The following is an 87,538-nucleotide window of genomic DNA, read 5'->3' as shown; positions in this document are numbered from 1 at the left end:
AGCGCGGAGCGGCCCTTTTCTTTATTCCAGTTCAAAGCTGACGGAGAGGCTAACCGTCAGCGTTTGCTCACCGGGCACAATCTTCGTCGCGGCGTCCGCCGCAACGCCCATGCGGGCGCCCGTCACCATGATCTCCATCGGACGCGGTCCGTAACCGCCCGCTTCGCTGATCGACAGGATGCGCCCGACGCGTTTGCCGATCGCCTGCGCATAAAGCTGGGCCCGTGCGCGGGCAGTGGTGATCGCCCCCCGGCGCGCCTCGTCCAGCGCCTCCTCCGGCTTGTCGATAGTGAGCGTCGGCCCGTTGATCTGGTTCGCTCCCTCAAGCACCAGCGCGTCCAGGATTTCTCCGCTCTCGGCGATGTTGCGGAAGCGGACGGTGACCTGATTGCTCGCCTGGTACCCCGTCAGCACCGGCGGCTGGTTCTCCTGATAGCGATAATCGGGATTGAGGTTGATCGAGCTCGTCTGGATGTCGCGTTCGGCAACCCCGGCGCGGCGGAGCGCCGCAACCACTCGCTGCATCTGCTGCGCGTTCTGCGAAATGGCCGCGCTTGCGGTTGGGGCACGGGTCACGACGCCGGCCGAAATGATGGCAAGGTCAGGCACCCGGTTCACCTCGCCCGTCGCGACCACATCCAGCCGCGTCCCCGAAATCGGCTGCACCGCCACGGCGGCTGGCTGAGCCAAGGCGGCCGCGGGCACCCCGGCCAACACCAGACATGAAGCCATGGTCAATCTGCGTAACATCATCCGACACTCCATTCGTTCAGCAGGCGTAACGGCTGCTCCCCGCCGCTAAAACGACAGGAAAGCTGCATTGTTGCTGAACGTTACGCTGCCAGCTCAGCGGCGACGGACGAGGAGCCGGTAGACTAACAGGATCAGGAGCGCACCGAGAACGGCAGCAATGAAGCCGGCGCCGTCCCCTTCGTCATACCAGCCCACGGCCTTGCCGATGAAGCCGGCGACGAGTGCGCCCGCCACGCCGAGCAGGATGGTGACGATGCAGCCGCCCGGATCGCGGCCGGGCATGATGAACTTGGCAAGCGCTCCGGCAAGTCCGCCGACGACGATCCAGCCAAGAATGCTGTAGCCTTCGAGCATTTTCGTTGCCTCCTGTTATCGAAGGTTCACATTGGCGTGACTATACATGGCGCGGGCGTAACTTTTCCAGTAAAGGCCGCGTTCCCTCGCCGGGGGCAGTACTCATCTTTTGGGGTTGAGGCGAGTGATATATTAGCGTAACACAGTGTGACGCGGCAGGGGCCGCACTTAATCGGTGTGGAAAGATGAGAGTCATGAATTTCGAGACAGCAAAGTGGCGTCGCGAATCCCTGGAAGGTGAGGTGCTCGACGATCTAGCGCTGGAGCGCCGTCGCAAGCGCCGGCTGATCATCATCGCCGCCATTGCTGCCGCCGCCATAGCGGTCGCGGCCTTCCTGATCTTCGGAGGCGGCTCTGAAGAAAAAGCAGCCGGCGCCGCCGCGGCCAAGGGCGCCCAACAGGCTCCGACCGTCAGCGTCATCGTTCCCGGACGCCAGCAGGTTGCCCGGACGATTTCCGCAACTGGCACAATCGCTGCTCGCCGCGACATGCCTGTCGGCATTGCCGGTGAGGGCGGTATGGTTGCCCGGGTCCTCGTCGAAGCCGGTCAGTGGGTAGGCGCCGGTCAGACGCTGGCAGTCATCGAACGCTCGGTGCAGTCGCAGGAGGCGCAGCAGCTTGCCGCCGCCATCGATGTCGCCCGCGCCGATGCCCGGCTTGCCCAGCAGGAGCTCGAGCGCGCCCAGGCGCTGGTTTCTAGAGGCTTCGTGTCCAAGGCCGATGTGGAGCGCCGTGTTGCCACGCGCGATGCCGCCAATGCGCGCGTGCGCGTCGCTCAGGCCCAGCTCGGCGCCAGCCGCGCCCGCATCGGGCGGTTGGATGTCCGCGCTCCGGCCGCAGGCCTGATCCTCGACCGCAATGTCGAGGCCGGGCAGGTGGTGAGCGCCGGATCCGGCGCGCTCTTCCGCATCGCGCAGGGGGGGCAGATGGAACTGCTCGCGCGCTTGCCGCAAACCGATCTTGCGACCCTGTCGGTCGGGGTGCCGGTCACCGTGACCCCGGTCGGCTCGCAGCAGAGCTACCAGGGTTCGGTCTGGCAGATTTCGCCGATCATCGATGCACAGACCCGGCAGGGTGAAGCCCGAATCGCCATTCCCTATAATCGTGAGCTGAGGCCCGGCGGCTTCGCGTCTGCGGAGGTCCGCGCCGGGGCCACCACCGCGCCGCTACTGCCTGAATCGGCCGTGCTGACGGACGATGCCGGCAGCTACGTGCTGATCGTCACGGCTAACAATACGGTGCAGCGCCGCCCGGTTCGCGTCGGCACCGTCACCGATCGGGGCGTGGTCGTCGCCGAGGGGCTTAACGGGAACGAGCGGGTCGTGGAATCGGCCGGCGCCTTCCTTAACCCGGGTGAGAAGGTTCGTCCGCAGCGGGCGGCCAGCCGCTAAGCTGCAGCCGATTTTGGAGTCGATGAACGATGCGTAACATCTCGGCTTGGGCGATCCGCAACCCAGTGATCCCCATGGTGCTGTTCACCTTCCTGCTCGCCATGGGCGTGCTGGCGTTCAACAGGATGGACATCAACCTCAATCCCGACGTGACATCGCCGGCGGCGAACGTATCGATCAGCCAGCCCGGCGCTGCTCCGCCCGAGCTCGAGGTGCAGATCACCCGCCGCGTCGAGGCGGCTGTGCGCGGCATCAACGGCGTCAACGAGATCAACTCCACGATCCGCGAGGGCAACAGCAACACCTTCATCAGCTTCGAGATCGGCACTCCTGAGGACCGTGCGGTTTCGGATGTGCGCGACGCTATCGCCCGCATTCGCGGCGACCTTCCGGAAGGAATTCTGGAGCCGCAGGTGGAGCGCGTCGACTTCACGGACGAGCCGATCGGCTATTTCTCGGCCGAGAGCACCGCCATGACGGTGGAACAGCTGAGCTGGTTCATCGACGACACGCTCAACCGTCGCCTGATGAGCATTGAGGGCGTCTCAGTCGTAAGCCGCACCGGCGGCGTCAGCCGGGAGATCAAGGTCGAGCTCGACCCGGTCAGGCTGCAGGCGCAGGGCGTTACTGCCTCTCAGATCAACCAGCAGCTTCGGCAGGTAAACCTCAATGCCGCGGGCGGGCGGGCTGAAATTGCAGGCTCAGAACAGTCGGTCCGCGTGCTCGGCAGCGCGCTTACCGCGCATGCGCTCGGCGAAAGCCAGATCTCCGTCGGCGGCGGCCGCACCATCCGGCTGAACTCGATCGCCAATGTTCGCGACCAGTGGGCGGAGCAGACCTCCTACGGCATTCAGAACGGCCGTCAGGTCGTTAGCTTCATGGTCCAGAAGGCCAAGGGACATTCCGACGTCACCGTCTATCATGAAGTTCAGAGGGCGCTCGACGAGCTGACGCGCGAGGATCCGCGGGTTCGCTACACCCTGCTGTTCACGCCGGTAAAATATATCGAGATGCAGTATGAATCGTCGATGCGAGCTCTCGTTGAAGGTGCTCTGCTGGCGGTCATCGTGGTCTTCCTGTTCCTCCGCGATTGGCGGGCGACGCTGATTTCCGCAATCGCCATCCCGCTGTCCGCGATCCCGGCCTTCTGGTTCATGGATATGCTGGGCTTCACGCTCAACATGGTCACGCTGCTGTCTCTCAGCTTGGTGGCGGGCGTGTTGGTCGACGACGCGATCGTCGAGATTGAGAATATCGTGAGGCACATGCGCATGGGCAAATCGGCCTATCAGGCATCGATTGACGCGGCCGACGAGATTGGCCTCCCCGTGGTGGCAACCACCTTCTCGATCGTCGCCGTGTTCCTCCCCGTTGCGATGATGAGCGGCCTCATCGGGCAGTTCTTCATCAGTTTCGGTCTCACCATCGTGATTGCCGTCCTGATCAGCCTTGCCGTTGCCCGTATGATCACGCCGATGATCGCCGCCTATTTCCTGAAGGCGCACGGCGAGGCCAAGCATGGCGAAGGCTGGCTGATGGACCGTTACGTGAGGCTTCTCCGCTGGACCCTTGTCCACCGCTGGAAGACGATGGCGGTCGGCGTCCTCGCTTTCGTGGCGACTATCGGGGCCTTCGCAACCTTGCCCTTCACGTTCCAACCCAACACCGACGATGATACCGTCCAGGTTTCGGCGGAGCTGCCGCCCGGTGCGACCCTTGAGCAGACCCGCGTGATTGCTGACCGGGCAGCGGCGGTGGTGCTCGCGCAGCCCGACGTGAAATCGGCGTTCGAATCCGTACGCGCGGGTAATGCGACCATCTACATCTCGCTGAAGGACCGCGACGAAGGGCGCGAGCGGACGAGCACGGAATTCCAGCGCGAAGTCGGGCCGCTGCTGCAGAGCATTGCCGATGCGCGCGTCGGTTTCCGCAATGCGCAACGGGTCGGTGGCCGCGACGTATCAGTGCTGCTGGCCGGCTCCGATCCCGCCAAGTTGCAGGCTGCGGCGCTTACCCTCGTCGAACAGATGCGGCAGCGTCCGGAATTGCGGGCCCCCCGCATTGCCGGCGACCTTCGCCGCCCGGAAATCACGATCCAGCCACGGCAAGACCTGATGGCGGACCTTGGCATCACCACGGCAGCGATGAGCCAGGCGATCCGCGTCGCTACGCAGGGCGAGATCGATCAGGCGAGCGCGCGCTTCTCGCTTTCGGACCGCCAGGTTCCGATCCGCGTGGCGCTGACCGAAAGCGCGCGTCGTAATCTCTCAACGATCGAGAATATGCCTGTCCCCACCACCAGCGGTGGCTCAGTTCCGCTGAAGGTGGTCGCCGACATCAGCTTCGGGGCTGGACCCTCCGTGATCCAGCGCATCGATCAGCAGCGGCGCGTGATGGTCGGTGCTGACCTCGCCCCCGGCGTGGTGGACGGCGAAACGATCATCAACGAGCTGCCGATCATGCAGAACCTGCCTGAGGGCGTAGAACGCGCCCGTTCCGGGCAGCAGCGCGAGGAAGCGCAACTTGTATCGGAGTTCCTGACGGCGCTCGTCTCCGGGACCTTCCTGGTCTTCGCGGTGCTGGTGTTGCTCTACAAGCGGTTGATGGCTCCGTTCGTGAACATGGGCTCGCTGCTGCTGGCGCCTCTAGGCGGCGCGATCGCGCTGCACATTGCCGGACACGCGGTCTCCATGCCGGTGATGATCGGTATCCTGATGCTGTTCGGCATCGTCGCCAAGAACTCGATCCTGCTCCTCGACTTCACCATTGAGGAAATGGGCAAGGGCGTTCCGAAGAACGATGCGATCATCGATGCCGGCCACAAGCGTGCGCAGCCGATCGTCATGACGACGATGGCGATGGTCGCAGGCATGGTGCCGACGGCGCTTTCGCTGGAAGGCGATGCCAGCTGGCGGGCGCCGATGGCGGTGGTCGTGATCGGTGGCCTGCTGCTCTCGACGCTGCTGACGCTGGTGCTGGTGCCGGCGACGTTCAGCCTCGCCGACAGCTTCGAACGGTGGCTTGCGCCCAAGTTCCGGCGTGTCATCACCTATAGAGGCAAGGACGATCACGGTCCGGAGCAGGTGCCGCAGCCTGCGGAGTGAACTAATCGGCCGGTCCGTTTATTAGGACAGCGATGAGCCTATTCGAGCGGACCGGCCTTACCCGTTTCAATCCCGTGCAGGGCGGCGCCCGCGGCATGCGGAACATGGCGACGGGCATGCTGGTGGCGATGGCCGCCCTGTTCCTCATTGCCAATCAATTCGATGAGCAATCCGCCGCCTGGGGCTTCGTGAAAGCCTTCGCTGAAGCGGCCATGGTGGGCGGTCTCGCCGACTGGTTCGCCGTCACAGCCTTGTTCCGTCACCCGCTCGGCCTTCCGATCCCGCATACGGCGATCATTCCGAAGAACAAGGATCGGATCGGCGACACGCTGGCGCTGTTCCTCCGCGATAACTTCCTCACCCCCTCCATCGTGGCGCGGCGTATGCGGAGTGTCGATGTGGCGGGCGCTGCCGGCCGGTTCCTCACCAACCCACCGGGGGAGGGGCGGCTGCGGCAGGGCGGCTCCCGTCTTATCGCCGACATACTCGAGGCGCTCGATCAGGAGCGGCTCGGCGGCATGGTAAAAAGCGCAGTTTCATCGCGCCTCAGGGCGATGGAGGTATCGCCGCTGCTCGGCCAGTCGCTTGAGGCGGCAATCAACGAGGATCGGCACATGCCGCTCCTCGACGGCATCATCACCTGGGCAGGCCGTACCCTCGACGCCAATGAGGATATGATCCGGCGGATGGTGCACGACCGCACCGGCTTCATGGTGCGGCTCGCCGGCCTCGACGAAAAGATTGCGGACTCGCTGATCGACGGCCTCCGCCGCCTCACTATCGACATGGCGATCGATCCTTATCACCCGCTCCGCGCCAAGGCGGAGGAGGGGCTGGCGCAGCTTGCCTGGGACATGCGCTACAATCCGGAAATGCAGGCTAAGATCGAGGAGTGGAAGAACCAGATCGTCGAGAACAAGGCCGTTTCCGACTGGATGGAAAGCCTGTGGGAAAATAGCCGGGCGAGCCTTCTGAAGGCGGCGCGCGATCCCGACGCGGCGCTCGCGGGCAAGTTTGGCGAGGCCCTCCGCCAGCTTGGCGAGACGCTGCAGGAGGATCAGAGGCTGAAGGCGACGATCAACCAGTTCGCGCGCCGCGCCGTGGTCGGAGTAGTCGCAACTTACGGCAGTGGAATCGTTACCCTCGTTTCAGACACGATCCGTGGCTGGGACGCGCGCACGGTCACCGACCGGCTGGAAGGCGCTGTCGGCCGCGATCTTCAATATATCCGGATCAACGGGACTTTGGTGGGCGGACTCGTCGGCCTGCTCATCCACACGGCCGAGATCGCGTTTTAACCGTCGCTGATCCGTTCGATGTCTGCGCCAACCGCCTGAAGCTTCTCCTCCAGCCGCTCGTATCCGCGGTCGAGATGATAGATGCGCGAGACTTCTGTCGTCCCCTCCGCCGCAAGACCGGCGAGAATGAGGCTCATTGATGCGCGGAGGTCAGTCGCCATGACGGGCGCGCCGTGCAGCTTCTCGACACCTCGAACGATCGCCGCCCGTCCGCGCACTTCGATGTCCGCACCCATGCGGGTGAGCTCCGGAACGTGCATGTAGCGGTTCTCGAAGATGGTTTCGGTAAGAAGGCTGGTCCCCTCCGCCAGAGCCAGCATCGACATGAATTGCGCCTGCATGTCGGTTGGGAAGGCCGGATAAGGGGCGGTCGAGACGGACAGCGCCTTGATGCCGCCATCGGCGCGCACCGCAATCCCGTCCTTCGTGTCCTCAACGATCCCGCCCGCATCAACGAATCCGGAAAGAATCGACGGCATCGTCTCCTTGTGCGCGCCCACCAGCTCGAGGGAGCCGCCAGTGATGAGCGCGGCGCAGGCGTAGCTGCCCGCCTCGATCCGATCCGCCATGACGGCATAGGTGGCGCCGTGGAGCTTTTCCTTGCCATGGACGGTGAGGGTGTCGGTGCGAAGGCCGTCGATACTCGCGCCCATAGCGATGAGACATTTGGCAAGATCGGTGATCTCAGGCTCGCGCGCGGCGTTTTCGATCACCGTTGTGCCCTTAGCGAGAACCGCGGCCATTAGCGCGTTCTCGGTCGCCCCGACGGAAACCTGCGGGAAGCTGATCGTGCCGCCGGTGAGGCCGCCCTTCGGCGCCTTCGCCCGCACATAGCCGGACGTGATCTCGATCTCCGCTCCAAGCGCCTCCAGTGCCTTGAGGTGAAGGTCGATCGGCCGCATGCCGATGGCGCAGCCGCCCGGCAGCGATACCGTCGCCTCGCCCGCGCGGGCGAGCAGCGGTCCAAGCACCAGGATTGAGGCGCGCATCTTCCGCACAATATCGTAAGGCGCTACCGTCGAGACGATGTTTCGCGCGCGGAGCGTCATAACCCGGCCCATTTCATCCGGCTTTGCGCCTTCGACGGTGGTCGATACGCCGAGCTGGTTCAGCAGATGGCCGAAGCTGTCGACGTCGGCGAGGCGCGGCAGGTTGCGGAGCGTTAGCGGCTCGTCAGTCAGGAGCGCGCACGGCAGCAGGGTCAGCGCCGCGTTCTTGGCGCCGGAAATGCAGATCTTCCCCTTGAGGGGCTTGCCGCCATTGATGATGATCTTGTCCATGTGCGGCTTCTAGAACTTTGGCATATGCGTGCAAGCTGTCGCCACAGAATGCCGCTAAATATCACGTCTTAAACGACTTCTTGATTTCGATCAGAGCAGGGCCGCACTTTTCCTGTTTAGAAGCGTCGCGTTTGTTTGGCTGCTTATCGGGGGGAATGGGCGTCGTGGGGAGCTGCTTGGCCGAGCGGTTGGCGCATTATGTGACGCTGACGCCGAGCGAGGAAGAGGCCCTTGGCCAACTCGAACAGCAGGAACGCAGCTTCCGACGCGGCGCAACCGTTCGCGGCGAAAACGATCTGGGCCGCGAGCTTTTCATCGTTCAGAAGGGCTGGCTCTACAGCTGTGTGCTGCTCAGTAACGGCAGCCGGCAGATCATGCGCTTCCACTTCCCCGGCGATGTCGTGGGCGTCACCAGCCTAGCCTTCGGACGGTCAATCGACTCGATTACGGCAGTCACGGATGCCGTGCTCTGTCCGTTTGACAAGGATAGGCTCGCCACAGTGTTCGAGGAGCATCCGCGTCTCAGCGCCCTCATCTTCTCGATATCCCTGGCCGAGCGTGCGTCGCTCGCCGACCGGCTTGCCTCGGTCGGCCGCACTTCCGCCCGCGCCCGCGTAGCGTCGCTTCTTTGCGAGCTTCTTGCCCGGCTGCGCGTGACCGGCGGCGCCGACCTCCTGGAATTCCACGTTCCGCTGACTCAGGAGGAGATCGGCGATGCCACCGGCCTCACCGCCGTCCACGTCAACCGGATGATGCGGAGCCTCGTCGACGACGGTCTCATCGCCCGCAACGGCAGCACCATCAGGATACTCGACGAAGCGCGGCTGACGGCGGAGGTGAATTTCATCAACCGCTATGCTCAGCTCGACACGAGTTGGCTGCCGGGAGCTCGCTAGGAGCGGTTCAGGCCTTTTCCAGCGTGCACTGCAGCGGATGCTGGTTCTGCCGCGCAAAGTCGATCACCTGCGAAACCTTTGTCTCGGCGACTTCGTAGCTGAACACGCCGCAGACGCCGACGCCGCGCTGGTGGACCTGAAGCATCACCCGGGTCGCGTCCTCGATATCCATCTTGAAGAAGCGCTGGAGCACAAGGACGACGAACTCCATCGGAGTATAGTCGTCATTTAGCATCAGCACCTTGTAGGGCGACGGCGTCTTGGTGCGCGTGCGCGTCCGGGTGGCGACGCCAAGGCCTGTGCCTTCGTCGCTGTCCCTCTGGTCCCCGGCGGTAATCGTCAGCGATTCATGCATTATCATATCAATGCACAAATATGGCATGGGCTCCCGTTCCGGCAAGGCTTTGCCGCGCCTTGATGCTCGGGCCGCCGCAACGGAAAAGGCGGCCGCTCCAATGGAGCAGCCGCCCTTCCTTACGCATACGAAACTTTAGGCGTGGCTCAGAGAGCCAGCGTCTTCACGCGCTCGGCCGCAACCGAATAGCGGCTGGTGATCGGCTCAGCGATCTCGCCCGCGAGCTTGATCATCGTTTCCGAAGCCTTGGCGCTCTCGGCAACCCAGCCGTCGAAAGCCGAGCGGGCATAGTCACTCTGAAGCTTGAAGAAGTCGGTCGGCGACTTCACCTCGGCAAGGCTCTTGAGAGCGGCCGAAGCTTCCTCGAAGCTGCGGCGGCCGTAGTCGGCGGCTTCCTGGCCCAGCGTCTCGACGCCTTTGGCGGCGACGCGGCTGGAGGCGACGATCGCTTCGACATTGCCCTTGGTGAGGTCGGTCAGCTCTTCGACAAGCTTTGAACCTTTCTCAACAACGGTCTTGGTGCGCTCATTGACGTCGCCCATCACCGCCTGGAAACGTTCAGCCGCGGCGTTCTGCGCGGTATCCTTCTTCTGCTGCGTAGCCATAATCTGCCTCCTGCAAAATCCGTCAGGCGCTTACAACGCCCGCATGAAACTTATGTTGCAGTGCGGCAAATAAGCTCTGAGTGTCCAGATTTCAAGCAGATTTTGTGCAGTGCAGCATCAACGCGCCTTCACATAGCTCCCGGGAGCGTCTTCAAGCGCCTTAAGCTTTCCCTTACCGGGTACGCGTGCGCCTTTTGCTGGGACCTTCTTTGGCCCCTGCGCCTCGATCCACCGGATCCAGTCGGGCCACCAGCTACCCTTGGTCTCCTTCGCGCCGGCGATGAAGCCGTCCAGCGTCTCCACCTTCTCGTCATTGGTCCAATACTGATATTTCTGCGCGTCGGGCGGGTTCACCACGCCTGCAATGTGGCCCGAGCCAGCGAGCACGAAACGGAGCGGCCCCTGGAAGTGATGGGTGATCTTCCACACGCTTTTGGCGGGCGCGATATGGTCGTCGCGGCCGGCCTGCACATAGGTGGGTGTTCGCACCTTATTGAGCACGATGGGCGTCCCGTCGATCTCGACTGCGCCAGGTTGGACCAGCCTGTTCTCGCGATAGAATTGGGTCAGATACTCTAGGTGCCACTTGCCGGGCAAATTGGTCGTGTCGCCGTTCCAGTGGAGCAGGTCGAACTGCGGATAATCCTGCCCCATCAGATAATGGTTCACCACATAGTTCCAGACGAGATCCTGGCCGCGCAGCAGGTTGAACGCTGCGGCCATGTAGCGTCCGTCGAGATAGCCTTTCTCCGCGGATAGCTGCCGCACCAGCTCAAGCTGCTCGTCGCCGGTGAACTGGAGGAGGTCGCCCGCTTCCGAAAAATCCACCTGCGCGGTGAAGAAGGTGGCGCTCGCGACCTTGTCGGCCTCGCCTCGCGCCTCCAGCAGCGCCAGCGCGGCGGCGAGCTTGGTGCCGGCGACGCAATAGCCAACCGTGTGCACCGACTTCACCTTCAGCGCGTCGCGCACCGCATCGATCGCCTCGATTTCGGCGAGGACGTAATCGTCCATTTTGAGATCGGCCATGCTTTCATCCGCCGACTTCCACGAGACGACGAAGACCGTGAGGCCCTGGTCCACCGCCCATTTGATGAAGCTTTTCTTCGGATTGAGATCGAGGATGTAAAAGCGGTTGATCCAGGGCGGAAAGATGACGAGCGGCGTTTCGAACACCTGATCCGTCGTCGGGCTATACTGGATGAGTTGGTAGAGCGGCGTCTGCTTGACGACCTTGCCGGGCGTGGTGGCGACGTTGCGCCCGACCTCGAACGCTTCCGGGTCGGTATGCGTTAGCTGCCCCTTGGAAAGGTCCCGGAGCATGTTTTCGAGGCCTTTGAGCAGGCTTTCGCCCTTCGTCTCAAGCGCCCGCTCGAGCACTTCCGGGTTGGTGACCGCAAGGTTGGACGGCGACATCGCATCGACGAACGCCTTGGTGGTGAAGCGGAGCTTCTCCTTCGTCTTGTCGTCCAGCCCGTCGAGTGCGTCCACCGAGCCCAACAGCCGCTCCGACACGAGCAGGTAGGTCTGGCGAAGCATGTCGAACAGCGGATGCTGCCGCCATTCGGGCGCGGCGAAGCGCTTGTCCGTGTCGGCTTGACCCTGAAGCGCGGTGGGCGGCGCATAGCCGCCAAGCGTGCGCTGCCAAACCGACATTCCCTCGGTCCAAAGCTCCACCTGCGTCCTGGCAATCTCGGCTGGATCGGGGAATGCAGTCATGCCGGGCCATTGCAGCGCCGGCGCCGCCACCGCCTTCGCCGCCGCGCCCTGCATCTGGCCCGCCATATGCTCCAGCATCATTTGCTGCGCCCGCGCCATGACGGAGGTCCATTGCCGCATGTCCTCCAGCGTCGGGATCGGCGGGGAGGCGGGTGTCTCGCTGCTCTTCTCGTCGGTCATGAAGGCGCTTTATAGCAACGCGGACCCCTTCAAAAGCGGCCTCGCTCCTTCACCGTCAGAATTTGGTCCCAACAGTGACGCCGACAGGCTTGTGGCAAAGCCGGAGGCAGCCGCCGACGCTGGTCGAAGCGCGCGGCGCCTCTCCAGGCAGCTCGACAGGAACGCCCGCTTCCCGCGTGACCGGCAGCGGCATGCGATAGGGACTTTCTTCGCGGCGGCCGCAGACGACGATCTCCTCCCCGTCGGCGCCTTTAGGGCAGCCGTTCACGGCCGCTACCGGCTGGAGCGTCTGGCGGTGCATCTGAAGCGCTTCTTCTGCCGTTACCGGCGCCGCGCCCGCGGGAGTCGAAAGAAGGATTACCGCCGCAAGCACGGCCATTCTCGACAACGCCATACACCTCGCCTATCCGGCACGCCGGAATTCGCTTCAGAAACAGGGATGACAGAAACGATGGTGACTGCAAGCCATACTCTCGACCGTGTGCTCGTTCTCGAGATGGTGCGCGTCACCGAAGCGGCTGCGGTCGCGGCCTCGAAGCTGATCGGGCGCGGCGACGAAAAGGCCGCGGACCACGCAGCGGTTGAGGCAATGCGGGCGGCGCTCAATACCCTTGAGATCGACGGCACGGTGGTGATCGGCGAAGGCGAGCGGGACGAGGCGCCGATGCTGTTCATCGGCGAGAAGGTGGGTCTGGCGCAGGACGGCGGCCCCCGCATCGACATCGCGCTCGACCCGCTGGAAGGCACCACCATCACCGCCAAGGGCGCTCCCAATGCGCTGGCGGTGCTCGCGATCGCGGAGGAGGGCTGCCTCCTCAACGCGCCCGACGTCTACATGGACAAGATCGCGGTCGGCCCCGGCTATCCGGAAGGCGTGATCGACCTCGCGAAGTCGCCGACCGAGAACGTCCGCGCCATCGCTGCGGCCAAGGGCGTCGATCCGTCGGAGATCATCGCCTGCGTGCTCGACCGGCCGCGGCACGAGAAATTAATTGCGGAACTGCGCTCGCTGGGCTGCGGCATCAACCTCATCCCCGACGGCGACGTGGCAGGCGTGATCGCCGTCACCAACCCCGACACGACTATCGACGTCTACATGGGTTCGGGCGGCGCGCCAGAGGGCGTGCTCGCGGCGGCAGCACTCCGCTGCGTCGGCGGCCAGTTCCAGGGCCGCCTCCTGTTCCGCAACGATGACGAGCGCGCCCGCGCCGCGAAATGGGGCGTCGAGGATCTCGACCGCATCTATCACCTGAAGGACCTCGCCAAGGGCGACGTGATCTTCGCCGCGACCGGCGTCACCGACGGTTCGCTGCTTGAGGGCGTGAAGCGGCGGAAGCATTGCGTCACCACCGAAAGCGTCGTGATGCGCGCCTCTACCGGCACGATCCGCTGGGTGAAGGGCGAGCACCGGAACGAGCCGGGCGCGGGCTGCAGCTGATCCTTCCACAGGCTTTTTGAAGCGCGGGGATTCACGCCGACTCCGGAATGGCTTAGGGTCGGTGCGTGAACCTCTACAAACCCGTCTCGGAGCCGCATTCCTACGTCTGCGGTGTCTCGCGCTCCATCCTCGGTCAGCCCTGGCGCTGGCGGGGCTCGGCGGCGGACGGGCGGGACGAGGGGTTGGTTCCCGACGATCTCGTCGCCCAACTGCTGATGGCGCGCGGCGTGGCGCGGGAAGAGGTGGAGCGGCACCGGACGCCGACCATCCGCGAGTTCATGCCGAACCCCTCCATTTTCCGTGACATGGACAAGGCGGCGGAGCGGCTTGCCGATGCGGTTGAGGCGCGCGAGCCGGTCACGGTCTTCGGCGACTATGATGTGGACGGAGCGACATCCGCGGCTTTGCTGATCCGGCTGCTGCGCGGCCTCGGCTGCGACCCTCAGGCTTATATCCCGGACCGCCTCATGGAGGGCTACGGCCCATCGGGCGAGGCGTTGGTGCGGATCGCCGAGGGCGGGGCGAAGCTGATCGTCACCGTCGATTGCGGCGCGCAGGCTTTCGAGGCGCTGGAAATGGCGAAGGGCGCGGGCGTCGACGTGATCGTCGTCGACCATCACAAATGCGCGAGCCGGCTTCCCGAGGCGCATGCGTTGGTGAACCCCAATCGGCTGGACGAAGCGGACGAAGCCGCCGCGCACGGCCATCTTGCCGCCGTGGGCGTCTGCTTCCTGCTCGGCGCGGCGACTTTGCGGGTGCTTCGGAAGCGGGGCTTCTTCGAAGGGCGGGCGGAGCCGAAGCTTGTCGAGCTGCTCGACATCGTCGCGCTCGGCACGGTGGCGGACGTGGCGCAGCTTCGCGGCCTCAACCGCGCCTTCGTGACTCAGGGCCTGAAGGTGATGGCGCAGCGGCGGACTATTGGTCTCGCCGCGCTGCTCGACGTAGCGCGGCTGGAGCGGGCGCCGACCTGCACCGACCTCGGCTTTGCACTGGGGCCGCGGATCAATGCGGGCGGGCGCGTCGGCAAGTCCGATCTTGGCGTTCGGCTGCTCACCACCGAGGATGCGGCGGAAGCGCGGGCGATTGCGGAGGAGCTGGAACGGTTCAATCAGGAACGCCGCGCGATCGAGACGATGGTTTGCGAGGCGGCGGAAGAGCTTTGCAAGGCGCAGGGCAACCGCTCGGTCGCGGTCGTGGCGAGCACTGGCTGGCACCCCGGCGTGATCGGCATCGTCGCTGGGCGCCTTAAGGAAAAGCTCGGCCGCCCTGCCATCGTCATCGCGATAGACGAGCAGGGGGTCGGCAAAGGCTCCGGCCGCTCGATCTCTGGCGTTGATCTCGGCGCGGCGGTGCTTGCGGCCAAAGATAGCGGCCTTCTCGTGGCAGGCGGCGGCCATGCCATGGCGGCGGGGCTTACCGTGGAGCGGAATAAGGTCGATGCCTTAATCGAGTTCCTTGATGAGCGGCTGGGCGGGGACGTCGTCCGCTGCCGCGAGGATCGTGCGCTCCTCCTCGATGCAGCACTGGCGCCGGGCGGCGTCTGCCCGGACCTGTGCGACGCGCTGGAGGCGGGCGGACCTTATGGCGCCGGCTGGCCGGGTCCACGTGTTGCCGCGGGCCCCGTCAAGATCATTAAGGCGGACGTGGTCGGGAACGGCCATTTGCGGCTGATCGTGGCCGGCGACGACGGCCGCCGCATCAAGGCCATCGCCTTCCGCATGGCGGAAAGCGAGCTCGGCCAGGCGATGCTCGGCGCGCCGCCGCGCCGCAAGCTCTGGATCGCCGGCCGGATCAAGCGCGACGATTGGGGTGACCGCCCCACGGCGGAAATCCACCTCGAAGACGCGGCTTGGGCCGACTAAGCGGCTTGACCCATAAGCGCCGCTCACTTAAGCCGCGCCCTCACTGGCTCATGGCCCCTTCGTCTAGCGGTTAGGACGCGGCCCTTACACGGCTGAAACACGGGTTCGATTCCCGTAGGGGTCACCACATCTCGATCCTGCGGGGCAGGATCGAAGGGGGTGGTAACGGCGAACGTAGTGAGCCGAGGCCACCATGACAGCTTCCCCTCTCAAACATTCCTTCGGGCCCGTCGTGAATGACGAGGTGCGTCTACTCGTGCTCGGCAGCTTGCCGGGGGAGGAGTCGCTGGCGCGAGCCCAATATTATGCCCATCCGCGCAACCAGTTCTGGCGGCTGATGGAGCAGGTGACGGGGACGGCGCTCGTGCCGCTGGGTTACGAGGAGCGGCTGCATGCCCTGCTCACTGCGCGGGTGGGGCTTTGGGACGTAGTCGCTTCCGCGACGAGGACCGGCAGTCTCGACGGGGTGATCCGCGATCACCGGCCGAACGAACTGAAGGCGTTGGTGGAAAGCCTGCCCAACCTCCGCGCCATCGGCTTTAACGGCGGCACCTCGGCGCGGATCGGGCAGAAGGCGCTTCACGGCGTAAGCGGCATTGATTTCGTGCCGCTGCCGTCCAGCAGCCCGGCGCTGACGCTCGCTTTTGAAGAGAAGCGTGTCCGCTGGCTCACGCTCCGGCACTATCTTTAGCCCGCAACCGCCTCGCGGCTCCGCACCTTCGTCACCGCCCGCGCAATCGCCGCAAGCGCCTCGTCGATGTCGCGGCTGGTGGTCGCCCAGCTTGAGACGCTGAAGCGCACCGCCTTGCGGCCCTGCCACGAGGTCGGCCCGAACCAGCAGCCGCCGTCTTCCTCCACCTGCCGCTGGACGGCATGGGTGAATTCCGCATCGTAGATGGTGGCGACGACTTGATTCAGCACCACATCGTTATGCACTTCGAAGCCGATCTCCCTCAGCCCTTGCGCCAGCCGAATGGAATGGGCGCAGCAGCGTTCGACCAGTTCGGCAACGCCCTTCCGGCCGAGCGTGCGGAGCGCCGCCCAGACGGTTACACCGCGGGCGCGACGGGAGAGCTCCGGCACTAGATCCTTCATCGGCACCTCCTCGCCCACCGGCAGATAAGCGGCAGCGATGCCCATCGCGCTCCTCAGCGCTTCCGGGTGGCGGCAGATGATGATGCCGCTGTCATAGGGGACGTTCAGCCATTTGTGCCCGTCAGTGACCCAGCTATCGGCGCCGGCGACGCCTTCGACCAAGTGGGCGTAGCGGGGGCTGGCAGCCGCCCAGAGGCCGAAGGCGCCGTCGACATGGACCCAGGCACCGGCTTCCCGGGCGGCGGCGATTAGCTTCGGGAAGGGATCGGAGGCGCCGCTGTTCACGTTGCCGGCCTGGAGGATGAGGATCGTTCGTTCGTCGAGCGCGGGTAGCCGGCCGCGACTCATCCGGCCCTGATCGTCCGCCTCGACGATCTCCAGCCGTTCCCGGCCGAAGCCGAGGATGCCGAGCATCTTCACAACCGTTGAATGCACTTCGGCGCCGACCACGACGCGGAGCGGCGGCGCACCGAACATACCTTGCGTATCGACGTCGTAGCCCGCGCGGCGAAGAAGGTGGCTCCGCGCCGCGGCAAGCCCGACCAGATTGCCCATGCTCGCGCCGGTCACGAACCCGGTGGCCGCCTCGTCCGGCAGGCCGAGGGTTTCGCGGACCCAGCGGCCTGCCACCGCCTCGATCTTACTGGCGGCGGGTGAGTTGGTGGGGGTGGTGCCGGTCTGGTCCCAACTTGTCACCAGCCAGTCGGCAGCGGTGGCAACGGGGAGGCTGCCGCCGGTCACATAGCCGAAATAGCGCCCGCCGGTCGTGGCGGCGGTGGCGGGGCTCCCCGCCTTGTCGAGCAGCCGGATGGTGGCAAGTGCGTCGGTGGGATCATCGGGCAGCGCCTCGTCGAACGCTGTCAGCCCTTCGATCGCCGCCGCGTCCGGAAAGACCCTTCGGTCGAATATCCCCTCAAAGTAGCGGATCGCCCTTTCATGAGCATAGTCGAACAACACGTCGTCCATCTTGCGCCCCTTCATGTTGTTAGCCGAGCAGCCGCCAGTTCATGCGCGGGTAGGAGCCCAGACTGCGCCCGAGCGCTCCGGTGATCATCGTCATCCGCTCGATTGCACGGGCGTTGATCAGCGCGCCGGCGTCCAGATAACGAAAGGGCGTATCCTCGCTCAGGGCGAAGAATTGCTGCTTGGCCGGCGCATTGTCGCCGACGACGAGCACATCGCTTGGCGTGCCGACGAACAGAGGATCGTCGAACACCGCCCAAAAGACGTTCTTGAAGGCGCCGACTACATGCGCGTTCGGAACCCGCTTCTGCAATTCTTCGGCACCGCTCGTGTCCCACGGCGTGATGAAGTCGGAATAATCTTCATTGAAAGGATTGCTGATGTCGATCAGCAGCTTGTTGTCGAGGCGCGAGGCATAGCGGTCCAGCAGCTCGAACAGTCCGTCGCGGATGAAGACGGCGGGAAGCACCGCCTCCGCCTCCAGCGCTTCCTCGTAGCTTCCGGCGCTGAGGCCCGGAATGGCAAGGTCATGGACGATCTCGCCCGCCCGTGCCGGGTCGCGGGAGCCGAGCAGGACGCGGCGTCCGGCCTTGGCATACATGGAGGCGAGCCGCACGCCCATCCGACCGGTGCCGAGCACGCCTATCTCCGGCGGCGGACGAAAGAAGATCTGGTTGCTCATGAGTGGCTCCCTTGTCGTTACGGGAGCAGATGCGCCGATCGATAAGGTCCGACTAGCCGGACATTTCCGATCTCAGTGTCCAACTACATGGACGATTGCCACGGCCCCAGTGCCTCCACGAGGTGATCGGCAAAGGCTTTTACGCGCGGCGTCATATCCTTGCGGGAGGGGAAGACGAGGAAGAGTGCGGACGGATCGCCGGTCCAGTCGTCCAACACGCGCACCAGCCGTCCGGCTGCAATCTCGTGCGCGACGAGGGCGTGAGGGAGGGCGGCGATGCCAACGCCGGCAATGGCCAGCCGTCGCAGGAAAGCGAAATTATCGACGGTGAGGCGCGGCTCATGCCCCGCAATCGGGTCGGCCGCCCGGAGCACCCGGCTCTGCGAGGGAGATGCGAACAGCAGCAAATCGTGCTTCTCAAGATCGGTCGAGCTTTCGGGCCGGCCGCAGTGGTCGATATATTGCGGGCTGGCATAGAGGCCGAAGCTGATCTGGCCGACTTTGCGGATGATGAGGCCGGCCCCGCCCGGTTCGCCGCCGCGGAGCGCCAGGTCGATATTCTCCGCCACCAGGTCGAGCGGCCGATTGGTCAGGATCACGTCGAACTTCACGCGCGGGTGGAGGCGGAGGAAGTTCGAAAGCGCGCTGGTTATCGCATCGCGCGGAAATTCGAGCGGCGCGGTGAAGCGGATCTTTCCCGACAGTACGCCCTCCTCAGAGGTGGTCGCAGCCTCGGCATCGACCAGTGCGTCGACCGCTCCGGCGACTGCTTCGAAATAGGCCGAACCTTCGGAGGTCAGCGACAGCTGGCGGGTGGAGCGCTTCAGAAGCTGCGCCCCCAGTCTTTCTTCCAACGCCTGAATGCGCGCGCTGACCGTGGATTTGGGCAGCCCCAGCCGCCGCGCTGCCGCCGCGAAACCGCCTGCCCGCGCCACTTCGACGAACACCCGCGTCTGGTTCAGATCCATCGATCGTCCATCCTGCTGAACATCTCGCCTTCTTTGTACAAGATGCGGGTGGCGGCTCAAGGATGCTTAGCTGGACGTGCCCCTCTTCTTCAGCAGGCCGAAGCTTCGCGGCAGCATGATGAGGCCGGCGATCACGCCGACAAGGGCGAGGGCGGTGGCGAGCCAGAGCCACCATGTGTTGAAATTTTCGCGGCCTTTCCAGTCCATGATATGAAGGCCCCAGAAGAAGTCGAAGGTGCGCCAGAGGTCGGTGCGGCGGGCGGTCACCTTGGCGAGGTCCGCGGCGACGTAGAGCGACGTATCGCGGTCGTCGGCGAAGTCGACGCGCCACGCGGGGAGGGTACCGCGATACTCAGTGCTTTCCGTTTCCACCAGCGAGACGCGCCTCAGCGCCGCGTCGCCGGAATAATCGGCGCGGGCGATCTCGGCCGCGAGCGGCGCGCTGATCGGGGAGGCGACGTGGCCCGCGTCGAGGTCAACCAGTAACGGCCGCGCCTCCGGCCGCTCGATGAGCAGATAGGGCCGGCCGAGCACGCGCCGCACCTCCATGCGGGAGGCGGATGGGAGGCCGTCCGGCAGCGCTTCGGCCAATTGCTGCGACATGGCGGCGGGCGCGAACAGGTCCGGCGGTCGGTTCCGCATCCGGTCCTCGCCCCTGACTTCGCCGATGGGAAAATGGACCATGAAGAGGCCGCTCGCGAACCAGAAGAGGATCTGGATGCCGACGATCAGCGCTAGCCATTTGTGGATCTTGGTCGCGGCGCGGCTGATCCGCTGCTTAGCCACGAACTGCCTCGGCCGTCGTGACGACGGTGGCGAACTCACCGTGAAGGTCACTTAGCGCTGAGGCATGTACCTCCTCGGCCGGGCGCATTTTTCCGTCGAGGCCGAGCCGCTCGAAAGTCGCCGTGGCATCCGATACGAGAAACGTTTCAAAGCCCAGATTGCCCGCCATGCGCGTGGTGGTCGACACGCAGTGATTGGTGGTGAGGCCGGCGATTACGACGCGGGAGATGCCTTGCGCCCGTAGGTCCTGCTCCAACGTCGTGCCGATGAAGGCGCTGTTGACGCTCTTCGGATAAATCGGCTCGCCGTCCAGCGGCGCGGCCTCCGGCTTGATGCGGTTGCCAGGGCTGTCCGGATGCAGCGGGCTGTTCTCATGAACCGAATCGTGCCGGACATGAAAGACCGGCCGTCCGGCGCCGCGCCAGCTTTCGAGCAGCTTCGCTACATTCCGCTCCGCGTCCGGATTGTTGCGGCGGCCCCAGAAGTGCGCGTCGTCGAACCCCTGCTGCACGTCGATCAGGATGAGCGCGGTGTTGCCGTCGATGGTCATGCTTCCCCCTCAGGAAGCCCACACCTGCCTCACATCGATGCGCGCGTCGAGCGTCATTTCCTCGCCCGGCTCCAGCACTGCGAAGCCGAGCTCCGCCCATTCCTCCTCAGGTGCGTTCATCGCCGCGTTGGCGTGCGTCACCGGCTCGGCGACGAAGAGCCCGCCTTCCCCCGGCGAATAAAGCTGGAAGAAGCGGGCGGTGGGGGAGGAGAGGATGATTTCGAACGGCAGCGAAGGATCGGTGATCCGCGCGGTGCCACCCCACCCGCCGAAGCCATGGTCGAGGTCCTGGCCGCAGACCTGCCGGTCGGCGAGGTCGAAGCGCCCGTCGGCCGGCACCTTCTCCACCGGCAGCACATGTTCGTCGATTGTCCAGGCATGGCTGACGCGGGTGTCGAGGCGCGCTCCGGCGGTACAGGGGAAATAGGGATGCTGGCCGAGGCCGCAGGGCATGGGCTCGTCCGACAGATTGCGGCAAGAGAGGCGGAGGTCGAGGCCCCGCTCGTCGAGGGTGAAGAGTTGCCGCGCCTCATAGGTCCAGGGCCATTCCCCGGCGTCATGGCGGAACGTCAGAGCCGCCTCCGCTTCTTGCTGGAACTCGACCCTCCAGGGCGATAGCCAACCCTGCCCGTGCAGCGGGCTGATATCGCCCGCCAAGTTCGGTTGCAGCCGCACCTCGCGCCCACGGAAGGTGAATCGGCCGTCGCGGATGCGGTTGACGAACGGCACGAGCGGGAAACTCGCCGCCTCCAGAATATTTTTTGCCGCACCGTTGCAGCCGCGCAATATCGCCGTCCGCCGGCCACCCGCTACCCAATCAAACCGCGCAATGCTCCCGCCTGCCGTAGGGGAAAGCGTGAGCTCCAGCGGCCCCGCCTTCAGCTCCAAAAGTTCGCCAGCGTCCATCAGCTTAACCTTTGACATAGATTATATTCACCGCCCGGCAACTTCCCTGTGGGTAAATGCCGATTATCAGTTGCCTGCGGATTCCGGCACGAGATAACAACTGCCGGGGCGAGCGGAGGGGTTCGTTTTTATGAGTAGACGCGTTAAGGATTTCGTCGAGATCAGGGATTACACCTCGCTCGACATGCTTATCGAGAAACTGATCGAAGTGCGCGACAGCCTGCCTGAGGCTGCCGAAGCGGAAGTAAAGATGCGGGGCGACGACGTGTTCGGCCGCCAGCTGTCCATCTCCTATTTCCGCGAGCAGACGGCCGAGGAAGCCGAATGCGATGCGCGTTATGCCGATGCCTATCGTGCTTCCCGCGACAAGGAACTGTCCCGGCTGCAGGACGAAGTCGGGGCCGTGGCCGAAGCGCCGCGCGGCCGCAGGGGCGGTAAGCTCCGCATCGTCGCCTGAGGCTCCCGCTCCCTCACCGGGAGCGGAGCCGCCTCACCATTCGGCGAAGCTACCGTCCTTCTGGCGCCAGATCGGATTGCGCCAGCGATGGCGTTCCTTCGCGACCTCCCGCACCGCATCTTCATCGATGGTGATCCCGAGCCCCGGCTTCTGCGGGATCGGCAGATAGCCGTCCACGGGCGTCAGCACCTCCTTGTCGGTGATGAAGTTCAGAAGGTCGTGGCCTACATTGTAATGGATGCCGAGCGACATTTCCTGGATCGCCACGTTGGGCGTGCAGGCGGCGAGCTGCAGGCAGGCGGCAAGCGCAAGCGGCCCGAGCGGGCAATGCGGCGCGACGGCGACGTCATAGGCCTCGGCCATCGCCGCAATCTTCCGGCATTCGAGGATACCGCCGGCGTGGCTCAAATCGGGCTGGATGATGTCCACCGCGCCTGAGGCGAGGAACGGCTTGAAGTCCCAGCGGGAATAGAGCCGCTCGCCAAGCGCGATGGGCGTCGAGACGAGGCTGGCGAGCTGCGCCAGCCCTTCGTGGTTTTCCGAAAGCAGCGGCTCCTCGATGAAGAGCAGCCCCAATGGCTCCAGCACCTTGGCAAGCTGCTTCGCCATCGGCCGGTGCACCCGGCCGTGAAAATCGAGGCCGACGTCCATTCCTGCCGCCTGCGCCGCTTCCACCCTAGCCACTACCTCGTCGAACAATTTCGGCGTGCCGATCCAGTCGAGTTCCGCCGTCGCGTTCATCTTGACCGCGCCGAAGCCCTGTTCGCGGCGCGCCGTGGCGGCGCTTTCGATCTCGTCCGGCCGGTCGCCGCCGATCCAGGCGTAAGCGCGCACCTTGTCGCGAACCGCGCCGCCAAGCATCTCCCACGCGGGCATGCCGAAGGCCTTGCCCTTCAGGTCCCACAGGGCCTGTTCGAGCCCTGCCAGCGCCGACATCAGCACCGGCCCGCCGCGGTAGAAGCCGCCGCGGAAGGAGACCTGCCATATATCCTCGATCCGCCGCGCGTCGTGGCCGATGAAGCGGTCGCGGATCGCCTCGAACGCGCCGTCCACCGCTTCGGCATGGCCCTCGAGGCTCGCCTCGCCCCAACCAACGGCGCCGTCCTCGCTCTCCACTCGCACGAACAGCCAGCGGGGCGGAACGTAGAAGGTTTCGATTCGGCCGATCTTCATGGGCTTCACGCTCCTTCAGGCGATTTCGGGATTATTCGGCTGCGCGACGCTGTCCGCTTCGGCATGCTGTTCCGCTTCTGCGCGATAAACCTTGCGTGCGGGCCAGTTCGACTGGGACGGCGGCACGATCGGGACCGACAAACAGACGCTCGAGGCGGGAAGCACGTCCCGCCAGTCGCTGATCAGCTGCTTATAGGCCCTGCCGACGTTGCGGATGTTGCGGTCGAGGTCGTAGAGGCCGAGCGGGTTCACGTTGCCGTTCTGCTCGCGAAGGGCTGTGTCCCAGTCCACTTGGTCGGTCAGCGAATACCAAGTGAAGCCGACGGTCGGGATGCCGTCGTTGCGTAGCCGCAGCACGCTCGCCCATTCCTTCCAGAGCCACTGCACCGCCTCGTTGCCGTTCGGGCCTTCCTTCAGGTTGGTTTCCGTGTGCATCACCGGCAGGCGGTAACGGTCGTAATATTGGCGGGTGATCTCGGTATAGCCGAACACCTCGCCCGACGCCTCGGTCTTGCCGTCCGGATGCACACGGTGCTCGTTGGTGAAATAATAGTCGTTGCCGAGGATGCAGTGCTGCTTCAACCGGTTGTGAAGGAAGAAATGATATTCCTCCTTCGTCATCCCGTTATCCATCAGATATTCGTACATCTCGCTGTCGACTCGGCGCCCGTAATTGAGGTCGAGGCTTAGGAAGCGGCGCGCGTTCATGATCTCGGCCGGGCCGATCGCGGCGGGGCTGTCGGCATGGAAATATTCCGAGGATTCCGACTGGATGAAGATAGCGTCGGGGCGCCGCTTCAATATCTCCATCATCGCCAGCACGTTGCCTTTGACGATGTTTTTGAGCGCGGTGACGAACGCCCGGTCGGTCGTCATCTGCTCGTTCCACCAGCCGTACTTGGCCGAGAAGATGGCGCAGATGAACATCTCGTTCACCGGCGTATAGAGCTGCACCCAAGGGAAGCGTTCGGCAAAGGCTGCGGCATACGCAGCGAATTGCGGCGCGAAGTCCGGGTTTTGGAAATTGCCGAGCCAGTCCGGCACGCCGAAGTGGCAGAGGTCGACGATGGGCGTAATGTCGCGCCGCTTCAGCTCGGCGAAGGTGATGTCGGCGAATTCCCAGTCATATTTCCCTGGCGCAAGGAAGGTGGTGTGGATCGGCGGACCGTAGCGGAGGAACTGGATGCCGATTTCCTGGACGCAGTCAAAATCCTCCCGCCAGCGTTCGTAATGGCCGCAGACCTCCATCTGGTCGACGCGCGTCCTGCCGTTGTTGATGGTCGGGATGCTGTTTTCGATCCCGGTCGCAAACATGAAGTTGGCGATCGTTCCTCTCCTCTTGCCGCCGCTCTTCGACTGGTCACCCGGCGAACGGAATTTCCGCTACGCCCGTGACGCCCGGTACCGTCATAAAGAGTCCGCCCGCATAAGGTTGCATGCCGCGCGCGAGATCATCGAGGCCGATGCTGGCGGACGTGATGTAGAGCCTGTCGAGCGCCGGCCCCCCGAAGGCCACGCTGGTCGGCCTTTGCACCGGAAGGTCAATGACTTGCACGCATTCGCCCGCAGGCGAGAAGCGACGGACGCACCAGCCGTCCCAGAAAGCGACCCAAAGATGGCCTTCCGCATCCACGGTCATGCCGTCGGGATAGCCGTCCTTCTCTTCGAAGCGCGCGAACGTGTTCCGCTCTGAAATCTCGCCATCCTCGTCGACATCGAAGACGTAGATAACCTGCCTGGCGCTGTCCGCATGGTACATCAGCTTACCGCCCGGACTGAAGGCGGGGCCGTTGGTGACGCGGTAGCCGTCATCCAACCGCGTCCAGCGGCCGGTCGGGTCGAGCCGGTAAAGCGCGCCCGAAGCCTGCTGCTCCGTATCGTCCATCGTTCCCGCCCAGAAGCGGCCGGATCGGTCCACCTTGCCGTCGTTGAACCGGTTGTCTGGCCGGCTCTCCTCCGGCGTCCCGCGCACGTCGAATACGCCGCGCTCTGGATCGATTTCGGCAAAACCCTGATCTGTGCCAGCGATGAAGCCGCCATTGGCGCGCGGCGCGATCGATCCGATCCCCATCGGCGTGTCCCACTGGTCGAGCTTGTCGCCTTCGCGGAGCCGGAAGATCTTCCGGCCCTTAATGTCGACCCAGTAGAGCGCCTGCTCCCGCTCCACCCAGATTGGCCCTTCTCCAAGCACCGCCTTCACATTGGCGACGCAGCGCGGCGTCTTGTCTTCCGTCATTGCCCCTCCCTATCGAAGATCGGCTGCTTTGGGAGCCATATGGCGGCAGAGCTGTTACGGTTCCCGATGGGAGGAACGATGCGCTGGGCAGAAGGCTTCATTGCCGTCGATTGGGGTACCACCAATCGCCGCGGCTATCTGATTTCCGGCGACGGCCGCTGCACCGCCGAGATGGAGGACGATCAGGGCATCCTCGCCGTCGGGCAGGGCAAATTCCCTGCCGCCGTGGCACAGATCCGGGAGCGGCTCGGCGATCGCCCCTTGTTGATGGCGGGGATGGTGGGTTCGAACCGCGGCTGGATCGAGGCTCCCTATGTGCCCTGTCCCGCCGGCCTCTCCGACCTCGCAGACCGGCTGATCTGGGCCGAGGAGGGAGAGGCGGCGATCGTGCCGGGCCTTTCCTATCTCAGCGACGAATGCGCGGACGTGATGCGCGGCGAAGAGGTGCAGATATTGGGCGCAGTGGCGGCTGGGCTGGTGCCGGACAATTGCCTGATCTGTCATCCGGGGACGCATAACAAATGGATCAACGTCGTCGAGGGGCGGATCATCTCCTTCCGCACGGTGATGACGGGCGAGATGTTCAACCTGCTGAAGGAGTACAGCATCCTCGCCGATCTGCTGGCCGAGCCCGCCACCGAGGGTGCAGCCTTCCACGAAGGCGTCAGGCGCGGCCTTTCGCATGACGGGCTGACGGCCGAGCTTTTCTCGGTCCGCGCCCGCGTGCTGCTGGACCAGATGAAGCGAGAGAATGCCGCTTCCTATACGAGCGGTCTTTTGATCGGCGCCGACATACGGGTCGGCCTCCGCGAGCAGCCGGAGGCGGAGGTGATCGTGATGGGACGACCGGAGCTTACCAGCCTCTTCTCCTCCGCGCTCGTCGAGGCGGGGCAGGAGGCGCGGGAAGTGGATGGCGAGCAGGCCTTCGTCGCGGGCATCCGGGAACTTGCGGAGCTGATCCAATGAGCGCCCTCGAAGACTTCAATCACTACTTCGCAGAATGCCCACTCGTGGCCATCATCCGCGGCGTGACACCGGGCGAGGCGGAGGCGATCGGCGATGCGCTGTACAAAGGCGGCATCCGCATCATCGAGGTGCCGCTCAATTCGCCGGACCCGCTCGCCAGCATCGGCAAGCTCGCCGCCAGACTGGGCGACCGCGCGCTGATCGGGGCGGGAACGGTTCTGGAGCCGGATCAGGTGCGGCAGGTGCACGAGGCGGGCGGGCGGCTGATAGTCTCGCCTAGCACCTATCCCGACGTAATTGCAGCGACGGCGGCTGCGGGAATGGTGTCCAGCCCCGGCTACTTCACGCCCTCTGAAGCCTTCGACGCGCTTCGGGCCGGCGCACATGCGTTGAAGCTCTTCCCAGCCGAGGGCGCGTCGCCGCAGGTGGTGAAAGCGCAAAGGGCGGTGCTGCCGAAGGACGTGCCGCTGATCGTTGTCGGCGGCATTTCGCCGACGAACATGCGGCCGTGGCTGGATGCGGGCGCGAACGGTTTCGGTCTCGGCTCCGGCCTCTACAAGCCCGACCAGTCGCCTGAGGAGACGGGCGAGAGAGCCCGCGCTTATGTCGAGGGACTGAAGGCCTGATGCGGCCGCTGCGGATCGGCATCATTGGCTTCGGTAAGATCGCCGCCGACCAGCATGTCCCTGCCATTGCCGGGCACCCGCGGCTTGAACTCGCCGCGACCGTCAGCCGCCAAGGCAAGGGCGTGGAGGGCGTGCCCTGCTTCACCTCGCATCAGGAGATGCTGGAGGCGGATCTCGGCCTCGAAGCGGTGGCGATCACCACGCCGCCGGGCGTCCGCTACGCCATCGCTCGCGATTGCATTGAGGCGGGGCTGCACTGCTCGCTCGAAAAGCCGCCGACGGTGACGCTGAGCGAAATCGAGGATCTCGCCTGCCTTACGGAGGGGCGGCAGGTGACGCTCCAGACCACATGGCACTCACAGCATAATCCCGCCGTGGCCGCCGCAGCACAGGCGCTTGCGGGCAAGCGCATCGCGTCGATGCAGGTCACTTGGCATGAGGATGTACGCAAATGGCATCCGGGGCAGGATTGGATTTTCGAAGCCGGCGGCTTCGGCGTGTTCGATCCCGGCATCAACGCCTTCTCGATCCTGATGAAGATTTTTCCGGGTGCGTTGTTCGTCTGCGAGGCGGAGCTGCGTTTTCCGGAGAACAGGCAGGCGCCGATCGCCGCCGAAATCGCCTGCACCAGCCCAGTCGCCGACGGCGATCTCCGTTGCTCGCTCAACTTCCTCCACAGCGGCGGAGAAGCTTGGAATATCGACATCAGCACCGCCGACGGAATACGCCTGAGCCTCCGCGAGGGCGGATCGAAGCTGGAGATCGATGGCGCGCCGCAATCGGCGGAAGGAGAGGGCGAATATCCGAGCCTCTACCGCGAGTTCGTCGACTTGATCGACGCCCGCCGGAGCCTTGTCGACGTCCGGCCGCTCAGTCTCGTCGCCGACGCTTTCCTGCTCGGGCGGCGGGCGACCGTCGAGGCCTTCGACTGGTAAAGGCGTGACTTTCATGGGGATAAGCGGGTGCTTCGGGCTATTTCCGTTCGCCTGTTGAGCCGAGGCCGCTTAGTCTTTGCCCCATGGAATCGGGGGATTCATTCGAGGAAGTGCCCGTTGTCGCCGAAAGCGAGCGGCTGACGCTCGACCTCGACGGCTGGGAAGGTCCGCTCGACCTGCTGCTCAACCTGGCACGGACGCAAAAGGTCGATCTCGCGAAAATTTCCATTCTTGCGCTGGTCGAGCAGTATCTCGCCTTCATCCACGATGCGAAGAAGCTGAAGCTCGAAATCGCGGCCGATTATCTCGTGATGGCCGCCTGGCTCGCCTACCTCAAATCCTGCTTGCTGCTGCCGAAGGACCAAGAGGCTGATCCCAGTCCCGAAGAGCTTGCGATGCGACTCCAGCTGCGCCTGCAGCGGCTTTCCGCCATGCGCGAGGCGGGCGCACGGCTGATGGCGCGGGATCGGGTCGGCCGGGACGTATTCATGCGTGGCGCGGCCGAAGGTCTTCGCGTCGTGCGGCGCTCGCAGTGGCAGGCCGATCTTTACGACGTCATATCCGCCTACGGCTCCATTCGAGCACGGAACGAGCCTGCCGTGCATATGGTCGGCCGACGACCGGTGATGACGCTCGAAGAAGCTCTCCTCCGTGTCGAGCGGCTGCTCGGCATCACTATGGAATGGGCGGCGATCGAAAGCTTCCTTCCCGAAACCCAGGATAGTGAGTTCCGGAAGTCCGCGCTCGCCTCCAGCTTCGTGGCGACGCTTGAGCTGGCGCGGCAGGGCAAGCTCCAGCTCCAGCAGAAGGCGCCGTTCGCGCCGCTCCTGATCCGCGCCGCATGAGGGAGTTGGCGGACGATGTGCGCGCAGTGGAGGCGATCCTGTTCGCCTCCGAACAGCCGCTGTCAGTACAGGAAATCGCCGACTATGTCGGCGAAGTAGATATTCCCGCCGCCTTGAAGGAGCTGGCCGATCATTATGGCGGCCGCGGCATCGAACTGGTTGAACGCGGCAAGCGCTGGCATTTCCAGACCGCGCCTGATCTCGCGCATTTCCTGAGGCGCGAAAAGGACGAGAGCCGGAAACTCTCCCGGGCGGCCATCGAGACGCTTGCAATCATTGCCTATCAGGACCCCGTCAGCCGCGCCGAGATCGAGGCGATACGCGGCGTTCAGATCTCCAAGGGAACGCTCGACGTGCTGATGGAAGCGGGCTGGGTACGGCCGGCAGGGAGGCGTGAGGTCCCCGGACGGCCGCTCACCTACGCAACGACTGCAACCTTCCTGCAGCATTTCGGCCTTAGCAGCAGGCGCGACCTTCCCGGCATCGACGACCTGAAAGCGGCCGGTCTGCTCGACCCGATCGACGCCGCGATGGAGCAGCTCGGGGGTGCGGATCAGCTAGAACTGGAAAGTGAAGCCGAGGAGGACTAGGTTCTCCCGCAACTTCATCGGAGATTTTCGAAATGGGTGGTTTCAGCCTCTGGCATTGGCTCGTCGTCGGGATCATCATCCTGCTGCTATTCGGCAAGGGCCGCTTTTCCGACATGATGGGCGACGTCGCCAAGGGCATCAAAAGCTTCAAGAAGGGCATGGCCGAGGACGAGACCAAGCCCGGCGAGCCCCGCCGCATCGAGGGCGACCGCACCGTCGATGCCCGTCCTGACGCGACCCGCACGGCCGATCCGGAACAGCGCCGGGAGCCTTGATCCGGCCTGACGCGAGAGGCCGATGTTCGACATAGCCCCTACCGAACTCCTCATCGTGGCGCTGGTCGCGCTCGTCGTGATCGGCCCCAAAGACCTGCCGCGCGTGATGCGGACGGTCGGCCATTGGGTGGGCCGCGCCCGCGGCATGGCGCGTCACTTCCGCTCCGGCATCGACACCATGATTCGCGAGGCGGAGCTTGAGGAGATGGAGAAGAAGTGGCGTGAGGAGAATGAGCGGATCATGCGGGAGTATCCGATGCTCCCGTCCGGTGACAATCCCCCCGATTATGATCATCCCTCGATGCAGCCGCCGGCTACCGCCGAGGAGCCGGAAGCTGGCGCAGGATCCCCGCCTCAAGAGCGGCGCAGTTCATGAGCGACGAGATCGACGCCACCCGGGCGCCATTAATGGATCATCTGATCGAGCTGCGTAAGCGGCTGATCCGCGCGTTCATCGCCCTGTTCCTGGCGTTCGGCGTCTGCTTCTACTTCGCCGACGACATCTTCTCCTTCCTTGCACAGCCACTGGTGCGGGCATTCGGGCCGGGCGAGGGGAAACTCGTCTATACCAAGCTCTACGAGGCCTTCTTTGTGGAGGTGCGGGTGGCCTTCTTCGCCGCCTTCTTCGTCGCCTTTCCCGTGATCGCGAACCAAATCTGGGCCTTCGTCGCGCCGGGGCTTTATGCCAAGGAGAAGAGGGCGTTTCTTCCTTTCCTGGTCGCGACGCCAATCCTGTTCACGCTGGGCGGAGCGCTGGCTTATTATGTGGTGATGCCGACCGCGTTCGAATTTTTCCTCCAGTATCAGGGTAATATCGGAGGGATCGAGCAGGAGGCGCTGCCGTCGATCGGCGAATATCTTAGTCTCGTCATGCACTTCATCCTCGCCTTCGGCATCGCCTTCCTGCTGCCGGTGCTGCTGATGCTGCTTGAGCGGGCGGGGATCGTCACGCGCGACCAACTGAAGCGCGGGCGGCGCTATGCGATCCTCGTCGCGTTCGTGATCGCCGCGGTCGCAACGCCGCCTGACGTGCTGTCCCAGTTCATGCTCGCTATTCCGCTCATCCTCCTCTACGAACTGTCGCTGATCGCCATTTGGTTCACCGAGCGCCGCCGCGCCCGGCAGGTGGAGGCGGAGGCGCAGTGACGGGGGCTGCAGAGCCGCCCTTCTTGGACATCTCGCGCGCTATGCTGGCGGTGAAGGGCGGCCCGGCCTGGACGCGGCCCGCGCCGCCGCGGGACGGATGCAAGGTGACCCCGCTCATCGAAGCGGCGGACATGTATCCGACGCTGGAACATCTGGTGCTAGATGCGAAGGAGGCGGTGTGGCTGTCGTTCCGCATCTTCGATCCCGACACGAAGACGCGCTCCGAACGCTGCAAGGAGATGGGCATCGGCGATTGGGGGGCCTTGCTCGATCAGACCGTGCGGCGCGGCGTGGAGGTGCGCATCCTCCTTTCCGACTTCGAGCCGGTGCTGGCGGATTACCTCCACGCCGGATCCTGGAGCACCTACCGGCGCATTCGCGACATCGTCGAAAAGCTGGAGAAGCCGGAGCGGGAACGGCTGCAGCTGATCGTCATCCAGCACGAAGGAGAATTGGGGCGCGGCTGGCGGCAGCTGCTGCGTTTTCTCCTCCGGCGCCGGATTAGGGGCGTCGTCGAGAAGCTCCTCAAGAAGACACATCATGACGATGGCGGCTTTGACACGCGGCCTGGCTTATGGCCCTGGATCAAGTGGAAGGACGATAAGCCGCAGGGCTGGCGCGCCGCGCCGCCGCCGCGGCTCTGGCCCGCGACCTACCATCAGAAATTCGTGGTGGTGGACTGTGAAAAGGCAATTATCGGCGGCCTGGATCTGGACGAGCGGCGTTGGGACGATCGGCGCCATAAGCAACGGGCCGACCAGACCTGGCACGATATCTCGGCACTGATCGAAGGTCCGGTGGTGGCGGACGCGGCGCGGCATTTCGCCTTCCTGTGGAACAGGGAGATGCCGCGTTACCGCGCCACGGTCGACGAATGGACCGGTCCCTGCGGGCGGGAGCTGATGCTCGACCCGCTGACGGAGATCGGCGGCGCTATTCCGGAACAGGCGCCACGTGGCGAGGCGGTCGTGCAGCTCGTCCGCACCATGTCGCGCAAATCGGACAGCATGTTCGCCACGGGGCCCCTGCACGGTATCCGGGAGCTGAAAGCGGCGCACCGGGAGGTGATCCGATCCGCCCAGAGACACCTTTATATCGAAGCGCAATTCTTCCGGTCCGACGACGCGGCAGATTGGGTGGAGGAGGCGCTTCGCCGGAATGCGGAGCTGGAGGCGATCATTCTTATAGCCAACACGCCTGAGGAGATCGCGTTCGAGGGACAGACGGGCAACCTCGCCCACCGTCACGGCGAATATCTGCAGGCGCGGGCGCTCGGGCGGCTATTGAAGCGGGCCGGGCCGCAGCGGGTCGGGCTCTTCACCCTGGCCAAGCACGAGCCCGTAAAGGACGCGGAGAAAAAGTTCGAGGAGACCCGGGGCACCGCGTTCGGATCCGGTCTCATCCACATCCATTCCAAGCTGCTGATCGCCGACGATGCGGTCTGCCTTCTCTCCTCGGCCAACATCAACGGGCGGAGCTTCGAATGGGATACGGAGCTCGGCTTCATCTGGAAGGAGGAGGAGGGAACGGCGATCCGCGCCTTCCGGGAACGGCTATGGGCGCAGCTGTTCGGCGGCTGCCTCCCCGAACAGATGAATCTCGAAGGATGGCGCGACACCGCCCGCTTCAACAGCAGCTCCGAGCCTTCCGAACGGCGCGGCTTCGTCCTGCCTTACCAGCTCGGCCGCGCACGTCGTTTCGCGCGGCCATACTGGTTCATTCCCGACGATCTCGTCTGAACAAGAAAAAGGCGCCGCAGCGCGACGCCCTTTTCCATTGCTGAAACTGCTTCTTTAGCAGGTCTGGCCTTCCGCGCAGTCCTCGACGGTGTCGCCCACGGACTCGACGTCTTCGCCGAGACCCGCGATCGTGTTGCAGCCGGCAAGGGCGAGGCCGCTGCCGAGCGCGAAAAGGGCAATAAGCTTACGAACCATTTTCTCTCTCCCAAATCTCAACGCGGCGTCATCGCTTATTGGCGCTGCGATGTTATGCCTAAATGCGCTGTTTCGGAAGTTGGTTCCAGAGGCGTGACAAGCATCTGAAAGGCTTAGATTTCTGCGGAAAAGACCCCAAAAAATGTTGAGCCCGGAGGCGCCACCGGGGGGGGGAGGTTGGCGCGTCCGGGCTCATGTTCTGGATAGCGAGAGCGGGGGGGCAAAAGGTCACTATCCGAACTGCTCAACGAGGGAGCGGCCATGGGGTTCCGATAAAAAGAGAAAAAATTCGCATCGGCAGCATCTTTTTTCGCAACCCGTTCGGGGCCGGCCTGTTGACCTCCAAAGCCAGGAGCAAGAAGGTGAGCAAACCCCCAAAATCCACTCCCCATTCCGATATTGACGGCGTTCACCAGGATGAGGAGCGCAACACCGACGTTGCCGCCAAACGCGGCGAAAGCGCGGAGAGCCTGAAACGGGCGGAGGATGAGAATGTCGCCCGCCCGAAATATTCAGGTGACAAGGGCGGCCGCGACGACCGCACCGCCTAGCGCTCGAGCTTGTCCACGACCGCTATGTCGAGCGCATAGCGGCCATTTTCCTCGTCCCGCTCGATGGCCGAGCGGAGCTGACGCGAGAGGCCGGTGACGATGCGCGTGAAGCGGTCGGTCAGCGCCTCGTCGCACTTTACCTCCGCCTTTAGAGCGTCTGATTCGAGAGCGAGCCGGGCAGTGCCCTTGTCACCGCCGGCGAGAGTAACCGTCACGGATTTGCCGCCGCAGAACATTGCGTATTCGATGATTTCGGTGACTAGGAAGGCGACCGACACGGCCACGTCCTGCGTGGCATAATAAGGTTCGACGTCGAGGCGGATCGCCATGCCTGTGGCTGTCTGCGGCGCTGTGGCGCGCAAATTGGCGCAGAGCTCCGAGATCAACGACCGGAGCGATACGCCGCGATTTTCCTCAAGCTCGGCATAATGATTGCGATGGACGACGGCGAGCGCATCGACCCGCCGCTGGATGGACGCGTAGGCCGCCGAAACCTCCTCGTTGGTCGCACCCCGTGCATGAAGATTGAGAAGCGAGGCCACCACCTGGAGGTTGTTCTTCACGCGGTGATGGACTTCGCGGACGAGGCGGGTCTGCCGCTCCACAGCCGCTTCCAGCTCCGCTTCGTGGCTGGCGATGGTGCGGGTCACGCGGTCGAAGGCGGCGCCCAGTTCCCGTATTTCGTTGGCCGGAGTCCGCGAGCGGGGCAGGTCGAGCCCCTCGTCGCCCGGGCGATAGGCCGCAACGGCATACTGCATCCGCTTCAGGGGGCGGACGAGCAGGCGGTCGACGATGAACCACACAATTGCCGCGGAAAAAAGCCACATCAGCAGCGGCAGCGCGGTCATCAGAAATTCACTGAAGGTAAGCGGCGTCGCGGCAAGGGCGATCCGCAGTTGCAGCCGTCCCCCGGCAAGTGGCGCGACCGCACGTACGGTCTGGACGAGGGGACCGTCCTTGAACTGATCGCGAAGCACCATGCTCCGCTGACCGTCTGTCAGCGTCAGATCGAACGTCGGATTGGTGCCCGGGATATAGGTGAGGTCCGACAGCGCCGGGCGCGCCAATTGGCCCGCACCCTCGATCCGTCCCTCCGCGTCGAACAGCGCGAAGCTAAGCCACTGGGCATCGTCGCTGATCCGAACTGCGGATCGCTGACCCTTGTACTGAAGCAGATCCGGAGATGGGGTAAAGCCAGGGCTGGCGCAGAGCGGCCTGTCCTGACCCGCGTAAAGCACGTAGCGCCCCGGGACGATCTGCATGTCCGAAAGGCGCCTTATGGCCGTGTCGCAATTGACCGAGCCCGCGGACAGTTCGGCTAGAGTGGCATTGGCAGCCCGCATCGTGAAAGCGGCGCGCGACAGGGTCCAGTAGAGGCGTTGAGCCTTAAGCTCGACGCGCGTCTGGACGTCCTGCGAACGCCGTTGGGCGTCTTCGCGGGCGTTTTGGAGCGACGCTAGCATTGCCAGGGCAGCGAGAGGCAGAAGGCCTGCGCTGAGGATGAGCAGCATCTTCTGTCCGGTGGACAGTTCGCTGAAGCGGGATGCTCTGGCGCTTTTCTCCGTTTCCCTGTTCACTCTTTCACGCCCGCCAAGGCCGGAGCGGCATTAGCCGAGCTTGCCGAGCAAATCGAGCATCTCCGGGGGAATGTCTTCGTTGACCGTCTGCTCATAGGCCGAGCGAAGGGCATTGCCGACTTCAGGGGCAACCGGACGCTTCTTTTTGAAGGAGGATTTTTCCAAGGACTCTTTCTTTGTATGCAGGGCTGGCTTGCGCCCGCGCTCGTCGTCCCTGTCGTCTTCAACGGCCAAATTCGTCACCCCTCGCGGATTAACCGCGCCCGCAGCTTCCATCATGACCTGCCTGATCGCCCCACCTTTGCCGGCCGGCTGTTATGACAGACCCCATCGAACGTGAAGGCCGCATAAAATAGCCCACGCGCGGTTGGAAACAAAAAACTCGCAGGATTGTTCCACCCTCGCGTCAGGAGCGGGCCGGGCCAATTTCTTCTGTCCGTTTCATAGCGGCAGGCCTGCTTTCGGGTGGGCTTGCAAAGCGTGGAGCAGCCTTTCACAAGTCCCGCAAGATTGAACAGGAGTCGAAACGAATATGTCGCTTGGTCAGGAACTCGCGCCGCATCTTCCCTTCCTGCGCCGCTATGCGCGCGCGCTTACCGGAAGCCAGAGCCACGGCGACAACTTCGTCCGCGCGACGCTGGAAGCAATCGTCGCGGCTCCGGACGATTTCCCCCGCGACGTCGATCCGCGGCTCGGCCTCTACCGCACCTTTCATGCGATCTGGTCCTCGGCCAATATCGAGGAGGATCCCGGCGCCGGCTCCGGCTCCGACAATGCGGAAGGGATCGCGCAGGCGCGGCTCGCGCGGATCACCCCGCTGTCGCGCCAGGCGCTGCTTCTTACGGCCATGGAGGGCTTCACGCCTGAAGATGCCGGCTATCTGATCGGTGCGAGCCCGCAAGAGGTCGAGAATCTCGTCGCCGAAGCGCTGGCTGAGATCGAGCGGCAGACGCGCGCCGAAGTCCTCATCATTGAGGATGAGCCAATCATCGCCATGGATATCGAAACGATCGTCCGCGATCTCGGCCATACCGTTACCGGCGTTGCCGTAACGCGCGATGAGGCGGTGCAGCAGGCGATGGCCCGCCGCCCAGGCCTCGTCCTTGCCGACATCCAACTGGCCGACGACAGCAGCGGCATCGACGCGGTAAAGGACATTCTTGGCGAGTTCCAGGTCCCGGTGATCTTCATCACCGCCTTCCCGGAACGGCTGCTAACCGGTGAGCGGCCGGAGCCGACCTTCCTCATCACCAAGCCCTTCCAGCGTTCGACGGTAAAGGCTGCCATTGCGCAGGCTTTGTTCTTCGACGCAGCGACCATTCCGGCATAGAAACGGATGGAACCGGCGGGCTGAGGCTGCGTTAGCCCATTACAATCAACGGGAAGTGGGCAGCGCCGATGGATGACCGCGAACGACATGTGAACACGACCGAAGCGCGTGCAGGAACGACGCCGCATATGACGCGCGTCATCCTGCCGGTCTCATTGGCTTTGGTGGTGATTTTGTTCGCCTTGATCTTATTTGTCTGGCGCTGACCACTATATTCTTACGGAGCCGAAGCGGCTTTTCTGCCGCTTCGGCAACGGTACCTCTGTAACAATCCTAGCGTATTTGGGGGCTTGATGGCGGCCGAACAGCCAATTGAAGTGGACGAGGATGCGGAAGACACGACTCCCGTGGAGCATGTCCCGCTGTCCGACGGCGAGTTCAAGGACCAGCTTGCGCAGGTCATACCCCATCTTCGTGCGTTCGGCCGTTCGCTTTCGGGCAGCCGCGATCTTGCCGACGACCTGGTGCAGGAGACGCTTCTGAAGGCTTGGGCCGCTCGGAAGCGCTTCCAGGCGGGCACGAATATGCGTGCCTGGACCTTCATCATCCTTCGCAACCTGTTCCTCAGCCAGATGCGCCGCGCGCGTTTCAAAGGCGAGTGGGACGAACTTACCGCGTCAAAGCTGCTTGCGGCCCCCGCGAGCCAGGACCGGCATGTGGAGCTCGGCGACATGCAGCGCGCGCTGATGCACCTGCCGCAGCCCCAACGCGAGGCACTGATCCTAGTAGGCGCGGGCGGCTTCGCCTATGAGGAGGCGGCGGAAATCTGCGGCTGTGCGGTCGGTACGATCAAAAGCCGCGTCGCCCGCGGCCGTGTGGCGCTCGAGAACCTCCTGTCGGAAGGCGCGCTTCCGTCACGCCGAGAGCATGAGACGGATCCCAATTCCAGCGCGCTCCAAAGCATCATGAGCGAAGTCGACGATCTCAGCCGCGACCGCGACATCTAAATAGATGAGCTCAATCGAGGCGCGAAAGAAGGTCTTCGAATTCCTGCAGTGACCGGACTTCGTTGTCCATCGCGAACGCTTGGCGCAACGCATTCCCTACGCCGGCATGAACGGTGGGCGGAGCCACCTTCACGAACCGCCGCTTGGAAGCATTGACCATTGCTTCTTTACTCGGGTTAATCCTGTCCACGAACCTTACAACGCATCGGCTATGTTCCGGTTTCCATTGTTGTTTCAGGTTCATGAAACTGATGCAGGCTGTGGTATGGAAGCGACACAGGGTGAAAACATGGTTAACGACGCGCTTACGCGCGCCGCCGTCTTTTCGCCCTTCCTCAAGCTACAGTTGAAAAGATTCCCGAACGTCACCAGCGCCTTAGGCAAGGGCCGCTTCGATCAAGCAATGACGCGAGCGCGTGCCGCCGGAGCGGAAGCCCAAACTGTTGCCGCCGCGCTTCGGCGAGAGCGGAGCGCGCTCGCGTTAGCGCTCGGCGTGGCCGATCTTGCCGGTGCGATGCCGCTCGAGCAGGTGATCGGAACCCTCTCCGACTTTGCCGACGACGCGGTGGAGCGGGCGCTCCAGGATACCTTCGCGCAGCGGACGCCGGATGCTGAGCCACTCGGTTTCGCGGTGCTGGCGCTCGGTAAGCATGGCAGCCGCGAACTCAATTACTCCTCGGATGTCGATCTACTCTTCCTCTTCGATCCCGAGACCCTGCCGCTGAAGCCGCGCGAGGACGCAGCTCAGGCGGCCGTCAGAATCGGTCAGCGCCTGATCGAAACGCTGCAGAAGCGAGACGCGGAGGGGTATGTCTTCCGCGTTGACATGCGTCTCAGGCCGACGCCGGAGGTGACGCCCGTCGCGCTGCCGGTGAACGCCGCCATATCCTATTACGAAACGAGCGCGTTGCCCTGGGAGCGGGCGGCCTTCATCCGAGCGCGCGCCGTTGCCGGAGACATGGCGCTATCGGCTTATTTCCTCGACGCGATCCACCCCTTCGTGTGGCGGCGCTCGCTCGACTTTGGTGCGATCGGAGAGGTGATGTCGATCACCGGCCGCATCCGCGACCATTACGCGCAGGGGCAGGCCTTCGGTCCCGGCTTTGACTTGAAGCGTGGGCGCGGCGGCATCCGCGAGATCGAATTCTTCGCTCAGGTCCAGCAACTCATCCACGGTGGTCGCGAACCGGCCCTCCGCGCACCGGCAACGTTGGACGCGCTGCGGGCGCTTCGAGACGCGGGGAAGATCACGCCAGATGAGGCGGAGGCCCTTTCCGACGCCTATCAGCTCTTTCGAACCATCGAGCACCGGCTCCAAATGGTTGACGACCGCCAGACCCACAGCCTGCCAGAGGATAATGAGGCGCTCGACAATGTGGCCCACCTCCACGGTCTTGGTTCAGGTGATGCGCTTCTCGCCCTCCTTCGGGAGCCGGTCACGCGCGTCGCTGGCATTTACGATACCCTCCGCGGCGAGGCGGAGGAGCGCCTGCCGCAAGGCATCGGAGCACTGGAGGAGGCGCTCCTTCGCGCTGGAATGCCCGATCCTGCCGCAGCGCGGATGCGGATCGAAAGCTGGCGGAGCGGAAAGGCGCGTTCGCTCCGGACGCAAGCAGCCCGCGACGCCTTCGAGGCGATGCTGCCAGGGCTTATCCGCACCCTTGCCGCTGCGCCGGATCCGGCGCGGGCGCTCAATCGCTTCGACGATATCGTTGCGAGGCTTCCGAGCGGCATCAACTTTTTCCGGTTGCTGGAAGCGCAGCCGGAGCTGCAGCAGGTTCTTGCTGCGATCCTCAGCCATGCGCCCGCACTCGCCGACCAGCTTGGGCGGCGGCCGGAGCTTTTGGACGGCCTCATCAGCAAGACTGCCTTCGAACCGCCCCCGCCGGTGGAGGCGCTGATTAAGGAGTTCCGGCGTGCGGAGCGAGGCGGTGAGGATTACCAGCTCCTCCTCGACCGGGTCCGGCGGCTGGTGAACGAGCGCCGCTTCGCGCTCGGCGTCCAGCTCATCACCGGCGCCGCCGATCCGATCGAGGTGGCGGGCGGCTATGCGCGGGTGGCGGAAGCGGCGGTCCGCATGCTGGCGGATGCCGCAGTCGTCGAGTTCGAGGAGAAGCATGGGCGCGTCCCGGGCTCCGAGCTGCTGATCCTAGCGCTCGGACGGCTCGGTGGGGAGGGCCTTACCCAGGCCTCCGATCTCGATCTCATTTACCTCTTCACCGGCAGCTTCGAAGCGGTATCGGACGGCCCAAAGCCGCTCGGCGCCACCGAATATTTCAACCGTCTCGCCCAGCGGGTGACGGCCGCGCTCAATGTGCAGACCGCGGCCGGCCCGCTTTACGAGGTAGATACCCGCCTGCGGCCATCGGGTGCCGACGGGCTGCTTGCCGTCTCCCTCGACAGCTTTGCCGAATATCAGGCCAAGCAGGCCTGGACCTGGGAACATATGGCCCTGACGCGGGCGCGCCCTGTTTACGGCTCCGGGGAAGGGCAGGAAGCTCTCCAACAAACGATCGACACCGTCCTCAATGCCGAGCGCGATGCGCAGAAGCTGCTAGCGGACGCGGCGAAGATGCGAACCGAAATGGCGCAGCATAAACCGCCGCAGGGCCCGCTCGACGTCAAGCTCGGCGAAGGGGGCCTCGTCGACCTCGAATTCGCCGTGCATACGCTTCAGCTGAAGCACCGGATCGCCTTCCACCCACGCCTTGAGCGGGCCATCGAGCAACTCATCGCGGTGAAGCTCGTGCCCCCGGGGGTCGAGGAGGCACATTTCCTCCTCGCCCGCATTCTCGTCACGCTCCGTCTCGTGTCGCCGGACAGCGCGATTCCGCCCGAAGCTTCGCAGGCGCTGGTTGCTAGAGTCTGCGGACAGGGAAGCTGGGATGCGCTGCTTGCGGCGCAGCGGGAAGCGCGGCAGAGGATTTCCGGGCTCTGGCGCGCGGTGAAGGGAGAAGAGAATGCTGAGTGAAGGCGACAAGGTGCCGGACGTAACGCTGGAGGCGATGGACGGCCGGAAGATCAGCCCCAAGGACTTCAGCGGCCAGAAGCTTGTCATTTATTTCTATCCGAAGGACGACACGTCCGGCTGCACGCGCGAAGCGCAGGATTTCAGCGCCCTCGTGAAGGAGTTTGAGAAGGAAGGCACCTGGATCATCGGCGTGTCCAAGGACGATGCGAAGAAGCACGCCAAGTTCACCGAGAAATATGATCTCAAGGTGCCGCTTGCGACCGACACGGATGGCTCAGTCTGCGGAGCATTCGGCGTCTGGGGCGAGAAGAGCCTCTACGGCCGCAAATATATGGGCATCGACCGCGCAACCTTCCTGGTCGACCGCGACGGCGTCGTAAAGCGGGTATGGCGGAAGGTGAAAGTGCCTGGCCATGCCCAGCAGGTGCTGGCGGCGGCGCGGGAGCTCGCCTAACCGAAGTTCGGCGGCCGCCTTTCGAAGAAGGCGGTGAACGCTTCCCTCGCTTCAGCGGACTGGAGCCGCTCCGCAAAGATCTCCCCTTCCTCGGCGATGCGCTCGGCAACCGTGCCGCCCTCCCGGCGAAGAAGCTGCTTCGTCAGCCGCACCGCTTCAGGCGGCTTGGCTGCAAGGCGACGAGCGATGTCCTGCACCCGCGCTTCCACATTGTCGGCTATCTCGGTGACCAGGCCGTAAGAATAGGCGGTCTTGGCATCGAAGGGCTCGCAGAGGAGGAGGTGCTTGGCGGCAAGCTGAGGCCCCATCAAGCGCGGGACGAGGAGCGAGCTTCCCGCTTCGGGCACCACGCCGAGATCGACGAATGCAAAGGAGAAATGGGCCGAGGGGGCAGCGACGATCAGGTCGCAGTGAAAGAGCATGGTCGTTCCGACGCCCACCGCCGGTCCGGCCACGCCCGCGACGATCGGCTTCGGGAAGGTCGAGATCGCCCGGAGAAAGTGGAAGACCGGCTGGTCCATGTCCGCGGTCGGGCTGGCCATGAAGTCGTTGAGGTCGTTGCCGGCGGTGAAGCAATCCTCGCTGCCAGTCAGCGTCACGACGCGGGTGCCGTCGTCCGCCGCCGCCGCCTCCAGCGCCCGGGCGAGCGACGCATACATGGCGGATGTGATCGCATTCTTCTTGTCCGGCCGGTTGAGACGAATGCCGACGATATGATTGCTGGAACTCACCTCGACGTCGGACATCCTGTTGCCTCCCTGGCTTGTGCCGCTTCCACAGGCCTGTAGATGGGCATGCAGCAATTTGCGAGCGTTGCCGAAGCGGCCCGGGCCGTGCTCCTGGCGGCTGAGCCCTACGACAAGGTGAAGACCGCGCGAGCGGCGGCTCGCGCTTGGCGTGCGGGGCGGCTTGCCCATCGCTTCGACGTGGAGATGCCGGAGCGCCCCGGCCGTCCTGAGAGGCCCGAGTTGCTCCCCGCGAACAGGATGCTGAGGCGCGGCCGCGGCGGATCGGAACGTGGACGGGTCGCGATGCTCCACGCGCTAGCGCATATTGAATATGGTGCGATTGACCTCGCCTTCGACATGGCAGGCCGGTTCGGCGCCGATTTCCCGCGCCAGTTCGTCAAGGATTGGTTCGGCGTTGGCGCGGATGAGGCGCTTCACTTTGCTCTTCTGGATCGACGACTGAAGGCGCTCGGCTCGTCCTATGGCGCACTGCCCGCCCATGACGGGCTCTGGGAAGCCGCTGAGGCTACAGCACATGACGTGCTCGCTCGGCTGGCTGTGGTGCCGATGGTGCTTGAGGCGCGCGGACTGGATGTGACGCCGGCGACCGTTGAACGGTTCGAAGCGGCAGGTGATAAGCGTTCGGCCGCAATCCTTCGCCGCATTTACCGCGACGAAATTCGGCACGTGGCGGTCGGCACAAGCTGGTTCAAACGCACTGGAGAATCACAGAATTTGGCGCTTGTTCCGCACTGGAAATGGTTAATAGAAACCTACTTCCGGGGTGATCTGAAGCCCCCGTTCAACGACTCGGCGCGCGATGAAGCCGGTTTGTCCCGCGATTTCTACGCTGGGGTTGCGGTGGCAAGAGATGTTTAACAGTCTGCACTCACACGTCACGGGGTGGGCAGCTTCCTGACGACGAACAGAAGCGGACAGCAGTCCACTTTTAAATCATTCGGTGGTCGCCACGTGCGTCCACCTCGACCTGAAAAGGCCGAGCGGGGATTGGTATGACGGATTTTGTTCTGAGTAACGAAGTGAAGCGTGGCGGGTTCCCTAAGATTCTGAAGCCGCGCGACATTTTCTTCCATGACGGCAAATCGCTCCGCCGCGTCCGCGTGAGCGTTCCCGTGCAGGTTTCCGCCTTCGTGGCCGCCGCCGGCACCTTCTGCTGGTCCGTTTTCGCCGCTGCGCAGCTTGCCGCAGCGCCGGCTCCTACCCCGACCGCCGACGTCGCACGCATGCAGCAGCAAGTGCAGGCGATGCAAGCTGACGTACAGGCCATCAAGGCGCAGGTGCAGCAGCGTTACGAAATGACTTCCGCCGAACTTCGCCGCCTCGGGATCGATCCGAGCCGCGTTCAGAGCGTTGGCGGTCCGTTCGAGGCTGTCGAGCCGCTCAAGACTGCTGCCGATCCCAATTTCAAGGCGCTCTTCTCCAGCTGGAAGAAGCTCGATCAGCTCGAACAGGGCACGATCGCCATTCCGTCGCTGAAGCCGGTGGCCAATGCGAACTTCACCAGCGGCTTCGGCGTCCGTTCGGACCCGTTCCAGGGCCGCGCCGCCATGCACGGCGGCATCGACCTTGCCGGTCCGATCGGCACCCCCATTTATGCCACCGCCGACGGCGTCGTCGGCCGCTCCGAATGGGCGGGAGGCTATGGCAACCTCGTCGAGCTGAATCACGGCAAGGGCATTCAGACCCGCTATGGCCACCTTTCGCGTTCGCTCGTGGCTCCTGGCCAGCGCGTGAAGCGCGGCGACAAGATCGCTTTGATGGGCTCCACCGGCCGTTCGACCGGCAGCCACCTTCACTATGAAGTGCGGATCGACGGCAAGGCCGTGAACCCGATCCCCTTCATGCAGTCGAGCGACTATCTGGTTTCGGTTCAGGCCCGCGCCGCCGCGGCGACGCGTACCGCGCTCGGTGGACCTTCCGCTTCCAAGTAAGCGTTTAGAGTTTCAGGAGAGGATAGGCCTCGCCGGCAGCGGTCGGGGCCTTTTCTTTGACTTCGGCTACTTCAGGAGCGCGGCGAATATTATACCTACGCCCGTCGAGGCGGCTGCTCCCATGACAATGCAGGTGCCCCAGAATTCGATGGGCTTTTCAGAACGGCGGATCGGCCGACCCCTCGACGTGGTCGGAATAGTTTGGGTGAATGCCGCTGGGATCAGGTGAAGAGCCGCGACAAATACGAGCCCGATCCCGATGCCTAGCATCCCGCTTCTCCCTGAGCTTCAGGCTGCGTGCTTATTTACCTCGCTTCTGCCGGTGCTCCTCCAAGTCGAGAACGCTGTTCGCCTCGCCTTCGGGCAGGAGGCCCAGCCGGCGCGCGACTTCCTGATAGGCTTCGGCTTCGCCGCCCAGGTCGCGGCGGAAGCGGTCCTTGTCGAGCTTCTCGTTGGTCGTCATGTCCCACAGGCGGCAACCGTCGGGGCTGATCTCGTCGGCAAGGATGATGCGGCTGTAATCGTTTTCCCACAGCCGGCCGAACTCCAGCTTGAAGTCAACCAAGCGGATGCCGATGCCGGCGAACAGGCCGCAGAGGAAGTCGTTCACGCGCACTGCCATGTCGGCGATGTCGTTCATCTCCTCCTGGCTTGCCCAGCCGAAGCAGGCGATATGCTCATCGGCGATCATCGGATCGCCGAGCGCATCGTCCTTGTAATAATATTCGATTATCGTGCGGGGGAGCTGCTGGCCTTCCTCAATGCCGAGGCGCTTCGACAGCGAACCCGCAGCGACGTTGCGCACCACCACCTCAATGGGGACGATCTCGACTTGACGGATCAGCTGCTCACGCATGTTGAGCCGGCGGATGAAGTGGGTCGGGATGCCGAGGCCGCCGAGCAGGGTGAATACATGCTCGGAAATACGGTTGTTGAGCACGCCCTTGCCGCTGATCGTGCCTTTCTTCTGCGCGTTGAAGGCGGTCGCATCATCCTTGAAATATTGGATGAGCGTGCCGGGCTCCGGACCCTCGTAGAGTATCTTGGCCTTGCCTTCGTAAATCTGGCGGCGGCGGGACATGCGCACTTCCCCTCATCCGGGACGGTCAAAATAGAGCGCCCCGGCGGCACGTGGTGCGGAGCCGGGGCTTCGGACAGGCGCTATAGCGAAGAGGCGCGGCGGGGGCAATTCGGAAGGGTCAGGTGACTTTGCCGCGCACGGCGAAGCGAGGGTCGCGCCAGCTCTCGCTCTCCAGGATGTGGCGCAGCCGCTCGACCGCATTCCAGATATTTGAGTAGCAGAGATAGAGCGGGGTCAGGCCGAAGCGGACCACGTCCGGCGAACGGAAATCGCCAATCACGCCGTCTGCGATAAGCGCCTGGCAGATTTCGAAGGCCTGCGGGTGGCGGTACGAGATGTGGCTGCCTCGCTTCGACGGGGCGGGCGGACTGATACATTCGAGGCCGTAGCCGGCGCACCGCTCTTCAACCAGCTTCGCGAAGAGATCAAAGAGAGCGACCGATTTCGTCCAGACCACGTCCATGTCGACGCCTGAAAAGCCTTCCACACCGGCTTCCAACGCCGCCATGCTGAGGATCGGCGGTGTTCCGGCAAGGAATCGGCCGATGCCGGGCGCCGGCACATAATCGTCAGTGAATGCGAAGGGCGCGGCATGCCCCATCCAGCCGCGCAAGGGCGACATCAGCCGGTCCTGCAGATGCTCGGCGACATAGAGGAAGGCAGGCGCGCCGGGGCCGCCGTTCAGATATTTATAGCCGCAGCCGACCGCCAATTCGGCACCGTCGCGGTTTAGCGCAAGCGGCACCGCGCCGACGCTGTGGCTGAGGTCCCAAAGCGTTATCGCTCCCGCTTCCCTTGCATGCGCGGTGACGGCCGCCATGTCGTAGCGCTCGCCAGTCTTGTAATGGACATGGGTCAGCAGGAGCAGGTTGGTGTCGTCGCCGATGGCCTGCTCCACATTCTCGCGCTGCTCTACGCGGAGGCGCATGTTCAGGAGCTCCGCTGCGCCGCTCGCGATGTGGAGGTCGGTGTGGAAATTGCCGGCTTCGGTGAGCAGTTCCTTACGCTCCGGCCGAAGTGGCGCCGCCGCGAGGATCAGCTTGTAGAGATTGATCGTGACGCTGTCGGCGACGATCACTTCATTGGGCTTCGCGCCCAGCAAAGCCGCGATCTTGCGGCCGATCCGCTGCGGCGCTTCGATCCAGCCATGATCGTTCCAGCTGCGGATGAGAGCGCTGCCCCATTCGTGAAGCACAGTATCGCCCGCGCGAGAAATCGCCTTCTTCGGCAACGCCCCAAGCGAATTGCCGTCGAGATAGATGACGCCGTCCGGCAGCACGAAGCGATCGCGGAAGGCGGCGAGCGGGTCGGCTTCATCGAGGGCCCTGATCTGCTCCGGCACCTGGCTCATCGGCCGAGTGCCCGTTCGATCTCTTCCGCGGCCGCGGCCCAGGCGACGCTGTCCGGCGCGATCAGCTCGACATGGCCGGTGCGGTCGACCATTCGGACCCTCACCTCGTCGCCTGCGGCCCGCATCTTGTTCGCGTAGGTTTCGGCATAAGACGATGGGATGATGCGGTCTTGAAGACCGTTGACGAGCACCTGCTCGATCTTGAGCGGGGCAAGCGGCGGCACGGACGTGTCGGCATATCGGCCGTTGGTAAGCTTGCCGATCACCTCAAGCCCACAGCCGCTTCCCGGCGGCCGCGCGGCCTCCTCCAGATCCTGGAGCCCGCCGAGGCTAACGACCGCATGGATCGGAAGCGGGTTCAAGGATCGAAGCGGGCTGTTCGCCGGCAGCCGGTGCCGGCCCGCCAGCCAGAGCGCCAAATGCCCGCCCGCCGAATGGCCGGTGGCGACGAGGCGGGAGATGTCGAGATTGTATTTGGGCGCATGCTGCCGAAGCGCGTCGGTAGCGGCAGCGGCGTCAAGGAAGGTTCCGGGATAGCCGCCGCCCTCCCGATCGACGCCGCGATAGTCGATGTTCCAGACGGCAAACCCGCGTTTCCTCAGATCGTCGGCAATCCAGTTCATGATGCGGCGGTCGGCAATCTCCGTCTGCCAGCAGCCGCCGTGGACCATCAGCACGGTCGGGTGCGGCCCTTTGCCCGGCGGCAGCCACAGGTCCACGACCTGCATTTGATTGTCGCCATAGCGTATCTCGACATCGGGCTGTGGGCGCGGACGCTCCAGCAGGTCCGGCCAGATCATAAGCCCATCGGGGCGTGCGGGTTTTTCAGCAGGTGTTTCCGGCGGTCTCGTCACGGAACAAGCGGCTAGCGCGAGCGCGGCAGCAAGGGCAAGGGCAAGGGTACGGACCATCGGCTGCGCGATAGACGCATAAAGCGCTGCGGCAAAGCGGCGGCTGAGTTTCGGCTTCGGCGGGCGCTCTCAGGTCGCCCGCCGGCATCTCACCATTGCTTTTCGGTCGGCTTCCATGGTGCGCCGAATTCGATCTTGTGAAGCTTGCGAAGCGTCATGCGAATGGTGTCGACGGCTGCCGTCACGAGGTTCGAAAGTGACTGCGAGAAAGCCTGATGATGCTCGTTCCATATACGGGCGTCCATTTCGTCGCGCATGTTTTCCTCCTGTTGCAAGTGCCGGTGGGCAGCTCGGATTTAGGAGCGAAGGGTGCTCTCCCGCCAACTAAAGGCTCGACAGAGGTGATAAGCAGGCCTTATCATATGCAGCATGCGTCACGTGCCGCCGCTTTCCGCCGTCCGCGTCTTCGAAGCCGCCGCGCGTCACGAGAATTTCACTCAGGCTGCGGCCGAGCTTGGCATGACTCAAGCGGCCGTCAGTTATCAAATTCGCTTGTTGGAAGAACGGCTTGGCGTTCCGCTCTTTCATCGCTCAAAGCGGCGGGTAACGCTCACTGAAGCGGGCCGTAAAGCCGCCCCGCTCGTGGCCGACGCTTTCGACACGATCTCCGATGCCTTCGAAGCGGTGACTAACGAAAATGAAGCCGTCCTTAGCATCACGACGACCCAAACCTTCGCATCGAACTGGATGGCGCTCCGCCTTGGAAGCTTTCAAGTGGCGCGGCCAGAGCTGGCGGTACGGCTGAAGACGCAGAACCATCTCGTCGACTTTGCGTCCGAAGATGTCGACCTGGGCATAAGGAGCGGGCGGGGCAACTGGCCGGGACTTCGCTCCCATTTCCTCTTCCAGTTCCACTCGGCGCCGATGTGCAGCCCGGCGTTTCTGGAACGACATGCGATCCGCGCTCCTGCCGACCTTTTGAAGGTGCCCCGGCTCAGCGCCGGTGACAATTGGTGGAAGAGATGGTTTGAGAAAGCAGGCGTCGAGGAAGCCGAAGATCCCAAAGGCACGGGCATATGGCTCGACTCGCAGCAGATGGAGGGCAATGCCGCCATGGCGGGCCATGGCGTTGCAATGCTTATGCCTCTCCTCTGGAAGGGCGATCTGGCGGCGGGGCGGCTCGTTCAGCCCTTTCCCATCGTCAGCCTCGACGGCTTTTCCTATTGGCTCGTCTATCCCGAGCACAAGCGCAACCAGCCCAAGATCAAGGCTTTCCGCGAATGGCTATTCGCCGAGCTCCGCCAGTGCGTCGACGACGCGCCGCCTGAGGTGTTTGCCGAACCCGAAGTGCCGGCCTAGCTCTCCGTTTCCGCCCGCTTCGCAACGAAGCGGCGTCCGAAGCGCTGGACAAGCCATGCTGCGAGAAGCAGAAGCAGCGCCCAGGGGAGCAACGTGGCGAGGATAACGAGCATCGCCGCGAAGCCGCTCACGAAATTGTCCCCCGCCTGCTCGATCGCGTTCCGTATCGGTGAGCGCGCGTCGAAGCCCGGAACGAGATCGCCCGATCCGTACTGGAACACCATCGGAGTGGTCGCGAGCGATTCCTCCTGATCTTCGCGGGTGGCCTGATTGGCGCGGATCATGTTGCGGAGCTGCTGCGCTTCGGACTGGAGCCGAGCCCGTTCGTCGGACCGGATGCCGGGCCGCGCCAATTGCTCCTCCATCCGCCGAAGATCCTCGTTCAGCTGAGCGTCCGTGCGGTTGGCGCGCTTGATCTCTGCGCCCGCATCGACGCCGCTTATTTCGCTGTCCACCAGCATGCCTTCCGCCTGTGTCACAGTCTCGACACCAGCTTTGCCGAACTGGCGTGCGATGGTCGGATCAAGTTTGAAGGCGAGCATCGCCTCGATGTCGCGCTCGTTCACCAGCCGGTAGCGCATGCCGGTGATGCGGCAGCGGGAGAGGCCCAGCTTTTCACAGGCCTGAGCATGCTGTTCCTGAACCACCGCGACCCGCTCGGCGGGAAGGCGGAAGGCATAGCGATAGTCGAATGCGACGCCAGGTGCGGCCGTCGGCGCGATTGCCGGTCCGCTCTCGTCGGCGGCGGAGCGTGCGACGGGGGCCGGTGGGGGAGGTGCCATTGGTGCAGGAGGCTCCTCGGCGACGTCGAATGTCTGCAGATCTTCGCTGGTTCGGGTCTGCTGCGGTTCGCCACCGCCACAGGCGGAGGCGAGAAGCAGGGCGGCAAGGGAAAGAGACTTACGCATCAGGCAATCCTCCTCTTTTCTTTCTTGTTACTATATCTCATAGGTAGAGAATACAAGCCATAGCTGTGGATATCTGCTCAGGCAGGGGTCGCCCGTTGCGGGAGCGGCTGCTAATTCGAAACGATGTCCGATGAGTTCGATCAGATCGTCGACGCGCCGTTCGACGATGCGTTATCGCAGCGTTACCTCGTCTACGCGCTTTCCACGATCACGGCGCGGTCGCTTCCCGACGTCCGGGATGGCCTGAAGCCGGTCCATCGCCGCCTTCTCTGGGCAATGCGGCTGTTGCGGCTCGATCCTGCGTCGGCGTACAAGAAGTGCGCGCGCGTGGTCGGCGACACGATCGGCAAATATCACCCGCACGGCGACCAGTCGGTCTATGATGCGATGGTCCGTCTCGCGCAGACCTTCTCGCTCCGCTACCCGCTCGTCGACGGGCAGGGCAATTTCGGGAATGTCGACGGTGATAATGCCGCGGCCTACCGCTACACCGAGGCTCGGCTGACCGCGACGGCGGTGGAGCTGATGGCGGGTCTGGACGAAGGCACCGTCGCGTTCCGCCCCACCTATAACGGGGAAGAGGAAGAGCCTGAGGTTTTTCCAGGCCTGTTCCCCAATCTCCTCGCGAACGGCGCCAGCGGCATCGCGGTCGGCATGGCCACGTCGATCCCGCCGCACAATGTCGCCGAGTTGATCGACGCCGCTAGCCACCTCATCGACAATCACGCCGCCGAGCCGTCGGCTCTGATGGACTTCGTCTCCGGTCCGGATTTCCCGACCGGCGGCGTGATCGTCGACAGCGCCGAGGCGATCGCCGGCGCCTATGCAACCGGCCGCGGCGGCTTCCGCGTCCGCGCCAAGTGGGAGACAGAGGACCAGGGCCGAGGCACGTGGGTTGCGGTCGTCACGGAAATCCCGTTCCAGGTGCCGAAAGCGAAGCTGATCGAGCAGATCGCGGCGCTCATTTCCGAAAAGAAGCTGCCGATCCTCGCCGATATTCGGGACGAGTCCGACGAGCAGATCCGCATCGTGCTCGAACCCCGCAGCCGCACCGTCGAGCCGCAGGTGCTGATGGACAGCCTTTTCCGCCTCACCGACCTCGAAGTGCGGATACCGCTCAACCTCAACGTGCTGGACGCCAACCGCACCCCGCGCGTGATGAGTCTCAAGGAAGCGCTCTCCGCTTGGGTCGACTTCCAGATCGAAGTGCTGGTCAACCGGTCGAAGCATCGCATTGGCAAGATCGACGACCGGGTGGAGCTGCTCGAAGGCTATCTGGTCGCCTATCTGAACCTCGACCGCGTCATCCAGATCATCCGCGAGGAGGATGAGCCGAAGCCGGTGATGATGGCGGAGTTCGCGCTCACCGACAGGCAGGCCGAAGCCATCCTCAACATGCGTCTCCGGAGCTTGCGCAAGCTCGAAGAGATGCAGATCAAGAAGGAGCGGGACGCGCTCATCAAGGAGCGGGAGGAGCTTCAGAAGCTGGTCGACTCTCCCGCGCGGCAGCGCACGCGCCTGAAGAAGGATTTGGCTGCGCTCCGCGACCGCTATGGTCTCGATACGGAGCTCGGCCGCCGCCGAACGCTTATCGAGGAAGCTGGGCCGGCGCGTGAGATCCCGCTCGAGGCAATGATTGAGCGGGAGCCTATCACCGTCATCATGTCGCAGCGCGGCTGGGTGCGGGCCATGAAGGGGCATGTCGACCTCGCCAATCCGGATGCGATGAAGTTCAAGGAGGGCGACGGCCCGGCCTTCGCCTTCCATGCGCAGACGACGGACAAGATCCTGCTCGCGGCGCAAAATGGACGTTTCTATACGCTCGGCGCGGACAAGCTGCCGGGGGGACGCGGCTTCGGCGAGCCGGTGCGATTGATGGTCGACCTCGAGGGCGAGGGGAATATCGTCGCCCTGATGCCGGCGGCTCAGAATGCGAAGCTGCTGCTCGCCTCGTCGGACGGACGCGGCTTCGTCACGTCCGCGGCGGGCGCCATCGCCGAGACACGGAAGGGTAAGCAGATCGTCAACCTTCGCGCGGGCGCGACGCTGAAGGTGGTGCGGCAGATCGGCGCCGGCGACGATTATGTCGCTTCGATCGGTGACAACCGGAAGATGGTTGTGTTCCCTCTTACCGAGCTGCCCGAAATGGGCCGCGGCCAGGGCGTTGCGCTGCAGCGTTACCGCGATGGCGGCCTGTCCGATGCAACCACCTTCGCCTTCTCCGACGGCCTCAGCTGGAGCATGGGCGGGGAAAGCGGCCGCACCCGGAGCGAGCCCGATCTGTCCGCTTGGCGCACGGCGCGCGGCGCGGCCGGCCGGATGCCGCCGATGGGTTTTCCCCGGGATAACCGCTTCTAATCCTCAATGCATAATTAACCGCTTAAGCTTAACAGGCAGCCATGCAGGTGGCCTCGTCGCGGCGGCGTAACAAAGCGCAGGAAAGCTCGGCGCTGCCCGTGATGCCAGCGGGCGCCCGCTTCTTTTCGATCTCCGAAGGCATCATCGACACCGCCCGCAAAGACTATATCGACGCACTTCCCGTCGCCGCAGCCATCCTTTGCCAGGACGAAAACGGACGCAGCTACGTCGACCTGGCCAATTCCGTGTTCGAAGATACGGCCGGTTGGAAGGCAGCCAGCGACAAACCTTGGGTCGACAGCATCGGCTTCTTTTCTGAAACGGGCATAAGCAGGGCGCTAGAGGACTTTCTCGACCGCGGTGAGCGTGCGTACCAATTTGAGGGACATGACGGCCGCAGCATCAACGGCCGTTATTATACAGTCCGCCTGTCGAAGCTACGGCCGACCCCTTATGCGCCGCAGCGCTGCCTGATCGCGCTCATCGACAAGACGGTCCAGATCGAGACCGAGAACAGTCTCAGGGCCGAAATGCTTCGGGACAGCCTCACCGGCCTACCAAACCGCCTCGCCTTCAACGAGCGGGTGGAAGCCATTCTTGGCGACCGCAACTTCAAGCCCGGCAGCCACGCCGTACTTGCCGTCGACATGACCCGCTTCAGCCGCGTCAATCACTGCGTCGGCGCACTCGCGGGCGACGAACTGCTCATCACCTTCGCCCGCCGTCTCTTCTCCGCGCTTCGGCCGGGGGACGTGCTTGCCCGGACGGGCGGTGACGAATTCGCGATCCTGCTGCGGCTCGACAAGGGCGTCGGCGATGCGGTCGCCTTTGCCGATCGGATCACCGGCGTGCTCGGCACGCCTTTCCGCCTTTCCGACATGGAGATCCGCGTCGATTGCGCGATCGGCTGCGCCGTCGCTCAAGATAAAAAGGATTCCGCGGAAGAGCTGCTTCGCAATGCGCAGTTCGCGCTGAAGCGCGCCAAATTGTTCGGGCAGGTGCAAGTTTACGAACCAGGGCAGGCGCAGGTCGTGCGGCGGCGCTTCAGCATCGAAACGGAGCTTCGCCGGGCCATCGAGGCGGGGCAGCTGAGCCTCGCCTTCCAGCCGCTTGTCGAACTCGCGACCGGAAAGATTACCGGTTTCGAAGCACTGACTCGCTGGGATCATGAAGAGGAAGGCGTCATCGCGCCTTACGAGTTCATCGAGGTGGCGGAGGAATCCGGCCTGATCGTTCCGCTCGGCCGCTGGGCCCTTGGCGCGGCGCTTGATGCGATGCGCGGCTGGGACGAGAAATATGGTGAGCCGCTGCCCGTCTATATGGGCGTCAATCTTTCGGCGGTTCAAATCCAGCGGGATGACGTGGCTGCGCTCGTGTCCGATGCACTGGCAGAACGGAAGATCGAAAGCCACCGCCTGATGCTGGAAGTGACCGAAAGCGCCATCATCCACGATCCGCAGCGCGCGACCGAAGTGCTGGAAGCGATGCAGCGTCTCGGCGTCCGCATTGCTCTGGACGATTTCGGCACCGGCTATACCTCTCTCGCCTATCTCCAGCGCCTGCCGATCGACCTCCTCAAGATCGACAGCAGCTTCGTCACCGACATGCTGGACGACGCCGATTCCACCGCCATCGTTCGTGCGGTGCTTTCCGTGGCCGGAGCGCTCGGCATGGTGACGACCGCCGAGGGCGTCGAGTGCGGCAAGCTCGCCACCGCGCTGGCGGACATGGGCTGCACCAACGGGCAGGGCTTCTTCTTCTCCGAGCCGCTCGATGCCGACGCGGCCTTCGATTACTGGCTGTCGCGCAAGACCTGATCGACGTGGGCGCGGGCGATGGCCCGCTGTTCTTCCTCGTCTGCAGGGAAACCTCGTGCGATCCACTCCCTCTCCGCAGCCTGCAGCGTCCTTGCCACGATCGAGCCTGGCGTCAGACCCATGGCGATGAGGTCGCCGCCGCCCACCGAAAGGCGCGGCCGGTTCCAGCCTGAGAGGCTAGCGGCGGCTTCCGCGCTGCCCCCAAGCAGCAGGCGGTCGACCGCTTCCTCGGCGCCAATCATGTAGGCGAGGACTTCAGGATCGTCTGGATCGGCCGCCGACCGCGCGGCCGCAGAGGCGATCCTTTTCACTGCCTTGTTGGACAGTCTCAGCCGGGTTGCGACCGATGCCGCCAGTTCGGCATCGGCCGGCAGCAAGGCGGCAAGCCGCCGCAGCGGATCGCCTGCAATGCCTGCTTGCTCCTCCGCTTTGACCAGGGCGGCAAGGGCCTCTGCGTTTTGGATCTCAGGCAAGACGGGGCGGAATATGTCGCAGCCGATCATCAGGGACACGGTGGGAGCCGGATCGGGAAGTTGCAGCAGGCGAAGCATCTCGTCGGCGATCCGCTCCCGAGACAGCGCCATCAGATCATTAGCCCGCGCGGTGCAGGCTTCAAGCGAGGCGCGGTCCATCTCGCCCGCGCCGAAGCGGGCATGGAAGCGGAAGAAGCGGAGAATGCGCAGATGATCCTCGGCAATGCGGATCAGCGGATCGCCGATGAACCGCACGCGCCGCGCCTCCAGGTCCTCCTCCCCACCGAAATAGTCGTGGACTTCCAGGCTCTGCGGATCGGCGGACAGCGCATTGATCGTGAAATCCCGCCGCGCCGCATCCTCTTTCCAGTCGTCGGTATAAGCAATGGTCGCCCGGCGCCCGTCGGTCGAAACGTCACGGCGGAGGGTGGTGATCTCGACATGCCCCTCGGGCAGCATCGCCGTCACGGTGCCATGATCGATGCCGGTCGGAACTGCCTTGATGCCTGCCTTCTTCAGCCGGCTCATCACGTTTTCCGGCTGGAGCCGGGTGGCAAGGTCGATGTCGCTCACCGGCAGGCCGAGCAAGGTGTCGCGCACGCAGCCGCCGACATAGCGTGTCTCGCCATCGTTGGCTGAAAGCGCGCGCAGAAGCTCCGCCATGCCGCGCTGCGTCTGCCACGATGCTTCCGCCAGCTTCATGCAGTGAGCGCCAGTCTGCGGCTTAAGTTCACGATCATCGCAGCCGTTGCCCCCCAGATGCGCCTATCGCCCCACATGATCTCATAATAGGTCCGCTCGCGGCCTCGCCACATGGCGGTGCGGACCAGCTGATGCTCCGGATGGAGCAGATAGTGAAGCGGCGCCTCGAAAATACCTGCCACCTCACCAGGCTGCGGCGTCAAAGGGAGATCAGGCGGCACCACGCCGAGGACTGGCGTGACTTCGTAACCGGTGACGGTCCGGTAGCGATCGGCGAGACCTACCACCTCGACATGTCCGGGTGAGAGCCCGATTTCCTCATCTGCCTCGCGGAGCGCCGCTCCAATGGGGCCGGCATCGCCGGGGTCGATGCGGCCGCCTGGAAAGGCGATCTGCCCGGCATGCTGGCGAAGCGTGTCCGGGCGCAGCGTCAGTATGACGGTGGGCTCATCACGGTCCACCACCGGCACCAGTACAGCTGCAGGCGTGACGGGTTGATCCTCATCGATCAGCGGATCGCCGATGTCGCCTGCGAGCAATTCGGGCCTCGAACGATGACCGCGTTCAAGCGCCTCTTTCAGCATTTGCGCGAGGCTCATGCCGCGTCCAAGCGGAAAAACGTGCCGCCGCTCCAAAGGCCGAGCGGCTCCGCCCCCTCTGCGAGGGCAAGATTGGCGAGCTCGTAATAGACAGGCCGAGCGACCAGCGCGTCCAGGCTGCTGCGCACTTGCAAATATGGGTGCGGGCCGTCCTCGCCTTCCTCCAGGCGGAGCGCATTGGCCGCGCCCGCCACCACCATGTCGCCGGTGTTGAGGCGGAAAGCGAGGGACCGGTCCTTTCCTTCGCCCTCCGTCTTGAGCTCGACCGCAACGAAAGGCGCATCCTCGACTTCGATGTCGAGCTTCTCGATCGGCGTGACGAGGACGAAGCGCCCGTCAGGCTCGCGGCGCAGGATCGTCGAGAACAGCCGCACCATCGCCGGCCGGCCGATCGGACTGCCTTCGTGAAACCAAGTGCCGTCGCGCGCGATCCGCATCGCGCTGTCGCCGCAATGGGTCGGATTCCACTTGTCGACCGGCGGCAGCTTCTTCTCTTCGGCCATTCGCGCGATGTCCGCCAGCGAGAGGCTGGAAAGATCCTGAGGCGGCTCCGGCGAAGGCATGGGTGCCGATTAGGCGATTGAGGCGAAGAGCGCAAAACTTGCCGCGCCGGACTCGCTCCCCTAACCATCGCCGCCTATGGGCAGCGAGTTCGAAGGGCCGCGGACGGCCATCGTCACCGGGGGAGCGAAGCGGATCGGCGCCGCGCTCTGCCGCGCGCTCAGCGAAGACGGCTGGCATCTCCTCATCCACTGCAATTGCTCGGTAGAGGAGGCCGGCGCGCTGGCGGCGGAACTCGGCAATGCTGCCGTGGTCATGGCTGACCTCGCGTCCGCCGATGCCGCCGACCGCATCTTCGCTGGCCTTGCCGGACTCCCGCCCGCGCGGTTGCTGGTCAACAATGCCTCGCGGTTTGAATATGATTCCGCGGCGGACTTCAGCGTTGATCGCTGGGATGCGCATATGGCGATCAACCTCCGCGCGCCGGCTCTGCTGTCGCAGGCATTTGCGGCCAGAGCGGGCGAGGGCGGGCTCATTGTCAACCTTCTCGACGCCAAGCTGACGAACCCAAATCCCGACTTTTTTTCCTATACCGTGTCGAAGCAGGGCCTAGCCGGCGTGACCGAACTCACCGCCCGCGCCTTCGCCGCTAGGGGCGTTCGAGTTTGCGGGATCGCCCCGTCGGTCACTCTAGTGTCAGGCCCACAGAGCCGCGACAATTTCGATGTCGTTCACGCGCTCAACGCTCTTCAGCGCGGTGTGCGGGTGGAGGAGATCGTCGCCGCGCTTCGCTTCATCATCGCAACGCCCACCTTGACGGGAGAGACCATTATCCTCGACGGCGGGCAGCGATTCCTCGGGCTCGCCCGCGACGTGCAATTTCTGGAGCCGAAATGAGCGAAAACATCATCAAGCTGGATGGGTTGGTGCCGGACAGGCTTGCACCCAAGACGCGCAAGATCGTGCTTCAGGACTTCTGCCTGCCCGTCGACATCGGCTTTCACGATTTCGAGGTCGGCAATCCGCAGCGCCTCTACGTCACCGTCGAGGTTTGGGTGGACGAAGCCTCCTTCGCCGCCGAGGACGACGCGGCTGCGGCATGGAATTACGACTTCCTGCGTACGGAGATTGCCCGCCTCGCCGGCGGCCGACGATTCAACCTGCAGGAGACGTTCGTTCGCGAAATCTACGACCTCGTCGCTGCGCGGCGCGGTGTCACCGCACTTCGCGTCTCGAGCCGCAAGCCCGACATTTATCCGGACTGCGCCGGCGTAGGCGTGGACCTCGCCTCCTTCTAGCGGGTGCGCGTGCGGGCGCAGGGGCCGAGGCCCTGCATCACGACCTGATAATCCATCCTGATCATCACATGATAAGCGGCTTCCGCATCTGCCAGACTCTGCGGCGGCAGGTTAGGCGGCAGCGTGCAGGCGAGACGGTACCAAAGGAGGGTATCGCGGACCGGCGGTTCGGCGGCATCATCCACGATCTCCGATAAAGCAACCGCCCAGCGCGAACGTTCGCCCGGACGCCGAAGGATGTTGAGCGATATCGGCCGTCCATCTGCTGCCTGCAGGAATATCTGCGTCTCGCCTTCGCCGGGTAAGGAGCCGGGTACGTGGAAGCCCCGGCCTATGCCGCTTATTTGCGGCGGCGCGTCGGGCCGAGCCGATTCCTGGATCAGCTGCCGTACGCGCTCGCCTTCGGCCGGACTCCAGATGCGATGCGCATCGGGCGCTGAAAGCCGCAGTTCGCCCGGTCGACCAGGAACGGGGGAGGCGAAGACAAGGAATTCCGACTTTTTCTGGATCTTAATGGGCTTACCGCCCGGCCCGTTCGGAAGGTCGACCAGGTAGGTTACAGCGGGCGGGACGCCTCCAGCACCCTTCAGTAGCGAGACAACATCAGCCTCGACGAAGAACCGGCTTTTGCCAGGAGCCACGTTCGGTGCCTGCTTCGGCTTCAACCTTACGACGCGGGTCACCCGCACGTGCGCGACGACGGGCGACGGCAGCGTCAGGTCGGCAAAATCGGCATAAGTGAGCGCCGGAAACGGCACCGAAACTTGTGATTCGCTGGGCGTGGAGACGACGGTTGTCGCCGCGAGAGCACTGAATCCCAAAATGACACTGCGCACCGAAATTCTGCTGCGCCGAAAGATTAAGAACATATTTTCCAAAACTTAGTCCCCAATGACGCCTTTTAGCTGCATTCAGACCCGCAAGGCTGAACCTTCACTGAAGGATTGCGTCGGCGAAAACGTCACGATAGAGACACACGCCTTGTCCATGTCATAATAGTACATCGTGGACCCGCAACGGATCAGCCGCGTTATGTAAGCGCGCCGATCCCGGCTGAAATAGAGAGAGGGAGTGTGGCTGTTTAATGGCATATGCTGATCAAGGAATGAGCAGAGGCCGCATCACGGCGATCGTGATCGTGGCGTTGCTGCACGCTCTTCTCGGCTACGCGTTCGTGACAGGCCTTGCCTATAATGTCGTGAAGAAGGTCACTGAAGACCTCAAGACATTCGACGTGACCGAGGAACCGCCGCCTCCAGAGGAAGAGCCGCCGCCCCCGGAAACGCCGCAGCAGGTGCAGCCGCCGCCCGTGGTCTCGCCGCCGCCGATCGTGCGCGTGAATACGCCGCCGCCGCCGGTGACTTCGGTAAACGTCGCACCGCCAACGCCGCCAATTACCTATACGGCGCCGCCCGCGCCGCCGGCTCCCCCGGCTCCGCCACCGCCGCCGCCGCCGAAGCAGACGGTTCAGCCGGCCCGGGCACGCGCTAATCTGGCATCGTACGTTTCTAATGACGACTATCCCGCTGCGGCGATCCGCAACGAGGAGCAGGGCACCACGCGTTTTCGCCTGACCGTTGGGCCTGACGGCCGGGTGAGCAATTGCGAAGTCACCGGTTCCAGCGGCTCGTCGTCGCTCGACAGCACGACCTGCCGCCTGATGCGGAGCCGCGCCCGTTTCACTCCGGCCACTGACAATACCGGAGCGAAGACGACGGATACGGTCTCGGGAGCGATCAGGTGGGTCCTGCCTGAAGAATAATCTTAGAACGACGCATCTAATTTTTCGAATGAGAGGAATATCTTACTATGGCTAATCCAGCAGCAGCAGGTGGCGGTGAAAACCCCTATGGCCTTATGGCCGCTCTCGAAGAGGGTGGACTTATCGCCTATGTGACGTTCGGCATCCTCGTCCTCATGTCGGCCGCATCCTGGTACATCCTGTTCGTGAAGCTCTTCGAACAGCAGAAGATCCTGAACCAGGGCAAGCGCGCGCGCACGACCTTCTGGCAGTCGGCCAACCTTCGCGAAGGCGCCAATAAGCTTGAGAAGAATAGCGCCTATCGTCAGATCGTCGACGATGCGATCGTTGCTCAGGAACAGCACAACAAGCTGACCGACCCGGTCGACCAGCATGACTGGATGCTCGGCTCGCTGGCGCGCAGCCAGGGTGCGATCGCTTCCAGGCTTTCGACGGGCCTCGCGCTCCTCGCGACCGTCGGTTCGACCGCTCCGTTCATCGGTCTGTTCGGCACCGTGGTCGGCATCTACCGCGCGCTCATCAAGATCGGCGCGTCCGGTCAGGCGTCGATCGACGCGGTCGCCGGCCCGGTCGGTGAGGCGCTCATCATGACCGCGCTTGGCCTCGTCGTCGCTGTGCCTGCGGTTATGGCCTACAACTGGCTGATGCGCCGCAACAAGGCGGTTCTGGAAGAGCTCGCCCGCTTCACCAACGACGTTCATGGTTACATGATGTCGAACGGTGCGGTGAAGCCGCAGATGGCGGCTTCGGGCGGCCGTACGGCTGCTCCGGCCGGCACCACCGCCACCGGCAGCGCAACCACGACCACCAGCAACACGACCGCCAAGAAGGTCTAAGCGACATCGCGGGGCGGCTTTCGGGCCGCCCCTGATTGTCGAAAAGGGCGGAAGCCCACGGATTAGGATAGGAAATCGACTATGGGTATGAATGTCGGCCAAGAAGGGGACGGCGAAGAAACCCCGATGTCGGACATCAACACGACGCCGCTCGTGGACGTCATGCTGGTGCTCCTCATCATCTTCCTCATCGCCATCCCGGTCGTCATCCAGACGGTTCCGGTGGAGCTGCCCAAGGTGACTTTCGAGCCGACCACCACGAAGCCGGAGAATGTCTCCCTTTCGGTGCGCGGCGACGGCGCCGGCGGCTGCGAGGTCTACTGGAACCTTGAGAAGGTGAATTCGGAAGAGCTCCTCGACCGTGCGGTCAAGAAGCTCGAAGATACGGTGGCTGCCGCAGGGGGCGCCGAGAACATCACCGAGGAAACCATGCCGGAAGCGCACATCCGCGGCGACATCAACACGCCGTACAAGTGCATCGGCGGCGCGGTTTTCACGATGCAGATGGCGGGTTTCGCACGCGTCGGCTTCATTTCCGAGCCGCCGGCCGGTGCCGCGACCGCCGGTCCGCGTCTCTAAGTACCCAAGTTTAGGAGTAAGCTCATATGGCGATGTCAACTGGTGGAGCCGAAGGCGAACCGATGATGGACATCAACACGACGCCGCTCATCGACGTCATGCTGGTGCTCCTCATCATGTTCATCATCACCATCCCGATCCAGACCCATGCGGTGAAGCTGGACCTGCCGGTGGACAGCCAGCAGAACACCCCGCCGCCGATCGATCCGGTGAAGAACAAGATCGTCGTCATGCCGAACCGCGCCATCCTCTGGAACGGCACGCCGGTAAACGAGGTGACGCTGCGTCAGTATCTGGACCTTACCACGCAGATGAACCCGGAGCCCGAGTTGCACATGCAGCCGCATCCGGAGGCGCCTTACGAGACGGTAGATCAGGTGCTGGCCGTAACCAAACGCGCCGCGGTCACGAAGCTCGGCTTTGTCGGCAACGAGGCTTACCGCACCTGGTAAGCACGGTGTCCTGATGCTGATATGAGGGGGTGGCCTGCGGGCCGCCCTTTTCGTTTGTGCTCGCCGCCGTTCGTAGGCCGCGTGATGTTTTCGTGAACAAGCTGCCGCTGCCTTATCTGAGCCGCAGCGGCGTTGAGGTAACGCCTTTTGTATGCGCCGCTTGATCAGAGTAGGCAGGCGGAGGGGGCGCTCCTATTCCAGGTGAGGCAAGCGGGCAGATGAAGCCTTCGGTGCCGCGACTGCCTTCGCGGACGAAACCCGCACCGGCACTGATGTTAGGCCGCCAAACCCTCGAACTGCAGTCGTGCCAGACGGGCGTAGAGACCGCCGCGGGCTTGCAGGCTCTCGTCCGTTCCTTCCTCGACGATGCGGCCCCGTTCCAGAACGATGATCCGATCGGCAGCGCGCACTGTGGCTAGGCGGTGCGCGATCACTATGGTGGTGCGTCCACTCATCAGCCGCTCCAGCGACGCCTGCACGAGGCGCTCCGATTCCGCGTCGAGTGCGGACGTCGCCTCGTCGAGGAGGAGAAGGGGTGCGTCGCGAAGGATCGCGCGGGCGATGGCGAGGCGCTGGCGTTGGCCGCCGGAAACGCGCGCGCCGCCTTCGCCCATGAAGGTGTCGAGCCCCTCGGGCAGGCGGCGGAGAAATTCAGCCGCGTTGGCGGCTTCGGCTGCGGCCCAGAGCGCGTCGTCATCCGCATCCCACATGCCGTAGCGCAGGTTGTCGCGCGCGGAGGCGGCGAAGATCGTCGTTTCCTGCGGCACCATCGCAATGCGCGCGCGGACGTCGGCGGGGTCAGCCTCGCGCAGATCGATGCCGTCCAGGCGAACGGCGCCGCTCATAGGGTCGTAGAAACGCTGAGCGAGCTGGAAGAGCGTCGTCTTGCCTGCGCCCGACGGCCCCACGATCGCAAGCGTCTCCCCCGGTTTCACATCAAGGGTGAAGTCTTCAAGAGCGCTCACGTCGGGCCGCGTGGGGTAGCGGAAGGTCACGTTGTCGAAAGCAAGTGCGCCCATCGCTGGAGTCGGCAGCGGCTTCGGCTGCGCCGGCGCCTTGATTTCCGGCACCTGAGCCAGGAGCTCCGCCAAACGTCCCGCCGCGCCCGACCCGCGCAGCAGCTCGCCATACACCTCAGTAAGCGCGCCGAACGCGCCGGCAACGAGAGCACCGGTAAAGACGAATGCGGCGACGGTCCCCCCGGTCAGCCGGCCCGCCTGCACATCGAGCGCCGCCTGCCACATGACGAGCGTGATCGATCCGAACATGAGCGAGATGACGATCGCAGTCATGACGGCCCGTAACGCGATCCGCCGCTTTGCGGTGCCGAATGCGCTTTCGACGGCGGAGGAGAAACGGCCGCTTTCCCGCGCCTGCTGGTTGAAGGCCTGCACGACCTTCATCGCGCCCAGGGTTTCGGAAACGATGGCGCCAACATCGGCGATCCGGTCCTGGCTGGAGCGGGACACGTCTCGCACCTTTCGGCCGAGCAGCATCACGGGCAGAATGACGATCGGAATGCCGAGCAGCAGCGCGCCGGTGAGCTTCGGCGCGAGCGTAAAGAGATAGATGATGCCGCCGACACCCATGACGATGTTGCGGAGCGCGACGGAAACCGTCGTGCCGACCACCATTTCTATGACCGCGGTATCGGCCGTCAGGCGGGAGGCGATCTCGGACGGGCGGTTCTCCTCGAAGAAGCGGGGCTCCAGCCGGAGGAGGTTGCGGTGCACCGCGGTGCGGATGTCCGCCACCACCCGCTCACCGAGCCAGGAGACGAAATAGAAGCGGACCGCCGTCGCCAGCGCGAGCAGGATGACGATGCCGAGCACGTAGTAGAAGTGGGTGGCGACATCGCCGCCGCCGGCGACAAAACCCTTATCGATGACCCGGCGGAAGCCGTCGGGAATGGCAAGCGTCGCGAGTGCCGCCACCAGCAAAGCGACCGCAGCGCCGCCGATGCGGCCCGGGTAGCGGATCGCATAGCTCCAGATCATCTTCAGATTGCCGAGGCTTTTCCCCTGCGGCGCGTCCACGCTCTCACCGGCCATGGCTTCGCCTAGCAGCGCAGCCTTTCCGGCTCAATGGCGCCGGCCGAACGGACCCATTGACCGACCGGTCGGTTATAGAGTCTATTGCACCGCAACATGACGCGGAGGACGGATGCTCTACGACGCCTATGAAATGCAGCGGTCGCTGCTCGCCGGAGCAAGCACGCTCGCCAATATCGGCGCCGGATGGATGCAGAACCCAGCAAATCCCTTCGCTTATAGCGGCATGGGACCGATCATGGCCTCGGCGCTAGACGTGTTCGCCCATGCCTCGGCCCCGCGCGGCAAGCCTGAATTCGGCCTTCACAGCACCATCGTCGGCGGCAAACAGGTGGCGGTGCATGAGGAAATCGTGTTTCGCAGGCCGTTCGGCCAGTTGAAGCGCTTCCGCCGTGAGGGCGTGGCCGGTGGACCAAGCCTGCTCATCGTAGCGCCAATGTCCGGGCATTACGCAACACTCCTGCGCGGCACCGTCGAGCGGATGCTGCCCGGCCAGGACGTATACATCACCGATTGGCGGGATGCGAAGCTGGTGCCGGTGGACGAAGGGCGCTTCGACCTCGACGATTATATCGATTACGTGATCGCCTTCCTCGAACATATCCATGCGGAAAGCGGCGAGCGGCCGCACATGCTTGCCGTGTGCCAGCCGTCGGTGCCCTGCTATGCGGCGGCGGCGATTATGGCCGAGGACAACAACCCGGCGCGGCCGCAGACGCTCACCATGATGGGTGGCCCTATCGATACGCGGATGGCCCCAACGGCTGTCAACGCGGTCGCCACCGACCGGCCGCACAGCTGGTTCGTGAGCAACGTGATCGCCACCGTGCCCTATTCATACCCCGGCGCGGGACGGAAGGTTTATCCCGGTTTCCTGCAGCTTGCCGGCTTCCTCACCATGAACCTCGAAAGCCACGTGAACAGCCACTGGGAGATGTTCAAGCATCTGGTACAGGGCGATGACGAGAGCGCCGATGCCACCAAGAGCTTCTACGAGGAGTATCGCTCTGTCTGCGATATGACGGCGGAATTCTACCTGCAGACGGTGGACGTAGTGTTCCAGCGCCACCTGCTCCCGAAGGGCGAGATGACGCATCGAGGTCGCCGCGTGAATCCTGCCGCGATTACGGACATCGCCCTCCTCGCCATCGAGGGCGAGCGCGACGATATTTCAGGCATCGGCCAGACCAAGGCAGCGCTCGACCTCGCGAATAAGCTTTCGGAGGCGCAGAAGAAATATCATCTCGCCAAAGGCGTCGGCCATTACGGCATCTTCAACGGCAGCAAGTGGCGCACGCGCATTGCTCCTGTCGTCGAGAAGTGGATCGCCGAGCATCGCAGAGTCAGAAGCCGCAAGGCAGCCTGACGCTCGCGCCAGCCTAGCGCTGGTCCTTGTGGACCCGACCGCCCTTCATCACGAAGCCGACGCGCTTCAGCACCGTCACATCGCTTAGCGGATCGCCTGAAACCGCGATCAGATCCGCCATCTTGCCAGGTTCAAGCGTGCCGATCTCGTTGCCGAGCCCGAGCAGATCGGCCGCGTTGACGGTGGCCGCATGAATGGCGGTGGCAGGCGTCATGCCATGCTTCACCATCAGCTCGAACTCATCGGCATTGCGGCCGTGCTTCGATACGCCAGCGTCGGTGCCAAAGGCGATCTTCACGCCCGCCGGTACCGCCTTTTCCAAAGCCTTGCCGGTGATGCTGATGCGCCAGTCGATCTTCGCCCGTACGTCTGGCGGATAGGCATTCGGGTTGGCGGCGATCCGCTCCAGATAGCCATTCACCGTCGAAAGCGTCGGCACATAATAAGCGCCGGTCTGCTTGAAGAGGTGGATGCTCTCGTCGTCGAGTAAAGTGCCATGTTCGATCGAGTCCGCACCGGCCCTCAGCGCCACTGCAATGCCGTCGGCGCCATGTGCGTGGACCGCCACCTTCTTGTTGTAGAGCTTGGCGGTATCAACGATCGCCTTTGCTTCGTCGTCGAACATCTGCTTGCCTAGTCCGGCGCCAATGCGGCTGTTGACGCCGCCGGTCGTCGCGATCTTGATGACGTCAGCGCCGCGGCCGACCTGTCGCCGCACCGTTTTTCGGCATTCCTCGACGCCGTCGCAGAGGTTCTCCGCGCCGCCGACGGCTTCATGCAGCTCCTCGCGAAGCCCCAAACGCCCATCCATATGGCCCGAGGTCGTGGAGATGGATTGGCCTGCATCGACGATGCGCGGACCGCTTGCCCATCCGCGACTGACCGCTTCCTTAAGCGCTAGAGTCGCTCCCTCATCGCCGAGATTCCGGACGGTGGTGAAGCCCGCATTCAGCGTCTTTTGAGCATTCCACAGCGTCTCATAAGCACCGAGCTGCGCGCTTTCCGTAAGGCCTGCGATCAGCCCCTCGTTTCCCGCCCGGTCGGAGCTCAGATGGACATGGCTGTCGATCAGGCCGGGGAGCACAAAGCGGTCTCTGAGATCGATCACGGCCGCGCCCGCGGGCGTGATGAACCCGTCCTGCACCGCCTCGATCTTGCCGGCGCGAACGATGATGCTGGCGTTCCGGCGCGGCGGCCGGCCGGGCCGGTCCAGCAGGGTCCCGGCGTGGATGACGCTATAGGCATCGGCGCTTTGCGCCGCCGCGGCGACCGGCGCGGAGGCGAGCAGAAGAGCGGCGATGGTGAGCGAACGCATGGAGATCCCCCTTTATGTTGCGGGGAGGTTAGCCGCACCTTTCGCCGCTGTCACTTGAGCTGTTGCGGTCGGGCCTATAGCGGGAGGCGATGAGCTTTACCGCAAAGATCCTCCTTCTCGGCTCCGGCGAGCTTGGCCGGGAATTCACCATCTCCGCGAAGCGGCTCGGCGCCTATGTGATCGCTTGTGATTCCTACGCCGCCGCGCCCGCGATGCAGGTGGCGGACGCATCGGAGGTCTTTTCGATGCTCGACGGTGCACTCCTCCGCGCGGCGATGGAGAAGCACGATCCCGACTTTATTGTGCCGGAGATCGAGGCGATCCGCACCGAGGTGCTGGGAGAGTTGGAGGCGGAGGGCCGCACCGTCGTCCCTTCGGCCCGTGCGGCGGCGATGACCATGAACCGCGACAACATTCGCGATCTTGCCGCGAACGAACTCGGCCTCCGCACCTCGCGCTACCGCTTCGCCGAAAGTCTCGAGGAGGTGCTGGCGGGGGCGGAGCATACCGGCTTGCCCTGCGTGATAAAGCCGGTCATGTCCTCGTCAGGGAAAGGCCAGAGCACGGTCCGCTCTGCGGACGAACTGGAGCAGGCCTGGACTTATGCCGTCGGCAATATGCGCGGCGACCGGCCGCGGGTGATCGTCGAGGAGTTTATCGACTTCGACTATGAGATCACCTTGCTGACCGTCCGCACCCGCGAGGGCATCCTCTACTGCCCGCCCATCGGCCACCGGCAGGAACGCGGCGACTATATGGAAAGCTGGCAGCCGACCCCGATGTCGGGAGCGGCGCGCTCAGACGCGCAGGCCATGGCTGCAGCCGTGGTCAACAATCTGGGCGGCTACGGCATCTTCGGCGTCGAATTCTTCGTCCGCGGTGACGAGGTGATCTTCTCCGAGCTGTCGCCGCGTCCGCACGACACCGGCATGGTGACGCTCATCTCCCAGAACCTCTCGGAGTTCGACCTCCATGCCAGAGCCGTTCTGGGTCTGCCGATCCCCGAGATCAGGCTGCGAGCACCCTCCGCCTCGGCCGTGATCCTTGCCGATCGCGAGGCGGAAAACTTCCATTTCGAAGGGCTCGGCGAAGCGCTTGCCGCAGCAGAGGACGTTCGGCTGTTCGGCAAGCCCGTGACGCGGAAAAACCGCCGCATGGGTGTCGCGCTTGCGACCGGTGCGGATACGGAGGAGGCGCGGGGGCGCGCCACAGAAGCGGCAGGTAGGGTGAAGATAAGATACGACTAGCTGGTGCCGGATGAGGGATTCGAACCCCCGACCTTCGGTTTACAAAACCGCTGCACTACCACTGTGCTAATCCGGCCCGGCTCCCCCAATGCTTTATAGGATGCCGAAGGTCCAGCCCTCCGTTGCGGCGATTTCCCGCGTCAGGCCTTCGGGAGTGAAGGCGTGCGGTTCGCTCGTCGCGAGAGCCCGCATACCGGCGGCGGTGACCAATGCGTCCGTCTGATGATCGTCGGGCTCGAAGCGGAGGCGGGCAGGGGCGCTGCCGAGCGCCTTCAGCGCGATGTTGAGCTCGGCCCGAGACCGGAGCTTCATCCCCTGAAGCCCTGCGCGGCGCAGATAGATGCGCGTGTAAATTTCCACCACGGCACTTCCACTGTCGGGAAGCGGCTCCATCGGCCATATCGCAACCTTGCCGTCCAGCCGGTGAAGCAGCCGCATTCCCGAGAAACTCGCCTTCGCGACCTGTGCGGCGCCGATCGCATCATAGGCGCTCGCCGTCTTGCGGCCGCCTTGCGCGTTGAGCCGCGCATCGCACTGGCGGAAGCGGACGAAATCCGCCTTCGTGCCGTCGGCGATGCCGAAATAGAAATGGCGGCGGTGAACCTGCTCCAGAAAGCTCGCCGCGCCCAGATCCTCATCAGCACAGCAGCGGTCGACATAGGCCCAGAACTCGCGCGCGGTGCCGGGGATGCCCGGCTCCCCCGGTAGATACTCGCCCCGCTCGACGATGGGCGGCGCAAAGCTGAAGTCGAAGCCGTAGAGCGTCGGCGCTTCCTTGGACGTCGCGAGCAGCCATTCCAGCACCTCGCTTCGCGACCAGGGCTTTGCCCGCTCCACAAGCTTCGGGGCAGCACCGTCGGCCTCACAAATTGCAACTGCAACACCCTTGTGCCGGGAACCCTTGGCGCCCGACCAATCGATGGCAGCGAAGCGTTGAAAGCGGCTCATGTGGAAAGTTTTGCGCGGTGCCGGCGAGCCTTGGCCGCATTCCCGCAGCCCTGCATGAGGCACCAGCGCCGCCGCCCGCCGCTATGGTCGAGGAAGAACCAGTCGCAGTTCGGCGCCTCGCATTGGGAGATGTGCGCGCGGGGGACGCTAAGTAGCAGGGCGACTATGTGGAGCGCCATCCGAGCGAGAAGGCGCTGCTCTGCAGGCTCATCTCCACGGCTATTCAAAATCACTCCCTCACCGGCCGCCGAGAGGAGAGGGTGAGGCAGCAGGTCATTGAGGAGGGCTGCAAGATCCTCGCTTTGCCGGACCTCCAGCAATTCATCGGCGAGAAGTTGTCTCATCGCGTGCACCTTGCCGAGAACGGCGCCAGCCACGGATTCCTTCTCAAGCGCGGCCACCAGCTTCTGCACCTCATCAGGCGGCGTTAGGGCCGCCACTTCGCTCCAGCGAGCAAGCGCGACGCCACTTTCCAGAAAGTCGCTGACTCTCCCCCGATCGACATCGACGCTGTTGAGGAGGTCGAGCGCCGGGTGCTCTCCGATCACCTTTAGCCGCCCTTGCCGAGACTCGAAAATCTGCATCTGGAACTCTTTGCTTGAGTAACCGTATATAGGGTTACTATGGCCATAAACAAGCTTGTCCCCTTTTCCGCAGTCGGCGCGCGCTGGACAGCCCCTTTCGCACTGAGCAGCGTCGCTTGGGGGCTTGCGTTCGGTGTCGCTGCCACTGCCAAAATGCCGGCCGCCTTTGCCACGGCGATGAGTGCGACCGTCTTTTCAGGCACTGCCCAACTGATGGCAATCGAGCTTTGGTCGCACCCGCTGCCGCTCGTGGCCATCCTGCTTGCCGCCTTGTCGATCAATGCCCGCTATCTGGCTATGGGCGCCACGCTCGCTCCACTTTACGCCGGTCGAACCAGACAGGGGCTTGCCGCCACGACTTTGCTGAGCGACGCGAGCTGGATCGTGGCCCTCCGCGCCGAGCGGGAGGGGCATGATCCCCACGCGGCGCTGATCACATCCAACATGCTGATGTGGATAAGCTGGGTCGGAGGCACATTGGCTGGCGGCGTGGCCGGTCACTGGATGCCGGAAAGCCTGTTGATGGGGCTCGAATGGCTGGTCCTCGCCTTGCTCGCCGCGGTCCTCCCGCCGCTGGTCGATCGCTGGCGGGGCGCTGTGGGGCCTGTCGTGGGTGCCGCGGCCGCTATCGGCCTGGATCCTCTCTTTAGCGGCTCCTGGCACGTGCTTGCCGGCGGGCTGGCCGGGGGCGCCGTAACTTACTGGATAGGGAGGAACGCTGATGGGGAAGGATGATTTACTGGCGCTCCTGGCGCTTGCTGCGCTCTGCCTGGCGGTCCGCTGGACGGGTTTCCTCGCGGCCAGCGCAGGCCGGATACCAAAGGAGGCACAGCGCTTCATCGGCGCCGTGCCTGCTTCGCTCATCGCCGCGTTAGTCGTCAGCTCCGCCGCTCAGAGCGGGGCCGGAGGTTTTCTGGCGGTCGGCGCCGCCCTGCTGCTGATGTTCGTCCTAAAGAACGAACTTCTGGCAGCTTTGGGCGGCGTGACTGCGGCGTTCCTGCTCGCCTGATCAGACCAGCGGCGGGATGTCGTCGTCGCCGAAGCGCATCTCGCGCGGCGGCTCGGGCGCTGCCGGAGGCGCGGGCGGCGTCGGCGGAGCCGGTGCGCGGGGCGGCGGCGGCAACTTGTTGTCCTTGGTCCATTCCTCGAGCAGCTTATGCGCGGTGGGTCGCCCGCCAAGGCCGAAGGCGAGGGCGCAGGCAATTGCCGCCGAACCGATGATTGAAGCGAAGGCGATAATCACAATCTCGTTGGCAAGGCCCATGAAGCGGAGGCCCATCGCGACGGCGAGGGCGATGATCGACCATTTCAGAATCGACGGCAGCCAGCCTTCCGAACCCGCGCCGCTGACGAGGCTGGAGACGATCCGGGCGATCACAACGCCGCCGAGGATGATGCCGGTGCCGAACAGGATTCTCCCGCCAAGCTCCAGCACCTGCGCCAGCATCACCGCGATGATCGGCGACTGGAGGAGCTCGGCAGCCTTGATCGCGAAGAAGATGACGATGGCGACCATGACTATCGTGCCGACGGTGCGCGACGCGGTGTTGCCCTGCTGGGAGAAACCCAGTGCGCTTACCGCCCGGTCGAAACCGGCGGAGGGGAGAAGCTGCTCTATGAACTGCTTGGCCAGCTTGCCCAGGATATAGCCGATGGCGAGCAGGATGAGCGCACCGACGATCTTCGGCAGCGCATCCAGGATGGTTCTGAGCATCTCGGTCGCCGGGCCGGAAATGACCGCGATGTTGAGCGCATCGAGCGCCATGATCGTGACCGGGATCATGATCAGGTAGAAGACCAGCGTCGCGATCGAGCGGCTGAGGGAGGTGCGGCTGGCCACCGTGGTGGTGCCTGCCGACGTGGTGGACGTGCTGGTGCCGGTCTCAACAAGGCCGGTGCGCTGCAGCCAATTGTCGGCATTCGCGGCCATCAATGCGCCCTCGACGATCCGCCTCACGATCTTGGCGATGACGAGGCCGATGAAGAAGATGAGGCCCGCGCCGATCAGGTTCGGGATAAAGCCGAACGTGTTGGTCGTGAGCGCCCGCACCGGCTCCAGCACCTGCGTCAGGCCGAGCGGCTGGAGCGCGAGCATGATGCCGACGAGGAGGATCAGCCAGAAGGCGATGTCCCCGATCAGGCTGCCGAGCGTCTTGCCAGGCTCCGCCGCATTGTGCCGCTGAAGGACCGGCACACGGTCGACAAGCTTGGCGATCGCCCATTTAGCCGCGCGCGCCAGCACATAGGCGATGATGAGGATGGCGATGGCGCCGAGGATACGCGGAAGCCATTCGATGGCTTCATTCTGCCAATAGACGGTGTCGGGATTGTTGGTGCGGTACATGGCGTCTCCCCCTTGTGGTCTGAGTAGCCTCGGAGCCGAAGGTGCCAAATCCCTCAGCCTTTGCCTAGGTCCTTCCGGCGCTGTTCCCAAAAGGCGAGCCGCTCCCGTATCTTCGCTTCGAAACCGCGCTCTACCGGTTCGTAGAAGGTCTGGGGCTCCATCTCCTCGGGCCAGTAATTGTCGCCGGAAAAGCCCTCCGGCGCGTCATGGTCGTAAGCATAGCCTTTGCCGTAGCCGATGTTCTTCATCAGCTTCGTCGGCGCGTTGAGGATGTTCTTGGGCGGCATCAGCGAGCCGGTGTCCTTTGCAGAGCGCCATGCCGCCTTCTGCGCCGCATAGGCCGCATTCGATTTGGGCGCGGTGGCGAGGTAGAGGCAGGCCTGAACGATAGCGAGCTCGCCTTCCGGGGAGCCGAGGAAGTCGTACGTGTCCTTGGCGGCGATGCATTGGACCAGCGCCTGCGGGTCGGCGAGGCCGATATCCTCGACCGCCGCCCGGGTCAGGCGGCGCAGCAAATAGAGCGGCTCTTCGCCAGCCACCAGCATCCGCGCCAGATAATAAAGCGCCGCCTGCGGGTCGGAGCCGCGGATCGACTTATGCAGCGCCGAGATGAGGTTGTAATGGCCTTCCCGGTCCTTGTCGTAGACCGCCACCCGGCGGTGAAGCAGCGCTGATAAGCCCGCAGGATCGAGCGGCTCCGGCACCTCGATCGAGAAAAGCGTCTCCGCCTGGTTGAGGAGGAAGCGGCCGTCGCCGTCCGCCGTGGCGACCAAGGCGTCGCGCGCCTCCGCAGTGAGAGGCAGTGGCCGGTCCATCAGCGCCTCGGCGCGGTCGAGGAGCTGGCAGAGGGCCTTGGCGTCGAGCCGGTTGAGGATCAGCACCTGGGCGCGGGAAAGAAGGGCCGCATTCAGCTCGAAGGAGGGGTTCTCCGTCGTCGCGCCGACCAGCACCACGGTGCCGTTCTCGACATAGGGAAGGAAGCCGTCCTGCTGCGCACGGTTGAAGCGGTGAATCTCGTCCACGAAGAGGAGGGTCGTGCTGCCGACACGCCCATACTCCTTCGCCTCGGCAAAGACCTTCTTGAGGTCCGCAACGCCCGAGAAAACGGCGGAGATGGCGACAAAGCGCATACCCACAGCGTCCGCCAGCAGCCGCGCGATCGTGGTCTTGCCGGTGCCGGGCGGTCCCCAGAGGATGATGGAGCTGAGCTTCCCAGCCGCCACCATGCGCCCGATGGCGCCTTCCGGCCCCGTCAGATGCTCCTGCCCGACCACATCCTCCAGCTTCTGCGGGCGGAGGCGATCGGCGAGTGGCGCGCTTCCGGAAGGCGCAGCTTCGGTGGGCGTGGAGGGAGGTTCGTTGGCGAAGAGATCAGCCATGTTCAGGCCCAGGGCCGCTCCCTGAACCATTTGGTGATCACATATTTGGTGCCGGCCTCCACCGGCTCGCCCTGGTGCAGGGACTGGGCATTGGGGCTGCCGTCCCGCTTCATATTGTTCCAGATAAGGAGCTTGCCCGGCTCCGGCGCGACCCGCACGCCGGCTTCCGGAAAGTTGGTGCAGCCGCCGGCCTCCGGCGCGTTAAGGAACAGCATCGCGGTCCAGGTCCGCTGCCCGCCCTGCCGCTGCGCATAATCGTAATAGCCTTCGCCCTTGTGGAAGAAGTCGTGGTGCGGCTTGAACTGCTGCCCGACTTCGTAGCGCTGCCCCTGCATCGTCTCGCTGAAGCGGCGGGATATGCCGAGCGCGGCGGAGAGGCGGCGGTCGATGAGGCTCACTAGCGGCTCGCGAAGCTCCATGTTGCAGCTCCGGCTCGTACGGAATTCCTTGTCGGCATTTTCGCCGAGTATGCCCGACGGAAAGGCATTGCGGTCGATGAGGTCCATCAGCCCCTGCCGCTCGTCCGCATTGAGGAAGTCAGGGACGGCGTAGAGTTCGAGCTCTCCGGCCTCCAGCCGTTCCGCCCGCTTGTCCCGGTCCAGCACCCCTCGAACAGCGGCGCCGATCCGGGCAAGGCTGAGTTGCCGCCCCGCTTCGTCATTCTCGTCTGGCAGCGACCGAACGAGCTCGGCCGTGCGGGCGGCGGAGCGGGCTTGGCTCTCCACATAAAGTGAGAGCGCCTCGCTCGCTGCCTGCTCCAGGCGCAGGGCAAGATCGGCGGCGGCGGGCTGTTCGCGCTCCCGCGCGAGCGCACTGAAGCGAGCCGGAAAAGCCAGCAGCCGCTTGTCTTCTTCCGCTTTTCCCACCTCGCCGGCAAGGCGGGCGAGGCCGCTCTCTAAGCTCTCTCCTTGCGAGGCGATGCCGTCCGCTTCGACCTGAAGTGCGTTGAGCAGCCAGCCGGCCGATTGCTGGAGCGACGCGAATTGCCGTTCCGCAGGCTCGCGCGCTACATCGGCCGAAAGATCATTAGGGGGAGACGCTGCCATGCGGGCGTTATGCCACTCCAGCGGCGGTCAGGGAACGGGGCTGTTGGCAACCCTCTTGCCTGATCCGCGCTGACGGATGACGCGGAGATAGCCGTCGACCAGCGCCTGATTGACCTCGTCCCAGCCATAATGACGGCTGAACTCGAGGCCGGCCTTGCCTGCGGCCCTCCGGGCTTCTGCATCGGCGCAATAGAGCTTCAACGCCTCGGCAAACGCGTTAATCGCGCCGGGCCGCACCAGCCTCCCGGTCACGCCCTCGGTGACAAGGCTCTGGCTGCCGGTGGCGATCGCCGCCACGACCGGAAGCGCACAGGCCATCGCCTCCAGCGTCACGTTGCCGAACGTCTCGGTCACGGAGGGATTGAACAGCATGTCCATCGACGCGACGGCCCGGCCGAGATCGGCGCCGCCCTGGAAGCCGACGAAAATGCCGTTGGGTAGCGCGCCTTCGAACCATTCCCGCGCGGGGCCTTCGCCCACCACCAGCACCTTGTGCCGCACCTGCCGCTTTTCGAGCCGCTCGATCGTCTCGGAAAAGACGTCTAGACCCTTTTCCATCACCAGCCGTCCGACGAAGCCGATGACCGGCACATCGTCTTCGATGCCAAGCGACCGGCGCCAGGCCAGATCGCGCCGCTCGGGATTGAAGATCTCCCGGTCGATGCCGCGCGTCCAGATGCCGACGTTGTAGTTCATACGCTGCTCGCGAAGCAGCTGCGCCATCGAGTCAGAAGGCGCGAAGATAGCGTCGCAGCGGCGGTAAAGCCGCCTGAGTCCCGCTTCGACCAGAGGCTCCATGAAGGAGAGGCCGTAATAGCGAGGATAGGTTTCGAAGCGGGTGTGGACCGATGCCACCACCGGGAGGTCGAGCTTGTGCGCCAGCGTCACCGCCCGGTGGCCCAATATTTCCGGGCTGGCGATGTGAAGGACGTTTGGCCGGAACGCCTTGATGTCCTTCTTGACACGCCGCGGAATGAAGAGGGGCCAGCGATATTCTGGCCGCTTAGGCACCGGGAGCGCGGGCACGCTCACGATCTCGCCGTTGGGCGGAAAGGCGGGATCTTCGACCGTCGGCGAATAGATGCGCACCTCGGCGCCCTGCCGAAGCAGGTATTCGACCAGGCGATTGAGCGCCTGGTTCGCGCCGTCGCGGACATAATTGTAATTGCCGCTGAAGAGCGCGATGCGAAGATCGGTCACGTCCATTGTTGAGGTCCGATAACTGCTCAGGAAGGAAAGGCCAAATCGGAACGGCTTCTGGCGCGGGCGGTTGAACCGCCCGAGGAGGCGCGAAGACCATGAGCAACAGTTTCCGTTCCGGTCAGAAGGTGCTGTGGAACTGGGGCAGCGGCCAGGCCGAAGGCAAGGTGAAGGAACGGTTCGACCGCCGCGTCCAGCGCACCATCAAGGGCGCTAAGGTCGTGAAGAACGGCACGGGCGACAATCCCGCCTACCTCATCGAGCAGGAGGATGGCGATAAGGTTCTGAAACGCGGATCCGAGCTCAAGGCCGGCTAGTCTTCTCTGTCACGGCGACGCGGCAGTCGCCTGATCTTCGCCACGCCCGCCAGCAGCGGCAGGACGAGCAACGCCAGCATCAGGGCGACGATCAGCTTTTCCATTCACGCATCTCCCAAAGCAAAACGCCCCGCCGGAGGTCCGACGGGGCGCTTGGCTGTCAAAGGCCGCTCAGCCCTTAGTCCTGCAGATATTCGCCGGCATCGGCATCCGTGCCGTGGCCGTCCGGAGCTGCGGCTGCGAGCGGATCGTCGCCGATCGCTGCTTCCGGACCCTGGGCGAGCTCAGCCGCATGCTCTTCTTCCGCCGAATTGGCGGCGATGAGCGATTCCTGCAGGCGGCGGTGCTGCGCGCGGAGCGCGGCATCGCGGCTGGAGGCGGCAACCCGCATGCGGTTCATGCCCGCGCCGGTACCCGCCGGAATGAGGCGGCCGACGATGACATTCTCCTTGAGGCCATCGAGCGTGTCGATCTTGCCCTGAACCGAAGCTTCGGTGAGCACCCGGGTCGTTTCCTGGAAGGAAGCGGCCGAGATGAAGCTGCGGGTCTGGAGCGAGGCCTTGGTGATGCCGAGCAGGACGGGCTTGCCTTCCGCCTTCTTCTGCTTCGGCCCGAGCTTGGCGTTGACCTCACGCATTTCCTGATGGTCGACCTGCTCGCCGACCAGGAAGGTGGTGTCGCCGCTCTCGGTGATCTCGACCTTCTGCAGCATCTGGCGAACGATCACTTCGATGTGCTTGTCGTTGATCTTCACGCCCTGCAGTCGGTAGACTTCCTGGATTTCCGACACGAGATACTCGGCCAGCGCCTTGACGCCGAGCACTTCGAGAATGTCGTGCGGATCGGGCGAACCACCGATCAGATTGTCGCCGCGCTTGACGTAATCGCCTTCCTGCACGTCGATGACCTTCGACTTCGGCACCAGATACTCGACCGGCTCCGACCCGTCGTCCGGAACGATCGCGATCTTGCGCTTTGCCTTATAGTCCTTGCCGAACGCGACCTTGCCCGAAACCTTGGCGATGATCGCATTCTCCTTGGGCTTGCGGGCCTCGAAGAGTTCCGCGACGCGCGGCAGACCGCCGGTGATGTCGCGGGTCTTGGCGGCTTCGCGGCTGACGCGGGCAAGAACTTCACCCGCCGCAACCGTCTGTCCGTCCTCGACCGAGAGCATCGCGCCCGGCGCCAGCATGTAGCGGGCCGCCTCGCCCGAACCTTCGTCGAGCAAGGTGATGCGGGGACGCAGGTCCTCCTTGGAGCGTGCGGAGCCGCGGAACTCGGTAACGACGCGCTGGGCGATGCCCGTCGCTTCGTCGACCTGCTCGGTCAGCGTCTTGCCCTCGATGAGGTCCTGGAACTTCACGGTGCCGCCCTTTTCGGTGATCACCGGCATCATGAACGGATCCCATTCGGCGATGCGGTCGCCCTTGGACACGATGTGGCCGTGCTCCGCCATCAGGTGCGCACCGTAAGGAATGCGGTGCACCGCCCGTTCGCGGCCGTCCATGTCGACGATCGCAAGCTCACCGTTGCGGGCCATGGCGATGTGCCGGCCGCGCGTGTCGGTGATGGTTGGAAGGTCGCGAAGCTCGATCGTGCCGTCCACTGACGCTTCGAGGCTCGACGTTTCGTTGAGCTGCGCAGCGCCGCCGATGTGGAAGGTCCGCATCGTAAGCTGCGTGCCCGGCTCGCCGATCGACTGGGCGGCGATGACGCCGACCGCCTCGCCGATATTGACCGGCGTACCGCGGGCGAGATCGCGTCCGTAGCACTTGGCGCAAACGCCATGCTCGGACTCGCAGACCAGCGGCGAACGGATATTGACCGACTGGATGCCCATCTCGTCGATCCGCAGGGCGGCGGCTTCGTCGATTAGTTCACCTTCCTTGGCCAGCACGTCGCCGGTCTTGTCGTCGACGATGTCCTCGGCCGGGGTGCGGCCAAGGATGCGCTCGCCAAGCGAAGCGATCACCGCGCCGCCCTGCACGATCGCGCGCATGTCGAGCACGTTCTCGGTCTTGCAATCCTCCTCGACGATCACGCAATCCTGGCTGACGTCGACGAGACGGCGGGTCAGGTAGCCCGAGTTCGCTGTCTTGAGCGCCGTGTCGGCCAGACCCTTGCGGGCGCCGTGGGTGGAGTTGAAGTACTCAAGGACGGTGAGGCCCTCCTTGAAGTTCGAGATGATCGGCGTTTCGATGATCTCGCCCGACGGCTTGGCCATAAGGCCGCGCATACCGGCGAGCTGCTTCATCTGGGCCTGCGAACCGCGGGCGCCTGAATGGGCCATCATGTAAATGGAGTTGATCGGCGCCATGCGGCCGGTCTCGTCCTTGGGCTGCGCCTTGATCTTGTCCATCATGGCGTTGGCCACCTGGTCGCCGCAGCGGCTCCAGGCGTCGATCACCTTGTTGTACTTTTCCTGCTGCGTGATCAGGCCGTCCTGATATTGCTGCTCGTAATCCTTCACGAGCGCGCGGGTCTCGTCGACCATCCCCTCCTTCTCGTGCGGGATGATCATGTCGTCCTTGCCGAACGAGATGCCCGCCTTGAAGGCGTGACGGAAGCCGAGGCCCATGATCGCGTCGGCGAACAGGACGGTCTCCTTCTGGCCGGTGTGGCGATAGACGGTGTCGATGACGTCGCCGATCTCCTTCTTGGTGAGGAGGCGGTTCACAGTCTCGAACGGCACCTTGTGGCTCTTCGGGAGCGTCTCGCCGAGCAGCATGCGGCCCGGCGTCGTCTCGAAGCGCTTCATATACTGCTTGCCGCTCTCGTCCGTCTGGGGGACGCGGCTCACGATCTTCGTGTGCAGAGTCACCGCCTTGGCGTTCAGCGCCTGGTGCACCTCCGACATGTCGGACAGCATCATGCCTTCGCCGGGCTCGCCCTCACGCTCCAGCGAGAGGTAATAGAGGCCGAGGACCATGTCCTGCGAAGGAACGATGATCGGCTTGCCGTTGGCGGGCGAGAGGATGTTGTTGGTCGACATCATCAGGACGCGCGCCTCCAGCTGCGCTTCGAGCGACAGCGGAACGTGCACGGCCATCTGGTCGCCGTCGAAGTCGGCGTTGAAGGCGGCGCACACGAGCGGGTGAAGCTGGATCGCCTTGCCCTCGATCAGCACCGGCTCGAACGCCTGGATACCAAGACGGTGAAGCGTGGGCGCACGGTTCAGAAGCACCGGATGCTCGCGGATCACCTCGTCGAGGATGTCCCAGACTTCCTTCCGCTCCTTTTCGACCCACTTCTTCGCCTGCTTCAGGGTCATGGAGAGACCCTTGGCGTCGAGGCGCGAGTAGATGAACGGCTTGAAAAGCTCGAGCGCCATCTTCTTCGGAAGACCGCACTGGTGGAGCTTCAGCTCCGGACCGGTGACGATGACCGAACGGCCCGAATAGTCGACGCGCTTGCCGAGCAGGTTCTGACGGAAGCGGCCCTGCTTGCCCTTCAGCATGTCGGACAGCGACTTCAGCGGACGCTTGTTGGCGCCCGTGATGGTGCGCCCGCGGCGGCCGTTGTCGAACAGGGCGTCGACCGATTCCTGAAGCATGCGCTTTTCGTTGCGGACGATGATGTCCGGCGCGCGCAGCTCCATCAGGCGCTTCAGGCGGTTGTTACGATTGATGACGCGGCGATAAAGGTCGTTGAGGTCCGACGTCGCGAAGCGGCCGCCGTCCAATGGCACCAGCGGACGAAGCTCGGGCGGGATCACAGGAACGACGTCCAGGATCATCCACTCCGGACGGTTACCGGATTCCAGGAAGCTCTCAACGACCTTCAGGCGCTTGATGATCTTCTTCGGCTTCAGCTCCGACTTGGTCTCGGCCAGCTCCTTCAGAAGCTCTTCCTTCTCGCCTTCGAGGTCGAGGTCCATAAGCATCTGCTTCACGGCCTCGGCGCCGATGCCGGCGGAGAAGGCGTCCTCGCCATGCTCGTCCTGCGCTTCAAGAAGCTCGTCCTCGGTGAGGAGCTGATACTTTTCGAGGCTGGTGAGGCCCGGCTCGATGACCACGTAGGATTCGAAGTAGAGGATCCGCTCCAGCTGCTTCAGCTGCATGTCGAGCAGCAGGCCGATGCGGCTCGGCAGCGACTTCAGGAACCAGATATGGGCGACCGGCGCGGCCAGCTCGATATGGCCCATGCGCTCGCGGCGGACCTTCGACACGGTCACTTCCACGCCGCACTTTTCGCAGACGATGCCCTTATACTTCATGCGCTTGTACTTGCCGCACAAGCATTCGTAATCCTTGATCGGACCGAAGATGCGCGCGCAGAACAGGCCGTCACGCTCCGGCTTGAACGTGCGGTAGTTGATCGTTTCGGGCTTCTTGATCTCGCCGAAGGACCAGGAACGGATGCGCTCCGGCGAGGCGATGCCGATCTGGATCTGGTCGAACGTCTCCGGCTTGGCGACCGGGTTTGCGAAGTTGGTCAGTTCATTCATCTTCTTTTCCCTTCAGGGAGAAATCTCGTCAGCGGTCGAAGGTCACACTAAGGTCACACCAGGGCGCGGTGCCGCGCCCTGGCAGAACCTTACTCGGCGGCCTCCGCCAGTCCGTCGTCATCCGTATCGGCAATGCTGTTCAGCTCCACGTTGAGGCCGAGCGAGCGCATTTCCTTCACGAGCACGTTGAAGCTCTCCGGAATGCCGGCCTCGAACGTGTCGTCGCCCTTGACGATCGCTTCGTAGACCTTGGTGCGGCCGATCACGTCGTCCGACTTCACCGTCAGCATTTCCTGCAACGTGTAGGCGGCGCCGTAGGCCTGTAGCGCCCAGACCTCCATTTCGCCGAAACGCTGGCCGCCGAACTGCGCCTTGCCGCCCAGCGGCTGCTGGGTGACGAGGCTGTACGGGCCGATCGAACGGGCGTGGATTTTGTCGTCCACGAGGTGGTGGAGCTTCAGCATGTAGATGTAGCCCACGGTCACCTTACGGTCGAACGCCTCGCCGGTGCGGCCGTCGAAGAGCGTCACCTGACCCGACGGATCGAGACCCGCCTTTTCAAGCATCGCCGCCACGTCGGCTTCCTTGGCACCGTCGAACACCGGAGTGCCCATCGGCACGCCGTTGCGGAGATTTTCGGCCAGTTCGATGATCTCGCTGCCGCTCCGGGCTTCGATCTCGCCGCGATACTGGTCGCCGTAAATCTCGATCAGGCGCTGCTTCACCGCATCCGGCGCGGCATTCGCGTCCGGGTTCGGATTGGCTTCGCGCCACTGCTCTAGAGCCTCGGTCACCTGCCGGCCGAGGCCGCGGGCGGCCCAGCCGAGATGGGTTTCGAAGATCTGGCCCACGTTCATGCGCGAAGGCACGCCGAGCGGGTTGAGCACGATGTCGACCGGGGTGCCGTCCTCGAGGAACGGCATGTCTTCCTGCGGAAGGATCCGCGAGATGACGCCCTTGTTGCCGTGGCGGCCGGCCATTTTGTCGCCCGGCTGCAGCTTGCGCTTCACCGCGACGAACACCTTTACCATCTTGAGAACGCCCGGCGGCAGCTCGTCGCCACGCTCGAGCTTCTCGATCCGGTCCTCGAGGCGGCGGCGGATGACCGCTTCCGCTTCGTCATACTGCGTCCGGACGGCTTCGAGGTCGGCCTGGACCTTGTCGTCCTTGACCGCGAACTTCCACCAATCGTTCCGCTCGACGCTTTCGAGCGTCTCCTGGCTGATCGTGTCGCCCTTCTTCACGCCCTTTGGAGCGGCCGTGGCGACCTGTCCGATCAGCATCTCGCGGAGACGCGAGAAGGTGGCGCGGCGGAGGATCGAGCGTTCGTCATCCGCGTCCTTGCGGAGACGATCTTTCTCTTCCGTCTGGATCGCGCGGGTACGGTCGTCGATGTCGATGCCGTGCCTGTTGAACACGCGCACCTCGACGATCGTGCCGGCCACGCCCGGCGGCAGGCGGAGCGAGGTGTCGCGCACGTCGCTGGCCTTCTCGCCGAAGATGGCGCGGAGGAGCTTTTCCTCCGGCGTCATCGGCGATTCACCCTTGGGGGTGATCTTGCCGACCAAGATGTCCCCCGGCTCCACTTCGGCGCCGATATAGACGATGCCCGCCTCGTCGAGGTTGCGGAGCGCTTCCTCGCCGACGTTCGGGATGTCGCGGGTGATGTCTTCCGGCCCGAGCTTCGTGTCGCGGGCCATCACTTCGAATTCCTCGATGTGGATCGAGGTGAAGACGTCGTCCTTCACGATGCGTTCGGAGATGAGGATGGAATCCTCATAATTGTAGCCGTTCCAAGGCATGAACGCGACGAGCGCGTTCCGGCCGAGCGCCAGCTCGCCGAACTCGGTGGAGGGGCCGTCCGCGATCACGTCGCCGGCGTTCACCACGTCGCCCACTTTCACCAACGGACGCTGGTTGATGCAGGTGTTCTGGTTCGAACGCTGGAACTTCATGAGCGTGTAGATGTCGACGCCCGACTTGCCGGCTTCGACTTCGCCGGTCGCGCGGATGACGATACGGGCCGCATCGACCTGGTCGACGATGCCGCCGCGCTTGGCGGAGATCGCCGCGCCGGAATCGCGGGCAACCGTCTCTTCCATGCCGGTGCCGACGAACGGCGCCTCGGCGCGGACGAGCGGAACCGCCTGACGCTGCATGTTCGAACCCATGAGGGCGCGGTTAGCGTCGTCATTTTCCAGGAACGGAATGAGCGAGGCCGCGACCGACACGAGCTGCTTCGGCGACACGTCCATCAGGGTGATCTGGTCGCGGGGCGCCATCAGGAATTCGCCGGCCTGACGCGAGGAGACGATTTCCTCGGCGAAAGTGCCGTCGTCGTTCAGTTCGGCATTGGCCTGCGCGATCGTGTGCTTGGCCTCTTCCATCGCCGACAGATAGACGACCTCGTCGGTCACCTTGTTGTCGATGACCTTCCGGTACGGCGTTTCGATGAAGCCGTACTTGTTGACCCGGCTGAAGCTGGCGAGCGAGTTGATAAGGCCGATATTCGGGCCTTCCGGAGTCTCGATCGGGCAGATGCGGCCATAGTGGGTCGGGTGAACGTCGCGAACTTCGAAGCCCGCACGCTCGCGGGTAAGACCGCCCGGCCCGAGCGCCGAAACGCGGCGCTTGTGCGTCACTTCGCTGAGCGGGTTGGTCTGGTCCATGAACTGCGACAGCTGCGAGGAGCCGAAGAATTCGCGCACCGCGGCCACCGCAGGTTTCGCGTTGATGAGGTCGTTCGGCATGACCGTCGACACGTCAACGGAGCTCATACGCTCCTTCACCGCGCGCTCCATGCGGAGCAGGCCGACGCGGTACTGGTTCTCGAGAAGCTCGCCCACCGAACGGACGCGGCGGTTGCCGAGATTGTCGATGTCGTCGATCTCGCCCTTGCCGTCTTTGAGGTCGACGAGGGTCTTCACGACGGCGATGATGTCCTCCTTGCGGAGCGTCGTCACCGTGTCCTCGACGTCGAGGTCGAGGCGCATGTTGAGCTTCACGCGGCCGACGGCCGAGAGGTCGTAGCGCTCCGGATCGAAGAACAGGCCGGCGAACAAAGCGTCGGCGGTCTCGCGCGTCGGCGGCTCGCCGGGGCGCATGACGCGGTAGATGTCGGAAAGGGCGCTGTCGCGATCCTCCGACTTGTCCGCCTTCAGCGTGTTCCGCATCCAGGCGCCGGTGTTGATATGATCGATGTCGAGCAGCTCGAGGCGGTCGATGCCGGCCTTGTCGAGCTTTTCGAGGTTCTCAGGGGAAACCTCGTCACCAGCTTCGATATAGATCTCGCCGGTCTTCTCGTTGATGAGGTCGTAGGCCGAATAGCGACCGAAGATTTCCTCGGTCGGGATGATCAGGCTGGTAAGGCCGTCCTTGCCCGCTTTGTTCGCGGCGCGCGGCGTGATCTTGGTGCCGGCGGCAAAGACGACTTCACCGGTGTCGGCATTGACGACGTCGAACGCCGGCTTCTGACCGCGCCATTGATCGACCACGAACGGAATCTGCCAGCCATTCTTGCCGCGGACGAACGTCACGCGGTCATAGAAGGTGTTGAGGATCTCCTCGCTCGACATGTCGAGCGCGTGGAGCAAAGCCGTCACCGGCAGCTTGCGCTTCCGGTCGATACGGACGTTCACGATGTCCTTGGCGTCGAATTCGAAGTCGAGCCAGGAGCCGCGATACGGGATCACCCGCGCGGCGAAGAGATATTTGCCCGAGGCGTGGGTCTTGCCGCGGTCATGGTCGAACAGCACACCCGGCGAGCGGTGCATCTGGCTAACAATGACGCGCTCTGTGCCGTTGACGATGAACGTGCCGTTCTTCGTCATCAGCGGCATGTCGCCCATGTAAACGTCCTGCTCCTTGATATCGAGCACGGAGCGGGTTTCCGTATCGGGATCCACCTCGAACACGATGAGGCGGAGAGTGACGCGCATCGGCGCCGCATAAGTCATCCCACGCTGACGGCACTCGTCAGTGTCGTACTTCGGGTCTTCCAGCTCGTAATGGACGAAGTCGAGTTCGGCGGTGCCGGCGAAGTCGCGGATCGGGAAGACCGAGCGCAAGGTCTTCTCAAGGCCGGACACATAGCCGTCCTGCGGTCGCGAGCGGAGGAACTGCTCGTAGCTTTCCCTCTGAACCTCGATGAGGTTCGGCATTTCACTGACTTCGTGAATGTTGCCGAAAATCTTGCGGATACGCTTGGACGCGGTTGACCGGGTCTCGGTCGCCGGAGCTGCCTTTGTCGCCATGAAAAAATATCGCCTCGTCTGTCAAAACAGAGCGCTTCAAACGCAAAAAGCCGCGCGTTTCCGGGCGAAACGGCAGCTTCAGCGTCCTATGAAACCACAATCCCCCAATGCGTTGGACGCGCTGCGCGACGGCGCGACCTGTTCCGAAAGGTTGTGGTGAGGAGCGCTATCTAGGAGATGAAGAGGCGAATGTAAAGTCTCCCACCGCCGCAAATTGCCGCAGCGAACCCTAACTTGCGTTATGTCCCGGCCCTGTTATGCCTTGTGCGGGGGCAGTACAAAATGCGTTATACACAAGATCTTAGGCGGCCGGACGCCGAGTGCTGACGCGGACGGCCTCGCTGGACGCAATCGCGTCAGCTTCTCTCGATGCCGTCATTGTCGTGGACGGCGAGGGCACCATCATCGGCTGGAACGCCCTTGCTGAGAAGACCTTCGGCTGGTCGGAGGACGAGGCGGTCGGCCGCTTCATCCATGATACGATCATCCCCGAGGCCGATCGGGAGGCGCATATTCAGGGGCTCGCCCGCTACCGGAGTTCGCACCGCTCGGAAGTATTCGGCCGGCGGTTCGAACGGGTCGCAGTGCACAAGGACGGATCCGAGGTTCCAATCGAGCTTTCGATCATGGAAGTGCCGAATAGCGTCGGCGACGTGCTCGTCTGCTTCGCCCGCGACCTGACGGACCAGAGAGCGGTGCAGATCAAGCTGGGGGAACTGCAGTCGAAGCTTCTTCATCTGTCCCGGCTCAGTGCTATGGGCACCATGGCAGCTACCCTTGCGCATGAGCTCAACCAGCCTCTGACCGCGGCCAACAATTATCTGTCCAGCACTGCGCGCCTGCTCGAGGCCGACGGCGCAGACGCTCTCGACAATGTGAAGCTAGGCCTCAGCCGGGGTCGGGAAGCGGTGCTACGCGCTGCCGAGACGATCCGCAGCGTTCGCCTGATGGTCGACAAGAAGCCGCTTCGCTGCACGACTGAATATCTGGCGACGCTGTTTCAGGAGTCGATCCGGCTGCTGCAGGATAGCTCGCTGACGACGCCGGATGTCAGCATCGCGGCGGATGTCGAACGGGTATACGCCAACAAGGTCCAGATCGAGCAGGTCCTGGTCAACCTGCTCCGGAATGCGGGGGAGGCGCTTAGAGATTGTCCCGATCCGCGGATCCTGCTTTCGGCCAGCCTTGAAGGCGACCGCGTCCTTATCGTCGTCAACGACAACGGCCCCGGCATTTCCGACGAGCAGGCAAAGGTGCTCTTCTCTGCCTTCAACTCCACCAAAGACAGCGGTATGGGAATGGGGCTTTCAATCTGCCGCACCATCGTTGAGCAGCATGGCGGGCGGCTGTGGGTGGAGCGGGATGCGGGCACATCCATCTGCTTCACGATCCCTGCGGCGTTGTCTCGGCGCGACAGCAGCGCCTAACGTAGAATCCACAGGATGTAAGCCGTTTCAGCTGCGTTATGATGACCTCCCAAGACTCGTGGAGGTGCCCAATGGGAAGCATCTGTGAGATCTATATCATCGACGACGACAGCATGTTGTCGAACTCACTCAAATTCATGTTCCAAACGCTGAAGCTCGAGGCGCGCGCCTTTCCGAGCGGCGACGCCTTCATCCAGGCGCTGCCGTCGCTAGAGCCGGGATGCGTGATCCTGGACGTGAACATGCCCGGGCGAGACGGATTTCGGGTTCAGAAGGAAATGCTGGAGCGGGGCTTCGACTGGCCCGTCATCTTCATGACCGGTCATCCGGAGGTGCCTAAAATCGTTCGCGCGGTCAAATTGGGTGCCGTCGAATGCATCATCAAGCCATTCCAGGATGAGGAGCTGCTTGCGGCCCTGCACGAGGGATTTCGTCACCTTCGACAGGCTCCGCCCCCGAAACGCCCAGGGGCAGGGGCGGCCCTACCGCTCCTTTAAGCCCTAACGGCCGGCGAGCACGCGCTGGCCGCCGCCTAGTGCGGCGGCATCTAGCCGATAGCGGTCCTGCCGGAAGGCGATGCCCGATGCCTCCGGGAAGGCGGTAAGGTAGGTGATGTAGACCGGCACCGGCTCCGGCAGATCGACGCGCTTCTCGGGCGTCTTCGACTTCAAGGCGAGCGGCTTTCCGAAGAGCCAGCGGGCGAGGCGCGGCGCATCCTCGACCCGGACGCAGCCGGCGCTGTACCGGCGATCCGCTTCCTGGAAGAGGTTCCGCTCGGGCGTGTCATGAAGATAGATGCCGAGTTCGTTCGGGAATTCGAACTTTACCCGGCCCATTGCATTGCTGCCGCCGGGGCGCTGGCGGACGCGGATCTGCTGCCCGCCCGCGGCGACGGACTTCCAGTTGACGAGCTTGGGGTTCGTGATGCCCGCCTTTGGCGACCAGTCGGACAGGACTTCATAACCCTGTTCCTTGAGGTAGCCGAGGCCGCGGTCAAGCACGTTGGATGCGATCCGCTCGCGCACCAGATCGGGCGGGATGTTCCAATAGGGGCTGACGGTCGCATAGCGGATCATCCCCGCCATTATCGGCGTCTGCGTATCCTCCTTGCCGACGACCACCTTCATCGTGTCGACGACGCGGCCATTCTCGTACATGAACAGCCGCGCGCCGGCGGCATCCACGACGACGTGCCTGCCGCGATCCGGCCCCGGCAAGTTGCGCGCCCGATCGAGGTTCAGGCGGATTAACTGTTCCTGCGGCGAATTGCGCGGTGCGGAGGCGAGGGACTTCCGGAGCGGACCGTAGAGAGGATGCATCCAGCCCGCATTGTCCAGATAGGCACTGAGCGAGGGCGCCGCGGCCGCGACCGTCAGAATCTGCGTCTTGTCCGGCGCCGAGGGAAAGAGCGCAGGCTCGGCGATCAGCATGCTCGAACTCCGCGGGCGGCGCATGTCGGAAGCGTAAGCGGCGAAGGCTTGCGACAGCAGGAAGTCCGCTCTGGCGAGCGCCGCTGGTGAGCCTCCCCGCGCTTTCTTGATCGCACTCTTCAGCGCCTTCACCTTGTAGGTGCGCGGGTCGAGCCCATCGATGCTCGCGCCCTCGAGCATTTCGACTAGCATGTCCGCTTCCGGCCTGAGCGTTGACCCGGCGACCCAGAGCGGCTGGTGCCCGCGCGCGCTATAAAAGGCGCGAAGGTCCTTGGGGCCGCCTTCCGACCTAATGGCTGCTTGAACCGCGCTGGGCGAAGCCTGCGCGTGAAGCTGCGCCGGAAGTCCGGTAAGGACAATCGACGCTGCGACGAGAAGGGATGGGCGGCGGACAAGAGCTAGGGCCGCGCGAATTTTCGACTGTGTACGCACGACCCCGATAACGACGCCGTGCCTTTCCTGTTCCGCGAAAGCCCTAGCGGAACGGGGGTTCGTCGAAGCTCCGGAGCTTGCGGGAATGGAGCTTCTCGCCCTCGCGCTTCAGGATCTTGAGGCTCTCTATGCCAATGCGAAGATGTTGGCTGATCGCGCGCTCGTAGAAGGCGTTTGCCTGGCCGGCGAGCTTGATCTCGCCGTGGAGCGGTTTGTCCGACACGCAGAGCAAGGTGCCGTAGGGAACGCGGAAGCGGTAGCCTTGCGCCGCTACGGTTGCGGACTCCATGTCGATCGCCACCGCTCGGCTCTGGTTGAAGCGGAGCGCGGACAAGGTGTAGCGAAGCTCCCAGTTGCGGTCGTCCGTGGTCACTACCGTGCCCGTCCGAAGCCGCCGCTTCAGCGTCTGCGGCTCTTCGCCCGTGACTTCGATGGCGGCATTGAACATCGCCTGCTGCACCTCAGCGATGGCGGGAATTGGAATCTCCACCGGTAGCACATCGTCCAGCACATGGTCGTCACGCAGGTAAGCGTGGGCGAGCACATAGTCGCCGATCGTCTGGCTGGGGCGAAGGCCGCCGCAATGGCCGATCATCAGCCAGGCTTCCGGACGGAGCACGGCAAGATGGTCGCAGATCGTCTTCGCGTTGGACGGGCCGACGCCGATATTGACGAGCGTGATGCCGCCGCCGCCTTTCTCGATCAAATGGTAAGCGGGCATCTGGACCTTGCGCCAGCTCGATTGAGCCAGCATCGCCTCGGCATCCTCCGCATCCCGCGTGACATAGACGCCGCCCGGGGCCGACAGCGCTTCGTAAGGGGTGCCTTCCCGCTTCAACTCCTCGACCGCCCAGCGGACGAATTCATCCACGTAGCGGACATAATTGGTGAAGAGCAGGTAGCGCTGCGTATGCTCGGCAGGCGTACCGGTATAATGTTTGAGGCGGGCAAGGCTGAAATCTACGCGGGGCCCGTCGAACAGCGACAGCGGCCGCGCCCGCTTCGGCGCATGGACCCAAAGTCCGTCGACGATCTCGTCGCCGATATGAGCAAGCTCAGTCGTCGGAAACCAGCGCCCCAGGTCCGCCGCCTCGACATTGTCGAGCCGAAGGTCGTCCGACCCGTCGAGCACATAAGGATAGGGGATTTCGCTCGGCGAACGCCCCACCGACACCTTCACCTTATAGTCGCCGACGAGCAGTTTCAGCTGCTCACTTAAGTACTCACGAAAAAGGTGCGGACGAGCGACGCTGGTCGTGTACGGGCCGGGCCGGTTGAGGCGCCCATAAGCGCGTCCTGGGAACTTGGTCGGCTGGTCGTGGCGGTAATCCACCCGAAGTTCTGGATAGGCGAACAGACCCTCCGCCCGCGCTTGCTTCTCAGGCTTCTCGCCATTCAGCAGATACCGGGCCAGCGCACTTCTGAGGTTTGCGACGGACTCGTCGTAGATGGCGCAAAGGCTGTCGACGATGCCGGCTACCTCATCCGCTTTGGTCAAAACTCTCTCCCTGTTCTTGCCGCTCTTACAAAAAAGGGGCGGCCCTTGCGAGCCGCCCCTTCTTCAATCCTGAAAGGATCCGAAGCTTACTTGAGCTCGACGGTGCCGCCGGCTTCCTCGATCTGCTTCTTGATCTTCTCGGCTTCGTCCTTGTTGACGCCTTCCTTGATCGGCTTCGGAGCGCCTTCGACGAGCGCCTTGGCTTCGCCGAGGCCGAGGCCGGTGATGGCGCGGACTTCCTTAATGACGTTGATCTTCTTGCCACCGTCGCCGGTGAGGATGACGTCGAATTCGGTCTTCTCTTCAGCAGCCGGAGCAGCGGCGCCGCCACCAGCCGGGCCAGCAACCGCGACAGCCGCGGCGGCGGAAACGCCCCACTTTTCTTCAAGCGCCTTCGCGAGGTCGGCGGCTTCGAGGACGGTCAGCTCGCTGAGCTGATCGACGAGTGCATT

At 64.0% G+C, this 87,538-nt stretch carries 84 protein-coding genes and 2 tRNA genes; 42 read left to right on the top strand and 44 right to left on the bottom strand.

The window, feature by feature from the left end; all coding sequences use genetic code 11:
* Positions 1–21: 21 nt before the first annotated feature.
* Both VGD10_RS08055 and VGD10_RS08050 read right to left on the bottom strand, forming a co-directional pair.
* Complete coding sequence (locus VGD10_RS08055) at positions 22–732, bottom strand: SIMPL domain-containing protein (RefSeq protein WP_331040297.1); 711 nt, start codon at positions 730–732, stop codon at positions 22–24.
* Positions 733–846: 114 nt separating this feature from the next.
* The gene (locus VGD10_RS08050) at positions 847–1,107 is read right to left on the bottom strand and encodes a GlsB/YeaQ/YmgE family stress response membrane protein (RefSeq protein WP_331040296.1); all 261 of its coding nucleotides are present in this window, start codon (positions 1,105–1,107) and stop codon (positions 847–849) included.
* Between the two features lie 194 nt (positions 1,108–1,301).
* Here VGD10_RS08050 and VGD10_RS08045 point away from each other — a divergent pair, with 194 nt between their 5' ends.
* From VGD10_RS08045 to VGD10_RS08035, 3 genes are read left to right on the top strand one after another with little or no spacing between them, the layout of a single operon-like run.
* Positions 1,302–2,498, top strand: a complete 1,197-nt coding sequence (locus VGD10_RS08045; protein ID WP_331040295.1) for an efflux RND transporter periplasmic adaptor subunit — start codon at positions 1,302–1,304, stop codon at positions 2,496–2,498.
* Between the two features lie 29 nt (positions 2,499–2,527).
* On the top strand, positions 2,528–5,602 hold the full coding sequence (locus VGD10_RS08040) for an efflux RND transporter permease subunit (protein ID WP_331040294.1): 3,075 nt from the start codon (positions 2,528–2,530) through the stop codon (positions 5,600–5,602).
* Between the two features lie 32 nt (positions 5,603–5,634).
* Positions 5,635–6,900, top strand: coding sequence for a DUF445 domain-containing protein (locus tag VGD10_RS08035; protein ID WP_331040293.1), 1,266 nt, complete (start codon positions 5,635–5,637; stop codon positions 6,898–6,900).
* Here VGD10_RS08035 and murA read toward each other — a convergent pair.
* A complete protein-coding gene (gene murA, locus VGD10_RS08030; RefSeq protein ID WP_331040292.1) occupies positions 6,897–8,180 on the bottom strand; it encodes a UDP-N-acetylglucosamine 1-carboxyvinyltransferase in 1,284 nt (427 codons plus the stop codon). The two genes, VGD10_RS08035 and murA, sit on opposite strands and share 4 nt — an antisense overlap.
* A gap of 176 nt (positions 8,181–8,356) precedes the next feature.
* Here murA and VGD10_RS08025 point away from each other — a divergent pair, with 176 nt between their 5' ends.
* The gene (locus VGD10_RS08025; protein WP_331040291.1) at positions 8,357–9,076 is read left to right on the top strand and encodes a Crp/Fnr family transcriptional regulator; all 720 of its coding nucleotides are present in this window, start codon (positions 8,357–8,359) and stop codon (positions 9,074–9,076) included.
* 7 nt (positions 9,077–9,083) lie between these two features.
* On the opposite strand, the gene clpS is transcribed toward VGD10_RS08025, so the two are convergent.
* From clpS to VGD10_RS08005, 4 genes are all read right to left on the bottom strand, one after another.
* Positions 9,084–9,431, bottom strand: a complete 348-nt coding sequence (clpS, locus tag VGD10_RS08020) for an ATP-dependent Clp protease adapter ClpS (protein ID WP_331040290.1) — start codon at positions 9,429–9,431, stop codon at positions 9,084–9,086.
* 146 nt (positions 9,432–9,577) lie between these two features.
* Positions 9,578–10,036 (bottom strand): phasin family protein, encoded by a 459-nt coding sequence (locus VGD10_RS08015; protein ID WP_331040289.1) that lies wholly within the window; start codon positions 10,034–10,036, stop codon positions 9,578–9,580.
* Between the two features lie 117 nt (positions 10,037–10,153).
* Positions 10,154–11,932, bottom strand: coding sequence for a class I poly(R)-hydroxyalkanoic acid synthase (locus VGD10_RS08010; protein WP_331040288.1), 1,779 nt, complete (start codon positions 11,930–11,932; stop codon positions 10,154–10,156).
* 55 nt (positions 11,933–11,987) lie between these two features.
* Positions 11,988–12,326, bottom strand: a complete 339-nt coding sequence (locus tag VGD10_RS08005) for a hypothetical protein (RefSeq protein ID WP_331040287.1) — start codon at positions 12,324–12,326, stop codon at positions 11,988–11,990.
* 57 nt (positions 12,327–12,383) lie between these two features.
* On the opposite strand from VGD10_RS08005, the gene glpX reads away from it, so the two are divergent.
* From glpX to VGD10_RS07985, 4 genes are all read left to right on the top strand, one after another.
* Positions 12,384–13,370 carry a class II fructose-bisphosphatase gene (gene glpX / locus VGD10_RS08000; RefSeq protein ID WP_331040286.1) on the top strand — a complete coding sequence of 329 codons (987 nt, stop codon included), beginning with the start codon at positions 12,384–12,386 and terminating at the stop codon, positions 13,368–13,370.
* 65 nt (positions 13,371–13,435) lie between these two features.
* Positions 13,436–15,232, top strand: a complete 1,797-nt coding sequence (gene recJ / locus VGD10_RS07995) for a single-stranded-DNA-specific exonuclease RecJ (RefSeq protein ID WP_331040285.1) — start codon at positions 13,436–13,438, stop codon at positions 15,230–15,232.
* A 52-nt stretch (positions 15,233–15,284) separates the two neighbouring features.
* Positions 15,285–15,359: transfer RNA gene (locus VGD10_RS07990), tRNA-Val, on the top strand.
* A gap of 66 nt (positions 15,360–15,425) precedes the next feature.
* Positions 15,426–15,923, top strand: coding sequence for a DNA-deoxyinosine glycosylase (locus tag VGD10_RS07985; protein WP_331040284.1), 498 nt, complete (start codon positions 15,426–15,428; stop codon positions 15,921–15,923).
* Here the strand turns inward: VGD10_RS07985 and VGD10_RS07980 are convergent.
* From VGD10_RS07980 to VGD10_RS07955, 6 genes are all read right to left on the bottom strand, one after another.
* On the bottom strand, positions 15,920–17,293 hold the full coding sequence (locus VGD10_RS07980; protein WP_331040283.1) for a pyridoxal phosphate-dependent decarboxylase family protein: 1,374 nt from the start codon (positions 17,291–17,293) through the stop codon (positions 15,920–15,922). The two genes, VGD10_RS07985 and VGD10_RS07980, sit on opposite strands and share 4 nt — an antisense overlap.
* 19 nt (positions 17,294–17,312) lie before the next feature.
* Positions 17,313–17,972, bottom strand: a complete 660-nt coding sequence (locus VGD10_RS07975) for an NADPH-dependent F420 reductase (protein WP_331040282.1) — start codon at positions 17,970–17,972, stop codon at positions 17,313–17,315.
* Between the two features lie 83 nt (positions 17,973–18,055).
* Positions 18,056–18,940, bottom strand: a complete 885-nt coding sequence (locus VGD10_RS07970) for a LysR family transcriptional regulator (RefSeq protein WP_331040281.1) — start codon at positions 18,938–18,940, stop codon at positions 18,056–18,058.
* Positions 18,941–19,006: 66 nt separating this feature from the next.
* Positions 19,007–19,726 carry a PepSY domain-containing protein gene (locus VGD10_RS07965; protein WP_331040280.1) on the bottom strand — a complete coding sequence of 240 codons (720 nt, stop codon included), beginning with the start codon at positions 19,724–19,726 and terminating at the stop codon, positions 19,007–19,009.
* Positions 19,719–20,276, bottom strand: a complete 558-nt coding sequence (locus tag VGD10_RS07960) for a cysteine hydrolase family protein (protein ID WP_331040279.1) — start codon at positions 20,274–20,276, stop codon at positions 19,719–19,721. The genes VGD10_RS07965 and VGD10_RS07960 overlap by 8 nt, the downstream gene beginning before the upstream one ends.
* 9 nt (positions 20,277–20,285) lie before the next feature.
* Positions 20,286–21,182, bottom strand: a complete 897-nt coding sequence (locus VGD10_RS07955) for an aldose 1-epimerase (protein WP_331040278.1) — start codon at positions 21,180–21,182, stop codon at positions 20,286–20,288.
* A gap of 130 nt (positions 21,183–21,312) precedes the next feature.
* Here VGD10_RS07955 and VGD10_RS07950 point away from each other — a divergent pair, with 130 nt between their 5' ends.
* Entirely contained in the window at positions 21,313–21,639 is a 327-nt protein-coding gene (locus VGD10_RS07950; RefSeq protein ID WP_331040277.1) for a hypothetical protein, read from the top strand.
* Positions 21,640–21,672: 33 nt separating this feature from the next.
* On the opposite strand, the gene dgoD is transcribed toward VGD10_RS07950, so the two are convergent.
* From dgoD to VGD10_RS07935, 3 genes are read right to left on the bottom strand one after another with little or no spacing between them, the layout of a single operon-like run.
* Positions 21,673–22,812, bottom strand: a complete 1,140-nt coding sequence (dgoD, locus tag VGD10_RS07945) for a galactonate dehydratase (RefSeq protein WP_331040276.1) — start codon at positions 22,810–22,812, stop codon at positions 21,673–21,675.
* A gap of 15 nt (positions 22,813–22,827) precedes the next feature.
* Positions 22,828–24,126, bottom strand: a complete 1,299-nt coding sequence (locus VGD10_RS07940; RefSeq protein ID WP_331040275.1) for a family 1 glycosylhydrolase — start codon at positions 24,124–24,126, stop codon at positions 22,828–22,830.
* Positions 24,127–24,172: 46 nt separating this feature from the next.
* The gene (locus tag VGD10_RS07935; protein WP_331040274.1) at positions 24,173–25,048 is read right to left on the bottom strand and encodes an SMP-30/gluconolactonase/LRE family protein; all 876 of its coding nucleotides are present in this window, start codon (positions 25,046–25,048) and stop codon (positions 24,173–24,175) included.
* Positions 25,049–25,126: 78 nt separating this feature from the next.
* Between VGD10_RS07935 and VGD10_RS07930 the strand changes: the two genes are divergently transcribed.
* The 9 genes from VGD10_RS07930 (at position 25,127) to VGD10_RS07890 (ending at position 32,170) form a co-directional block, all read left to right on the top strand.
* A complete protein-coding gene (locus VGD10_RS07930) occupies positions 25,127–26,014 on the top strand; it encodes a 2-dehydro-3-deoxygalactonokinase (RefSeq protein WP_331040273.1) in 888 nt (295 codons plus the stop codon).
* Positions 26,011–26,640, top strand: coding sequence for a 2-dehydro-3-deoxy-6-phosphogalactonate aldolase (locus VGD10_RS07925; RefSeq protein ID WP_331040272.1), 630 nt, complete (start codon positions 26,011–26,013; stop codon positions 26,638–26,640). The genes VGD10_RS07930 and VGD10_RS07925 overlap by 4 nt, the downstream gene beginning before the upstream one ends.
* Entirely contained in the window at positions 26,640–27,575 is a 936-nt protein-coding gene (locus VGD10_RS07920) for a Gfo/Idh/MocA family oxidoreductase (RefSeq protein WP_331040271.1), read from the top strand. Before VGD10_RS07925 ends, VGD10_RS07920 begins: the two co-directional genes overlap by 1 nt.
* Before the next feature lie 83 nt (positions 27,576–27,658).
* Positions 27,659–28,420, top strand: a complete 762-nt coding sequence (locus VGD10_RS07915) for a ScpA family protein (protein WP_331040270.1) — start codon at positions 27,659–27,661, stop codon at positions 28,418–28,420.
* The gene (gene scpB, locus VGD10_RS07910; protein WP_331040269.1) at positions 28,417–29,010 is read left to right on the top strand and encodes an SMC-Scp complex subunit ScpB; all 594 of its coding nucleotides are present in this window, start codon (positions 28,417–28,419) and stop codon (positions 29,008–29,010) included. Before VGD10_RS07915 ends, scpB begins: the two co-directional genes overlap by 4 nt.
* Before the next feature lie 32 nt (positions 29,011–29,042).
* Positions 29,043–29,285, top strand: coding sequence for a twin-arginine translocase TatA/TatE family subunit (locus tag VGD10_RS07905; protein ID WP_331040268.1), 243 nt, complete (start codon positions 29,043–29,045; stop codon positions 29,283–29,285).
* 22 nt (positions 29,286–29,307) lie between these two features.
* A complete protein-coding gene (tatB, locus tag VGD10_RS07900) occupies positions 29,308–29,661 on the top strand; it encodes a Sec-independent protein translocase protein TatB (protein WP_331040267.1) in 354 nt (117 codons plus the stop codon).
* Entirely contained in the window at positions 29,658–30,431 is a 774-nt protein-coding gene (gene tatC / locus VGD10_RS07895) for a twin-arginine translocase subunit TatC (RefSeq protein ID WP_331040266.1), read from the top strand. Before tatB ends, tatC begins: the two co-directional genes overlap by 4 nt.
* Entirely contained in the window at positions 30,428–32,170 is a 1,743-nt protein-coding gene (locus VGD10_RS07890) for a phospholipase D family protein (RefSeq protein WP_331040265.1), read from the top strand. The genes tatC and VGD10_RS07890 overlap by 4 nt, the downstream gene beginning before the upstream one ends.
* Positions 32,171–32,224: 54 nt before the next feature.
* On the opposite strand, the gene VGD10_RS07885 is transcribed toward VGD10_RS07890, so the two are convergent.
* On the bottom strand, positions 32,225–32,365 hold the full coding sequence (locus VGD10_RS07885; RefSeq protein WP_331040264.1) for an entericidin A/B family lipoprotein: 141 nt from the start codon (positions 32,363–32,365) through the stop codon (positions 32,225–32,227).
* A gap of 362 nt (positions 32,366–32,727) precedes the next feature.
* On the opposite strand from VGD10_RS07885, the gene VGD10_RS07880 reads away from it, so the two are divergent.
* Positions 32,728–32,916 (top strand): hypothetical protein, encoded by a 189-nt coding sequence (locus VGD10_RS07880; RefSeq protein WP_331040263.1) that lies wholly within the window; start codon positions 32,728–32,730, stop codon positions 32,914–32,916.
* On the opposite strand, the gene VGD10_RS07875 is transcribed toward VGD10_RS07880, so the two are convergent.
* Both VGD10_RS07875 and VGD10_RS07870 read right to left on the bottom strand, forming a co-directional pair.
* On the bottom strand, positions 32,913–34,493 hold the full coding sequence (locus VGD10_RS07875; RefSeq protein ID WP_331040262.1) for a sensor histidine kinase: 1,581 nt from the start codon (positions 34,491–34,493) through the stop codon (positions 32,913–32,915). The genes VGD10_RS07880 and VGD10_RS07875 overlap by 4 nt on opposite strands.
* Positions 34,494–34,523: 30 nt before the next feature.
* Complete coding sequence (locus VGD10_RS07870; RefSeq protein WP_331040261.1) at positions 34,524–34,772, bottom strand: NepR family anti-sigma factor; 249 nt, start codon at positions 34,770–34,772, stop codon at positions 34,524–34,526.
* Positions 34,773–35,025: 253 nt separating this feature from the next.
* Between VGD10_RS07870 and VGD10_RS07865 the strand changes: the two genes are divergently transcribed.
* The 3 genes from VGD10_RS07865 (at position 35,026) to VGD10_RS07855 (ending at position 36,770) form a co-directional block, all read left to right on the top strand.
* Positions 35,026–35,823 (top strand): response regulator, encoded by a 798-nt coding sequence (locus VGD10_RS07865; RefSeq protein WP_331040260.1) that lies wholly within the window; start codon positions 35,026–35,028, stop codon positions 35,821–35,823.
* A 68-nt stretch (positions 35,824–35,891) separates the two neighbouring features.
* Entirely contained in the window at positions 35,892–36,029 is a 138-nt protein-coding gene (locus VGD10_RS07860; protein ID WP_331040259.1) for a hypothetical protein, read from the top strand.
* An 87-nt stretch (positions 36,030–36,116) separates the two neighbouring features.
* The gene (locus VGD10_RS07855; protein ID WP_331040258.1) at positions 36,117–36,770 is read left to right on the top strand and encodes a sigma-70 family RNA polymerase sigma factor; all 654 of its coding nucleotides are present in this window, start codon (positions 36,117–36,119) and stop codon (positions 36,768–36,770) included.
* A gap of 10 nt (positions 36,771–36,780) precedes the next feature.
* On the opposite strand, the gene VGD10_RS07850 is transcribed toward VGD10_RS07855, so the two are convergent.
* The gene (locus tag VGD10_RS07850) at positions 36,781–37,014 is read right to left on the bottom strand and encodes a hypothetical protein (RefSeq protein WP_331040257.1); all 234 of its coding nucleotides are present in this window, start codon (positions 37,012–37,014) and stop codon (positions 36,781–36,783) included.
* A 21-nt stretch (positions 37,015–37,035) separates the two neighbouring features.
* On the opposite strand from VGD10_RS07850, the gene VGD10_RS07845 reads away from it, so the two are divergent.
* Complete coding sequence (locus VGD10_RS07845; protein WP_331040256.1) at positions 37,036–39,741, top strand: bifunctional [glutamine synthetase] adenylyltransferase/[glutamine synthetase]-adenylyl-L-tyrosine phosphorylase; 2,706 nt, start codon at positions 37,036–37,038, stop codon at positions 39,739–39,741.
* Complete coding sequence (gene bcp / locus VGD10_RS07840; protein WP_331040255.1) at positions 39,731–40,195, top strand: thioredoxin-dependent thiol peroxidase; 465 nt, start codon at positions 39,731–39,733, stop codon at positions 40,193–40,195. The genes VGD10_RS07845 and bcp overlap by 11 nt, the downstream gene beginning before the upstream one ends.
* Here bcp and VGD10_RS07835 read toward each other — a convergent pair.
* Positions 40,192–40,941: an enoyl-CoA hydratase gene (locus VGD10_RS07835; RefSeq protein WP_331040254.1), complete on the bottom strand. Its 750-nt coding sequence runs from the start codon at positions 40,939–40,941 to the stop codon at positions 40,192–40,194. The two genes, bcp and VGD10_RS07835, sit on opposite strands and share 4 nt — an antisense overlap.
* A 48-nt stretch (positions 40,942–40,989) precedes the next feature.
* Here VGD10_RS07835 and VGD10_RS07830 point away from each other — a divergent pair, with 48 nt between their 5' ends.
* Positions 40,990–41,802, top strand: a complete 813-nt coding sequence (locus VGD10_RS07830) for a ferritin-like domain-containing protein (protein ID WP_331040253.1) — start codon at positions 40,990–40,992, stop codon at positions 41,800–41,802.
* 134 nt (positions 41,803–41,936) lie between these two features.
* Entirely contained in the window at positions 41,937–42,875 is a 939-nt protein-coding gene (locus VGD10_RS07825; RefSeq protein WP_331040252.1) for a M23 family metallopeptidase, read from the top strand.
* 301 nt (positions 42,876–43,176) lie between these two features.
* Here VGD10_RS07825 and purC read toward each other — a convergent pair whose 3' ends face one another.
* The 4 genes from purC to VGD10_RS07805 all read right to left on the bottom strand — a co-directional run bounded on the left by purC (position 43,177) and on the right by VGD10_RS07805 (position 46,475).
* On the bottom strand, positions 43,177–43,956 hold the full coding sequence (gene purC, locus VGD10_RS07820) for a phosphoribosylaminoimidazolesuccinocarboxamide synthase (protein WP_331040251.1): 780 nt from the start codon (positions 43,954–43,956) through the stop codon (positions 43,177–43,179).
* Positions 43,957–44,074: 118 nt separating this feature from the next.
* On the bottom strand, positions 44,075–45,307 hold the full coding sequence (gene kynU / locus VGD10_RS07815) for a kynureninase (RefSeq protein ID WP_331040250.1): 1,233 nt from the start codon (positions 45,305–45,307) through the stop codon (positions 44,075–44,077).
* Positions 45,304–46,107, bottom strand: coding sequence for an alpha/beta hydrolase (locus tag VGD10_RS07810; protein ID WP_331040249.1), 804 nt, complete (start codon positions 46,105–46,107; stop codon positions 45,304–45,306). Before VGD10_RS07810 ends, kynU begins: the two co-directional genes overlap by 4 nt.
* A gap of 200 nt (positions 46,108–46,307) precedes the next feature.
* Positions 46,308–46,475 carry a hypothetical protein gene (locus tag VGD10_RS07805; RefSeq protein ID WP_331040248.1) on the bottom strand — a complete coding sequence of 56 codons (168 nt, stop codon included), beginning with the start codon at positions 46,473–46,475 and terminating at the stop codon, positions 46,308–46,310.
* Positions 46,476–46,587: 112 nt separating this feature from the next.
* Between VGD10_RS07805 and gcvA the strand changes: the two genes are divergently transcribed.
* Positions 46,588–47,517 (top strand): transcriptional regulator GcvA, encoded by a 930-nt coding sequence (gcvA, locus tag VGD10_RS07800; RefSeq protein WP_331040247.1) that lies wholly within the window; start codon positions 46,588–46,590, stop codon positions 47,515–47,517.
* Here the strand turns inward: gcvA and VGD10_RS07795 are convergent.
* Positions 47,514–48,425: a hypothetical protein gene (locus VGD10_RS07795; protein ID WP_331040246.1), complete on the bottom strand. Its 912-nt coding sequence runs from the start codon at positions 48,423–48,425 to the stop codon at positions 47,514–47,516. The two genes, gcvA and VGD10_RS07795, sit on opposite strands and share 4 nt — an antisense overlap.
* A gap of 123 nt (positions 48,426–48,548) precedes the next feature.
* On the opposite strand from VGD10_RS07795, the gene parC reads away from it, so the two are divergent.
* Together parC and VGD10_RS07785 are read left to right on the top strand one after the other, a co-directional pair.
* The gene (parC, locus tag VGD10_RS07790) at positions 48,549–50,783 is read left to right on the top strand and encodes a DNA topoisomerase IV subunit A (RefSeq protein WP_331040245.1); all 2,235 of its coding nucleotides are present in this window, start codon (positions 48,549–48,551) and stop codon (positions 50,781–50,783) included.
* Between the two features lie 41 nt (positions 50,784–50,824).
* Positions 50,825–52,600 (top strand): putative bifunctional diguanylate cyclase/phosphodiesterase, encoded by a 1,776-nt coding sequence (locus VGD10_RS07785; RefSeq protein ID WP_331040244.1) that lies wholly within the window; start codon positions 50,825–50,827, stop codon positions 52,598–52,600.
* On the opposite strand, the gene VGD10_RS07780 is transcribed toward VGD10_RS07785, so the two are convergent.
* From VGD10_RS07780 to VGD10_RS07770, 3 genes are read right to left on the bottom strand one after another with little or no spacing between them, the layout of a single operon-like run.
* Positions 52,576–53,775 carry a CCA tRNA nucleotidyltransferase gene (locus VGD10_RS07780; protein ID WP_331040243.1) on the bottom strand — a complete coding sequence of 400 codons (1,200 nt, stop codon included), beginning with the start codon at positions 53,773–53,775 and terminating at the stop codon, positions 52,576–52,578. The two genes, VGD10_RS07785 and VGD10_RS07780, sit on opposite strands and share 25 nt — an antisense overlap.
* Positions 53,772–54,374 carry a CoA pyrophosphatase gene (locus VGD10_RS07775; RefSeq protein WP_331040242.1) on the bottom strand — a complete coding sequence of 201 codons (603 nt, stop codon included), beginning with the start codon at positions 54,372–54,374 and terminating at the stop codon, positions 53,772–53,774. Before VGD10_RS07775 ends, VGD10_RS07780 begins: the two co-directional genes overlap by 4 nt.
* On the bottom strand, positions 54,371–54,937 hold the full coding sequence (locus tag VGD10_RS07770) for a DUF1285 domain-containing protein (RefSeq protein WP_331040241.1): 567 nt from the start codon (positions 54,935–54,937) through the stop codon (positions 54,371–54,373). The genes VGD10_RS07775 and VGD10_RS07770 overlap by 4 nt, the downstream gene beginning before the upstream one ends.
* A 76-nt stretch (positions 54,938–55,013) precedes the next feature.
* Here VGD10_RS07770 and VGD10_RS07765 point away from each other — a divergent pair, with 76 nt between their 5' ends.
* Both VGD10_RS07765 and VGD10_RS07760 read left to right on the top strand, forming a co-directional pair.
* Positions 55,014–55,772 carry an SDR family NAD(P)-dependent oxidoreductase gene (locus VGD10_RS07765; protein WP_331040240.1) on the top strand — a complete coding sequence of 253 codons (759 nt, stop codon included), beginning with the start codon at positions 55,014–55,016 and terminating at the stop codon, positions 55,770–55,772.
* Positions 55,769–56,173 (top strand): dihydroneopterin aldolase, encoded by a 405-nt coding sequence (locus VGD10_RS07760; protein ID WP_331040239.1) that lies wholly within the window; start codon positions 55,769–55,771, stop codon positions 56,171–56,173. The genes VGD10_RS07765 and VGD10_RS07760 overlap by 4 nt, the downstream gene beginning before the upstream one ends.
* On the opposite strand, the gene VGD10_RS07755 is transcribed toward VGD10_RS07760, so the two are convergent.
* Complete coding sequence (locus tag VGD10_RS07755) at positions 56,170–56,931, bottom strand: hypothetical protein (protein WP_331040238.1); 762 nt, start codon at positions 56,929–56,931, stop codon at positions 56,170–56,172. The genes VGD10_RS07760 and VGD10_RS07755 overlap by 4 nt on opposite strands.
* A 326-nt stretch (positions 56,932–57,257) precedes the next feature.
* Here VGD10_RS07755 and VGD10_RS07750 point away from each other — a divergent pair, with 326 nt between their 5' ends.
* The 4 genes from VGD10_RS07750 (at position 57,258) to VGD10_RS07735 (ending at position 59,802) form a co-directional block, all read left to right on the top strand.
* Positions 57,258–57,935 (top strand): energy transducer TonB, encoded by a 678-nt coding sequence (locus VGD10_RS07750; protein WP_331040237.1) that lies wholly within the window; start codon positions 57,258–57,260, stop codon positions 57,933–57,935.
* Positions 57,936–57,982: 47 nt separating this feature from the next.
* Positions 57,983–58,771 carry a MotA/TolQ/ExbB proton channel family protein gene (locus VGD10_RS07745; RefSeq protein ID WP_331040236.1) on the top strand — a complete coding sequence of 263 codons (789 nt, stop codon included), beginning with the start codon at positions 57,983–57,985 and terminating at the stop codon, positions 58,769–58,771.
* Between the two features lie 81 nt (positions 58,772–58,852).
* Positions 58,853–59,350, top strand: coding sequence for a biopolymer transporter ExbD (locus tag VGD10_RS07740; protein ID WP_331040235.1), 498 nt, complete (start codon positions 58,853–58,855; stop codon positions 59,348–59,350).
* Between the two features lie 26 nt (positions 59,351–59,376).
* Positions 59,377–59,802: a biopolymer transporter ExbD gene (locus VGD10_RS07735; protein WP_331040234.1), complete on the top strand. Its 426-nt coding sequence runs from the start codon at positions 59,377–59,379 to the stop codon at positions 59,800–59,802.
* A 275-nt stretch (positions 59,803–60,077) separates the two neighbouring features.
* On the opposite strand, the gene VGD10_RS07730 is transcribed toward VGD10_RS07735, so the two are convergent.
* A complete protein-coding gene (locus tag VGD10_RS07730) occupies positions 60,078–61,853 on the bottom strand; it encodes an ABC transporter transmembrane domain-containing protein (protein ID WP_331040233.1) in 1,776 nt (591 codons plus the stop codon).
* 112 nt (positions 61,854–61,965) lie between these two features.
* On the opposite strand from VGD10_RS07730, the gene VGD10_RS07725 reads away from it, so the two are divergent.
* A complete protein-coding gene (locus tag VGD10_RS07725) occupies positions 61,966–63,219 on the top strand; it encodes a polyhydroxyalkanoate depolymerase (RefSeq protein WP_331040232.1) in 1,254 nt (417 codons plus the stop codon).
* A gap of 13 nt (positions 63,220–63,232) precedes the next feature.
* Here VGD10_RS07725 and VGD10_RS07720 read toward each other — a convergent pair whose 3' ends face one another.
* Positions 63,233–64,534, bottom strand: a complete 1,302-nt coding sequence (locus tag VGD10_RS07720; protein WP_331040231.1) for an amidohydrolase family protein — start codon at positions 64,532–64,534, stop codon at positions 63,233–63,235.
* A gap of 89 nt (positions 64,535–64,623) precedes the next feature.
* Here VGD10_RS07720 and purT point away from each other — a divergent pair, with 89 nt between their 5' ends.
* On the top strand, positions 64,624–65,781 hold the full coding sequence (gene purT / locus VGD10_RS07715) for a formate-dependent phosphoribosylglycinamide formyltransferase (RefSeq protein WP_331040230.1): 1,158 nt from the start codon (positions 64,624–64,626) through the stop codon (positions 65,779–65,781).
* Between the two features lies 1 nt (position 65,782).
* Here purT and VGD10_RS07710 read toward each other — a convergent pair.
* From VGD10_RS07710 to VGD10_RS07700, 3 genes are all read right to left on the bottom strand, one after another.
* Positions 65,783–65,857 (bottom strand) — tRNA-Thr (locus tag VGD10_RS07710).
* 17 nt (positions 65,858–65,874) lie between these two features.
* A complete protein-coding gene (locus VGD10_RS07705; protein ID WP_331040229.1) occupies positions 65,875–66,729 on the bottom strand; it encodes a hypothetical protein in 855 nt (284 codons plus the stop codon).
* Positions 66,726–67,313 carry a CGNR zinc finger domain-containing protein gene (locus VGD10_RS07700; protein WP_331040228.1) on the bottom strand — a complete coding sequence of 196 codons (588 nt, stop codon included), beginning with the start codon at positions 67,311–67,313 and terminating at the stop codon, positions 66,726–66,728. The genes VGD10_RS07705 and VGD10_RS07700 overlap by 4 nt, the downstream gene beginning before the upstream one ends.
* A 39-nt stretch (positions 67,314–67,352) precedes the next feature.
* Between VGD10_RS07700 and VGD10_RS07695 the strand changes: the two genes are divergently transcribed.
* Together VGD10_RS07695 and VGD10_RS07690 are read left to right on the top strand one after the other, a co-directional pair.
* Positions 67,353–68,048, top strand: coding sequence for an AzlC family ABC transporter permease (locus tag VGD10_RS07695; protein WP_331040227.1), 696 nt, complete (start codon positions 67,353–67,355; stop codon positions 68,046–68,048).
* Complete coding sequence (locus VGD10_RS07690) at positions 68,035–68,322, top strand: AzlD domain-containing protein (RefSeq protein ID WP_331040226.1); 288 nt, start codon at positions 68,035–68,037, stop codon at positions 68,320–68,322. The genes VGD10_RS07695 and VGD10_RS07690 overlap by 14 nt, the downstream gene beginning before the upstream one ends.
* Here the strand turns inward: VGD10_RS07690 and VGD10_RS07685 are convergent, their stop codons facing one another.
* From VGD10_RS07685 to VGD10_RS07670, 4 genes are read right to left on the bottom strand one after another with little or no spacing between them, the layout of a single operon-like run.
* Entirely contained in the window at positions 68,323–69,657 is a 1,335-nt protein-coding gene (locus VGD10_RS07685) for a mechanosensitive ion channel (RefSeq protein WP_331040225.1), read from the bottom strand.
* A 53-nt stretch (positions 69,658–69,710) separates the two neighbouring features.
* Positions 69,711–71,036 (bottom strand): replication-associated recombination protein A, encoded by a 1,326-nt coding sequence (locus VGD10_RS07680; RefSeq protein WP_331040224.1) that lies wholly within the window; start codon positions 71,034–71,036, stop codon positions 69,711–69,713.
* A 2-nt stretch (positions 71,037–71,038) separates the two neighbouring features.
* Positions 71,039–72,082: a 2OG-Fe(II) oxygenase gene (locus tag VGD10_RS07675; protein WP_331040223.1), complete on the bottom strand. Its 1,044-nt coding sequence runs from the start codon at positions 72,080–72,082 to the stop codon at positions 71,039–71,041.
* A gap of 27 nt (positions 72,083–72,109) precedes the next feature.
* Positions 72,110–73,288, bottom strand: a complete 1,179-nt coding sequence (locus VGD10_RS07670) for a glycosyltransferase family 1 protein (protein ID WP_331040222.1) — start codon at positions 73,286–73,288, stop codon at positions 72,110–72,112.
* 92 nt (positions 73,289–73,380) lie between these two features.
* Between VGD10_RS07670 and VGD10_RS07665 the strand changes: the two genes are divergently transcribed.
* Positions 73,381–73,599: a DUF2945 domain-containing protein gene (locus VGD10_RS07665; protein ID WP_331040221.1), complete on the top strand. Its 219-nt coding sequence runs from the start codon at positions 73,381–73,383 to the stop codon at positions 73,597–73,599.
* Between the two features lie 178 nt (positions 73,600–73,777).
* On the opposite strand, the gene rpoC is transcribed toward VGD10_RS07665, so the two are convergent.
* Together rpoC and rpoB are read right to left on the bottom strand one after the other, a co-directional pair.
* Positions 73,778–78,046 (bottom strand): DNA-directed RNA polymerase subunit beta', encoded by a 4,269-nt coding sequence (rpoC, locus tag VGD10_RS07660; RefSeq protein ID WP_331040220.1) that lies wholly within the window; start codon positions 78,044–78,046, stop codon positions 73,778–73,780.
* Between the two features lie 89 nt (positions 78,047–78,135).
* Positions 78,136–82,299 (bottom strand): DNA-directed RNA polymerase subunit beta, encoded by a 4,164-nt coding sequence (rpoB, locus tag VGD10_RS07655; RefSeq protein ID WP_331040219.1) that lies wholly within the window; start codon positions 82,297–82,299, stop codon positions 78,136–78,138.
* Between the two features lie 320 nt (positions 82,300–82,619).
* On the opposite strand from rpoB, the gene VGD10_RS07650 reads away from it, so the two are divergent.
* Together VGD10_RS07650 and VGD10_RS07645 are read left to right on the top strand one after the other, a co-directional pair.
* Positions 82,620–83,726 (top strand): sensor histidine kinase, encoded by a 1,107-nt coding sequence (locus VGD10_RS07650; protein ID WP_331040218.1) that lies wholly within the window; start codon positions 82,620–82,622, stop codon positions 83,724–83,726.
* 71 nt (positions 83,727–83,797) lie between these two features.
* On the top strand, positions 83,798–84,223 hold the full coding sequence (locus tag VGD10_RS07645) for a response regulator transcription factor (RefSeq protein ID WP_331040217.1): 426 nt from the start codon (positions 83,798–83,800) through the stop codon (positions 84,221–84,223).
* 3 nt (positions 84,224–84,226) lie between these two features.
* Here the strand turns inward: VGD10_RS07645 and VGD10_RS07640 are convergent, their stop codons facing one another.
* The 3 genes from VGD10_RS07640 to rplL all read right to left on the bottom strand — a co-directional run.
* Positions 84,227–85,588: a L,D-transpeptidase family protein gene (locus VGD10_RS07640; RefSeq protein ID WP_331040216.1), complete on the bottom strand. Its 1,362-nt coding sequence runs from the start codon at positions 85,586–85,588 to the stop codon at positions 84,227–84,229.
* A gap of 43 nt (positions 85,589–85,631) precedes the next feature.
* A complete protein-coding gene (locus VGD10_RS07635) occupies positions 85,632–87,086 on the bottom strand; it encodes an AMP nucleosidase (RefSeq protein WP_331040215.1) in 1,455 nt (484 codons plus the stop codon).
* A gap of 86 nt (positions 87,087–87,172) precedes the next feature.
* Positions 87,173–87,538: 50S ribosomal protein L7/L12 (gene rplL, locus VGD10_RS07630; RefSeq protein ID WP_331040214.1), on the bottom strand; the 366-nt coding region annotated here is incomplete at its 5' end.

The sequence above is a fragment of the Allosphingosinicella sp. genome (genome assembly GCF_036402135.1).
Classification (GTDB): Bacteria; Pseudomonadota; Alphaproteobacteria; order Sphingomonadales; family Sphingomonadaceae; genus Allosphingosinicella.
The sequence above is the reverse complement of the archived record's forward strand: the minus strand, read 5'-3'. Positions and strand labels throughout refer to the sequence as shown.

What these genes read in the sequence shown, in the direction of transcription:
- VGD10_RS08055 (WP_331040297.1), bottom strand. Translation starts at nt 732, where the DNA reads ATGGCTTCATGTCTGGTGTTGGCCGGGGTGCCCGCGGCCGCCTTGGCT.
- VGD10_RS08050 (WP_331040296.1), bottom strand. Translation starts at nt 1,107, where the DNA reads ATGCTCGAAGGCTACAGCATTCTTGGCTGGATCGTCGTCGGCGGACTT.
- VGD10_RS08045 (WP_331040295.1), top strand. Translation starts at nt 1,302, where the DNA reads ATGAATTTCGAGACAGCAAAGTGGCGTCGCGAATCCCTGGAAGGTGAG.
- VGD10_RS08040 (WP_331040294.1), top strand. Translation starts at nt 2,528, where the DNA reads ATGCGTAACATCTCGGCTTGGGCGATCCGCAACCCAGTGATCCCCATG.
- VGD10_RS08035 (WP_331040293.1), top strand. Translation starts at nt 5,635, where the DNA reads ATGAGCCTATTCGAGCGGACCGGCCTTACCCGTTTCAATCCCGTGCAG.
- murA (WP_331040292.1), bottom strand. Translation starts at nt 8,180, where the DNA reads ATGGACAAGATCATCATCAATGGCGGCAAGCCCCTCAAGGGGAAGATC.
- clpS (WP_331040290.1), bottom strand. Translation starts at nt 9,431, where the DNA reads ATGCATGAATCGCTGACGATTACCGCCGGGGACCAGAGGGACAGCGAC.
- VGD10_RS08015 (WP_331040289.1), bottom strand. Translation starts at nt 10,036, where the DNA reads ATGGCTACGCAGCAGAAGAAGGATACCGCGCAGAACGCCGCGGCTGAA.
- VGD10_RS08010 (WP_331040288.1), bottom strand. Translation starts at nt 11,932, where the DNA reads ATGACCGACGAGAAGAGCAGCGAGACACCCGCCTCCCCGCCGATCCCG.
- VGD10_RS08005 (WP_331040287.1), bottom strand. Translation starts at nt 12,326, where the DNA reads ATGGCGTTGTCGAGAATGGCCGTGCTTGCGGCGGTAATCCTTCTTTCG.
- glpX (WP_331040286.1), top strand. Translation starts at nt 12,384, where the DNA reads ATGGTGACTGCAAGCCATACTCTCGACCGTGTGCTCGTTCTCGAGATG.
- VGD10_RS07985 (WP_331040284.1), top strand. Translation starts at nt 15,426, where the DNA reads ATGACAGCTTCCCCTCTCAAACATTCCTTCGGGCCCGTCGTGAATGAC.
- VGD10_RS07980 (WP_331040283.1), bottom strand. Translation starts at nt 17,293, where the DNA reads ATGGACGACGTGTTGTTCGACTATGCTCATGAAAGGGCGATCCGCTAC.
- VGD10_RS07975 (WP_331040282.1), bottom strand. Translation starts at nt 17,972, where the DNA reads ATGAGCAACCAGATCTTCTTTCGTCCGCCGCCGGAGATAGGCGTGCTC.
- VGD10_RS07970 (WP_331040281.1), bottom strand. Translation starts at nt 18,940, where the DNA reads ATGGATCTGAACCAGACGCGGGTGTTCGTCGAAGTGGCGCGGGCAGGC.
- VGD10_RS07960 (WP_331040279.1), bottom strand. Translation starts at nt 20,276, where the DNA reads ATGACCATCGACGGCAACACCGCGCTCATCCTGATCGACGTGCAGCAG.
- VGD10_RS07955 (WP_331040278.1), bottom strand. Translation starts at nt 21,182, where the DNA reads ATGGACGCTGGCGAACTTTTGGAGCTGAAGGCGGGGCCGCTGGAGCTC.
- VGD10_RS07950 (WP_331040277.1), top strand. Translation starts at nt 21,313, where the DNA reads ATGAGTAGACGCGTTAAGGATTTCGTCGAGATCAGGGATTACACCTCG.
- dgoD (WP_331040276.1), bottom strand. Translation starts at nt 22,812, where the DNA reads ATGAAGATCGGCCGAATCGAAACCTTCTACGTTCCGCCCCGCTGGCTG.
- VGD10_RS07940 (WP_331040275.1), bottom strand. Translation starts at nt 24,126, where the DNA reads ATGTTTGCGACCGGGATCGAAAACAGCATCCCGACCATCAACAACGGC.
- VGD10_RS07935 (WP_331040274.1), bottom strand. Translation starts at nt 25,048, where the DNA reads ATGACGGAAGACAAGACGCCGCGCTGCGTCGCCAATGTGAAGGCGGTG.
- VGD10_RS07930 (WP_331040273.1), top strand. Translation starts at nt 25,127, where the DNA reads ATGCGCTGGGCAGAAGGCTTCATTGCCGTCGATTGGGGTACCACCAAT.
- VGD10_RS07925 (WP_331040272.1), top strand. Translation starts at nt 26,011, where the DNA reads ATGAGCGCCCTCGAAGACTTCAATCACTACTTCGCAGAATGCCCACTC.
- VGD10_RS07920 (WP_331040271.1), top strand. Translation starts at nt 26,640, where the DNA reads ATGCGGCCGCTGCGGATCGGCATCATTGGCTTCGGTAAGATCGCCGCC.
- VGD10_RS07915 (WP_331040270.1), top strand. Translation starts at nt 27,659, where the DNA reads ATGGAATCGGGGGATTCATTCGAGGAAGTGCCCGTTGTCGCCGAAAGC.
- scpB (WP_331040269.1), top strand. Translation starts at nt 28,417, where the DNA reads ATGAGGGAGTTGGCGGACGATGTGCGCGCAGTGGAGGCGATCCTGTTC.
- VGD10_RS07905 (WP_331040268.1), top strand. Translation starts at nt 29,043, where the DNA reads ATGGGTGGTTTCAGCCTCTGGCATTGGCTCGTCGTCGGGATCATCATC.
- tatB (WP_331040267.1), top strand. Translation starts at nt 29,308, where the DNA reads ATGTTCGACATAGCCCCTACCGAACTCCTCATCGTGGCGCTGGTCGCG.
- tatC (WP_331040266.1), top strand. Translation starts at nt 29,658, where the DNA reads ATGAGCGACGAGATCGACGCCACCCGGGCGCCATTAATGGATCATCTG.
- VGD10_RS07885 (WP_331040264.1), bottom strand. Translation starts at nt 32,365, where the DNA reads ATGGTTCGTAAGCTTATTGCCCTTTTCGCGCTCGGCAGCGGCCTCGCC.
- VGD10_RS07870 (WP_331040261.1), bottom strand. Translation starts at nt 34,772, where the DNA reads ATGATGGAAGCTGCGGGCGCGGTTAATCCGCGAGGGGTGACGAATTTG.
- VGD10_RS07865 (WP_331040260.1), top strand. Translation starts at nt 35,026, where the DNA reads ATGTCGCTTGGTCAGGAACTCGCGCCGCATCTTCCCTTCCTGCGCCGC.
- VGD10_RS07860 (WP_331040259.1), top strand. Translation starts at nt 35,892, where the DNA reads ATGGATGACCGCGAACGACATGTGAACACGACCGAAGCGCGTGCAGGA.
- VGD10_RS07855 (WP_331040258.1), top strand. Translation starts at nt 36,117, where the DNA reads ATGGCGGCCGAACAGCCAATTGAAGTGGACGAGGATGCGGAAGACACG.
- VGD10_RS07850 (WP_331040257.1), bottom strand. Translation starts at nt 37,014, where the DNA reads ATGAACCTGAAACAACAATGGAAACCGGAACATAGCCGATGCGTTGTA.
- VGD10_RS07845 (WP_331040256.1), top strand. Translation starts at nt 37,036, where the DNA reads ATGGAAGCGACACAGGGTGAAAACATGGTTAACGACGCGCTTACGCGC.
- bcp (WP_331040255.1), top strand. Translation starts at nt 39,731, where the DNA reads ATGCTGAGTGAAGGCGACAAGGTGCCGGACGTAACGCTGGAGGCGATG.
- VGD10_RS07835 (WP_331040254.1), bottom strand. Translation starts at nt 40,941, where the DNA reads ATGTCCGACGTCGAGGTGAGTTCCAGCAATCATATCGTCGGCATTCGT.
- VGD10_RS07830 (WP_331040253.1), top strand. Translation starts at nt 40,990, where the DNA reads ATGCAGCAATTTGCGAGCGTTGCCGAAGCGGCCCGGGCCGTGCTCCTG.
- VGD10_RS07825 (WP_331040252.1), top strand. Translation starts at nt 41,937, where the DNA reads ATGACGGATTTTGTTCTGAGTAACGAAGTGAAGCGTGGCGGGTTCCCT.
- purC (WP_331040251.1), bottom strand. Translation starts at nt 43,956, where the DNA reads ATGTCCCGCCGCCGCCAGATTTACGAAGGCAAGGCCAAGATACTCTAC.
- kynU (WP_331040250.1), bottom strand. Translation starts at nt 45,307, where the DNA reads ATGAGCCAGGTGCCGGAGCAGATCAGGGCCCTCGATGAAGCCGACCCG.
- VGD10_RS07810 (WP_331040249.1), bottom strand. Translation starts at nt 46,107, where the DNA reads ATGATCTGGCCGGACCTGCTGGAGCGTCCGCGCCCACAGCCCGATGTC.
- VGD10_RS07805 (WP_331040248.1), bottom strand. Translation starts at nt 46,475, where the DNA reads ATGCGCGACGAAATGGACGCCCGTATATGGAACGAGCATCATCAGGCT.
- gcvA (WP_331040247.1), top strand. Translation starts at nt 46,588, where the DNA reads ATGCGTCACGTGCCGCCGCTTTCCGCCGTCCGCGTCTTCGAAGCCGCC.
- VGD10_RS07795 (WP_331040246.1), bottom strand. Translation starts at nt 48,425, where the DNA reads ATGCGTAAGTCTCTTTCCCTTGCCGCCCTGCTTCTCGCCTCCGCCTGT.
- parC (WP_331040245.1), top strand. Translation starts at nt 48,549, where the DNA reads ATGTCCGATGAGTTCGATCAGATCGTCGACGCGCCGTTCGACGATGCG.
- VGD10_RS07785 (WP_331040244.1), top strand. Translation starts at nt 50,825, where the DNA reads ATGCAGGTGGCCTCGTCGCGGCGGCGTAACAAAGCGCAGGAAAGCTCG.
- VGD10_RS07780 (WP_331040243.1), bottom strand. Translation starts at nt 53,775, where the DNA reads ATGAAGCTGGCGGAAGCATCGTGGCAGACGCAGCGCGGCATGGCGGAG.
- VGD10_RS07775 (WP_331040242.1), bottom strand. Translation starts at nt 54,374, where the DNA reads ATGAGCCTCGCGCAAATGCTGAAAGAGGCGCTTGAACGCGGTCATCGT.
- VGD10_RS07770 (WP_331040241.1), bottom strand. Translation starts at nt 54,937, where the DNA reads ATGCCTTCGCCGGAGCCGCCTCAGGATCTTTCCAGCCTCTCGCTGGCG.
- VGD10_RS07765 (WP_331040240.1), top strand. Translation starts at nt 55,014, where the DNA reads ATGGGCAGCGAGTTCGAAGGGCCGCGGACGGCCATCGTCACCGGGGGA.
- VGD10_RS07760 (WP_331040239.1), top strand. Translation starts at nt 55,769, where the DNA reads ATGAGCGAAAACATCATCAAGCTGGATGGGTTGGTGCCGGACAGGCTT.
- VGD10_RS07750 (WP_331040237.1), top strand. Translation starts at nt 57,258, where the DNA reads ATGGCATATGCTGATCAAGGAATGAGCAGAGGCCGCATCACGGCGATC.
- VGD10_RS07745 (WP_331040236.1), top strand. Translation starts at nt 57,983, where the DNA reads ATGGCTAATCCAGCAGCAGCAGGTGGCGGTGAAAACCCCTATGGCCTT.
- VGD10_RS07740 (WP_331040235.1), top strand. Translation starts at nt 58,853, where the DNA reads ATGGGTATGAATGTCGGCCAAGAAGGGGACGGCGAAGAAACCCCGATG.
- VGD10_RS07735 (WP_331040234.1), top strand. Translation starts at nt 59,377, where the DNA reads ATGGCGATGTCAACTGGTGGAGCCGAAGGCGAACCGATGATGGACATC.
- VGD10_RS07730 (WP_331040233.1), bottom strand. Translation starts at nt 61,853, where the DNA reads ATGGCCGGTGAGAGCGTGGACGCGCCGCAGGGGAAAAGCCTCGGCAAT.
- VGD10_RS07725 (WP_331040232.1), top strand. Translation starts at nt 61,966, where the DNA reads ATGCTCTACGACGCCTATGAAATGCAGCGGTCGCTGCTCGCCGGAGCA.
- VGD10_RS07720 (WP_331040231.1), bottom strand. Translation starts at nt 64,534, where the DNA reads ATGCGTTCGCTCACCATCGCCGCTCTTCTGCTCGCCTCCGCGCCGGTC.
- purT (WP_331040230.1), top strand. Translation starts at nt 64,624, where the DNA reads ATGAGCTTTACCGCAAAGATCCTCCTTCTCGGCTCCGGCGAGCTTGGC.
- VGD10_RS07705 (WP_331040229.1), bottom strand. Translation starts at nt 66,729, where the DNA reads ATGAGCCGCTTTCAACGCTTCGCTGCCATCGATTGGTCGGGCGCCAAG.
- VGD10_RS07700 (WP_331040228.1), bottom strand. Translation starts at nt 67,313, where the DNA reads ATGCAGATTTTCGAGTCTCGGCAAGGGCGGCTAAAGGTGATCGGAGAG.
- VGD10_RS07695 (WP_331040227.1), top strand. Translation starts at nt 67,353, where the DNA reads ATGGCCATAAACAAGCTTGTCCCCTTTTCCGCAGTCGGCGCGCGCTGG.
- VGD10_RS07690 (WP_331040226.1), top strand. Translation starts at nt 68,035, where the DNA reads ATGGGGAAGGATGATTTACTGGCGCTCCTGGCGCTTGCTGCGCTCTGC.
- VGD10_RS07685 (WP_331040225.1), bottom strand. Translation starts at nt 69,657, where the DNA reads ATGTACCGCACCAACAATCCCGACACCGTCTATTGGCAGAATGAAGCC.
- VGD10_RS07680 (WP_331040224.1), bottom strand. Translation starts at nt 71,036, where the DNA reads ATGGCTGATCTCTTCGCCAACGAACCTCCCTCCACGCCCACCGAAGCT.
- VGD10_RS07675 (WP_331040223.1), bottom strand. Translation starts at nt 72,082, where the DNA reads ATGGCAGCGTCTCCCCCTAATGATCTTTCGGCCGATGTAGCGCGCGAG.
- VGD10_RS07670 (WP_331040222.1), bottom strand. Translation starts at nt 73,288, where the DNA reads ATGGACGTGACCGATCTTCGCATCGCGCTCTTCAGCGGCAATTACAAT.
- VGD10_RS07665 (WP_331040221.1), top strand. Translation starts at nt 73,381, where the DNA reads ATGAGCAACAGTTTCCGTTCCGGTCAGAAGGTGCTGTGGAACTGGGGC.
- rpoC (WP_331040220.1), bottom strand. Translation starts at nt 78,046, where the DNA reads ATGAATGAACTGACCAACTTCGCAAACCCGGTCGCCAAGCCGGAGACG.
- rpoB (WP_331040219.1), bottom strand. Translation starts at nt 82,299, where the DNA reads ATGGCGACAAAGGCAGCTCCGGCGACCGAGACCCGGTCAACCGCGTCC.
- VGD10_RS07645 (WP_331040217.1), top strand. Translation starts at nt 83,798, where the DNA reads ATGGGAAGCATCTGTGAGATCTATATCATCGACGACGACAGCATGTTG.